102 protein-coding genes, 1 tRNA gene, 1 other RNA gene and 1 pseudogene (2 of these 105 running past the window's edge) are annotated in these 115343 nt (G+C 65.5%); 36 read left to right on the top strand and 69 right to left on the bottom strand.

Annotated elements, in window-relative coordinates; translation table 11 throughout:
* The 3 genes in view from GQY20_RS10235 to GQY20_RS10225 are tightly spaced (each overlapping or abutting the next) and all read right to left on the bottom strand, a layout consistent with a single transcriptional unit that may run on beyond the window.
* Positions 1-1496 carry the 5' portion of a sarcosine oxidase subunit alpha family protein gene (locus tag GQY20_RS10235; protein WP_157216982.1) on the bottom strand. The gene continues 1414 nt to the left of window position 1, outside the view, so the window shows 1496 of its 2910 coding nt (coding positions 1-1496); it begins with the start codon at positions 1494-1496; the stop codon falls past the left edge of the window.
* A complete protein-coding gene (locus GQY20_RS10230) occupies positions 1493-1756 on the bottom strand; it encodes a sarcosine oxidase subunit delta (protein WP_157216981.1) in 264 nt (87 codons plus the stop codon). Before GQY20_RS10230 ends, GQY20_RS10235 begins: the two co-directional genes overlap by 4 nt.
* On the bottom strand, positions 1756-3009 hold the full coding sequence (locus tag GQY20_RS10225; protein WP_157216980.1) for a sarcosine oxidase subunit beta family protein: 1254 nt from the start codon (positions 3007-3009) through the stop codon (positions 1756-1758). Before GQY20_RS10225 ends, GQY20_RS10230 begins: the two co-directional genes overlap by 1 nt.
* A 133-nt stretch (positions 3010-3142) precedes the next feature.
* Between GQY20_RS10225 and GQY20_RS10220 the strand changes: the two genes are divergently transcribed.
* The 3 genes from GQY20_RS10220 (at position 3143) to GQY20_RS10210 (ending at position 6701) form a co-directional block, all read left to right on the top strand.
* Complete coding sequence (locus GQY20_RS10220; protein WP_232475986.1) at positions 3143-4057, top strand: GlxA family transcriptional regulator; 915 nt, start codon at positions 3143-3145, stop codon at positions 4055-4057.
* A gap of 37 nt (positions 4058-4094) precedes the next feature.
* Complete coding sequence (locus GQY20_RS10215) at positions 4095-4784, top strand: FABP family protein (RefSeq protein ID WP_157216978.1); 690 nt, start codon at positions 4095-4097, stop codon at positions 4782-4784.
* Between the two features lie 165 nt (positions 4785-4949).
* On the top strand, positions 4950-6701 hold the full coding sequence (locus GQY20_RS10210) for an N-acyl-D-amino-acid deacylase family protein (RefSeq protein WP_157216977.1): 1752 nt from the start codon (positions 4950-4952) through the stop codon (positions 6699-6701).
* A gap of 165 nt (positions 6702-6866) precedes the next feature.
* On the opposite strand, the gene GQY20_RS10205 is transcribed toward GQY20_RS10210, so the two are convergent.
* Positions 6867-7715 carry a transporter gene (locus tag GQY20_RS10205; RefSeq protein ID WP_157217324.1) on the bottom strand — a complete coding sequence of 283 codons (849 nt, stop codon included), beginning with the start codon at positions 7713-7715 and terminating at the stop codon, positions 6867-6869.
* 179 nt (positions 7716-7894) lie between these two features.
* On the opposite strand from GQY20_RS10205, the gene GQY20_RS10200 reads away from it, so the two are divergent.
* Positions 7895-8335 (top strand): YqaA family protein, encoded by a 441-nt coding sequence (locus tag GQY20_RS10200; protein ID WP_157217323.1) that lies wholly within the window; start codon positions 7895-7897, stop codon positions 8333-8335.
* 106 nt (positions 8336-8441) lie between these two features.
* Here the strand turns inward: GQY20_RS10200 and GQY20_RS10195 are convergent, their stop codons facing one another.
* From GQY20_RS10195 to GQY20_RS10165, 7 genes are all read right to left on the bottom strand, one after another.
* Positions 8442-9605, bottom strand: a complete 1164-nt coding sequence (locus GQY20_RS10195) for an acyl-CoA desaturase (protein WP_157216976.1) — start codon at positions 9603-9605, stop codon at positions 8442-8444.
* A 58-nt stretch (positions 9606-9663) separates the two neighbouring features.
* A complete protein-coding gene (locus tag GQY20_RS10190) occupies positions 9664-10260 on the bottom strand; it encodes a hypothetical protein (protein ID WP_157216975.1) in 597 nt (198 codons plus the stop codon).
* Positions 10261-10291: 31 nt separating this feature from the next.
* Positions 10292-10798: a RidA family protein gene (locus GQY20_RS10185; RefSeq protein WP_157216974.1), complete on the bottom strand. Its 507-nt coding sequence runs from the start codon at positions 10796-10798 to the stop codon at positions 10292-10294.
* Complete coding sequence (locus tag GQY20_RS10180) at positions 10795-12426, bottom strand: flavin monoamine oxidase family protein (protein WP_157216973.1); 1632 nt, start codon at positions 12424-12426, stop codon at positions 10795-10797. The genes GQY20_RS10185 and GQY20_RS10180 overlap by 4 nt, the downstream gene beginning before the upstream one ends.
* A 242-nt stretch (positions 12427-12668) precedes the next feature.
* Positions 12669-12854 carry a hypothetical protein gene (locus tag GQY20_RS10175; protein WP_157216972.1) on the bottom strand — a complete coding sequence of 62 codons (186 nt, stop codon included), beginning with the start codon at positions 12852-12854 and terminating at the stop codon, positions 12669-12671.
* A gap of 49 nt (positions 12855-12903) precedes the next feature.
* Positions 12904-13137: a hypothetical protein gene (locus tag GQY20_RS10170; protein WP_157216971.1), complete on the bottom strand. Its 234-nt coding sequence runs from the start codon at positions 13135-13137 to the stop codon at positions 12904-12906.
* A gap of 10 nt (positions 13138-13147) precedes the next feature.
* Positions 13148-13375, bottom strand: coding sequence for a hypothetical protein (locus GQY20_RS10165; protein WP_198350900.1), 228 nt, complete (start codon positions 13373-13375; stop codon positions 13148-13150).
* 216 nt (positions 13376-13591) lie between these two features.
* Here GQY20_RS10165 and GQY20_RS10160 point away from each other — a divergent pair, with 216 nt between their 5' ends.
* Positions 13592-14188: an arsenate reductase/protein-tyrosine-phosphatase family protein gene (locus GQY20_RS10160; RefSeq protein WP_157216969.1), complete on the top strand. Its 597-nt coding sequence runs from the start codon at positions 13592-13594 to the stop codon at positions 14186-14188.
* Here the strand turns inward: GQY20_RS10160 and GQY20_RS10155 are convergent.
* From GQY20_RS10155 to GQY20_RS10145, 3 genes are read right to left on the bottom strand one after another with little or no spacing between them, the layout of a single operon-like run.
* Positions 14124-15371, bottom strand: a complete 1248-nt coding sequence (locus tag GQY20_RS10155) for a carboxylate--amine ligase (RefSeq protein ID WP_157216968.1) — start codon at positions 15369-15371, stop codon at positions 14124-14126. The two genes, GQY20_RS10160 and GQY20_RS10155, sit on opposite strands and share 65 nt — an antisense overlap.
* The gene (locus GQY20_RS10150) at positions 15368-16342 is read right to left on the bottom strand and encodes a polysaccharide deacetylase family protein (RefSeq protein WP_157216967.1); all 975 of its coding nucleotides are present in this window, start codon (positions 16340-16342) and stop codon (positions 15368-15370) included. The genes GQY20_RS10155 and GQY20_RS10150 overlap by 4 nt, the downstream gene beginning before the upstream one ends.
* Positions 16343-16402: 60 nt before the next feature.
* Positions 16403-17293, bottom strand: coding sequence for a LysR family transcriptional regulator (locus tag GQY20_RS10145; protein ID WP_157216966.1), 891 nt, complete (start codon positions 17291-17293; stop codon positions 16403-16405).
* Between the two features lie 101 nt (positions 17294-17394).
* Between GQY20_RS10145 and GQY20_RS10140 the strand changes: the two genes are divergently transcribed.
* Positions 17395-19488: a malate synthase G gene (locus tag GQY20_RS10140; RefSeq protein WP_157217322.1), complete on the top strand. Its 2094-nt coding sequence runs from the start codon at positions 17395-17397 to the stop codon at positions 19486-19488.
* A 22-nt stretch (positions 19489-19510) separates the two neighbouring features.
* Here GQY20_RS10140 and GQY20_RS10135 read toward each other — a convergent pair whose 3' ends face one another.
* From GQY20_RS10135 to cysQ, 5 genes are all read right to left on the bottom strand, one after another.
* Positions 19511-19897 carry a type II toxin-antitoxin system VapC family toxin gene (locus tag GQY20_RS10135; protein WP_157216965.1) on the bottom strand — a complete coding sequence of 129 codons (387 nt, stop codon included), beginning with the start codon at positions 19895-19897 and terminating at the stop codon, positions 19511-19513.
* Positions 19894-20139: a type II toxin-antitoxin system Phd/YefM family antitoxin gene (locus tag GQY20_RS10130; protein ID WP_157216964.1), complete on the bottom strand. Its 246-nt coding sequence runs from the start codon at positions 20137-20139 to the stop codon at positions 19894-19896. Before GQY20_RS10130 ends, GQY20_RS10135 begins: the two co-directional genes overlap by 4 nt.
* A gap of 149 nt (positions 20140-20288) precedes the next feature.
* A complete protein-coding gene (gene cysN, locus GQY20_RS10125; RefSeq protein WP_157216963.1) occupies positions 20289-22211 on the bottom strand; it encodes a sulfate adenylyltransferase subunit CysN in 1923 nt (640 codons plus the stop codon).
* Positions 22211-23119, bottom strand: coding sequence for a sulfate adenylyltransferase subunit CysD (gene cysD / locus GQY20_RS10120; RefSeq protein WP_157216962.1), 909 nt, complete (start codon positions 23117-23119; stop codon positions 22211-22213). Before cysD ends, cysN begins: the two co-directional genes overlap by 1 nt.
* Positions 23119-23949 (bottom strand): 3'(2'),5'-bisphosphate nucleotidase CysQ, encoded by an 831-nt coding sequence (gene cysQ, locus GQY20_RS10115; RefSeq protein WP_157217321.1) that lies wholly within the window; start codon positions 23947-23949, stop codon positions 23119-23121. Before cysQ ends, cysD begins: the two co-directional genes overlap by 1 nt.
* Before the next feature lie 321 nt (positions 23950-24270).
* Between cysQ and GQY20_RS10110 the strand changes: the two genes are divergently transcribed.
* Positions 24271-24900 carry a TetR/AcrR family transcriptional regulator gene (locus GQY20_RS10110; RefSeq protein ID WP_198350898.1) on the top strand — a complete coding sequence of 210 codons (630 nt, stop codon included), beginning with the start codon at positions 24271-24273 and terminating at the stop codon, positions 24898-24900.
* Positions 24901-24993: 93 nt separating this feature from the next.
* Here the strand turns inward: GQY20_RS10110 and GQY20_RS10105 are convergent, their stop codons facing one another.
* The 4 genes from GQY20_RS10105 to GQY20_RS10090 form a co-directional block, all read right to left on the bottom strand.
* The gene (locus GQY20_RS10105; RefSeq protein ID WP_157216961.1) at positions 24994-27288 is read right to left on the bottom strand and encodes a TonB-dependent receptor; all 2295 of its coding nucleotides are present in this window, start codon (positions 27286-27288) and stop codon (positions 24994-24996) included.
* A 201-nt stretch (positions 27289-27489) separates the two neighbouring features.
* Positions 27490-27587: signal recognition particle sRNA small type (ffs, locus tag GQY20_RS10100), an RNA gene on the bottom strand.
* A gap of 286 nt (positions 27588-27873) precedes the next feature.
* Positions 27874-28926 carry a 1,9-bis(guanidino)-5-aza-nonane synthase gene (locus GQY20_RS10095; protein ID WP_157216960.1) on the bottom strand — a complete coding sequence of 351 codons (1053 nt, stop codon included), beginning with the start codon at positions 28924-28926 and terminating at the stop codon, positions 27874-27876.
* A 115-nt stretch (positions 28927-29041) separates the two neighbouring features.
* Positions 29042-30232, bottom strand: a complete 1191-nt coding sequence (locus GQY20_RS10090) for a type III PLP-dependent enzyme (RefSeq protein WP_157216959.1) — start codon at positions 30230-30232, stop codon at positions 29042-29044.
* Positions 30233-30793: 561 nt separating this feature from the next.
* On the opposite strand from GQY20_RS10090, the gene GQY20_RS10085 reads away from it, so the two are divergent.
* Together GQY20_RS10085 and GQY20_RS10080 are read left to right on the top strand one after the other, a co-directional pair.
* On the top strand, positions 30794-30994 hold the full coding sequence (locus GQY20_RS10085; protein WP_157216958.1) for a hypothetical protein: 201 nt from the start codon (positions 30794-30796) through the stop codon (positions 30992-30994).
* A 65-nt stretch (positions 30995-31059) separates the two neighbouring features.
* The gene (locus GQY20_RS10080; protein ID WP_157216957.1) at positions 31060-31239 is read left to right on the top strand and encodes a hypothetical protein; all 180 of its coding nucleotides are present in this window, start codon (positions 31060-31062) and stop codon (positions 31237-31239) included.
* 94 nt (positions 31240-31333) lie between these two features.
* On the opposite strand, the gene GQY20_RS10075 is transcribed toward GQY20_RS10080, so the two are convergent.
* Positions 31334-31981, bottom strand: a complete 648-nt coding sequence (locus GQY20_RS10075; RefSeq protein WP_157216956.1) for an alpha/beta hydrolase — start codon at positions 31979-31981, stop codon at positions 31334-31336.
* 42 nt (positions 31982-32023) lie between these two features.
* Here GQY20_RS10075 and GQY20_RS10070 point away from each other — a divergent pair, with 42 nt between their 5' ends.
* From GQY20_RS10070 to GQY20_RS10060, 3 genes are read left to right on the top strand one after another with little or no spacing between them, the layout of a single operon-like run.
* Positions 32024-33166: a cysteine desulfurase family protein gene (locus tag GQY20_RS10070; protein WP_157216955.1), complete on the top strand. Its 1143-nt coding sequence runs from the start codon at positions 32024-32026 to the stop codon at positions 33164-33166.
* Positions 33163-34281, top strand: a complete 1119-nt coding sequence (locus GQY20_RS10065) for a cysteine desulfurase family protein (RefSeq protein ID WP_157216954.1) — start codon at positions 33163-33165, stop codon at positions 34279-34281. Before GQY20_RS10070 ends, GQY20_RS10065 begins: the two co-directional genes overlap by 4 nt.
* Entirely contained in the window at positions 34278-34616 is a 339-nt protein-coding gene (locus tag GQY20_RS10060; protein WP_157216953.1) for a 2Fe-2S iron-sulfur cluster-binding protein, read from the top strand. The genes GQY20_RS10065 and GQY20_RS10060 overlap by 4 nt, the downstream gene beginning before the upstream one ends.
* Before the next feature lie 113 nt (positions 34617-34729).
* Here the strand turns inward: GQY20_RS10060 and GQY20_RS10055 are convergent, their stop codons facing one another.
* From GQY20_RS10055 to GQY20_RS10035, 5 genes are all read right to left on the bottom strand, one after another.
* A complete protein-coding gene (locus GQY20_RS10055) occupies positions 34730-35935 on the bottom strand; it encodes a class I SAM-dependent RNA methyltransferase (RefSeq protein ID WP_157216952.1) in 1206 nt (401 codons plus the stop codon).
* Positions 35932-37314 carry an NAD(P)H-hydrate dehydratase gene (locus GQY20_RS10050; protein ID WP_232475985.1) on the bottom strand — a complete coding sequence of 461 codons (1383 nt, stop codon included), beginning with the start codon at positions 37312-37314 and terminating at the stop codon, positions 35932-35934. The genes GQY20_RS10055 and GQY20_RS10050 overlap by 4 nt, the downstream gene beginning before the upstream one ends.
* The gene (locus GQY20_RS10045; protein WP_232475984.1) at positions 37311-37733 is read right to left on the bottom strand and encodes a hypothetical protein; all 423 of its coding nucleotides are present in this window, start codon (positions 37731-37733) and stop codon (positions 37311-37313) included. The genes GQY20_RS10050 and GQY20_RS10045 overlap by 4 nt, the downstream gene beginning before the upstream one ends.
* Positions 37734-37848: 115 nt before the next feature.
* Positions 37849-38568, bottom strand: a complete 720-nt coding sequence (locus GQY20_RS10040; RefSeq protein ID WP_157216951.1) for an N-formylglutamate amidohydrolase — start codon at positions 38566-38568, stop codon at positions 37849-37851.
* Complete coding sequence (locus GQY20_RS10035) at positions 38565-39323, bottom strand: enoyl-CoA hydratase/isomerase family protein (RefSeq protein WP_157216950.1); 759 nt, start codon at positions 39321-39323, stop codon at positions 38565-38567. The genes GQY20_RS10040 and GQY20_RS10035 overlap by 4 nt, the downstream gene beginning before the upstream one ends.
* Before the next feature lie 68 nt (positions 39324-39391).
* Here GQY20_RS10035 and GQY20_RS10030 point away from each other — a divergent pair, with 68 nt between their 5' ends.
* The 3 genes from GQY20_RS10030 (at position 39392) to GQY20_RS10020 (ending at position 45222) form a co-directional block, all read left to right on the top strand.
* Positions 39392-41227: a DUF885 domain-containing protein gene (locus GQY20_RS10030; protein ID WP_157216949.1), complete on the top strand. Its 1836-nt coding sequence runs from the start codon at positions 39392-39394 to the stop codon at positions 41225-41227.
* 210 nt (positions 41228-41437) lie between these two features.
* Positions 41438-43828 carry an EAL domain-containing protein gene (locus tag GQY20_RS32810; RefSeq protein WP_157216948.1) on the top strand — a complete coding sequence of 797 codons (2391 nt, stop codon included), beginning with the start codon at positions 41438-41440 and terminating at the stop codon, positions 43826-43828.
* 218 nt (positions 43829-44046) lie between these two features.
* Positions 44047-45222, top strand: a complete 1176-nt coding sequence (locus tag GQY20_RS10020) for a M48 family metallopeptidase (RefSeq protein ID WP_157216947.1) — start codon at positions 44047-44049, stop codon at positions 45220-45222.
* A gap of 63 nt (positions 45223-45285) precedes the next feature.
* Here the strand turns inward: GQY20_RS10020 and GQY20_RS10015 are convergent, their stop codons facing one another.
* Genes GQY20_RS10015 through GQY20_RS10005 form a run of 3 tightly spaced genes read right to left on the bottom strand, consistent with a single transcriptional unit; the run spans position 45286 to position 49433 of the window.
* Positions 45286-46119 (bottom strand): 4-(cytidine 5'-diphospho)-2-C-methyl-D-erythritol kinase, encoded by an 834-nt coding sequence (locus tag GQY20_RS10015; protein ID WP_157216946.1) that lies wholly within the window; start codon positions 46117-46119, stop codon positions 45286-45288.
* A gap of 10 nt (positions 46120-46129) precedes the next feature.
* Entirely contained in the window at positions 46130-47812 is a 1683-nt protein-coding gene (locus tag GQY20_RS10010; protein WP_157216945.1) for a tetratricopeptide repeat protein, read from the bottom strand.
* On the bottom strand, positions 47784-49433 hold the full coding sequence (locus tag GQY20_RS10005; RefSeq protein WP_157216944.1) for an electron transfer flavoprotein-ubiquinone oxidoreductase: 1650 nt from the start codon (positions 49431-49433) through the stop codon (positions 47784-47786). The genes GQY20_RS10010 and GQY20_RS10005 overlap by 29 nt, the downstream gene beginning before the upstream one ends.
* Positions 49434-49594: 161 nt before the next feature.
* On the opposite strand from GQY20_RS10005, the gene GQY20_RS10000 reads away from it, so the two are divergent.
* The 6 genes from GQY20_RS10000 (at position 49595) to aat (ending at position 54743) form a co-directional block, all read left to right on the top strand.
* Positions 49595-50257: a uracil-DNA glycosylase family protein gene (locus GQY20_RS10000; RefSeq protein WP_157217317.1), complete on the top strand. Its 663-nt coding sequence runs from the start codon at positions 49595-49597 to the stop codon at positions 50255-50257.
* Positions 50254-52116, top strand: coding sequence for a lytic transglycosylase domain-containing protein (locus tag GQY20_RS09995; protein WP_232475983.1), 1863 nt, complete (start codon positions 50254-50256; stop codon positions 52114-52116). The genes GQY20_RS10000 and GQY20_RS09995 overlap by 4 nt, the downstream gene beginning before the upstream one ends.
* Positions 52106-52633: a molybdenum cofactor biosynthesis protein B gene (gene moaB, locus GQY20_RS09990; RefSeq protein ID WP_157216943.1), complete on the top strand. Its 528-nt coding sequence runs from the start codon at positions 52106-52108 to the stop codon at positions 52631-52633. Before GQY20_RS09995 ends, moaB begins: the two co-directional genes overlap by 11 nt.
* A gap of 89 nt (positions 52634-52722) precedes the next feature.
* A complete protein-coding gene (gene arsC / locus GQY20_RS09985; RefSeq protein WP_157216942.1) occupies positions 52723-53067 on the top strand; it encodes an arsenate reductase (glutaredoxin) in 345 nt (114 codons plus the stop codon).
* A gap of 154 nt (positions 53068-53221) precedes the next feature.
* The gene (locus tag GQY20_RS09980; RefSeq protein ID WP_408641072.1) at positions 53222-53974 is read left to right on the top strand and encodes a ParA family protein; all 753 of its coding nucleotides are present in this window, start codon (positions 53222-53224) and stop codon (positions 53972-53974) included.
* A 49-nt stretch (positions 53975-54023) separates the two neighbouring features.
* Positions 54024-54743, top strand: a complete 720-nt coding sequence (gene aat / locus GQY20_RS09975) for a leucyl/phenylalanyl-tRNA--protein transferase (RefSeq protein ID WP_157216940.1) — start codon at positions 54024-54026, stop codon at positions 54741-54743.
* A gap of 35 nt (positions 54744-54778) precedes the next feature.
* Here aat and GQY20_RS09970 read toward each other — a convergent pair.
* The 6 genes and pseudogenes from GQY20_RS09970 to GQY20_RS09945 all read right to left on the bottom strand — a co-directional run.
* Positions 54779-55012 (bottom strand): annotated as a pseudogene (locus tag GQY20_RS09970) (DUF2155 domain-containing protein); the annotation flags it as partial.
* 230 nt (positions 55013-55242) lie between these two features.
* The gene (gene mlaD / locus GQY20_RS09965; RefSeq protein WP_157216939.1) at positions 55243-55758 is read right to left on the bottom strand and encodes an outer membrane lipid asymmetry maintenance protein MlaD; all 516 of its coding nucleotides are present in this window, start codon (positions 55756-55758) and stop codon (positions 55243-55245) included.
* A complete protein-coding gene (locus GQY20_RS09960; RefSeq protein WP_157216938.1) occupies positions 55755-56141 on the bottom strand; it encodes an NADH:ubiquinone oxidoreductase subunit NDUFA12 in 387 nt (128 codons plus the stop codon). Before GQY20_RS09960 ends, mlaD begins: the two co-directional genes overlap by 4 nt.
* Before the next feature lie 62 nt (positions 56142-56203).
* Complete coding sequence (locus GQY20_RS09955) at positions 56204-56680, bottom strand: DUF192 domain-containing protein (RefSeq protein ID WP_157216937.1); 477 nt, start codon at positions 56678-56680, stop codon at positions 56204-56206.
* On the bottom strand, positions 56680-57291 hold the full coding sequence (locus tag GQY20_RS09950; RefSeq protein ID WP_157217315.1) for a cold-shock protein: 612 nt from the start codon (positions 57289-57291) through the stop codon (positions 56680-56682). The genes GQY20_RS09955 and GQY20_RS09950 overlap by 1 nt, the downstream gene beginning before the upstream one ends.
* Positions 57292-57390: 99 nt before the next feature.
* Positions 57391-57864, bottom strand: a complete 474-nt coding sequence (locus GQY20_RS09945) for a RecX family transcriptional regulator (RefSeq protein WP_232475982.1) — start codon at positions 57862-57864, stop codon at positions 57391-57393.
* 198 nt (positions 57865-58062) lie between these two features.
* On the opposite strand from GQY20_RS09945, the gene GQY20_RS09940 reads away from it, so the two are divergent.
* Positions 58063-59826, top strand: coding sequence for a fatty acyl-AMP ligase (locus tag GQY20_RS09940; RefSeq protein WP_157216935.1), 1764 nt, complete (start codon positions 58063-58065; stop codon positions 59824-59826).
* Between the two features lie 80 nt (positions 59827-59906).
* Positions 59907-62261, top strand: coding sequence for a putative bifunctional diguanylate cyclase/phosphodiesterase (locus GQY20_RS09935; RefSeq protein ID WP_232475981.1), 2355 nt, complete (start codon positions 59907-59909; stop codon positions 62259-62261).
* 3 nt (positions 62262-62264) lie between these two features.
* On the opposite strand, the gene GQY20_RS09930 is transcribed toward GQY20_RS09935, so the two are convergent.
* On the bottom strand, positions 62265-63608 hold the full coding sequence (locus GQY20_RS09930; RefSeq protein ID WP_157216934.1) for a sensor histidine kinase: 1344 nt from the start codon (positions 63606-63608) through the stop codon (positions 62265-62267).
* Complete coding sequence (locus tag GQY20_RS09925; protein ID WP_157216933.1) at positions 63605-64273, bottom strand: response regulator; 669 nt, start codon at positions 64271-64273, stop codon at positions 63605-63607. The genes GQY20_RS09930 and GQY20_RS09925 overlap by 4 nt, the downstream gene beginning before the upstream one ends.
* Before the next feature lie 113 nt (positions 64274-64386).
* Here GQY20_RS09925 and GQY20_RS09920 point away from each other — a divergent pair, with 113 nt between their 5' ends.
* Both GQY20_RS09920 and GQY20_RS09915 read left to right on the top strand, forming a co-directional pair.
* Positions 64387-64923 carry a hypothetical protein gene (locus GQY20_RS09920; protein WP_157216932.1) on the top strand — a complete coding sequence of 179 codons (537 nt, stop codon included), beginning with the start codon at positions 64387-64389 and terminating at the stop codon, positions 64921-64923.
* Positions 64924-65024: 101 nt separating this feature from the next.
* On the top strand, positions 65025-67292 hold the full coding sequence (locus GQY20_RS09915) for an FdhF/YdeP family oxidoreductase (protein WP_157216931.1): 2268 nt from the start codon (positions 65025-65027) through the stop codon (positions 67290-67292).
* Between the two features lie 109 nt (positions 67293-67401).
* On the opposite strand, the gene rplL is transcribed toward GQY20_RS09915, so the two are convergent.
* The 10 genes from rplL to GQY20_RS09865 form a co-directional block, all read right to left on the bottom strand.
* Positions 67402-67782 carry a 50S ribosomal protein L7/L12 gene (rplL, locus tag GQY20_RS09910; RefSeq protein WP_157216930.1) on the bottom strand — a complete coding sequence of 127 codons (381 nt, stop codon included), beginning with the start codon at positions 67780-67782 and terminating at the stop codon, positions 67402-67404.
* Positions 67783-67851: 69 nt separating this feature from the next.
* A complete protein-coding gene (rplJ, locus tag GQY20_RS09905; protein WP_157216929.1) occupies positions 67852-68373 on the bottom strand; it encodes a 50S ribosomal protein L10 in 522 nt (173 codons plus the stop codon).
* A 432-nt stretch (positions 68374-68805) separates the two neighbouring features.
* On the bottom strand, positions 68806-69504 hold the full coding sequence (gene rplA / locus GQY20_RS09900) for a 50S ribosomal protein L1 (protein WP_157216928.1): 699 nt from the start codon (positions 69502-69504) through the stop codon (positions 68806-68808).
* A gap of 4 nt (positions 69505-69508) precedes the next feature.
* The gene (gene rplK, locus GQY20_RS09895) at positions 69509-69940 is read right to left on the bottom strand and encodes a 50S ribosomal protein L11 (RefSeq protein ID WP_157216927.1); all 432 of its coding nucleotides are present in this window, start codon (positions 69938-69940) and stop codon (positions 69509-69511) included.
* A 124-nt stretch (positions 69941-70064) separates the two neighbouring features.
* Positions 70065-70604 carry a transcription termination/antitermination protein NusG gene (gene nusG, locus GQY20_RS09890; RefSeq protein ID WP_157216926.1) on the bottom strand — a complete coding sequence of 180 codons (540 nt, stop codon included), beginning with the start codon at positions 70602-70604 and terminating at the stop codon, positions 70065-70067.
* A gap of 13 nt (positions 70605-70617) precedes the next feature.
* Positions 70618-70815, bottom strand: a complete 198-nt coding sequence (gene secE, locus GQY20_RS09885; protein WP_157216925.1) for a preprotein translocase subunit SecE — start codon at positions 70813-70815, stop codon at positions 70618-70620.
* Positions 70816-70938: 123 nt separating this feature from the next.
* A tRNA-Trp gene (locus GQY20_RS09880) sits at positions 70939-71014 on the bottom strand.
* Between the two features lie 246 nt (positions 71015-71260).
* Positions 71261-71515 (bottom strand): hypothetical protein, encoded by a 255-nt coding sequence (locus GQY20_RS09875; RefSeq protein ID WP_157216924.1) that lies wholly within the window; start codon positions 71513-71515, stop codon positions 71261-71263.
* 118 nt (positions 71516-71633) lie between these two features.
* Positions 71634-72392 carry a VOC family protein gene (locus GQY20_RS09870; protein WP_232475980.1) on the bottom strand — a complete coding sequence of 253 codons (759 nt, stop codon included), beginning with the start codon at positions 72390-72392 and terminating at the stop codon, positions 71634-71636.
* 35 nt (positions 72393-72427) lie between these two features.
* Positions 72428-73171, bottom strand: coding sequence for a DUF899 domain-containing protein (locus GQY20_RS09865; RefSeq protein WP_157216923.1), 744 nt, complete (start codon positions 73169-73171; stop codon positions 72428-72430).
* 76 nt (positions 73172-73247) lie between these two features.
* Between GQY20_RS09865 and GQY20_RS09860 the strand changes: the two genes are divergently transcribed.
* Positions 73248-73688: a MarR family winged helix-turn-helix transcriptional regulator gene (locus GQY20_RS09860; protein WP_157216922.1), complete on the top strand. Its 441-nt coding sequence runs from the start codon at positions 73248-73250 to the stop codon at positions 73686-73688.
* A gap of 40 nt (positions 73689-73728) precedes the next feature.
* Here GQY20_RS09860 and GQY20_RS09855 read toward each other — a convergent pair whose 3' ends face one another.
* Entirely contained in the window at positions 73729-75093 is a 1365-nt protein-coding gene (locus tag GQY20_RS09855) for an amidohydrolase family protein (RefSeq protein ID WP_157216921.1), read from the bottom strand.
* 363 nt (positions 75094-75456) lie between these two features.
* Here GQY20_RS09855 and rpoB point away from each other — a divergent pair, with 363 nt between their 5' ends.
* The 3 genes from rpoB to GQY20_RS09840 all read left to right on the top strand — a co-directional run bounded on the left by rpoB (position 75457) and on the right by GQY20_RS09840 (position 85421).
* On the top strand, positions 75457-79605 hold the full coding sequence (rpoB, locus tag GQY20_RS09850) for a DNA-directed RNA polymerase subunit beta (protein WP_157216920.1): 4149 nt from the start codon (positions 75457-75459) through the stop codon (positions 79603-79605).
* 195 nt (positions 79606-79800) lie between these two features.
* The gene (gene rpoC, locus GQY20_RS09845) at positions 79801-84075 is read left to right on the top strand and encodes a DNA-directed RNA polymerase subunit beta' (RefSeq protein WP_157216919.1); all 4275 of its coding nucleotides are present in this window, start codon (positions 79801-79803) and stop codon (positions 84073-84075) included.
* Between the two features lie 299 nt (positions 84076-84374).
* Positions 84375-85421 carry an aldo/keto reductase gene (locus tag GQY20_RS09840; protein WP_157216918.1) on the top strand — a complete coding sequence of 349 codons (1047 nt, stop codon included), beginning with the start codon at positions 84375-84377 and terminating at the stop codon, positions 85419-85421.
* 7 nt (positions 85422-85428) lie between these two features.
* Here the strand turns inward: GQY20_RS09840 and addB are convergent, their stop codons facing one another.
* The 5 genes from addB to GQY20_RS09815 form a co-directional block, all read right to left on the bottom strand.
* Positions 85429-88377 carry a double-strand break repair protein AddB gene (gene addB, locus GQY20_RS09835; protein ID WP_157216917.1) on the bottom strand — a complete coding sequence of 983 codons (2949 nt, stop codon included), beginning with the start codon at positions 88375-88377 and terminating at the stop codon, positions 85429-85431.
* 51 nt (positions 88378-88428) lie between these two features.
* Entirely contained in the window at positions 88429-89190 is a 762-nt protein-coding gene (locus tag GQY20_RS09830) for a nucleotidyltransferase family protein (protein ID WP_157216916.1), read from the bottom strand.
* Positions 89187-90149: an aminoglycoside phosphotransferase family protein gene (locus GQY20_RS09825; RefSeq protein ID WP_157217312.1), complete on the bottom strand. Its 963-nt coding sequence runs from the start codon at positions 90147-90149 to the stop codon at positions 89187-89189. The genes GQY20_RS09830 and GQY20_RS09825 overlap by 4 nt, the downstream gene beginning before the upstream one ends.
* The gene (gene tsaE, locus GQY20_RS09820) at positions 90149-90595 is read right to left on the bottom strand and encodes a tRNA (adenosine(37)-N6)-threonylcarbamoyltransferase complex ATPase subunit type 1 TsaE (protein WP_157216915.1); all 447 of its coding nucleotides are present in this window, start codon (positions 90593-90595) and stop codon (positions 90149-90151) included. The genes GQY20_RS09825 and tsaE overlap by 1 nt, the downstream gene beginning before the upstream one ends.
* Positions 90596-90664: 69 nt before the next feature.
* On the bottom strand, positions 90665-93031 hold the full coding sequence (locus GQY20_RS09815; RefSeq protein WP_157216914.1) for a sensor histidine kinase: 2367 nt from the start codon (positions 93029-93031) through the stop codon (positions 90665-90667).
* A 303-nt stretch (positions 93032-93334) separates the two neighbouring features.
* Here GQY20_RS09815 and GQY20_RS09810 point away from each other — a divergent pair, with 303 nt between their 5' ends.
* Both GQY20_RS09810 and GQY20_RS09805 read left to right on the top strand, forming a co-directional pair.
* The gene (locus GQY20_RS09810) at positions 93335-96436 is read left to right on the top strand and encodes a TonB-dependent receptor domain-containing protein (protein WP_157217311.1); all 3102 of its coding nucleotides are present in this window, start codon (positions 93335-93337) and stop codon (positions 96434-96436) included.
* An 80-nt stretch (positions 96437-96516) separates the two neighbouring features.
* A complete protein-coding gene (locus GQY20_RS09805; RefSeq protein ID WP_157216913.1) occupies positions 96517-97488 on the top strand; it encodes a 2OG-Fe(II) oxygenase in 972 nt (323 codons plus the stop codon).
* Positions 97489-97589: 101 nt separating this feature from the next.
* Here the strand turns inward: GQY20_RS09805 and ahcY are convergent, their stop codons facing one another.
* Complete coding sequence (gene ahcY / locus GQY20_RS09800; protein WP_157216912.1) at positions 97590-99011, bottom strand: adenosylhomocysteinase; 1422 nt, start codon at positions 99009-99011, stop codon at positions 97590-97592.
* 117 nt (positions 99012-99128) lie between these two features.
* Positions 99129-99689, bottom strand: coding sequence for a YqgE/AlgH family protein (locus tag GQY20_RS09795; RefSeq protein WP_157216911.1), 561 nt, complete (start codon positions 99687-99689; stop codon positions 99129-99131).
* Between the two features lie 50 nt (positions 99690-99739).
* Here GQY20_RS09795 and GQY20_RS09790 point away from each other — a divergent pair, with 50 nt between their 5' ends.
* Both GQY20_RS09790 and GQY20_RS09785 read left to right on the top strand, forming a co-directional pair.
* Positions 99740-100693, top strand: a complete 954-nt coding sequence (locus GQY20_RS09790; RefSeq protein WP_157216910.1) for a glycosyltransferase family 2 protein — start codon at positions 99740-99742, stop codon at positions 100691-100693.
* Positions 100694-100771: 78 nt separating this feature from the next.
* On the top strand, positions 100772-101254 hold the full coding sequence (locus GQY20_RS09785; protein WP_157216909.1) for a peroxiredoxin: 483 nt from the start codon (positions 100772-100774) through the stop codon (positions 101252-101254).
* Between the two features lie 75 nt (positions 101255-101329).
* Here the strand turns inward: GQY20_RS09785 and GQY20_RS09780 are convergent, their stop codons facing one another.
* The 11 genes from GQY20_RS09780 to GQY20_RS09730 all read right to left on the bottom strand — a co-directional run bounded on the left by GQY20_RS09780 (position 101330) and on the right by GQY20_RS09730 (position 112422).
* A complete protein-coding gene (locus GQY20_RS09780) occupies positions 101330-102511 on the bottom strand; it encodes a GGDEF domain-containing protein (RefSeq protein WP_157216908.1) in 1182 nt (393 codons plus the stop codon).
* A gap of 98 nt (positions 102512-102609) precedes the next feature.
* Positions 102610-104430, bottom strand: coding sequence for a M2 family metallopeptidase (locus tag GQY20_RS09775; protein WP_157216907.1), 1821 nt, complete (start codon positions 104428-104430; stop codon positions 102610-102612).
* Positions 104431-104540: 110 nt separating this feature from the next.
* Entirely contained in the window at positions 104541-105305 is a 765-nt protein-coding gene (locus tag GQY20_RS09770) for an alpha/beta fold hydrolase (protein ID WP_157216906.1), read from the bottom strand.
* Positions 105286-105729 (bottom strand): GFA family protein, encoded by a 444-nt coding sequence (locus GQY20_RS09765; RefSeq protein ID WP_157216905.1) that lies wholly within the window; start codon positions 105727-105729, stop codon positions 105286-105288. The genes GQY20_RS09770 and GQY20_RS09765 overlap by 20 nt, the downstream gene beginning before the upstream one ends.
* Positions 105729-106178 carry a GFA family protein gene (locus tag GQY20_RS09760; protein WP_157216904.1) on the bottom strand — a complete coding sequence of 150 codons (450 nt, stop codon included), beginning with the start codon at positions 106176-106178 and terminating at the stop codon, positions 105729-105731. Before GQY20_RS09760 ends, GQY20_RS09765 begins: the two co-directional genes overlap by 1 nt.
* Complete coding sequence (locus GQY20_RS09755) at positions 106175-106828, bottom strand: DUF2238 domain-containing protein (protein WP_157216903.1); 654 nt, start codon at positions 106826-106828, stop codon at positions 106175-106177. The genes GQY20_RS09760 and GQY20_RS09755 overlap by 4 nt, the downstream gene beginning before the upstream one ends.
* A gap of 13 nt (positions 106829-106841) precedes the next feature.
* Complete coding sequence (locus tag GQY20_RS09750; protein WP_157216902.1) at positions 106842-107870, bottom strand: aspartate-semialdehyde dehydrogenase; 1029 nt, start codon at positions 107868-107870, stop codon at positions 106842-106844.
* Positions 107871-108025: 155 nt separating this feature from the next.
* Positions 108026-108700, bottom strand: coding sequence for a hypothetical protein (locus GQY20_RS09745; RefSeq protein WP_157216901.1), 675 nt, complete (start codon positions 108698-108700; stop codon positions 108026-108028).
* Between the two features lie 189 nt (positions 108701-108889).
* On the bottom strand, positions 108890-109474 hold the full coding sequence (locus tag GQY20_RS09740; RefSeq protein ID WP_157216900.1) for a hypothetical protein: 585 nt from the start codon (positions 109472-109474) through the stop codon (positions 108890-108892).
* A gap of 56 nt (positions 109475-109530) precedes the next feature.
* Positions 109531-111018: an FAD-dependent oxidoreductase gene (locus tag GQY20_RS09735; RefSeq protein ID WP_157216899.1), complete on the bottom strand. Its 1488-nt coding sequence runs from the start codon at positions 111016-111018 to the stop codon at positions 109531-109533.
* A gap of 186 nt (positions 111019-111204) precedes the next feature.
* Positions 111205-112422, bottom strand: coding sequence for an acyl-CoA dehydrogenase family protein (locus GQY20_RS09730; RefSeq protein ID WP_157216898.1), 1218 nt, complete (start codon positions 112420-112422; stop codon positions 111205-111207).
* A 278-nt stretch (positions 112423-112700) separates the two neighbouring features.
* Between GQY20_RS09730 and GQY20_RS09725 the strand changes: the two genes are divergently transcribed.
* The 3 genes from GQY20_RS09725 to GQY20_RS09715 all read left to right on the top strand — a co-directional run.
* Positions 112701-113465: an SDR family oxidoreductase gene (locus GQY20_RS09725; RefSeq protein ID WP_157216897.1), complete on the top strand. Its 765-nt coding sequence runs from the start codon at positions 112701-112703 to the stop codon at positions 113463-113465.
* Positions 113462-114316, top strand: coding sequence for an SDR family NAD(P)-dependent oxidoreductase (locus tag GQY20_RS09720; RefSeq protein WP_157216896.1), 855 nt, complete (start codon positions 113462-113464; stop codon positions 114314-114316). Before GQY20_RS09725 ends, GQY20_RS09720 begins: the two co-directional genes overlap by 4 nt.
* A 152-nt stretch (positions 114317-114468) precedes the next feature.
* A protein-coding gene (locus GQY20_RS09715) for a VOC family protein (RefSeq protein WP_157216895.1) crosses the window boundary here: on the top strand, positions 114469-115343 show its 5' portion. The gene runs 16 nt beyond the window's last position; the window shows 875 of its 891 coding nt (coding positions 1-875); the start codon lies at positions 114469-114471; its stop codon lies beyond the right edge, outside the window.

The raw sequence follows: 115343 nt of genomic DNA, 5'->3' as shown, positions 1-115343 counted from the left end.
TCCACCGTCACGTCATGCTGGAAGTCGACGAAGGCCTTGCCCTTCGAACCCGGCACGGACCAGAGCGTCCCCACCCCGGCCGGATCGTCCGACGTGGCCGGCCGTGCGCCGACCGTCGCGGGCATGCCGAGATCGGCAAGCGCCGCCTGCGCCTCACGCAGCCCGTCGTCGATCGCTTCACCCAGCGAGAAATGCCCCGCCGCCGCCCCGGCCAGCGCCATGCCGGCCGGCGGGGTCTTCAGCACGAAGGCGTGGATGGCGTCATCCCACACCGGCCGCGCGCCGAGATGGCTGGCGATGCCGATCGCCGGATTCCAGCCGCCGGCCATGGCGAGTATGTCCGCCTCGATGCGCCTGCCGGAAACCTCTATCGATCGCAGCGTCTTGCCATGGGTTGCTGTCACCATGCCTGCGATCGTCGATCCGTCGCCCGTGCCGTCGGGCGTGACGATTGCCGGCACCTCGATCCCCGCCGCCTTCAGCGCCCGGGCCAGTCTCAAGCCGCTGGCGGTGAGCGCGAATATCGCGATGCGCTTGCCGGGCGCTGTCGCAAAGCGATTGACATAGGCCTCGACGGCGGAGGCCTGCATGACGCCGGGCCGGTCGTTGCCGCCGAAGCTGATCGGCCGCTCGACCGCGCCGGTGGCGAGGATCGTCCGTTTCGCCGCGATCTTCCACAGGCGCTGTCGCGGCTGGCCAGCCGCGGGTGTGACGAGATGGTCCGCCACTTTTTCGACCGCGCCGAAGGTGCAGCTGTCATAGCCGCCGAACAGCGTCGTGCGCTTCAGGACCCGGACGGTGGGAAGCGACGCCAGCTCCGCCGCAACCGCCGCGACCCAATCAGCGGCCGGCTGCCCGTCAATCTCGTGCCGTTCGGCGAGCAGCCGCCCGCCCAGCGCGAAATCCTCCTCGACGATCAGCACCCGCGCGCCGGCGCGCCCGGCGGTCAGCGCCGCCATCAGCCCCGCCGGTCCGGCGCCGATCACCAGCAGGTCGCAAAAGGCGTGATCACGGTCGTAGCTGTCCGGATCGGGCAGTCCGCTCAACGCGCCCAGCCCCGCCGCGCGGCGGATCAGCGGCTCGTACAGTCTCTCCCAGAAGCGGCGCGGCCACATGAAGGTCTTATAATAGAAGCCGGCGACAAATATCGGAGACAGAAGGCCATTCACCGCCATCATGTCGAAGCCGAGGCTAGGCCAGCGATTCTGGCTCGCCGCCTCCAGCCCGTCATACAGCTCGACGGTGGTCGCCTTGCTGTTCGGCTCCGCCCGCGCGCCGGAGCGCAGGGTCACCAGTGCGTTCGGCTCCTCCGCACCGGCGGTCAGAATGCCGCGCGGCCGATGATATTTGAACGAGCGGCCGACCAGCCTGACGTCATTCGCGATCAGCGCAGAGGCGAGCGTGTCGCCCGCGAAACCCTGGTAGGATTTTCCGTCGAACGTGAAGGCGAGCGGCTGTCGGCGATCGATCGATCCGCCCGCGGCGAGCCGGCTCATCGCTTCGCCTCCCGCGCCAAGGTGGCGCCGGCTATCGCATGGCTGCGCGTATCGCGTTCCACCACGATCCAGGTGCGGCACCCCTGGGCATGATACCAATGCTCGTGCATCGCGCCCGCGACGTTGGCGCGCGGATAGACATAGTCCGCAAAGGCCGCCTCGTTCGCCTCCGCTCCATCGGGGCGCTGCGGAGCGGCGTCGCCGCGATAGACGAACTCGTGCGCGTCGCGCTCGCCGCAATAGGGACAGGGGATGCGCATCAGTGCAGGTTCGCCTGGGCGCCCATGCCCTTCTCGTCGATCACCCGGCCGGATGCGAAGCGATCGAGGCGATAGGCGGCGGCAGCGGGATGCGGCGCGTCGCGGGCGATGAGATGGGCGAAGCACCAGCCCGAGGCGGGCGTCGCCTTGAAGCCGCCATAGCACCAGCCGGCATTGAGATAGAGGCCGGGGACCGGTGCATGGTCGATGATCGGCGACCCGTCCATCGTCATGTCCATGATGCCGCCCCAGCTGCGCAGCAGCCGAGCCCGCCCGATCATCGGCATCAGCGCCATGCCGCCCTCGCACACATCCTCGACGACGGGCAGGTTCCCGCGCTGCGCATAGCTGTTATACCCATCGATATCCCCGCCGAAGACGAGGCCGCCCTTGTCGGACTGGCTGATGTAGAAATGGCCCGCGCCGAAGGTGATCACGCCGGGGATGATCGGCTTCAGCCCCTCGCTCACGAAGGCCTGCAGGACATGGCTCTCGATCGGCAGGCGCAGCCCTGCCATCGCCGCGACGCGCGAGCTGTTGCCGGCCACCGCGAGCGCCACCTTGCCCGCGCGGATCGTCCCACGCGTCGTCTCCACGCCGATCACCGCGCCGTCGGGGCCGCGCAGGAAGCCGGTGACCTCGCAGTTCTGGATGATGTCGACGCCGCGGTCCGAGGCGGCCCGCGCATAGCCCCAGTTCACCGCATCGTGCCGCGCGGTGCCGCCGCGCCGCTGGAGCAGGCCGCCCTTGATCGGGAAGCGCGCATTGTCGAAATTGAGGAACGGCGCATGCCGGCGCACCCCCTCCTCGTCGAGCAGCTCGGCATCGACGCCGTGCAGCCGCATCGCATTGCCGCGCCGCTCATAGGCATCGCGTTGCGCATCCGAATGGCAGAGGTTCAGCACGCCGCGCTGGCTGACCATCGCATTATAGTTGAGATCCTGCTCGAGCCCCTCCCAGAGCTGCATCGACAACTCGTAGAAGGGGATGTTGCCGGGCAGCAGATAGTTGGAACGAATGATCGTCGTGTTGCGCCCGGCATTGCCGCCGCCGATCCAGCCTTTCTCCACCACCGCGACATTGGTGATGCCGAACACCTTGGCGAGATAATGCGCGGTGGCGAGCCCATGCCCGCCGCCGCCGACGATCACCACGTCATAGGCCGGCTTTGGCTGGGCATCGCGCCACGCCGGCCCCCAGCCACGGTGGCCGGACAGCGCCTCACGGACGAGGGAGAAGATCGAATAGCGCATGGCGTTCCTTGTCGATCGCGATCCTCGCCGATATGCAGGGGCCATGCGGGACTCAGAGCGACATGGATGGGATCAGAAACGACATGAGACACCTACCCGCATCGGCTTTTTGCTGATCCAGGACTTCGCGCTAATGTCCTATGCGTCGGTGGTGGAGCCCTTCCGGGCCGCGAACACGCTGTCCGGCCGGCCGCTCTACGCCTGGCGCCATTATTCGATCGACGGCGCTCCTGCCCGCGCCTCCAACGGGATCGAGATCGTCGTCGACGGCATGCTCGCGCCAGACGAGCCGCTCGACATGCTGTTCGTCGTCGCCGGCGGCAATCCCGCGATCGTGCGCCACCGGGCGACGCTCGGCCGTCTGCGCCAGCTTGCCGCGCGCGGCGTGGCGATCGGCGGCGTCTCGGGCGGACCTTTCCTGCTCGCCCGCGCCGGGCTGCTCGCAGGCTACCGCTGCACGATCCACTGGGAGCATGAGGCCGCCTTCGTCGAGGCCTTTCCCGAGCTGGAGGTGGAGCGCGGCCTCTATGTGATCGATCGCGATCGCCTGACCTGCGCGGGCGGCACCGCCGGGCTCGACCTCGCGATCGAGATGATCGGCGAGGCGCATGGCCCCGCCCTCGCCGCGCAAGTGGGCGAATGGTATATTCGTACGCAGCGTCGCGAAGGCGCCGGCGCCCAGCGGGCGTCCCTGGCGCAGCGTTATCGTCTCGCCCATCCGGGGATGCGCGCAGCATTGGAGGCGATGGAAACCAACCTCGCCGATCCCCTGCCCCGCGAAACGCTCGCCGCCCGCGCCGGCGTGTCGATCCGCCAGCTGGAACGCCTGTTCGCTGCAGGAGTCGGCCGTACCATCGGGCAGGAATATCTCCGCCTGCGCCTCGAAGCCGCGCTCCGCCTTCTGCGCGAGAGCGATCTCAGCCGCATCGAGATAGCGGTCGCCTGCGGCTTTGCGGATGCGGGCCATTTCTCCCGTGCATTCCGCGCCCGGTTCGGCGTGACGCCGACGCGGGCACGACGAGGCGCTTCAGGTCCGCGCCCGGGATAGTATAAATGAGGCCTCGCGCCGACCAGGAGCCAAGCGCATGCACCCCTTTCCCCACGACATCTTCACCGAACAGAGCGACGTCGATCCCGACACACTAGCCAATCTCGGCCCGCTGCGCCCGCTCGCCGGCATCTGGCAGGCGAAGAAGGGCATCGACATCGCGCCCAAGGCGGACGGCCCCGAGCAGCGCACCTTCATCGAGCATATCCGCTTCGATCCGATCGATCCCCAATCGAATGGACCGCAGCTCCTTTATGGCCTGCGCTACCATATCCACATCACCACCGTGGAGGAGGACATCACCTTCCACGATCAGGTCGGCTACTGGCTGTGGGAGTCCGCGACCGGCCTCGTCCAGCAGACGCTCGCCATCCCGCGCGGCCAGGTCCTGCTCGCGTCGGGCCAGGCGAAGCCCGACGACAAGACGATCACGCTCACCGCGGCCCGCGGCCAGACCGATTACGGCATCTGCTCGACCGACTTTCTAGAGCAGGCGTTTCGCACCGACGCCTATCGCATCCAGATCGTCTTCAACGACGACGGCAGCTGGAGCTACGATATCCAGACGACGCTTACCGTGCGCGGCCAGACAGCGCCTTTCACCCATCATGACCGCAACACGCTGCATCGGATCGGCGAGGCCAAGCCCAATCCCTGGGCGCAGATCCTGGCCAAGCGGGCGCAGCATCCCGCGCCTGCCCAGACCAATGCACCGCCCGCCGGCTGATCGCAATCGAGGACGGACGAACGGATTCGGCCAAAACCCCCGCCGGCGCGGCGGCCTGCCGCGATGCAGGCGTGACAAACAGCATTTCGGAATCTAGTTTCGAAACCTGGATCGTAAGGTGGTCCGGCGCGTCATGCCGGGCCTTCCGATCGAGGAGAGGAACAGATGAAGGATTTGCTGATCAAGGGCGGAACCGTGGTCGACGGCACCGGCGCGCCCGCTTTCAAGGCCGATGTGCTGGTCAGGAACGGCCGGATCGCGAAGGTCGGCCCCGATCTCGCCGCCGACGGCGCCGAAGTCCACGATGCCGCCGGCTGCTACGTCACGCCCGGCTTCATCGAATCGCATACCCATTATGATGCGACCATGTGGTGGCAGAGCGATCTCGATCCCCTGCCCGGCTATGGCGCGACCACGATCATCACCGGCAATTGCGGCTTTACCGCCGCGCCGATCTCCGACGACAAGGCCGCGCAGATCGAGATGATGAAGATCTTCTCCTTCTTCGAGGACATCCCGTTCGAGCCCTTCGCCAAGGAAGTGCCGTGGGACTGGCGGCTGTGGTCGGAATATAAGGAATCGCTCAAGAAGCGGGTGAAGCTGCCGCTGAACAACGCCTCCTTCGTCGGCCATATCGCGATCCGCCTCGCCGCGATGGGCGTCGATGCCTGGAAGCGCGCTGCGACCAGGGACGAGATCGCCCGCATGGCAGAGCTGCTCGACGACGCGCTCGCCGCCGGCGCGCTCGGCCTGTCCGAGAACCTCCTCGATCATGACGGCGACGGCCGCCCGATCCCGACGCTGCTTGCCGAGGATGAGGAGATAAGCGCGCTGTTCGACGTGCTGGAGCGCTATCCCCACGCCTCGGTGCAGTGCGTGCTCGACATCGGTCTGATCCGCGACACCGGACCGGAGCAGACCCGCCGCCTCGCCCGCCTGCTGAAAGGCCGCGACATCCGCTTCCAGTTCACCGGTCTCATCCCGACGATCGGCTATCAGGGCTATCTGCTCGAGCCGATGCGCGCGCTGCGCGACGAGATCCGCGCCGAGGGCATAGATGCATGGGTGGGCTATGCGCACATCCCCTTCACCCTGCAGATCGGCCTCTACAAGACCCTGCTCTTCGCCCAGTCCGGCGACTATGTGTGGCACGAGGTGGTGCAGGCGCCGACCATCGAGGAGAAGGCGGCGCTGCTGGCCGATCCGGAATGGCGCGCCCGTGCCCGCGACAGCTGGGAGAACAAGTCCCCGCCCGGCTCGCCGATGAACAATCCGGACATGCTGCTGCTCACCCGCCTGGGTTCCGAGAACGGCACCGGCCCGTTCGACCTGACGCTCAAGGAATATGCCGAGCAGAAGGGCGTGCATCGCTCGGATGCGATGGCCGACTGGTTCCTGGCCAACGGCGTCTATTCCACCATCCGCATGAAGCCATTCGCGATGAACGACGATGCGGTCGTCGAGATGGTCCATGACGAGCGCACCGTCGGCAACATCTCGGATGCCGGCGCGCATCTCCAGATGCTGTGCGGCGGCGGCGAGAATGTCGTCTATCTCACCAAATATCATCGCGACCAGAAGCTGATCACGATCGAGGAAGCGGTCCACGTCATGACCGGCCGCCTCGCCGAGCATTTCCGCCTGCGCGACATCGGCGAGATCAAGGAAGGCAAGCGCGCCGACATCGCGGTGTTCAACCTCGCCGAGATCGAGCAGCGCGACATGGAGAAGGCCTATGACGTCACCGACGGCAAGGGCGGCATCACCTGGCGCTTCACCCGCCAGGCGGCACCGATGCGGCTGACCCTGGTCAATGGTGTCGCCACCTTCGACGGCACCAAGTTCACCGGCGCGAAGCCGGGCGAATATCTGGAGCCGGCAATGGCGGCTGCCCCGCTGGCCGTCGCGGCGGAGTGATGAGGGGGGGCGGCTGCGGCCGCCCCGCTTCGGTGTACTTTCATTTCCGTGCATCCCGAGCGAAGTCGAGGCTGACCACGGCGCGACTTTCCGACTACGCTCGGAGGGTCCGTCGACTTCGCTCGGGACGAACGGTTGGATTCGGGGCCTTCCGAAGTAGGAGCCCTAAAATTTATGCGCCACGCCGAATGACAGCGCGACGTCGGGCGTGTTCCGGTTGAGCCCCGCAACCGCCTGGATGTCGAGCTGCGTCATCTTCTCGGGCTGAACGTCGAAAGACAGCGCCGCGCTGCTCATCGTCGCATGCTGCTCCGGATCGCGATCGCGGACGAACTGGAGTTCGGGCGTCAGCCGGACCGTCTTGCTGAGATGTAGCTGGACGCCCATCGCCGTACCATAAGCGAGGTGCCGCCCCGACCCGCTTTCGTTCGCCGCAGCGTCGATCTCCGGCGAAAGCTCCAGCGAGACCGCGTCGCTGATCTTGTAGCTCGCCGGCACGATCAGGCCGGCGCTCCAGTCGCCAGCGCCGATGCCGCGATGACCGGAGGGCAGCGTGGCATATGGCAGGAGCGCAAGCGCAAGGCCGGTCTTGCCCTCCGCCGGATGCTGCAAATTCTGCTTCAGTCCGATGGTCACGTCACCAATGCCGTCGACGCGATCGATGGTTCCCGTCGTCCGATCGCGTGTGCGCAGATGGCCATAAGCAGTCCAGCCCAGGCGCACTTCCGTCGTCGCGCCGACGCCATAGCGCAGCAATATGTCGCCTGCCTCGATCAGATCCTGTCGCTGATCGGCCTGCCTGTCGAGCGTCCAGCCGCCTAGCCCGATCTCGGCCTGGAGCCGTCCGGGATCGACCGTGCAGGCCGGGGTATCGAGGCCCGGCCGATCGCTGCACAGATCGCGCGGTGCGGGCCGATGGCTGCTGTCCGGCGCTATCTCGTCGGGTGTATCCTGCGCGAAGGCCGGCGCGGCAGCCAAAGCGACGATGGCTGCAGCGGCGAAAATCCCCTTCATCATGGCATGTCCCTGTCCATGCTGTGTTTGGCCGGACCAACGTGCAGGCACAAAGCAGGGTTCCGGTTTCGGCGAGCAAGCCGCTTCCCGCTTGAGCAGTGGCCCGCGACCTGCCAGAGCCGCGCCTTCGCAATGCGGATGCAGGATCCGCCGACGGTCCGGGAGGGATGGCGCGCGCGATGATCGGTGCGGGCTATGCCGGCCTCTTTCTTGCAGCGCTCGTCGCCGCGACGCTGCTCCCTGCCCAGTCTGAGGCAGTGCTTGTCGGCCTGATCGTCAGCGGACGCTACTCCGTTGCCTTGCTCCTGCTCGCAGCGACGATGGGCAATGTGCTGGGATCATTGATCAATTGGCTGCTCGGCCGCCAGATCGAACGGTTCCGCGATCACCGCTGGTTCCCGGTATCCGCTCGCGCGCTGAACCGGGCCGAGGCCTTTTACGCCCGCTATGGCCGCTGGAGCCTGCTGCTGAGCTGGGCACCGATCATCGGCGATCCGCTCACGCTCGTCGCCGGGCTGCTGCGCGAACGGCTGCTTCCTTTCCTGCTGCTGGTGACGATCGCGAAATTCGGGCGCTATGCCCTGCTCGCCGCGATCACCTTGGGCGCGCTGGGGCGATAATCGGCGCTGGAGCATGCTGCGCGACATGCGAATCGCTCAGCTCGCTGAGCCATCGCTGTGGCTCCCGTTTCTGCGGGATCCGCTTCCCGCGTTTCCGCATGATGCTCTAAGCTGCGGCCCCCGCAGGCCCCGGCAGATGCTTCCGAATCCCCGCAATCACCAGATGATGCGCGCGGTCGACGATCTCGTCGATGGAAGGCGTGCGGGCAAAAAGAGCACGCGCCTCGGCACGCAGCGTGTCGCGGCACGGGATATGGGGATGGAACAGGCGCCAGACGGCGGCCGACGGCGCCGGCGCACCCTCCAGCGTGTCGTGCAGCGTCGACAGTTCGTCCTTGCCGAGATGCGACTGCAGCGCCTCCGCGATCGGCCTCGGATGAAAGCGCGCGGCCAGCAATTCCGCGGTGCGATGAATGATCTTGGGCGCCAGGCGATGCTCGTTGCGCACGAACCGCGCCGGCACGCCTTGCAGTCCCCTGACGATCCCGAACAGGGACAGCAGCTTCAATATATAGAAGGTGATGTCGATCTCACGCCGGCGAAAGCCCTGCCGTGCGCTGCGCTGGAAAGCATGGTGGTTGTTGTGCCAGCCCTCGCCCATGGTGAGGATGGCGAGGATCAGGTTGTTGCGGCTGTCGTCGCCCGTCACATAGCGCTGCGTGCCACTGACATGCGCCAGCGAGTTGATGCAGAAGGTGGCGTGATAGACCAGCACCGTGCTCCACACGAAACCGACGACCAGCGCCTGCCATCCGCCGAGCAGGAAGCAGGCGAGCCCGAGCACGATCAGCGGCACCTGCTCGAAGCGGTGCAGCCAGCGCAGCTCGGGGAAACGCGTGAGATCCGGCACGCCGGAAAGATCCGCCACGTCGTGCCGGCGCGCGAAGATCCAGCCGACATGGCTGTAGAGGAAACCCTTGTGACGCGGCGAATGCACGTCCTCGGGCATGTCCGAATAGAGATGGTGGTGGCGGTGCTTGGCGGCCCACCACAGCACGCTCTTCTGGCCCGAGCTTTGTGCGAGGAAAGCCAGACAAAACTGGAAGATACGGCCCGTCGAATAGGCCCGATGCGAGAAATAGCGGTGATATCCGCCGGTCACGCCGAACATCCTGAGGCCATAGAGCAGGGCGCAGAGACCGAGCGCCCAGGCGCTCACTCCCGTCCACAGCGCCGCAAAGGCCGCGAGGTGGATCAGGATGAACGGGATGGTGGTAGGGTAGAGAATATCGTCTTCGTGCCGGACGGCACCGTCTGTCGCGCAATTCATCGGTGCGCCATAGCGACCGGCCTGCAGCTTGGGAATATGGGCTCGTCTCGAAAAGCGATCAGCCGCGCCATCGGCGCATGCTGCGCTCATAGGCCTGCCGCGATTTTTCCACCGCGCGCTCCAGCCTTCGGATTTCCGTCTCGTACTGCTTCTCGGCGCTCCGCCGTTCACGCGCAAGTTCCGCCTCGCGTTGCCGGAAGCCTTCCTCCTCGACCTTATGACGCGCCTGCACCTGCGCAAGCTCGGCTTCCGCACGGTCCAGCGCGCTGCGATCCGGACGGGGCTTGACGGGCTTCGGCCTGGGTTTCGGTGCCGGCTTCGCCTTGGCTCGTCTCGGCGATGGAGCCTTCTCGGCCGGCGCGGGCGGATCGGCCAGCTCCTGCGCCGCCCGCTGCCGCCGCACCGGACGATCCTTCGGCAGCGCAGCGATCTGCTCGGCCGTCGTGCCGCGCAGGCGCCTAATCACGACGCCCGGCCGCTCCAGCGGCTCACGACTCAGTTCGGCGTCGTCCACCCGTTCGGCCACGCCCCGCGAAAACAGATCATGCTCGCTGCCCCATGCCTCGAGCGCCGCCTTCTGGCTCGGCGCGGCGACATAGGCGTCGTGGAAGCCGATCGGTGTCCTGAAGACCTTGAGCGTCTGCTTGCGGGACATGGCAAAGCCTCGGGGCCGGGCGGTCAGACCCTCATTTGCCCTTTGGCGCCTTCGCCGCGGTCGCCTCGATCTCGACCAGGAAATAGGGCGAAGCCAGCGCCGACACCTGCACGGTCGACCGGGCAACCAGATTCGGATTTTCCGCGGTTCCGAAGAACTGCTTATAACCCTCGTTGAAACCAGCGAAATCCATCTTCCCGTTCAATTTCGGATCGCCGACCAGGAAAACGGTCAGCTTCACGACATCCGACAGCGAATAGCCCAGCGTGCCGAGGCCGGCCTTGATCTTGTTCAGCACGCTGATCGTCTGCGTTCTGGTGTCGCCGAAATCCTCCAGGCGATCCTTTTTCGCGGGATCGATCGGCGCGGGCACCTGGCCGCTCAGCATCACTATCTCGGCGCCGGCCGGGATGGTGACGCCCATCAGGATGGGCGCCGGCGGCGGATTGGGGTGCCGGACGATGTCCGCAGCCCGTGCCTGTCCGGAAAGCCCGATCGCTGCGGCCAGCGCGGGCACCGCCATGATGCGCATCCTCATCCCGTCTCTCCCTCGTGTCGATGTCGGCCCGGCGCGCCTTCCGCGCGCTCGGTCACCGCATGCTCCGCTGCCGCCTTGCCGATCGCCATCACCGTCGCCTGCGCCGATTGCAGGGCGCCTTCCTGCCATCCCGGGGTCTGGCTCAGTGCCGCGCCCGCCAGATAGATGCGACCGATCGGCTCACTCAGCAACCGATATTCGGGCGTATCGATACGCGCCTCGCCCATGCTTGGCGGTGCCCCCGGATGCCAGTTCGGCCATGGTCCGAGGCTATGGGCGATCTTGCTCCAGTTCACCGCGATCGGATTGGCGCAGTCAGCGCCATGACCGGGATGGACGCGATCGATCGCCGCTCGAGCGGCCGCGATCTGGTCCGCGATCGGCCGGCGCGCAAAGGCGGCCGCTCGCTCGCCGCTGCTATAGCAACCGAGGATCATGCCGCGCTCGCCGTGCAGACCGGCGGACGGATACCAGATCATCGCGGTTTCGCCGCCCACCCAGCTTATCCCGCCATAGATCTGCTCGCGCTCCCAGAAACGCGGCGCCTCGAAGGCGACCTTGTTGGCCTGATCATAGACGACGCCGGCAATCGCCTTCGCCACGGGGAGCGGAAAATCCGCGTCGATCTTCGCAAGCACCGGGAAGGGAATGGTGCAGATCAGATAATCCCCCTGCACGCTGCGGATCGCGCCGCCCTCGCGGTCGGCATAATGCACCTCGACGCCCCGCTCCCGCTGGCGGATGCGGCGCACCTCGGCATTCAACCTGATCGGCCCCTGCACGTTGCGTGCGATCCCGCGCGCAATGCCGTCCATGCCGCCCACCGGCTGGAACATCGTCGCCTGCATGAAGATCATCTCTTCGAACAATGTCATCGGCATCTGGTCGTTGGCGAGCAATGCGTGGAGCGGCTGTGGCGGCATCGCCGTCTCGAAGCTCGAAACGCCCGCCCCCGGACCCGTTCGGAAGCCCGACCTTATCGTGCCCCGAAAGCTGCCGTCCGTATCGAGATCGCCATAGAAATTCAGGAACGGCCGCAGACGCTCCTTGTCGTCCGCGCTCAGCATCGTGTCGAGCGCGCCCTGGTCCACTGCCTTGGCGAGCAGTTCGCTCAGATGGCCACGCATATCGTTGATCGCGGTACGCATGCGCAGGCGGCTGCCGTCCGCGCCGAGCAGATAGGCGGATCGGCTGCTGTTGACCTCGACCTCCAGCGGGACGCCGAACCTGCGGGCATAGCCCAGCATGCCTTCGTGAAAGCTCGGCAGGCGCGCCGGACCCGCGTTGAAATAAATCCCGTCGGAGAAGCGCGCGATTTGCGTTTCCTCGCCGATCATCTCGATTCGATCGCCGTCCCGCACCGTCCAGGCCCGGCCGCCGACCCGCGTGCGCGCCTCGATCAGGGTCACCGAAAAGCCGGCCTGTTCCAGTTCATGGGCCGAAACGAGGCCTGCAATGCCCGCACCGAGAATGATCACCGAACGGCCCTTGCCGCTTCCGGGCGGTGGCGGGGAAAAGGCTTGGGCGGCCCCGGTACCGTATAAGCCGAGGGCATGCATCGTGCCGGCCAGCGCCCCGACGCCCCCGATCCTCGAAACCTGCGTCAACAGCCCCCTGCGCGTCAGCATAGCCCCGTCTCCGTCGCCGCATTGCAGCATGTCATAAACGGGAGGAACGGCAAGTCGCCGCGGGCGCATCTCGATCGATGCAAATTCGATGAAGCCTATATGCCGAACGGGATCATGGGCCGGTCCAGCGACCACCATGATCGCCTGCGCGCCATCGGCAGGACCGGCGCCTGCCTTCACCATTGTGCCGGGCGGGTAATCCGACGCTAGCCGCGCGAATTTCTCCCTACGATCCGCAACTGCTATCCCCGCAATGTCTGCCGCTGATTCTCGTCGATATCGAGACGCCTGTCGATCTCCTCGGCAAGCTCATCGAGCTGTTCGAAAGAGGCCGCGAGTTCCACGGTGGCGCCATCTGCGAGGGTAAAGCCGAGACGATATGCGTCTCCGTCCGGCACGATCGAAAAGCGGGCGAATGACTGGGTCATGAAATCTCCATATGTGCCGATTGATGGGAAGAGTTGCGCTGGGCGGCAATCAAGCGTCGGCAACCATATGTTCTTGCGCCAGGCAGATGACATTGTTGGTCAATTTCGCGAATCCGGTATCGTCTCCGGCTTCGACCGTCTCGGCGATCAACGCCCACATGCGGGCGGAATGGGCGCAACGCTGCTTCGCACGCGGCTCGATCTCGATCAGCGCGAGCTCGGCGGCAAGGGATGACCAGCGCCGGTAAAATCGTGTTTGCGTCTGAAGCAAATGGCTGCTCATCCTGTCCTCGTCACCGGGCAGGAATGATGCGGATGCGATCCACGGCACTGGCTGTCCTGCGGGATGCCGCCACGGCAGCGGCGCGCACCTCCTCCAGCTTCGCTCCATCATAACCGGGCTCGTCCGGACGCATCTCCACGTCGGTTTCGACCACGAGAATGACGCACCGCTCGCGGCCTTCGATTTCCCATTCGTGCCAACTCCGCACGATGTGATCATTGGAAGAATCGAGACTCACCACCCATTGGCTCCCTTATGGCAAGCGGGAGCGCAACCGAGTCTCTCAGCCACCGGCAGCCTGCAAAGGATGTGGCCGGCGATGGCCAAGACTTATACGAACTTGGCCCGCTTAGCGAGCGGCAACTGAAAACGCGTCCGCACCGCCAGGAAAAGAGCACCCTATGCACGGCAGAGAGAAAGCTTCTCGAAACCAGGATCGGATAAGAGGGTAGCGATGTCCGCGCACCCCTCATCCCCGCCCGCAGCTGCAAAACCCGCTTCCCTGCGCGCCCGCTTCGGCACTGCGCGCGGCCTCGCCCGTCTGGCACTTTCCTACCCGCAGGCCGCCATGCTGCCGCGCGACGCCCGCCATCCCGATCCGGCCGCGATCAGGCGGCTGATCTTCGTCTGCCACGGCAATATCTGCCGCAGCGCCTTCGCCGAGGTGGCGGCCCGCGCGATCGGACTCGACGTGGCTTCGTTCGGGCTCAGCACCTATGCCGATGGTCCCGCACATCCGCCGGCAATCGCAGCAGCGGGACAGCTTGGCTATGACCTGACGGCGCATCGCACGACCCGTGCAGAAGATTTCGCGCTCCGGCCGGGCGACCTGCTGCTCGCCATGGAAATACGCCAGCTGACCCGCATCGCCGCCGATCCGCGCCTGTCGGTCGCACCGCGCTCGCTGCTCGGGCTCTGGACCGCGCCGCCCATGCCGCATCTCCACGACCCCTTCGGCCTGGACGATGCCTATATGCTCACCTGCCTCAAGCGGATCGAGGGTGCGGTCCAGCGCCTGAAACGCGCTTTCCCCGCGGCAGTAGTTTCCTGAACGCGGCGCGCATATCCGCCAGGAACGGCCCGGGATCGGCGGCGCTGAACACATAATAGCGCATCCGGGGATCGAGGAAGCCGGACAGCCAGGCGAACAGATCGCCGATCGGCCGTGGCTCGAAGAAAGGATCCGCGATCCTGCCCCGCTGGAACAGCAGGCGGATCAGCCGGCGCGTCTCCGGGATCATGTAGCGCGCGCGCAGCGAGGCGCGATACGGGCCGGCCTCATGATGCTCGCCGAGTATCCGGCGGCGATAGCTCTCCCAGGCGAAATGCGCGCCGCAAGCTCTCGCGAGCGGCAGGCTGCCCCAGAAGCGACCGTTGATCTCCATCAGCCAATAACGGCCGGTCACCGGATCGTGGCGATATTCGACCATCGCCGGCCCTTCCCAGCCAATCCCGGCCAGCAGCGCCTCGGACAACGCCATCTGCGCCTGGTGCCGCTCGATCGGCTCGGCGGCGCACAAGGTCGAGACGCCGCCCTCCGGCGGCCATTCGTGCAACCGCACATGCTGGAAGCAGAGCGTCGCGCGGCCCGCCTCCATATGGATCATCTGGCCCAGGCCGCGGCCGGGGCAATAGCCCTGCACGATCGGCCAGACGCCGAGCGAAGCGTAGCGTGCGAGGATGGCGAGCAGCGCATCGGCATCGCGCGCGAACTCCGCCTTGACCAGTTCCAGCCCGCGCTGCTCCAGCAGCGCCGCGACGGCCATCGGATCCGGCCATTTCACCACCACCGGATAGGGACGCGCCGCAGCCTCGCGGGTGAAATCCTCGCCCGTTCGCGGCTGCCAGCTTTCCGGCACGGAGAGGCCCAGCGCCCGGGCGCGGCGCAGCGTCTCGCGTTTGTCGAGCACGATGGCCAGCTGTGGCGTGCGGGGCGTGAGAATGCGGCAGCCCTCGATCTCCTCCGGCATCGCCGCGAGCTCGATCAGGTCGCCTTCCGAAATGGCGAACAACGCCTTCGCACCCGTGCGGCGGATCAATGCCGGCAGCCAGTCCGCAAGCGGCCCCGGCACGCGGACGCTGGAGTCGGCGACGAAGCGGGAATGGGCGCCGATCGCCGCCGCGGACCGGCCAATACCATGCACCGGCACGCCATGGCCGCCCAGCTCGCGGACGACCGAGAGACCGATCGGCGTATCGATGCCGAGCAGGATCGCGGGCGGGAGCGTTTTCACGCCGGGCGCAGCTGCCGCTCGTAGCACCAGGTGGCGATCGCCTGCTCGCCGATCCGTGCGAGCGTGCGCAGCCGGTTGGGGCCGAGCCGTGGCGCATTGCCAGTCAGCACCCTTTCCGCATCGAGATCGGCGAAGCGCGCGGTGCGCAGGCGCGGATCGCGGGCAATCGCTCGGCACAGCGCCTCGAAACGGCGCATTACCGAGATATTGGGGCGGCTGCGATCGCGCGAGAGCATTTCGAAGCTATGAGTGACGATGGTGAAGACGGGATGCTCCGCCCCGGCGGCATGATCCAGCGCCGCGCCCATCTCCCAGGCCGACAGCGCGCAAATCTGCGCCGGGCGGAAATGTCCCGGCCGGTCGTAGAGCCCCGAGACGGGCAATTCGACCACGCCCTGATGCCGCACCGGCAGATGCCGATCCGGAGCAAGCGACACGCGGCAGGCGCCGCCCAGATAATCGGCATTGACGCTGCTGTCCCAACCGATGCCGAGCTCGGCGAGCACCGCCAGCGTATCGTCGTTCGCGCCATAGTTGCCGGCCCGGAAAGCGATCGGCGCGGGCGCTCCGGCCTCGACCAGCAGATCGCGCGCCAGGGACAGCAGGATGCGCTGATCGGCCCGTGAAAAATCGGCGATGAAAGTGCCGCGTCGCCCCTCGACAGGGGACTGCTTTGCCCATTCCAGCCATTCGGTGTGGATGTGGAGCTGCACATCATGCCCGCGCGCCAGGATCGGCCCGATCATGTCCGCCACCAGCGCCGGCCCATGCACCAGCGCCGGCATCGGATCGACGAAGAAGATGCCGGTGAGCCCCTGCTCCTCCAGCCGATCCATCTGCCAGCCGACACCATAGGCACCGCCCGCCGCCTCGCCGCCGATCGAGCTCGCCAGATTGGCCGACGCGGACATTCCGCGCTGCTGGAGCAGCGCGGAAAGCTCGGTGTCGACGGTGATCAGGACGGCGGTCATCGGCGGAAATCCTCTGCGCGTGCCTAGCGCCTATCGGTTAAGATTGCGACAAGCGGAGCGTCACCCCCAAGGCGGCACCGGCGCGTAGACGGACCGTAGATGCCGGACCATCGCCTGCACATTGGCCGGCATCAACGCCGCACGCGGATGGACCGCATAGACGGCGACGTCGGAAGCTCCCTGCCAGTCGGGCAGCACCCGCAGCAGCCGTCCGAGCCGCAGCTCGACGCCGACATCCCAGGTGGAACGCAATGCAATGCCGTAGCCGGAGAGGGCCAGCTCGCGCACCACCTCGCTGGAATTTGTCCGTAGCGGCGTCGCGAAGGGGAGCAGCAGCTGTTCGCCGCTCGCAGACTCCAGCCGCCACGGTATCTGATGGCTCGCGGCGAGCAATCGGTGGCGTGCGAGATCGTCCAGCGTTTCCGGCGCATCCTGCTCCGCAAGATAGGAAGGTGACGCGCAAAGCACGCGTCGGTTCGCCGCCAGCCGATGGAATTCCAGCGCCGGATCGATCTGCCCGGTGATGCGGATCGCCAGGTCGAAGCGGCCGCCGATCAGGTCGGCGAAATCGTCGCTCAGCTCCAGGTCGATCGCAACCTCCGGATAGGTTTCGAGGAAGCTCTTCAGATAAGGCGCGACATGCATGCGCCCGAAGGAGGTCGGCGCCGCGATGCGCAGCGGACCGCGCGGCACGGTGGCAAGGCCGGCCACCCGCGCCTCCGCCTGCTCCGCCGCGGCGAGGATCTGGGTCACGTCGGCATGGAAGGCGCGTCCGGCCTCGGTCAGCGCCAGCCGCCGCGTCGTGCGATGGACGAGCCGTGCGCCGAGCCGCTCCTCCAGCCGCGACAGCCGCTTCGAGACCATCGCCGGAGACAGGTGCAAGGCCCGTCCCGCCGCCGAAAGACTGCCTTCCGCCACGATCCGGGCAAACAATATGTAATCCGAGTCCATCGCCATCTTTTCATGAGAGGAAAAGATGCGTTGATCAATCATGATCTACCGGAAACAGTGCGGGCTGCTATCCCTGTGACGAACCCAAGAGGAGTCCCATGATGATCAGCAAGGCCGGATTGAAGGTCGCCGACATACTCGCGGCATTCGTCGAGGAGCGCGCCCTGCCCGGCACCAGCATCGAGCCCGCCGCCTTCTGGGCCGGTTTCGCGGGCATCCTTGCCCGTTTCGCGCCCGAAAACGCCGCCCTGCTCGTGACGCGGGACCGGCTGCAGGCGAAGATCGATTCGTGGCATCAGGCACGCAGCGGCCAGCCGCTCGACCAGTCCACCTACCAGGCCTTCCTGCGCGAGATCGGCTATCTGGTCGACGAGCCTGCGCCCTTCGCGGTCGGCACCGCCAAGGTCGATGCCGAGATCGCGACCATGGCCGGGCCGCAGCTCGTCGTCCCCGTGCTCAACGACCGCTTCCTGCTCAACGCCGCCAATGCGCGCTGGGGGAGCCTCTACGACGCGCTCTACGGCACGGACGCGCTGCCCGGCGCCGCCCGCCCCGGCGGTTATGATGCCGAGCGCGGCGCCCAGGTCATCGCCCGCTCCAAGGCTTTTCTTGACGAAGCCGTTCCGCTCGCCTCGGGCAGCTGGGCCGATTTCGCGGGCGGCGATCCCGTCCTCGCCGATCCGTCCCAGCTCGTCGGCCGCAAGCCCGGCGGGCTCCTGCTGCGCCACAACGGACTGCACATCGAGCTGGTGATCGATCCCGCCCATCCGATCGGCAAAAGCGATCCCGCCGGCATCGCCGACGTCCTGCTCGAGGCGGCGCTGACCACCATCGTCGATCTCGAGGATTCGGTCGCGGCGGTCGATGCCGAGGACAAGGTGCTCGCTTATTCCAACTGGCTCGGCCTGATGCAGGGCACGCTGGAGGCGTCGTTCGAGAAGGGCGGCCGCACGATGACCCGCGCGCTCGCCGCGGATCGCGAATGGACCGCGCCGGACGGCAGCGCCTTCGCCCTGCCGGGGCGCAGCGTCCTGCTCGTGCGCAATGTCGGCCATCTGATGACGACGCCGGCCGTCCGCCTGACCGACGGCACCGAGGCGCCCGAAGGCATCGTCGATGCGGTGATGACCAGCCTCATCGCGCTGCACGATCTCCAGCGCCGTGGTCGCTTCACCAACAGCCGCGCCGGCTCGATCTACATCGTCAAACCCAAGATGCACGGTCCCGAGGAGGTCGCCTTCACCGACCGGCTGTTCGATGCCGTCGAGGATATGCTCGGCCTGGCGCGACACACCATCAAGGTCGGCGTGATGGACGAGGAGCGGCGCACCTCCGCGAACCTCGCCGCGTGCATCGCAGCGGTGAAGGATCGTATCATCTTCATCAACACCGGCTTCCTCGACCGTACCGGCGACGAGATGCACACCTCGATGCGAGCCGGCCCGATGATCCGCAAGGGCGCGATGAAGGCGTCCGACTGGATCAAGGCCTATGAGGACCGCAACGTCCGCATCGGACTCGCCTGCGGGCTCTCGGGCAAGGCGCAGATCGGCAAGGGCATGTGGGCGGCGCCCGATCGCATGGCCGACATGCTGGAGCAGAAGATCGGCCATCCGCTGAGCGGCGCCAACACCGCCTGGGTCCCCTCGCCCACCGCCGCGACGCTCCACGCGATGCACTATCATGCGGTCGACGTGTTCGCGCGGCAGAAGGAGATTGCGGCCGAAGCGATCCCGGCGCTCGACCGGCTGCTCGCCATCCCGGTCGCCCACGGCATCAACTGGTCGGAAGAGGAGATTCGCGAGGAGCTGGAGAACAATGCCCAGGGTATATTGGGCTATGTCGTGCGCTGGGTGGACCAGGGCGTCGGCTGCTCCAAGGTGCCGGACATCCATGATGTCGGCCTGATGGAGGATCGCGCGACCCTGCGTATCTCCTCCCAGCACATGGCGAACTGGATGCTCCACGGCGTCGCCTCGGCGGGGGAGATCGACCAGGCGCTCATCCGCATGGCGGCCAAGGTGGACGCGCAGAACGAAGGCGATGCCGCCTATCGCCCGATGTCAGGCCGCGAGGCGGACAGCCTCGCCTTCCAGGCGGCGCGCGCGCTGGTGTTCGAAGGGGTGGAGCAGCCGAACGGCTATACCGAGCCGCTGCTCCATCGCTTCCGCGCGAAGGTGAAGGCCGGCGGATAGGCCCATGCCGATCCGGCTGCGATCAGACCCGTTCGATCGCAGCCGGATATTTCGTCAGCATATCTTCGGCGGTGACCAGCATCAGATCTTCCGCGAGCGCCTGGGCGATCAGCATCCGATCGAACGGATCCTTGTGGATCGGCGGCAGGCGATCGATCGATGCGGCATGCTCGCCGGTGATCGGCAGCTCCTCATACCCATTATCGATCAGTGCCCGGCGCAACTGCCGGGGATCCACGACGAAATCCGGCCGATCGAGCGAGCGCTTGATCGCGATTTCCCAGAGGCTCGCGGCGCTGAAGAACAAGCTATTTTCGGGCTTGTCGATCATCGTGCGGGCGGCAGGCGACAGGCTGTTCGAATTGGCGGCCGCCCAAAGCAGCACATGCGTGTCGAGCAGCAGCTTCATCGATCACCGTTGAAGAGTTGGTCGATCTCCTCCCGCCCCATCTCGTTGAAATCTTCGGGAACCGAGATTTTGCCTTCGAGAAATCCGATACGGCGGCGCTCATGCGCCATGGGCGCGTCGAGCGGCACGACCTTGACCAGCGGCTTTCCGGCCTTGGCGATAATGAAAGGCTCGCCCTTGGCCGCACGATCGACGAGGCGTGACAGATGCGTCTTGGCATCGTGGATATTGACGGTCTCCAAGCACATCTCCACCAGACTAAACCAACTCAACTTAGTCTATCAAAGATAGGCCGGCAAGGCCGCCCGGCCCTGGGCAGGCGAAATAAAAAACCGCCCCGGGATCTGCTCCCGAGGCGGTTCGATAAGCGGTGTCGGGAAAGCGCCGAGCCTCAGCCTTCGCCGATCAATATGTCGACGATGTGCTGCGCCGCTTCGTCCGCCGACATCTTGCTCGTGTCGATGCGGATCTCCGGCGCCTCGGGTGCCTCATAGGGGCTGTCGATGCCGGTGAAGTTCTTGAGCTCGCCGGCACGGGCCTTCTTGTAGAGGCCCTTGACGTCGCGCTTCTCGGCTTCGTCGAGGCTGGTGTCGATATGCACCTCGATGAACTCGCCGGGCGCCATCATGTCGCGCACCAGCTGCCGCTCCTGCCGGAACGGCGAGATGAAGGCGGTGAGCACGATCAGGCCGGCATCGGTCATCAGCTTCGCCACCTCGCCGACGCGGCGGATATTCTCGATCCGGTCCGCATCGGTGAAGCCGAGGTCCTTGTTCAGACCATGGCGCACATTGTCGCCGTCGAGCAGGAAGGTGTGGCGGTTCATCCGTACCAGCTTCTTCTCAACCAGGTTGGCGATGGTCGACTTGCCCGCACCCGACAGGCCCGTGAACCACAGCACCGCAGGCTTCTGGTTCTTGAGGCTGGCATGTTTCTCGCGGCTGATGTCGGTCGCCTGCCAGTGGACATTCTGGGCCCGGCGCAGCGAGAAGTGGATCATGCCCGCGCCGACCGTGGCGTTGGTGATCTTGTCGATCAGGATGAAGCCGCCGAGCTGGCGATTGGCCTCATAGGGTTCGAACACGATCGGCTTGTCGGTCGCGAAATTGGCCACGCCGATCGCGTTGAGATCCAGCGTCTTGGCCGCCAGATGCTCCATCGTGTTGACGTTGACCTGATATTTCGGCGCCTGGATGGTCGCGGTGACGGTCTGCGTCGCGAGCTTCAGCCAATAGGGCCGGCCCGGGAGCATTTCCGCCTCGTCCATCCACACGATCGTCGCCTCGAACTGGTCGGAGACCTCGGGCGGATTGTCCGACACCGAGATCACGTCGCCGCGCGAGCAGTCGATCTCGTCGGCGAAGGTCAAGGTCACCGACTGGCCGGCAACCGCCTCCTCGAGGTCGCCATCCAAGGTCACGATCCGCGTCACGCTCGACGTCTTGCCCGAAGGCAGCACGCGCACCGCCTGGCCCGGCTTGACCGTGCCGGCCGAGATCAGGCCCGCAAAGCCCCGGAAGTCGAGGTTCGGACGGTTGACCCACTGCACCGGCAGGCGGAACGGCTTCTCCTGATCGGTGCTCACGTCGAGCGGCACCGTCTCGAGATGCTCCATCAGCGCCGGGCCGGTATACCAGGGCGTATTCTCGGACGGGCCGGTGATGTTGTCGCCCTTGAAGCCCGAGATCGGCATCGGCACGAAGCTCTTGATGCCGATCGAGTTCGCGAACTCGGTATAGTCGGCGACGATGGCGTCGAACACCTTCTGGTCGTAGCCGACCAGATCCATCTTGTTGACGGCGAGAACGATGTTCTTGATGCCGATCAGATGCGCCAGATAGCTGTGCCGCCGCGTCTGGACGAGCACGCCCTTGCGCGCATCGATCAGGATCACCGCGAGGTCGGCGGTCGAGGCGCCGGTCACCATGTTGCGGGTGTACTGCTCGTGGCCGGGCGTATCCGCGACGATGAACTTGCGCTTGTCGGTCGCGAAGAAGCGATAGGCGACGTCGATGGTGATGCCCTGCTCGCGCTCGGCGGCGAGACCGTCGACCAGCAGCGCGAAGTCGATCTCCTGCCCTTGCGTGCCGACCTTCTTCGAGTCGGCCTCGAGCGCGGCGAGCTGATCTTCGAAGATCATCTTCGAATCGTAGAGCAAACGCCCGATAAGAGTAGATTTTCCGTCGTCCACCGACCCGCAGGTGATGAAGCGCAGCAGGCTCTTATGCTGGTGCCGATCGAGATAGGCGTCGATGTCCTCGGCGATCAGCGAGTCGACCTGGTAGACCGAATCCTGGTTGATGGTGGCCGACATCAGAAATAGCCCTCCTGCTTCTTCTTCTCCATGCTGGCATCGCCGGCATCTTTGTCGATCGCGCGGCCCTGCCGCTCCGAGGTGGTGGTCAGCAGCATCTCCTGGATGACCTCGGGCAGCGTCGCCGCCTCGCTCTCCACCGCGCCGGTCAGCGGATAGCAGCCGAGCGTGCGGAAGCGGATCGAGCGCATCACCGGCTCTTCGCCGGGCTTCAGCGGGAAGCGTTCGTCATCGACCATGAGGAGCAGGCCGTCGCGCTCCACGGTCGGCCGCTTGGCCGAGAAATAGAGCGGCACGATCGGAATGTCGTTGAGATGGATATATTGCCAGATGTCCAGCTCGGTCCAGTTGGAGATCGGGAACACCCGGATGCTCTCGCCCTTGGCCTTGCGGGCATTGTAGAGATTCCACAGCTCCGGCCGCTGGTTCTTGGGATCCCAGCGATGATTGGCCGAACGGAAGGAGAAGACGCGCTCCTTCGCGCGGCTCTTCTCCTCGTCGCGCCGCGCGCCGCCGAAGGCGACGTCGAAGCCGTAGAGGTCCAGCGCCTGCTTCAGGCCTTCGGTCTTCCACATGTCGGTGTGCAGGGGGCCGTGGTCGAACGGGTTGATCCCCCGCTCCTTCGCCTCCGGATTCTGGTAGACGAGCAGATCCATGCCCGCCTCCTTCGCCATCCGGTCGCGCATCTCGTACATCGCCTTGAATTTCCAGGTCGTGTCGACATGGAGCAGCGGGAAAGGCGGCGGCGAGGGATAGAAGGCCTTGCGTGCCAGATGCAGCATCACCGCCGAGTCCTTGCCGACGCTGTACAGCATCACCGGTTTCTCAGCGTTCGCGATCACCTCGCGGAAAATATGGATGCTCTCGCTCTCGAGACGTTCGAGATGCGTAAGGGTACGGTTGCTCATCAGCCCCGCGCTCCATCGATAAAAGGCCTCAGCGGCGCCGGCTCATAGGGGCCGGTGGCGACGAAACCAGGGTTGAAGAAACGTTCCTTGCCGTAGCCGAGCACGGCGCCGTCAAGATCGAACACGCGTCCGCCCGCAGCGCGCAGCACCGCGTCCCCGGCGGCAGTATCCCATTCCATGGTGGGCGCCGGACGCGGATAGACGTCCGCCTGCCCGCTCGCGACCAGCACGAACTTCAGCGACGAGCCGACCGAAACCCGCTCGCCGACGCCGGCGGCGCTCAGCCAGGCTTCCGTCTCCGGCGTGTTGTGCGATTTGGATGCGACCGCGCAGAGCGGCTCGGCGACCGAACGCACGCCGATCGACTTGGCCACGCCCTGCTCTCCGTGCGGCTCGCGATCGGCCTGCCAGGCGCCGCTCTCGACGTCGCCCCACCACAGCGTCTTGCGGGCCGGCGCATAGACGACGCCCATGGTCGGCACGCCATCTTCGATCAGGCCGATATTGACCGTGAAATCGTCGCCCTTCTTGATGAACTCCTTTGTCCCATCGAGCGGATCGACGAGGAAGAAGGGCCCGTTGACGTCGGGAATGCGCCCGGCGGCCGCCTCTTCCTCGGCCACCACCGGAATTCCGGCCGCAACCTTGGAAAGGCCCGCCAGGATCACCGCCTCACCCGCTCGATCCGCGGCCGTTACCGGCGATTCGTCCGCCTTCAGTTCAACCGCGCAATCGCCGACGAAGTGATCCCAGACGACATCACCCCCCTGCCCCGCGATCGCCACCAGCGCGTCAAGCAGCGCCGCCCGCTCCGATCCATTCAACGCCATCCGTTTCACATCCCATCCTTGAGGACGTCCGTCCCGTCCCGGCAGCTTTGTCGCCATTCGTATCGCATAGCCAGAAATCTGTGCATTTACGCAGTAAAGCTGCGCTAAACTCTCCGCCTTGCGTTATCGAAAAGACATATGTCGGCGCAAATGCGTTATCAACCCTGCACGGTCCGCCGCACCACCTAGCAGGCACGACGCATTTGAGCAGGCGACGAAAACCTTGACATCCTCAATTTTGGCTATGCCTACTATGGGGCATATATTCTACCATGACGTAGCCGGCCCGCCCGGCACATATCCAATATCGACGAGGAGGCCGTGACCGATCCGACCGACGAAGCGCCGTCGCCCTTTCGCACCAAGCAGGAACGGGCAGAAGAGCGCGCGCAGAAGCGCGAAGCCGTGTTGCGGGCCGCAGTGCGGCTTTTCAACGCGCGCGGTTTCCATACGACGTCGCTGGACGATGTCGCGGCCAGCCTCGGCATCTCCAAACCCACGATATACCATTATCTCGGAAATAAGGAGCAGGTGCTGATCGAATGCATCTCGCGCGGGCTGCACCAGCTCCAGGCGGCCGCGGACGAGGCGCATGCGACGCCGGGCAACGGCCTCCAGCGGCTGCGCCATTTCCTGCGCAGCTATGCCGAGGTCAACATGGACGATTTCGGTCGCTGCGTGATCCGCACTAACGACGAATCGCTGTCGCCCGAAGGATCGCGCCGCTTCCGCGACCTCAAGCGGGAGATCGACACGGCAATGCGCGGGCTGATCGCGGAAGGCATGGCGGACGGATCGATCATTCCCGGCGACGTGAAGCTCGTCGGCTTCACCCTCGCCGGCGCTTTGAACTGGCCGGGGCGCTGGTATCAGCCGGGTGGAGAAATGTCCGCGTCCGAGCTCGCCGGTCAGATGGTCGACATACTCTGCTCGGGCCTCGAGCCGCGCTGAACGAGGCGGTCAACGCCGTTCCGACACAGAGCCGGCGGATCGGGAAACCCATGTGCATGGGGCGGTGCCGCAGCACCGCCCGTCACCGTCACTTCAGAAAGCGTAGCGCACGTTCGCGTAGATGCGGCGCGGCGGATTATAATAAGCCTCGACGAACCCGAACGAACCGCGTGAATCGAACCCCTCCTTGATCACCTGCTTGTTCGTCAGATTCTGCCCGACGACGCCGAAGGAAATGCCGTTGTCTACATTGAATTCCAGGCTGGCGTTCAGCGTCACCATCGATTTGGCATAGAGCAGCGGGCTGTTCTGCACCTCCACATATTGCCGGTCCTCATAGGATCCGTCGACGCGGAACACAGAGCCGACATGCTCGCTGACCGGCAGGTTGGCGGTGGCGCCGACGCTCGCCGTCCAGGGCGGCGTGTGGCGCAGCTTGAGATTGCTCAGATCGATCGGGTTGCCTACCCCATCGACCGACATATATTCCTCATATCGGGCGTTCAGATAACCGACGCTGCCGTCGAAGGTAAGCCAGCGCGACGCCTTCAGCCGTGTCTCGAGCTCGAAACCCCAGATCCGCGAGCGGCCGGCATTTTCGGTGCGCGACACGATGCCGTTCGGCGTCGGGAAGTTCACCTGCACCTGCATATTGCGATACTGGTTGTAGAAGCCGCTGAAATTCAGCCTCAGTTTGCGATCGAACAGATCCGACTTGATGCCCGCTTCATAGCTGGTCAGCTTTTCGGGATTGAAGCCGCCGATCGCATCCACCGAGATCGGCCGCCCGTTGAAGCCGCCGCTGCGGAAGCCCTTCGACCAGAGCGCATAGAAGCGGACGTCGGGCGTCACCTCATAGTTGAGCGTGATCTTGGGCGAGAAGTTTCGCCACGTATTCTTGAGGTGATAGCCGAGCACATAACCGTTCACGATCGTGAGATCGAGATCGGAGGTGTAACCCGGGGGGACCGTGATCAGCGGCACCCCGGCCAGAATCCGGTCCGCGGTCTGCACGAAATCCTTGTGCTCCCAGGTGTAGCGGCCGCCGACGTCAAGCGAGAGAGGCTCCGCGATCTGGATCGTCGCATTGCCAAAGACCGCGAAATTCTTGGTCTTCTGCGTCTGGTCGAAATCGATGTTGAAGTCAGCCTGTGCGGCGGCGGCCGGCGGCGTGCCGATCGCGACCAGCGCATCGTAGAGCCCATAGGCGGTGATCAGCGTCGTCTGCTGGCGCACCTTCTCGTAGAAGCCATAGAGACCGAACAGCGTCTTCACCCGTCCGTCCCACAGATCGTGCGAGAGCTGAAATTCCTGCGAATATTGCGTGCCGCGAATATGCTGCCGGTCGCCCGCATAGAGCGCCTGCGAGGCATCGCCATCGCGCGCGAACGTTACCGTGCTGTGGCGAACGGCGCTGATCGATTTCAGATGGCCACCGAGCAATGGGAAATCGAGCGTCAGGCTGGAATCGATGCCGTCGGCATTGTCGATGTTGAGGAACTTGTTCGCATCGGTCTTACGGATGCTCGACGGCACCGTGCAGCAGGGCTGAATGAAGGCCGAGAACAGGTTGGAGAAGTCGGTCGGCTCGAACGCGATCATGCTGTGCGGGGCGCTGTTCTGGCGCTGGTGCAGGCCATCGACGCTCAGCACCGCATCGAACTCGCCATCATGGTAGCGCAGCGCGCCGCGGCCGGCGAACTGCTTCTGATTGCCCAGCGTGCCACCGCTGGCAAGATGCTGCCATCCATCCGAACGGCGGCCGAGCAGGGAAACGAGATAGGAAAGATTGGGCGTCAGTGCGCCGTCATAGCTCGCCCGGCCCTGCAGCGAGCCGTAGCTGCCCGCCTCCACGTCCATCTGGCCCTTGCCCGAGCCGGTCGGCTTCTGCAGCACGATATTGATTGCGCCGCCGATCGTGTTCTTGCCGAATAGCGAGCCCTGCGGACCGCGCAGCACCTCGACGCGCTCGATGCCGAGCAGCGACGTCAGCGCACCGAAAGGCCGCGCCTGATATACGCCGTCGACGAAAACGGCGACGGCCGGGTCCGAGGTGATGATATAGTCATATTCGCCGACACCGCGGATATAGGCGGAGATCTGGCTGGAGGTGCCGCCGGTGCCGGGCGTGAAGTTGAGGTTCGGCGTGCTCTGCTGAATGTCCGTGATGGTCTGATAGCCGCGCGCCTGCAGCGCCGCGCCCGACAGCGCCGTCACCGAGACCGGCACCGATTGCAGCGTCTCCTCCCGCCGCCGCGCCGTGACGATGATGTCATCGTCGGCGGATGCCTGAACGGCAGCATCCTGCGCCTGAGCGACGCCTGCCTGCCCGACCGCCATCAGACTGGCGCCCGCCAGCCAGACCAGCGTGAAACTGCCATGCCGCATGATACCCTCCCCAAATCGTTGCTTTTGATTGGGCCGGTGGATAGCAATCGAGGCGAAGATTACAATATTGCCACGCGAATGCGCGCTCGATTGCCTGTCCAGTTACGCAAAATGGCAACAGTTCGCTTATGACGGCGCCGCATCAATGCGCACGCGCCCACGTCGCTCGCGAGGAGCGGAAAGGGCTGATCAGCGAAGAAATGGGGTGGGAGCCGGAACGACCCGGGACGAAATCGTTACGGCTGCTTCCTTCCGGACCTGACCGGGTTGGCGACGGTACCGTCCGCCCGACTCCCGCGGCGCATATGGCGTCTCATGACGAGGGACGCAAGCCCGCCGAGCGCTGGCAGCGATCTCTAAGTCGCAACCCAACATCCTCTGCCGCCTGAAGTTGGCAGAAGGCGCGGTCCGGCCGGATCTGTCGGCGAGACCAGACGGCTCCGCACAAGCGCGTCTCGGTAACGCCGATCAATTGGACGCGTGCGAGCGAAGGGCTTTACCAACAGAAAAATGGCCGCCCCGGTTCGTACCGGAGCGGCCCCTTCTCAAGCCCGATCCGGACCGCCGAACCGGAATGGCACAGGATCAGCCGAAAATCTTGCCCCAGGCGCGCTTTGGACGATCCTTCCAATAGCCGCGATGATAAGCGTCGGATGCCAGCAGCGGCAGCACCGAGCCGGCCTCTGCGAACACCATCTGCTCGAGCGCGACGTCGACCTTGCCCCAGCTCGCCGCCTCCTTGAGCGTCGAGGAGGAGCAGGCGCCGTCGCGTACGTCGGCGACGGTGATCTGCACCGCATATTTGTGCATCTCGACATCGTCATGGCCCAGAATCTCGGCGCAGACGACGGTATCCTGCACGAAATTCTTCGGCACACCGCCGCCGATCATGAGCAGGCCGGTGGTGCCCGCCTTGATCTTGATATCGGTCAGCTCGCGGAAATCGGCGATCGCGTCGAGCACCATATAGGGCTTGCCTTCCTTGGCGCGCTCCACCTGATGCTTGACCAGACCGAAGCCGGCCGAGCTGTCGACGAACGCCGGGCAGAAGATCGGCACGTCATGCTCATAGGCGAGCTTGACGAGGCTGTTCTCCTTCTTGCCATGCTCGGAGAGGTAGCGTCCCATCTCGCGGATGAAGGCGCGGCTCGAATAAGGCTTGGCTTCCAGGCTGTTGGCGATCTCATAGATCGTATGGTCGCAGTCCTGGAGCTGCTCCTCGTCGATATAGGTATCGTAGATGCGGTCGATGTAGAGCGAGCGCAGCGTCATGTCGTCCGGCACTTCGAGCGCCTGATAATGTTTGTGGCCAAGGCCCTCGAAGAAATCCATGTCGACGATCGAGGCGCCGGTGGCGACCACGCCGTCGATCATGTTGGAGCGCAAGAGCTCGGCATAGGCATCCATGCAGCCGCCCGCCGAGGTGGAGCCAGCGATCACCAGGAAGATGGTGCAGTCCTTGTCGGCCAGCATCTGGTTGTAGATGCCGGTCGCGCGGGCGAGATCGCGGCTGGTGAAGCTCATCTTGCCCATCGATTCGATGATCGGTCGCGCATCGAAGCTGGTGATGTCGATATGCTCGACGACGGTGGAGAGCAGCTCCGCCTTGCGGGTGTCGTTGACGGGCATGTCGTTCATGAGACTTGTCCTTTTCGGAAAATACTACGCAGATCCCGCGAAACGCGAGGAACCCGGCGAAAGCGCGCTGGATTCCCCCGTTTCGCGGGAAGGGCAAGGATTAATCGCTGGGTCGTTACAGCGTGACGACGTTACCCGACGCCGCCGGCTCGGCCGGCGCTTCGCCATAGGCGGTCGCCATGGGCTCGTCCGTCACCACCACCGTCTCGGTCGAGCCGAAACCGTTGAACGCGGTGCGCATCGCAGAGCCATAAGCGCCCAGCATGCCGATCTCGATATAATCGCCGGCCTTGACGTCGCCCGGCAACAGGAATGGCCCTGCCATATGATCGAGATCGTCGCAGGTCGGCCCGTAGAAGCTGAACTCCATGTCGCGCACGTTGCTCACCGTCTCGCGGACCAGCCTCACCGGGAAGCGCCAACCGACATGCGCCGCATCGAACAGTGAGCCATAAGCGCCATCGTTGATGTAGAGCTCGTTGCCGCGGCGCTTTTCGACGCGAACCAGCACGCTGGCATATTCCGCACAGAGCGCACGGCCCGGCTCGCACCACAGCTCCGCCGAATAGCTGATCGGCAGGCTCTCGAAGGCATCGTGGATCGCCCGGAAATAGGCATCCAGCGCCGGCGGCTCCATACCCGGATAGACGGAGGGAAAACCGCCGCCCACATCGATCACGTCCACGGTCACCGCCGCTTCGACGATCGCCTGGCGCACGCGCTCCATCGCCTGACGATAAGCCGCCGGCGTCATCGCCTGCGATCCCACATGGAAACAGATGCCGAGGGCATCCGCCGCCTGACGCACGGCGAACAGCAGCGCCGGAGCTTCGCGCGGATCCGCGCCGAACTTGGCTGCAAGGCTCAGTTTCGAATGATCCGAGGATACCCGCAGCCGCACGCAGAGCGTGAGGTCGGTGGCATGCTTGGTCGCACGCAGGATCTTCTCGAGCTCTTCGTGGCTGTCGAGCGAGAAGGTACGCACGCCGTGCGTGAAATAGGCCTCGGCGATCGCTTCCTCGGCCTTCACCGGATGCATGAAGCACAAGGTGGCCTCGGGAAGCGTCCGTGCGACCAGGCGCACTTCCGCGATCGACGCAACGTCGAAATGGGTGACACCGCTCTCGAACAGGATCGCCAGCAGATCCTGAGAGGGATTAGCTTTCACGGCATACATCGGGCGCCCCTGAAACTTCTCCACGAAGTAACGGGCGGCACGCCGAGCGGCATGCGGACGAATGAGCGTGACCGGTTGATCCGGCCGAGAGGAGACAGCTAGCCCCAGCGCGCTATGATGCGTGTGCAACTCAAGGGACCTCCAACGGATAATTGCGACGAAAGCTGCCTTGCGGTTGGAAGTCCCATGGGGCAGCGGAGGCGCGATATAGGAGTGCTCTCCCCTCGTGTAAAGTTCGTATCTGCAACCAGAATGTGGTTAACCATAATGGTTGTCAAAGTCTTTTCAGTTACAGGAATTGCCGCCGGGCGGCGGCCTGCCACTCCGCTGAAGGCGCTCATCGAAGGGACGAAAAAATCGCGTTCGCTTAGAATCACTCCAATGCGGAGGAAAGACGCCGGCGCAGAGCGGGCAGGCTGTTGCAGTGTCGGATAAATGGTTTCACTCAGACGACGGGTCGCATCACTGCGGCCTGATTCGGCTGTTCCGGGCGCGGCCAGGGGCCCGGAAGCAGGATCGACTCCAGCATCGTCAGGTTGAACCTGCTGAAAAGCCACACCATTCCGTATTGCACAGACGAAAAAGGGTTAGCGGGCTTGCCAGGGCATCCCAAAGCCAGTCATTAACTTGTCTATAAGCATAGCATGGGCGCGGCGACACTACTCTGTGGGGACAGGGACGTGAATAGGAATGCGATTAAAGTGTCTGTTCGGCCGGCATGAGCGCTCCGCGGGGCTGGCGCGGGAATATGAGCGGAAGATGTACAGTGTCTGCCGGCACTGCGCCACGCCGTTGATTCAGGGGCGCGATCGCATCTGGCGACCGATGACGCCGGAACAGAAGATCGAAATGGAGGCAGCGAAGCGCCAGCACGATCGCGATCAGCTCTGATCCGCGATCGGCAGCGATCTCGTCTTCAGGTGACGGCACTGTATCGGACCAGCTAAGGGAGGCGCATGAACCGCCCCCTGCCCGATACCCTCATCACATTGGCAATGATCACCGTTGCCGCCCTCGTCTGGGGTGGCGTCTGGACCATCCGGAAGCGGCCGTCGGATCGTGTGCGCGGCCTGTTGATGCTCGTTGCGGCACTCGTCCTGCTCGGCAACGTCGCGATCGTCGCGTGGCCGACCTGAGCGGCGGACGCCTGCCGAGCGCGCCGGGGCCGCATATGCGCCACTCGGGATGCGGGTGGGAACGCGCTTTCCTCGCGCGTCCCCGACCCGGTTGTCACCGATCGTTGGCCAGCCGCATGTCCAGATAATTGTCGACCGACTTCATCAGATCGACCATCTCATGCTCGAAGAAATGGTTCGCGCCCGGGATGACGTCGTGATGGATGGTGATGTGGCGCTGGGTGCGCAGCTTATCGACCAACTTCTGCACGGCGCCCGGCGTCACCACCTCATCGCTGTCGCCTTGGATGATGATTCCCGATGACGGGCACGGCGCGAGGAAGGTGAAATCATACATGTTCGCCGGTGGGGCGATCGAGATGAAGCCCTTGATCTCCGGACGGCGCATCAGCAGCTGCATGCCGATCCAGGCGCCGAAGCTGAAACCCGCTATCCAGGTGGTCTGGGCCTCGGGATGGATCGACTGCACCCAATCGAGCGCGGATGCGGCATCCGACAGCTCGCCAATTCCGTTGTCGAACGTGCCCTGGCTCTTGCCGACGCCGCGGAAGTTGAAGCGCAGCGTGGCAAAGCCGCGCCGCACGAACGTCTGATAGAGCGACTGGACGATGCGGTTGTTCATCGTTCCTCCACCCTGCGGATGCGGGTGGAGGATCATCGCCACCGGGGCACGGGGGCGCGGCCCTGGAGAAAATCGGCCTTCGAGACGACCTTCGGGGCCGGGGAAAATCACTTCGGGCATCGGAAACCTGCTGATGAACGGATGTTGCAGCGCAACCAGAGGATGCGCGCTGACGCGGCAGCCTATATAGAAGTGCGACCCGAATTCGCAATCATTGGAGAAGCATTCCTGTCAGCCCGCCTCTATCTCGATCACGCGGCCACGACGCCGCTGCTTCCCGAGGCCGCGGCGGCAATGGCGGAAGGCTATGCGCGCTGGGCCAATCCCTCCTCCCCTCATGCCGAAGGCCGCGCGGCACGTGCTGCGCTGGAAGACGCGCGCGGGCGCATCGCGCAATCGCTCGGCTGGCCGGGCGCGGTGATCTTCACCAGCGGAGCCACCGAGGCGATAGAACTGGCGGCACGCCGGGCACAATGCGGGGAGCGCCTCGCATCGGCGGTCGAGCATGATGCGGTGCTGCGCGCCATTCCCGAGAATGAGCGGCTTCCGGTCCAGCCGATGGGCCATGTCAGCATGGCCGCGCTGGAAGAGGCGCTGACGCAGACCGGCCCCGGCGCACTGATCGCGATCCAGGCGGTGAACAGTGAAACCGGCGTCGTCCAGCCGAGCGAGGCGCAGATCGGTGCGATCCACGCCGCGGGCGGCCTCGCTCTGGTCGATTGCGCGCAGAGCGCAGGCAAGCTTCCCCTGCCCGCCAATGCCGACTTCATATCGATTTCGGCGCACAAGCTGGGCGGCCCTGTTGGGATCGGCGCCTTGCTGGTGCGCGATCTGGCGCTGTTGCGGCCGACCGGCGGCCAGGAGCAGGGTTATCGCGGCGGTACGGAAAATCTGCCGGCGGCGCTCGGTTTCGCCGCCGCGCTCGACAATGCGCGAAGCTGGCTGCCCCGTGCGGAGGAATTACGCCGTCACCTCGAGCAGGCGATCGAAGCCGGCGGCGGCGTGATCGTGGCCAAGGGCGCGCGCCGTCAGCCGTCGATCGGCAGCTACCGCATGCCCGGCGTCACCGCGACCGCACAGCTCATCCAGTTCGACATGGCCGGCATCGCGGTTTCCGCCGGCAGCGCCTGCTCATCCGGATCGATGAAACCCAGCCATGTGCTCGCAGCGATGGGCTGGAAGGAAGACGAAGCGCGTGAGGTGATACGTGTCAGTTTCGGGCCGACTACCGCCCGCGCGGACATCTATCGGTTTCTCGAACTCTGGACCCGTCTGGCACGCGATGCCAGAGAGCGCGCGGCATGATCTATCTCGACTATCAGGCGACGACCCCGCTCGCGCCGGAGGCCCGGGCGGCGATGCTGCCATTTCTGGAGCAGCAGTTCGGCAATCCACACTCTCCTCATCGGCTCGGCCGCGAAGCGGCCGCGGCGGTGGAATTCGCCCGCGATCAGGTTGCCGCGCCATTTGGCGATATGCCAGGCCGCATCCTCTTTACGTCCGGCGCGACGGAGGCCGCCAACCTGGCGATCAAGGGCGCGGCGGCGCTGGCCGCGCCCGAGCGGCGGCGGATCGTGACCGTCGCGACCGAACATGCCTGCGTACTGGACAGCGTCGCCTGGCTTTCCACCCAAGGCTTCGAGACGATCGTCCTGCCGGTCGGCCGCGAGGGCTTGCTCGACATGGACAAGGCCGTCGAGGTCATCGACGGATCGACAGCGCTGGTCGCGGCGATGCTCGTCAACAACGAGATTGGCGTGATTCAGCCGATCGGCGATCTCTCGCGCCTCGCCCGTGCGGCCGGCGCCTTGTTCTTCTGTGACGCCGTGCAAGGCTATGGACGCGTCACGCTGCCGATCGAGGCCTGCGATCTCGTCGCCATTTCCGCTCACAAGATCCACGGCCCGAAGGGCATCGGCGCACTCTGGCTGCGCGACGGGGTCGAGCTCGCGCCGCTCCTCCACGGCGGAGGCCAGGAAGCCGGCATCCGCTCGGGCACGCTCGCCCCGGCGCTGTGCGCGGGCTTCGGCGCAGCCGCGGCGCTTGCCGCCGAGCGGATGGAAGCGGACGCCTCCCATATCGCCGCACTGTGGAATCGCGCGCGGGCGGGCCTCGATGGCTGGTCGCTCAACGGCGCCGTCGAGCCGCGCTGGCACGGCAATCTCAACATCCGGCGCGAAGGCGTGGACGCCTCGCGCCTGATCTCGGAATTGCGGACCGTCGCCTTCTCGGCCGGCTCGGCGTGCGCGAGCGGATCCGGCCGGCCGAGCCATGTACTGAAGGCGATCGGCCTCACCGACGCGCAGGCGCGATCCAGCATCCGCATCGGCTATGGCCGCTACACCACTGAAGCCGAAATCGACGAAGCCACCGCGCTGATCCGCGAGGCGGCGGCGCGCCAACAGGAGTGGGCGGCATGAGCGTGACGGTCCGGTTCGTTTCCGCCAAGGGCGATCAGGTGAGCGAGGTCGTCGCCGAAGCTGGCGCGCGCCTGCTCGATGTCGCGCAGGCGGACGGCCAGCCGCTGGAGGGAACCTGCGAGGGCCAGATGGCCTGCTCCACCTGCCACGTCATCGTCGATGCCGCCGATTTCCCGAAGCTGCCCCGCGCCAGCGAGGAAGAAGAAGACATGCTGGATCTCGCTGCGGGCGTGAGCCGCACCAGCCGCCTCGCCTGCCAGATCTGGCTGGAGGGAAAACTCACCAGCCTTACGGTGCGGATCCCGTCCGAGGCGCGGAACATGCAGGGCCGCTGAGCCTAAAGCAATCTGCGCGATATGTGAATCGCACAGCTCGCTCCAAGCCTTTGTGGTCGCGTCCTTTACGCGGAAAACCGGTTCCCACTTTTCCGCACGATCCTCTATCCGGCTCAGGAGCGCGTGAAGCGGACGACCAGTTCGATATGGGTCGACCAGCGAAACTGGCCGACCGGCGCGATCCAGTCCAGCCGATAGCCGCCGTCGACGAGCGCCTTGGCATCGCGCGCGAAGGTCGCCGGATTGCACGAGGCATAGACGATCCGCCGGACCTGCGATGCCGCCAGCTGCACCGCCTGCTCCTTCGCGCCGGCGCGCGGCGGATCGAGTATGATCGCGTCGAAGCGGTCCAACTCGGCCGGGGCCAGCGGCCGGCGGAACAGATCGCGATGCTCGACGAACAGGGTGCGGCCGGCCCGCCCAGCGCCCGCCTTGAGCGCCAGCACGGCATCGCGCGCGCCCTCGGCGGCATAGACGCGCGCACCACGGCCGGCCAATGGCAGTGCGAAGGTGCCGAGCCCGCTGAACAGATCGGCGACGATCTTCGCATCGCCCGCCGCCTCGCATGTGGCGGCGACCAAGGCTGCTTCGCCGTCCGGCGTGGCCTGAAGGAAAGCGGCCGGCGGCAGCGGCACGGCGACGCCGCCGAGGGTGATCGTCACCGCATCCGGCTCCCACCGCGCCTCGGGGCCATAGCCTTCGTCGACCATCAGCCGCGCGAGCCCATGCGACTGCGCGAAAACGGTCAAACGCTCCGCTCGGGCGAGGCCATCCGTTTCCACCTTGCCGAGCAGCAGGTCGACACCCTGATCGGCCAGCGTCATCTGCACGTCCGCGGCCCGGCGGTCAGCGACGAGCTCACCGAGCAGCGCACGCAAAGGCGCGACGAGCGCGAACAATGCCGGCGCCATGATCTCGCATTGGGCGAGATCGACGATGCGGTGGCTGCCCTCCTCGTTGAAACCGAGCAGCACCCGCTTGCCGCGCCGCTCGGCACGCATCGAGACACGGCGCCGACTGTGTGGCGGCGAGATGTGTGGCAGGCGTATCTCCGGCGCATCCAGGCCCTGCGCAGCGAGCGCGCGGGCGATGCGGCCGGTGATGAAATCGGCGAACACCGCATCATCGACATGCTGAAGCTGGCATCCACCGCAGACCGGAAAATGCCGGCACGGCGGATCGACATGGTTCGGCCCGGGCACGATCGAGCCGTCGGCGAGCACGAGATCGCCGGGCGCCGTAAGCGGCACGTAGCGGCCCGATGCGGTCAGGCCATCGCCGCGCCCGGCGATGCGCAGGACAAGATCGCCCTCGCTCATGCGCAAGCGGCGATCGCAGCCGGGAGGTGCAGCGCGAGATCGTCGGCGATCAATGCCGGACCGGCGCGGCGCGCGGCCTCGCCGTGCAGCCAGAGACCCGCGCAGGCGGCCTCGAAGGCCAGCAATCCCCGCGCGCGCATCGCGCCGATGATCCCCGCCAGCACGTCGCCCGTGCCGGCGCTCGCCAGCCATGCCGGCGCGGCCGGCGCAATCGCCACGCGTCCATCGGGATGCGCGATCACGCTGTCGGCGCCCTTGAACAGGATGACGGCGCCGAGCGCTGCCGCGGCGGCGCGGCTACGCTCCACCTTGCCGCCCTCGCCCTCGCCGAACAGCCGTGCGAACTCGCCGGCATGGGGCGTCAGGATCGGATGATCCTCCCGACGCCTCAGCCCGGCCGTGCCATAGTCCGCCAGCAGAACCAGCGCGTCGGCATCCAGCACCAGCGGCCGGCCGGACCGCAGCACCCGGTCGAGCCGGCGCTTCGCCTCTCCGTCCCGCCCGAAGCCGGGCCCTGCGACGACGGCACCGATCCGCCGATCCTCGAGAATCTCTTCGAGCGGCCGCCCGTCGCGTACCAGCGCCATCGGGCCGCCGGCGCCTTCGCCCGTCAGCCGCACATAGCCCGCACCCGCGCGCTGCGCCGCCGTCGCCGCCAGCAGCGCGGCGCCCCGCATCGCGCCCTCGACGACGCAGACATAGCCACGGCTATATTTGTGGTCATCCGGCCCGGGCGCCGCGAGCAGCGGCCGTGCAATCTCGGTAAGCGCACTTTCAGCCCGCACACCGATGTCCACCACGGCGAGGCGACCGCACCGGCGGGCAGAGGGCTGCAGCAGGTGCGCCGGCTTCAGCGCGCCGAGCGCCAGCGTCAGATCGAAGCGCGGGACGGCGGACAGGATCGTGCCGTCGTCGGTCGCCACGCCGCTCGGCAAATCGACCGCGATGCGCAGCCCCGCGCCATCGGCCAGCGCCCCGAGGCGCGCGGCCAGCGCGGGCTCCAGCGGCCGGCGCAGACCGGTGCCGAACAGGCAATCGATCAGCAGCGGCGCAGGCCGGGCCTCCTCGATCTGCTCCACCGGTCCCGCCCATGCCGCGCGTGCGGCGCGCGCGGCATCGGTGCGCGGCTCGCCGGTCGCGGCCACGCGCACCGGCACGCCCTTGTCGCGCAGATAGCGCGCGGCGACATAGCCGTCCCCGCCATTATTGCCCGGCCCACAGACGATGAGCGTGGCCGGCGCAGCCGCAAAGCGCCACGCCGCCTCCGCCACGCCCGCCCCGGCGCGCTCCATCAGCGCCTCGACCGACGTGCCGGCGTCGATCAGCCTGCCTTCGGCAGCGCGCATCGCATCCGCGGTCAGGATCGGTCGTGCCGTCACGGCGCGGCCGGTGCAGGGCGCTTGATCGTGGCAGGCAGACGATAGCGATCGCCCGCGATCGCCACCTCGATCTGACGATCGCCGCTCAGCGTCACGCGCGCCGGCAGCGCTCCGTCCGCCGCGACCACGCCCCTGCCGTCCTTCATCACGCGCAAGCGGCGAAAGCCACCGTCGGGATGGTGCACCGTCAGCACGATGCCGCCCTCGTCCGTGCTGCGTTCGATATCGCAGACCGGCTTGAACTCGGCCTCGCCGGCAAGCGCGCAGGAGATGCGCCCGCTGCTGTCCGCGCCGCCGGACGCCGCTGCATCCTGCTTGCCCGAATGGCAGCTCGCTGCGGCGGCGAGCGGCAGCAGCATGAGCGCGAGCCGGCCCATGTGCGCGGCGCGATCGATCGATCCCTTATAGCTGGCTGTCATTGCGGCATCCTCGCCTTGCCTTAGGCGGCTCGGCGCCCGTCGCGCAAGCCGGACCGCCTCCCCTGCTCTGAGTCTGTTCGGAAATGCGCCTTTGGCGCATGTGCGGCGCGGCGGTTCAGCCAAGCTCCGCCGCGACTTGGCGGATCAATGGTGCCAGCACCTGCGCCCACCGCTCGACGCCCGCCGCATCGCCGATCAGATCCTGGCGCACCTCGATGCCCAGATAGGGAATGCCGTTTGCCTCGCCGTGACGGTTCATCGTCGCATTGAGCACCTGGCCCGAATAAGGCTGGTTGTCGCCAGCGACGACGCCCGCCGCCTTCAGCAGGGGGAGCGCGATGCGCGCCGCCCGCGCGTCGATATTATAGAGGATTCCGATCTGCCAGGGGCGGTGCTGTTCCGGCGCCAAGGAGAGCCGGGGCGTGAAGCTGTGCAGGGAGATCAGCAGGCGCGGCCGCGCCGCGGCGATCCGCGCCGCGATATGATCATGGTAGGGCCGCCAGAAACGATCGATCCGCTCCGCCGGCTCGCGCGCGATATTGCCCGGAATCGGATGGCCGTCGCTCGAGATGGGAACGAGGCCCGGCGCCGTCTCCTCGCGGTTGAAATCCGCCACCAGCCGCGAAACCGCCCCCAAAATCGCCGGGCAGCCGAGCTTGGCGCAGATCGCCTCGGCGAGCGGCGCCACGCCGATGTCGATGGCGACATGCTGCTCCAGCAGCTCGGCGGGAATGCCGAGGACGAGGTCCTCGGGCACATGGTTGGAAGCATGATCGCCGATCAGCAGCAATCCGGTCGCCGGATCGCCGGCGATATCGCGCCAGGGATCGCTCATCCTTCGAACACCGGCGAGCGTTTTTCGCGAAAGGCCGCGAGACCTTCCGCGAGATCTTGCGATCCGAAGGCTGCATCGAACGCCGCGTCCATCCCCGCGTCTCGCGCCACGCCGGCCTCGGCGAGCGCGATCGATCGCTTGAGCAGGCGCAGGCTGGTGGGCGCGTTGCTGAGCGAGATGCGCAGCGCCAGCGCTTCCGCCCGTTCGTCCGGTGCCGTCTCCATCATCTCGACGAGGCCGATACGCAGCGCCTCGTCCGCATCGATCTGGTCGCCGATCAGGAACAGCCGCGCCGCCTGTCCGGGACCGACCAGCGCGGTCAAACGCGCGATGTCGGCCTGCGGATAGGTGATGCCGAGGCGCGAGGGCGGCACGCCGAAGCGCGCGCCCTTGCCCGCGATCCGCATGTCGCACGCCAGCGCGAGGGCGACGCCCGCGCCGAAGCAGCCGCCGTCGATCACGGCAAAGCTCGGAATGGCGATGTCGCGCAGCGCGCCAAGCCCTTCCGCCATGGCCAGTCTCAGGTCGGCCTGCCGCGCCGGATCGGCGAAGCCCGCAAATTCGGCGATGTCGGCGCCCCCGCAGAAAATGCCCGGCACCAGTGAGCGAACCAGCAGCGCCCGCGCACCGGACGCTGCCGCCTCTCCGACGCATTCGGCAAGCTTCGCCCAGCTACGGAGCGGCACGGCATTGCGGGTTTCGGGCCGGGACAGGCCGATGGTGGCGATTCGCCGTTGAATATCGAGCGTGAACATCGGCTCCCTGTTGCCGTCCGCGCCGCCGGATGTCACGACATGGCGCACGAAAATTCGGACGGGTCGCGATGGAACAGGGACTGACGCGCCGGGAAGCGGTGGCGATGCTGGCGGCGGGCGCATGCGCGGCGCCGGCTGCACGGGCCGCGCCCGCCCTGCCCTGCCCGATCGGCACGCCGCTGGACGGCATCGCCAATCGGCTGCTGGCCCAGACTCCGGAAACCGCCGTCTATAACGGCACCGCCGATGCACTGGACGGCGGCCCCCTCGCGCGCACCATGGACGATTATTCTCCGGCCGGCGAAGCCGCTTGGCGCAAGACGCTGAACGAGGCGCGCACGGCGGTAGCGGCGATGAGCTGCGCAAACGACGCCATCGGCACGCTCCACCTCGCCGTCGCACGCGCCATATTGGACAACGGCACGCGCTCGGCCGGCATTCCCTATGGCCGGATCAACGCCTTCACCTTCTCTGGACACGTTCCCTATCTCGTCACCCCGGTCGCCGGACCGCATATCGACACGCCGAACGCGATGCAGAGCCAGCAGTCGCTCTCCACGCCGGCGGCGGTGGATGCCTGGATCGCCAAGCTGGACGGCTTTCGTGAGGGCTTCGCCCGTGTCGGCGAGAAACTGCGCGCCGATGCGGCGGCCGGCTGCCGGCCGCCGCAGGTGCTGATCCGCAAGGCGCTGCCGGTATTCGACGCCTTTCTGAGCGGACCGGCGGACGCGCACCCGCTGATCGTCGCGCTGCGCGACAAGATGGCGATTGCCGGTCTGGACGCCAACGCCCGCGCCGCGGCGGAGGGGCGCGCGATCACCGCCTTGCAGAAGCGCGCCCGCCCGGCCTTCGCGGCGCTGCGCGACCAGGTCGCCGCGCTGCCCGGACGGGAGGAGGACGGATTGTGGGCGCAGCCGCAGGGCGACGCCCTCTATGCCGCGAACGTCCACGCGCTCGGCGACAGCGCCCAAAATCCTCACGAGATCCACCGCGTCGGGCTCGCCGAGGTCGCCCGGATCACCGCACAGATGAACGCCCGGCTGCGGTCTCTCGGCAAGACTCGCGGCACGGTGGCGGAGCGCATGGATGCCGCAGCCATGTCGTCCGCGCAGCTCTTTCCCGATTCGGATGCCGGACGGCAGGAGCTGCTCGATTATGTCCGCGGCCTCGTCCGCGCGATGGAACATCGCTATCCGCAGATCCTGCCGGCGGCGCTCATTCCTCGCCAGGCGCTGGAGGTACGCCGCGTTCCGCGCGCGACCGAGGCAGGCGCGCCCGGCGGCTATTATGACGGCCCGTCGCTCGACGGATCGCGACCCGGCACCTTCTGGATCAACCTGCGCGACATGAAGGCGGTGCCGAAACTCAGCCTGCCGACCCTGGCCTATCACGAGGGCGTGCCGGGGCATCATACCCAGAATGCGGTCGCGCTCGCGCTGGGGGAGGCCCCGCTGCTGATCCGCATCGCCAGCTTCAACGCCTATCAGGAGGGCTGGGCGCTCTATTGCGAGCGGCTGGCCGCGGAGATGGGTGCCTATCGCGGCGATCCCTGGGGCGATCTCGGCCGCCTGCAGGACGAGCTGTTCCGTGCCGTGCGCCTTGTCGTAGACACCGGCATCCATCACGAACGGTGGGATCGCGGCCGCGCAGTCGCCTATACACGCGAGACGACCGGAATGGCAGAAAGCCAGGTCGTCGCCGAAATCGAACGCTACATGGCCTGGCCGGCGCAGGCGCTCGGCTACAAGATCGGGCAGATGCGCCTCCTCGACATGCGCGCCCGGATGGCTCGGGCCTGGGGCAAGCGCTTCGACCGGCGCGTCTTCCATGCGCGGGTCTTGGGCAATGGCGCGATGCCGCTGGATCTGGTCGAGAGGCTGGTGCTGTCGCCGCGCCCGCGATGAGGCAGCGCGTAAATACCTCCAACATAGGCACAAATAGCTGATTTCGCGGTCTTTACGGCCAGGGACAGGATGACGTGCCTGCACCATGCCGCGTCAGCATCATCATAAAGCGCTGAATCATTTCGGCATTCTTGCCAAATCCATTGTCTCTTTAACCAAATTCTCATTCTCGGGCCTTCATGATGCGGAAACCTCGCTGGGGAGCCCGTCGTGCTGCGTGTCTATACTTGCCTGTCTCAGGAACATGATTTCAGGCTCGTCCTCGTCGCCGTCGCCATCTGTCTTTTCTCGACGCTGACCGCCTTCGCCGTCGCCGGGCATATGCGCCGCCTGCGTGCCCGGCCCCATCCGCTCTGGTTCGCGGCGCTGGCCTTCGTCACCGGTACCGGCATCTGGGCGACGCATTTCATCGCCATGCTGGCCTATCAGCCGCATCTCCCGACCGCCTATGCGCCAGGCATCACCGCCCTTTCCATCCTGATCGCGATCGCGATGACCGGCATCGCCTGGTGGGCGATGCTGAAGGTCACCCCGCTGGCGCCGGCCGTCACCGGGCTGATCATGACCGCCGGCATCGCCTCGATGCACTTCACCGGCATGGCCGCACTGCAGACCGAGGGGCATCTCCGCTACGATCTGGCGCTCGTCGCCGGGTCGCTCCTGATCGGATGGTTATGTGCGGGCATAGCCATGAGCACCTTCCGGGCGAATGACGGCCGCCTGCGCTCGGCTGCGATTCCGGCTTTCGTGGCCGCCATCTGCGCCATTCATTTCGGATCGATGGGCGCGGCCTCGATCACGCCGGACCCTAATGTGACGATCCCGACCGGCGCGATCGGCGGTGGCATGCTTGCCTTCATGGTCGCGACGCTGGTCGTCGCCGTGCTCGGCATCGCCCTCGCCGTCACCATCCTCGAAGGCAAGCTCGCCCGCCTGGCGACGGAGGAGGCCGAGCGACTCAAGCATTTCACTGAAAGCGCGATGGAAGGGCTCGCCATTCTCGACGGCGACCGTGTCGTCGATGCCAATCAGATTTTCTGGAAACTCTCCGGACACGACCCGGCCAATCCGCCGCACGACCTCGTGATCGGCACGCTGCTGCCCATTCATCGCGCACGCGCGGCACCAGCCGCGGATGGCGGTTTCATCGAAACCGAGCTTACCGACGCAGCGGGCAATATCGTCTGCGTGGAAACGGCGACCCGCCTCGGTCCGACCGGGGGCGGGCGCGAACTGATCGTTGTGCGCGACATCACCGAGCGCAAGGCTGCAGCCGCGAAGATCGCCCACCTCGCCTCGCACGACCCGCTCACCGGCTGCGCCAACCGCCTCTCGATGAGCGAGGCGCTGGAAGAAGCGCTCACCCGATCGAGCATCCACAGCCCCGTCGCCATGCTCTGCATCGACCTCGACCGGTTCAAGGCGATCAACGATCTCTACGGCCATCCGGTCGGCGATGCCGTGCTGATCGAGGCGGCACAGCGCATTCGCGACTGCCTTGCCGACGGGGAGACCCTGGCCCGGTTGGGAGGCGACGAATTCGCCATTATCCAGCAGCCCGGCGATCAGCCGCGCATGGCAGGGCACCTCGCCGAACAGATCATCGCCTCCATCACCAACGAATTCGTCGTCGGCGAGCTCACGCTCAATCTCGGGGTCAGCGTCGGCATCGCCTTCCACCCCGCCAACGCGACGACGGGCGAGGACCTGCACAAGAAGGCGGATCTCGCCCTGTATCGCGCCAAGGCGGACGGCAAGGGCGTGTTCCGCTTCTTCGACGACGCGATGGACAAGCAGCTCGTGCTGCGTCACCAGATGGAAGCGGAACTGCGCCGCGCCCTGCCCGCCGGCCAGCTGTCGCTGCACTATCAGCCGCTGGTGTCGGTGAAGAGCGGCGGCGTCTTCGGCTTCGAGGCGCTGCTGCGCTGGCACCATCCCTCCCTCGGCAATGTGCCACCGTCGGTCTTCATTCCGATGGCGGAAGAGACGGGGCTGATCATTCCGATCGGCGAATGGGTGCTGCGCGAAGCCTGCCGCGAGGCGGCCAGCTGGCAGCAGCCGCTGCAGATCGCGGTCAATCTGTCGCCGGTACAGTTCAGCTACGGCGACATTGCCGCCACCGTCGAAACGATCGTCGCCGAGACGGGCATCGATCCGAGCCGGCTGGACCTCGAGATCACCGAAGGCCTGCTGATCAACGACGCCGAAAAGGCGCTCGAGGTTCTGCGCAGGCTCAAGGCGCTCGGCGTCCAGATCTCGATGGACGATTTCGGCAGCGGCTATTCCTCGCTGAGCTATTTCCGGGTTTTCCCGTTCGACAAGGTGAAGATCGATCAGTCCTTCGTCCGGGACATGGCCGGAAACCCGCAGGCGCTCGCGATCATCAAGGCGGTGATCGGCCTCGGCAAAGGTCTCGGCATCTCGGTCCTCGCCGAGGGCGTCGAAACGCACGAGCAGATGACGATGCTCCAGCAGGAAGGCTGCGAGCAGATGCAGGGCTATGTCATCAGCCGCCCTGCGCCGATCGAACAGTTCGAGCGTATCGTTCTGGACAGGAACAATGTGTCGGGCGATGCACCCAAGGTGCTGCGCATTCGCTGATCGCAACCGGATCGGCGCCTCCCGGCGTCGCCCGAACCGCCGCGGCAAGGCGTCCGTAGCCGAGCAGACGCCGGACCTTCCGCCGCGGCGTTGCTCCGTTGCGCCCTTCGCTGTCCGACACGGGAGCGTAGCGTTCCCACCCCGATGGTTATTTGCTTCGCGCGCGCGCGGACATTGGCTTAGGCTGAACCGATTCCTTCCCTCCGGAGCAACCGGCGATGGCCCAGTTCGACCCCGATACCGCGACGGCCGCCTATCTGGCCACGCTGTCGCCGCAGCAGCATGCCACCGCCATTGCCTACACCCATGGCGATCACTGGCTGCTGCTCTGGGGCTGGCTGGTCACGATCGCTGCCGCATGGCTCATCGTGCGTTTCGGCTTGCTCACGGCGCTGCGCGACAGGGTCCGGAGGCCCAACCTTGCCGTGCTTGCCTGCGTCATTGCCTATATTGCGCTGGACTGGCTGATCGAGCTGCCGTGGAGCATCTATGCAAGCTGGGGGCGCGAGCGGAGCTATGGGCTGAGTTCCCAGCCTTTCACGGGCTGGTTTGGCGAGAATATCATGTCGCTGCTGATCAGCATGGTGATGTTCTCGCTGCTGCTGCTCGCCATCTACGCGCTCATGCGCCGGGCACCGCGGCGCTGGTGGATCTGGTCGGGCGCGGTCTCCGCGGTTGCGATCATCGTCCTGGTCGTGCTGAGCCCGGTGCTGATCGAGCCGTTGTTCAACAGCTATACGCCCGCGCCGGCGGGCAAGGTGCGCGACACCGTAGTCGCGCTGGCGAAGGACGCCGGCGTTCCGTCGGACAAGATCCTGATCTACAACGGATCGAAGCAGTCCAATCGCTACACCGCCAACGTTTCCGGCCTGTTCGGCAGCGCCCGCATCGCGATGAGCGACACGATGTTCCAGCAGGGCGCGGATCTTGCCGAGGTGCGCGGCGTGGTCGGCCATGAAATGGGTCACTATAAACGTGGCCACATCTTCTGGTCCGCGATGATCCTCAGCTTGCTGGCCGTGCTCGCCTTCTGGGCAGCGGATCGACTCTTTCCCGCCGCCTGCGCCTGGCTCGGCGCGACCGGCATACGGGGCATAGCGGATCCGGCGGGCCTTCCGGTGCTGATGGCGATCGTGGCCACGCTGGGCCTCATCGGGACACCGCTCACCAATACGCTCACCCGCCTCCAGGAAGCGGATGCCGACCGTTTCTCGCTCGAACACGCCCATGAACCTGACGGATTGGCCAAGGCGCTGGTGAAGACGGTCGCCTATCGCGCATCCTCTCCCTCGCGGCTGGAAGAGATCATCTTCTACGATCATCCCAGCGTCGAACGGCGCATCCACCGCGCCATGGTCTGGAAGGCGGATCACGCGGCTCTGGTCGGCAAGTAGCTCACGCCGGCGTGAGCGCCGCGAGCGTGCTCGCCGCACGCCCTCGGTGACAAGCCGCCTGTCTCAACCGAGGCGTGTCGCCAGCCGCCACCAGGCGGGATGGGCTGCAGCCAGGCCCGCGTCGGCGGCATCGCGCGCATCGACCGAGCCGAACAGGGCGAAACAGGTCGCCCCGGATCCCGACATGCGCGAAAGCAGCACGCCGGGTTGCGCGGCCAGCCGATCCAGTACCGTGGCGATCTCGGGCAAAAGGCCGATTGCCGGCGGCTGCAGATCGTTGCGGCCCGCCAATGCCGCGTCCAGCGGATCCCCCTCCGCCAGCGGCCCCCGATCCACCCCGTCCCAGGCCTTGAACACCGGACCCGTCGCCAAAGGGAGGCGCGGATTGACCAGCAGCAGCGGGAGCCCGCTCAACCGCTCGGCCGCGATCGGATGAAGCGCATCGCCCCGCGCCTCGCCGCGCACCGTCCGGCCGTGCAGGCAAGCGGGCACGTCGGCACCGAGCGCGGCGGCGACCGCAGCCAGCCGCGGATCGGCCGGATCGATCGCGTGACGGCGCGCCAGCAATCGCAGCGCGGCGGCCGCGTCTGCCGATCCGCCCCCGATACCTGACGCAACCGGCAGATTCTTCTCGAGGTGGAAGGCGAGCGCGGGATCGAAGCCGCACGCTTCTCCGAGCGCGCGCGCGGCACGCAGCACCAGATTGCCGTCGTCCGTTTCCAGTCCATCCGAAAAGGGACCGCTGATGGTCAGCGACAGCCGTTCGGCAGCCGACGCGCGCAGCACATCGCCATCCGCCGTAAACGCGAAAATCGTCTCCAGCGCATGATAGCCGTCCGGCATGCGGCGGCGAACGTGAAGCGCGAGATTGATCTTGGCCGGAGCCGTCTCGATCATGCGATGCCGGTCAGGGAGCAGCCACGGCAGGCGTCAGCCCGGTGTCGAGCTTGGTGCGGATGCGATCCGCATCCTTCCCATCGGCATAGACCAGCGCCGCACGCCACGCGTAGCGCGCCTCGAGCCGGCGGCCCATCGTCCAATAGGCATCGCCGAGATGCTCGTTGATGGTCGGCTCGCCCGGTTCGCTGTTGACCGCCCGTTCCAGCGTGGCGATCGCTTTCGGCAGATCGCCGCGAAGATAGTAGGACCAGCCAAGCGAATCGGTGATCGAAGCGTCGTCCGGCCTGAGCTGGCTCGCCTTCTCGATCAGCTTGGCCGCCTCGTCGAGATTCTCCCGCCGCGAAAGCTCGGCATAACCGAGATAGTTCAACACCATCGCCTGATCGGGCGCCAGCACTACGGCCTTGCGGAGCGCCTCGCGCGCCGCCGGCCAATCGCCCGCCTGTTCCAGCGCCCCGCCGCGCAGCAGCCAGAGACTCCACGGCGCCATATCCTTGTCGGCGCCGGCCAGCGACAACGCCTTGCCGTAGGCGTCCGCCGATTCCCTGTAGCGGGAAAGATCGCTGTAAAGGCCGCCGACGCGTGTCCAGTCGGAAACCTCGGCGCCCGGCTTGTTGGCGATCGCCAGAGCTTCGCCGAGCGCAGCCTGCTGCTCGCCCTGCGCGGCCAGATAACGCACTCGCGCATCGCGCGCATCCGCACCGAAAGGATCCCCGTCCGGAATATGCGCCAGAGTGTCGATCGCGATCGGATAATGGCCCGTGCCCGACAATATGTCGGCGGTCACCAGCCAGGTTTCGCTGTTGTCGGGCGCCAGGAAGGTGGCGAAGCGGGCGAGGGCGAGCGCGACCGGAGTCGCCCGCTCGCGATTAATGTCCGCCGCCACGCGAATGAGCAGTTCGGCAACGCCTGCCGCGGCCGTGTCCACCGCCCCCGACAGCGGCTTGCCCGCCTCGACCCGCGCACGCGCGACCGCCAGCGCATCCTCATCCCCGGTCAGCAGGGCCAGCGCCTTGTCCTTCTGGCGCATCGCCGCCAGCTTCGCGGCAGCGGCCAGCCGAAGGCGCGTCGAGCGGCCGCTGTCATCGCTGCTGGCTGCGTCGATCGCCAGCACCGCAGCGACGCCGTCGGCGGTCTTGCCCAAGGCGAGATCGAGCAAGGCGCGATGTTCCGAGGCATAGGCCAGGGTGAGCGCATTGGGCTTGCGCACGGAAAGCTGTGCCATCGGATCCGGCTGCCGGCCGCCGAACGCGATCCAGGCGCGGACGATCGGGACCAGGAAACCGAATATGTCTTCGCGCTGGATACGATCGGTGGCGCTGTTCGCCGCCTTCCAGTCGCCCTGAGCGATCGCCTCGCTCAACAGCAACAGCCGCCCGTCCGGCGGCAGCTGTCCCGCGCTGTCGAGCAGCTGCGCCGCTTTGAGGGCAAGCTTGCGGTCACCCGCTGTCAGCGCCTGTCGGTAGGCGCGGACGGCAACCACCGTGTCGGCTGGAGCCATCGCCATGACGGTCGCATAGCCTTCCGCCGCTTTTTCCGCATGGCCGTCCGCGTCCGCGGTACGGGCGCGTACATATTCGGCGATGATGGACCGTTCGTCCTTGCGGGCCGCAGCAGCCGGCGTAGCCAGTACCGCGGCGAGGAGGAGGCCGGATGCAAACCTACATGTTGGGGTAATTGGGGCCTCCACCGCCTTCCGGGACCACCCAGTTGATGTTCTGGGTCGGGTCCTTGATATCGCATGTTTTGCAGTGCACGCAATTCTGCGCGTTGATCTGCAGACGCGGCTCGGAAACGTCCTGGCCCACGATCTCATAGACCCCTGCCGGACAATAACGCTGCTCCGGCGCGTCATAGAGGGCGAGGTTGACGTCGATCGGAACCGTGGGGTCCTTCAACGTCAGATGGATAGGCTGATCTTCCTCATGATTGGTGTTCGACAGGAACACCGACGAGAGGCGATCGAAGCTGATCACGCCGTCCGGCTTGGGATAGGCGATCGGCTTCACGAGATCCTTGCGATACAGCCGGTCATTGTCGGTGTGCGTCTTCAGCGTGAACGGCAGGCCGATGCCGAGCGTGCGCATCCACATGTCGGTGCCGGCGACGAGCGTTCCGACGAGCGGGCCGAAATTCGCGATTGCGGGCTCGGCGTTCCGAACCGTCTTGAGTTCCTTCGCGATCCAGCTCGCGTTGAGCGCCTCTGGATAATCGGCGAGTTCGTCACCCTCGCGCTCGGCGACGAGTGCAGCGAAAGCGGCTTCGGCGGCGAGCATGCCCGACTTCATCGCGGTATGGCTACCCTTGATGCGCGGCACGTTCACGAAGCCGGCCGAACAGCCGATCAGCGCGCCGCCCGGGAAGACGAGCTTCGGCACCGCCTGCCACCCGCCCTCATTGATCGCCCGCGCTCCATAGGAGATGCGCCGGCCGCCTTCCAGAATGGCCCTGATCGCCGGATGCTGCTTCCAGCGCTGGAACTCCTCGAACGGTGACAGGTAGGGATTGCGGTAGCCAAGGCCGACGACGAAGCCGAGCGCGACCTGGTTGTTCGCCTGATGATAAAGGAAACCGCCGCCGACTTCGTCGGTGAGCGGCCAGCCCTGAGTATGGATCACCCTGCCAGGCTCATGCTTGTCGGCAGGAATGTCCCACAATTCCTTGATACCGATCGCATAAGTCTGCGGCTGGCTGTCTTTCTCCAGATCGAAGATGCGCTTCAGCTCCTTGGAGAGATGCCCGCGTACGCCCTCCGCGAAGAAGGTGTATTTGGCGTGCAGTTCCATGCCGGGCTGGTAGTCAGGCTTGTGATGGCCGTCGCGCGAGATGCCCATGTCGCCCGTTGCGACGCCCTTCACCGATCCGTCCTCGTTGAACAGGATCTCGGCCGCGGCAAAACCGGGGAATATCTCGACACCCAGCGCCTCGGCCTGGCTCGCGAGCCAGCGGCAGAGATTGCCGAGGCTCAGCGTGTAGGTGCCCTTGTTGTTCATGAAGGGCGGCATCAGGATGTGCGGAAATTCGATCTTCTTCGTCTCGGTGAGGATCCAGTGGTGATTTTCGACCACCGGCACGGTCAACGGACTATCCAGTTCCTTCCAGTTGGGAATCAGTTCGTTGAGCGCGATCGGATCGACGACCGCGCCCGACAGGATGTGCGCGCCGACCTCGCTGCCCTTTTCGAGCACGCAGACGCCGATCTCACGGCCCGCCTCGGCTGCAAGTTGCTTGAGGCGGATCGCGGCTGACAGGCCCGCCGGGCCTGCCCCGACGATCACCACATCATACGGCATCGATTCGCGCTGCGACATTTTATGACTCCTGAGTCCCCTCGCCGATCCGGTCGTCGTAAGACTGAAACCGCCCGGCGGATAGGCGACTGCCCAAATATTGACCCAACAGTCAACCTTTGACTCTAGTAAATGCCGTGAGGGCGGGGACAAATCCGATTGGCACAGCCGACGTGCACAGCATGCTCGACTGGTGGCGCGAGGCCGGAGTCGACATCATCGTCGACGAGGAGCCGCGCGATTGGCTGCGCCCGGCCAAAGCCCCTCCGCCAGCTCCGCATCCCGGATCGACGCTGGCTGCGCTTCCGCAGACGCTGGAGGAGCTCGCGGCCCATCTTCTCGATGCGGAATTCTCGGCGATCGGTCCGCAGCGCCTGGTTTCTGCCGGCGATCACGCCTCCGGACTGATGCTGATCGCGGACATGCCCGATCCGGGCGACGTCGAGGCCGGCCAGATCTTCTCCGGCGAGACCGGCTATCTGTTCGACCGGATGCTTGCCGCGATCGGCCGCGATCGCGCCTCCATTTACCTGACCACCATCGCCCCCGGCCGCCCCGCAGGCCGCATGGACGCGGATACTGCCGCCAGGCTGCAGACGCTGGCGCGGCATCATGTCCGCCTTGCCCAGCCGCGGATGCTGCTCGTCCTCGGACAGCAAGCCAGCGCCATGCTGCTCGGCGAACCGCTGGCAGCGGCGCGTGGCCGCATCCATCACCTCGATCTCGAAGGCACGGCCGTCGCGGCCGTCGCCACCTTTGCCCCACGCTACCTGCTCAAGCAGCCCGCCGCCAAGGCGGATGCCTGGAAGGATCTGCGCCTGATGCTGGAGGAATTGACCCGGTGACGTTCGCTCGTTTGTCCCTTGGCCTCGTGCTGCTGGCGTCCGCCGCGACGCCTGCGCTTGCAGCCGGAGAGGCGACCGTCGCCGACATGCTGTCGCCGGTCACGGCGCCGCAGCTTGCCTCGGCGCCTCGCCTCGCTCTCGCGGCGACGAGCGCATCCACGGCCCTCGCAAGCCGCGCCACCATGGGAGGCAGCGCCCTCCCCCAGCTGCTGCCACCCGCCAGCCGTGCAGAGTATCGCGCCGTCTTCGCTGCGATTCGCGCCGGAAACTGGTCCAGCGCCGCCGCCCGGCTCGATGCCATGCCGGACGGACTGCTTACACCCGTCGCCCGGGCCGAGCTCTATCTCGCCAAGGGATCGCCGAAGACCGATCTCTCCGCGCTGATCGCGCTGATTGCCAAGGCGCCGGAGCTGCCTGAGGCCGCGCAGCTCGCTCGCCTTGCCAAGAGCCGCGGCGCCACCCAGGACGCCATCCCGACGATGCCGGCGGAACGGGATCTGGTCTCGCTCGAACGCGCCACCCGCCGCCAGAGCGCAGCCTCGATCCGCTCCGACGCCGTCGCCATGGCGCTCGGCACCCAGATCCGGCCGCTGATTCTCAACGACCGGCCGAGCGATGCCGAGGCGCTGCTCACCGCCCAGCAGGATCAGCTCTGCTCGGAAGCCCGCACCGAATGGCAGCAGCGCGTGGCCTGGTCCTATTATCTCACCGGCGACGATGCCGCTGCCCGTCGTGTCGCAGCCCTCGCGCAGAAGGGTGCAGGCGAATGGACGGTGCAGGCCGATTGGGTCGCTGGCCTCGCCGCTTGGCGCCAGAAGGATTTCGCAGCGGCGACGGCCGCCTTTTCCTCGGTCGCGAGCAAGGCGCGCGATTCGGAGATGATGGCTGCAGGGCTGTTCTGGACGGCGCGCGCCGAAATGGCCGGCGGTCATCCGGAACGGGTCCAGGCCCGACTGCGCAGCGCCAGCCGCCTGCATGAGACCTTCTACGGCCTGCTCGCCAGCACCGCGCTCGGCATCGCGCCGCCTCGGCCGGACCTGGCGCCCGATTTCATCAGCGCCGACTGGAACACGATCTCGCAGCGTTCGAACGTCCGCGTTGCCGCCGCCCTAGCCGAAGTCGGCGAGCTCGGCCTCGCCGACGAGCTGCTGCGCCATCAGGCGCGGATCGGCGACACGCAGGACCACATCGCGCTGCTCCATCTCGCCTCCAAGCTGAACCTGCCGGCGACGCAGATCTGGCTGGCGCACAACGGCCCCGCTGGCCTCAAGGCCGATGCCGCGATCCGCTATCCCGCGCCCGGTTGGTCTCCCCCCGGCGGATGGCGCGTCGACAAGGCGCTGGTGTTCGCCCACGCACTCCAGGAATCCTCCTTCCGCACCGATGCGGTCAGCGGCGCGGGCGCGCGCGGCATCATGCAGTTGATGCCCTCGACCGCACAGGTCATCGCGCGCAAGCGCGGCGAATCGATGAACGGGAGCCAGCTCTCCGATCCCGCCTTCAACATCGAATATGGCCAGAGCTATCTGGAGCAGCTTCGCGATTTCTCGGGCACCGGCGGCCTGCTGCCCAAGGTGATCGCCGCCTATAATGCCGGGCCCGGCTCGGTCGCCAAGTGGAACGACCGGATGCGCGACCGTGGCGATCCGCTGCTGTACATCGAATCCATACCCTTTGCCGAGACGCGTGCCTATGTCGCGATCGTGCTGCGCAACTACTGGATGTACGAGCGCCAGTCCGGCGTGCAGGCCTCCAGCCTCAATGCGCTCGCCCAGGGGATGTGGCCGAAATTCCCGGGCATGCCCGGCCGCACCGCCCTTCGGCTCGATCCGCTGAGCGGCGTCGCCAGTGCCGATTGACGAAGCGCGGACCTTTCTTCCGGTCCGCATCGCCGTCCTCACCGTCTCGGATACGCGCGGCTTCGCCGACGATCGCTCCGGCGACACGCTGGTCGAACGGCTTACCGCCGCCGGCCATGTGCTGGCGGACCGCGCGCTCATCCGCGACGATGCCGATGCGATCGTCGCGCTGCTGCATCAGTGGATCGAGGACGACAGCGTCGATTGCGTGATCTCGACGGGCGGCACCGGGGTCACCGGGCGCGACGTGACGCCCGAGGCCTTCGCCCGCGTCTGGGAAAAGGAGATCCCCGGATTCGGGGAATTGTTCCGCTGGCTCAGCTTCCAGAAGATCGGCACCTCCACCATCCAGTCGCGGGCCTGCGCCGGGGTTGCCCGCGGCACCTATCTGTTCGCGCTCCCGGGCTCCACCGGGGCGGTGAAGGATGGCTGGGACGGCATATTGGCGACGCAGCTCGACAGCCGTTTCCAGCCCTGCAACTTCGTCGAGCTGATGCCCCGCCTGCGCGAGCGATAAACGGCGGCGCGAGGCCACAGGGCAGCATGCTTGCCCGAACGGCGCATCGCCCGATAAGGCTGGCCGATCATTCATTCCGGGAGACGGCCATGAAGGCGACCATCTTTCACAATCCGCGGTGCAGCACCTCGCGCAAGACGCTCGCGCTGCTTCAGGAACGGCCGGGGCTGGAGATCGAGGTGATCGACTATCTCAAGACGCCGCCGAGCCGCGAAAAGCTCAAGGCGCTGTATGCGAAGGCCGGCATCACGCCGCGCCAAGGGCTGCGTGCCAAGGAGGATCTGGCCAAGGAAATGAACCTCGCCTCCGCGTCTGACGATGGCATACTCGACGCCATGGCCGCCAATCCTATCCTGATCGAACGGCCGATCGTCGAAACGGCCAAGGGCGTACGCCTCGGCAGGCCGCCGGAAAATGTGCTGGAAGTGCTTTAGAGCGATTTCGGAGCAGGACGACGCCCATCCACCCGGATGTCGCAGCGTCGGAATGAGAGTGAAGGGCTCGACCCGATCAATCGGATCCCAAATCGCTCCGGTCACGACAGCAGCCGCCCTCGAGACATAAATCTGTTACACAACCGTAGCATATATGTTCGAAAGAGAGCGAATGGCGGCAATCGCAGTATATAGCCTGAAGGGCGGCGTCGGTAAGACGACGCTGACGGTGAACCTCGCCTGGGCAAGCGCGGTCCAATCCTCGCGGCGCACGCTGCTGTGGGACCTCGACCCGCAGGCCGCGTCGAGCTGGATCCTTGGCGACGACAAGCCCGGCAAGGACGATGCCCAGGCGGTTTTCGCCAAGGACATAGCGCCCGAACGGCTCGTTCGCGCTACGGGAATCGACAGGCTCAGCCTCTTGCCGGCGGACGTCTCCCTGCGCAGCCTGGATCGCTTCTTCTTCGATCTGGGCAAGCGCAAGCGCCTCGCCCGGCTGATCGAGATGCTGGGCAGGGATTATGACCGAATCCTGCTCGATTGCCCGCCAGGTCTCACCGAGACGAGCGATCAGGTGATGCGCGCTGCGGAAGTGATCGTCGTGCCCGTCATCCCCTCACCGCTCGCCCGGCGGGCTCTGGACGAGGTGGCGACCCATCTCAGCCGCGAGCACGGCAAGCATGCGCCGATCCTGCCGGTGTTCACGATGGTCGACCGGCGGCGCGCGCTTCATCGTGCCGCCTTGGACGAGCAGCCGGACTGGCCGGTCATCCCCATGGCGAGCACGATCGAAGCGATGGCGGTCCATCACGCGCCGGTGGGCGCCTTCGCCCCGAATTCGCCGGGCGCCCAGGCATTCGGCGCCCTATGGACGGGGATCGAACGCCGGCTCACGAAGCCGCGATAGGCCGCCGAACCCTCTTCAATTCGTCGCGGCTTTCACATAGCATGGCGACGTGGCGACGCTCGATCCCGACTTGTTGCTTCGCGCCTATTCGGTGGGCGTATTCCCAATGGCGGACAGCCGAGAAGCCCGCGACGTCTTCTGGGTCGAGCCCAAGAAGCGCGGAATCCTGCCGCTCGACACCTTCCACCTCTCCAAGTCGCTCGCCAAGACGCTGCGTTCGGAACGCTTCATCGTCACCGCAGATCGCGCCTTCAGCCAGGTCGTTTCAGCCTGTGCCGAGCGGGGCCCGAAGCGGCCGGATACCTGGATAAATCCGCCGATCGAGCGTGCTTACACCGCGCTGCACGGCCGGGGCTATGCGCACTCGATCGAATGCTGGCACGACGGGCAACTGATCGGCGGGCTATATGGCGTACAGCTCGGCGCTGCCTTCTTCGGCGAAAGCATGTTCAGCCGGATGACCGACGCGTCCAAGGTCGCTCTCGCCTATCTCGTCGCCCGGCTGCGCGTAGGACGGTTCAAGCTGCTCGATTGCCAGTTCATCACCGATCACCTTGCCTCGATGGGCGCGATCGAGATCAGCCGCGATGCCTATGTCGGATTGCTGGACACGGCGCTGGGTGCCGGCGGCGGGCTCGTATCGCTGTCGTCCGCGGATTTCTTCGCGCTGGATCGCTTGGTGGCGGAGGAAGCAACGGATGCGGCCGTGATGGTATCCGGCCCGATATCGGGATGGCGCATCGCGCAGCTCTTGGTCCAGACATCGTAGATCGGGTGCTGAACCATGTTCAGCGACGGTGATTCCTTGAACAACCAGCCGGAGAAAGCCCGGCGCCACTTGGTGTCGCGGCCGAGCACGTCGAGCTGTACGAAGGCGCCGGTGAGCTTCTGCGGTTCCCAGTCTTGGGTCGTCTCGCATGCCCGCAGGCGGATGATGACGTCGCCGATCCGCGTGGCCTGACCGGGGTGGAGCGTCACATCGCGGGAGAGGCCGTTGCGCTTGTTGAGCAGACCGAGCACCGCGACGCGCTGCGCCATCGGCGTGTCGACGGTCACCGGCGGCGCAGTGGACGGCTTCGGAGCCGTGTTATCGTCATCCTGGCCGGCAGCAGCGCGCGCCGCAGACGGCTTGGGTCCCGCTTCCGGCGGGGCGGGATCAGCCGCGCTCGTCGGCTCATCCTGCGGGCCGGCCTGATTTTGCAGTGCCTTCGCGCCGGCCGTCAGCCCAGCGACGATGCCGATGGCCAGCAATATCGAGGACAGGCGGTTCATGGCTTCGGCGCGGCCGGCGTAGCGCTCGAATCCGCAGGCGTGCCAGATCCGCCGGAGCCCGACCTGTTGATGAACGAACCGATCATGCCCATCAGATCCACCGATCCCTGCGTGTCGAGGATCGTGTCGCCATCCTTGAACGTCTTGGTATCGCCGCCCGGCATCATCGCGATGAAAGTCGAGCCGAGAAGGCCTTCCGACGTGATCGCCGCACTGCTGTCAGAGGGCAGCTTGACGGCAGGATCGAGCGCCATCACCACTTCGGCCTGGTAGCTTTGCGGATCGAGCCGTTCTGACGTGACCGTTCCCACCTTGAGGCCGGCGACGCGAACCTCGGTACCGACGCTGATGCCGCTGGCATTGGGAAAGCGCGCGGTGACGTGGATGGCGTCCCGGCTGCTGCCGTGTCCACCGGTACGCTGCAGTGCATAGTTGGCGAACCAGAGCGCGAGCAGGACGACCAGAACGCCGATCACGGCCTCGGCGAGATTCTCCCGCACCAGGGCTTTCATGCTTGATTCGGGCTCCATGCCTCATAATCGCCGGTGGCACGGGCGCGATGACCGCCCTCTTCCAGCGCACCGCTGGGCCGATAGGCCTCGACCGTACCGGTCCGATTCGGCGCCGGTGCCTTCTCCCACGTGCGAGCGGGCGGAAGCGCGACGTCGGGCGCTTCGGCGATCGTGTGATGCAGCCAGCCATGCCACTCCGGCGGCACGCGGCTCGCATCATTGGCGCCGCTGTAGATCACCCAGCGACGCCCCGACTTTCCGTCCTGGAAATAGACGTTGCCGAGCGAGTCCTCGCCGACCTTGCTGCCGTTGCGCCGCGTGTAGAGCGAGGTGCCGATCGTCGCCCCGTCCCACCAGGTGAAGATGCTTTTCAACAGACCCATGTCGGCCACCTAGCGCCTATGCCGGGGTGCACGCAACCGTCACGACACCCGCATCGTGGAATTCACCAGTGGACGGTGTCACCCTCGACGATGCCGAGTTGCTCGGCACGTCCGCCGCCAATCTCCAGCACGGCTGCCACCGGTTCGCCCACCTCGATGGGATCGAGCGAATAGGGCGTCGCCATCGCAGCGATACGCGCGATCGTGCCGTCTTGTCGGATGAAGATGATATCCAGCGGAATCATCGTGTTTTTCATCCAGAAGGAGGCCGGGCGCGGTGCGGGAAACGGAAAGATCATCCCGCGGTCGGGAGCCAGTGAGGGACGAAACATCAGCCCGCGCGCCTGCTCTGCTTCGGTCCGCGCTACCTCCACCTGAAAATGGTGGGTGCCTTTCGCGCCCGTGACCGCAAGTGGAATGAGCTTGGCACCCTGCCCCGCCGCCCGGGCCGACGCCGGCTCCGACGAGACGTTGCAGCCGCCAAGCACCGCCAGCCCGAGCAGGGCCGCACCAAGAATGCGCATGACCGAAGGCAGCATCAGGCGGCTGGCGCGATCACCACGGCTAACGGTCCTTTGCGGCCGTCGGCGATTCGGGCAAGCAACGTCTGTCCGGGCTCCAGATCGGCAAGCCCCGCGCGTCTTATCGTTTCCATATGTACGAATATATCGATGGTGCCGGCACCGCGCACCACAAATCCGTACCCCTTGAGCCGGTTGAACCATTTCACCGTCACCGGCTCCAGGTCCCCCGCATCCTCGATCAGCGCCGTCGGATCCACCCGATCGGCGGCGCGCCGGGACAGCAGGTCGGGATCCGGCCCCGTCGCGGTGGTGAGATCGATGGCGATCACACGCCGCGCTTGCAGCCCCCGATCACGTCGCGTTGCAACACAAGTGACCTGCGCGCCCTCTGGCAAGGTGCGCCGGCCATGGTCGCGAATGACCGAAAAATGCACGAGAATGTCGCCGGCGTCGTCGTCGCCGGTCAGAAACCCAAACCCACGCGTCGCATCGAACCACTTGACGCGGCCCGAGACGATCTGCCCCGTTTCGCCCGCTTCCGGCACAATGTCCGAAAAATGCGACGATGCCGGCTCCTCATCTAGAGGAACCGCCAATGCAACTGCTCCGGACCGATCCTTGCTCATCGGATACCCCCAACTTGCGGTAGGGTAACACAGCGGTGAGATGAGTCGAAGAGACATTTGACGCATATCCAACAGGTTTTTTACATTAACGTCAGTTAGCTATCCATTTTGTGACGATTCCTCGTCCAACTCCCCGGGCCGAAGCGCGAGCACCCGCCTCGCGACGTCGATCGAATGGCCGGCGCGGAGCATGGCCGACAGAGCGCGACGGGCCGCGTCGCGATCCATGTCCGCAGCCGCGTAGGGACCAATCCGCCGACGACGGGCGAAGGTCATCGCGGCCTGCATCGCATGCGCCTCTGCATCTTCCGCCGCGGTTGCCGCTTCTTCGCCCACGCCGGCATGGCGAAGATCCTCTTTCACGCGGCGCATCCCATAACCGCGCCGCAGCAAAGACGAGGCCCGCATTGCAGCGAAGGCACGGTCGTCGATATAGCCGAGCTGGCGGAAACGGGTGACGATATCGTCGATCGGCGGTTCCCTGTCCTCACCCCATCCCTGTTCACGGAGCTTGCGGATCAGATAGGCTTCGAGCTTGCCGCTGCTGGTGGCATAGCGACCGACATAGTCCACGGCGAGACGCCTTAACGACTCGGCGTCAAGCGGCTTGAGGTTGCGATTTGATGACGACCGTGCCACGCGCCACGTTTGTGCCACAGTCGAGCCGGAATTTGAACGCGCGTCGATCGTTATTCCGGAAGCGAGGGATGGTAGTTAGAAGCGATAGGGCCGCAGGCTAGAATGACGATAACAAGCAACGGGTGCGCAGAAATGACGGCAGACCCGACGACAGGGACGAAGAGCGTTTCCGGCGAACTCCGTCCAACCGCGACAGAGGACACGCTTGCCCGCCGTTTTTCCGACTTCTCCACCATGGGCGAAGCGCTGGATTATGCGGCGCGGGGCACCCGCGGGCTCAACTTCCACGATGCGCGCGGCACCCTTACCCGTCCCTACCTCTATTCGGAACTCCGTGCCGATGCGATCGCGAACGCCCATCGGCTGATCGCCGCAGGGATCATGCCCGGCGATCGAATCGCGCTCATCGCCGAAACCGGGCCGGAATTCGCATCGCTGTTCTTCGCGGCCATATATGCCGGCGCCTGGCCGGTGCCACTGCCGCTGCCGACTTCGTTCGGCGGCCGCGACTCCTACGTCGACCAGCTGGAAGTGCAGCTTCAGAGCTGCGATCCTCGCCTGCTCCTCTATCCCGCCGAACTGGCGAGCTTTGCCAGCGACGCGGCTGCCTCGAAAGGGGTGGAGGGCATCGCGTGGCAGGATTTCGAAGCGCGGCCAGCGCCCGTGACGGATTTGCCGAGCGCCGAGCCCGAAGATATCGCCTATCTCCAATATTCCAGCGGCTCGACCCGTTTTCCGCATGGTGTGGCCGTTACCCACCAGGCGTTGCTCAACAATCTCTCCGCGCACGCGCACGGGATGGAGCTCATCGCAAGCGATCGCTGCGTTTCCTGGCTGCCATGGTATCATGACATGGGCTTGGTCGGCTGCTTCCTCTCACCGGTCGCGAACCAGGTGTCGGTGGATTATCTCAAGACAGAGGATTTTGCCCGCCGGCCGCTGGCGTGGCTCGACATGATCAGCCGCAACGCCGGGACGTCGATCAGCTACTCGCCCACTTTCGGCTACGACATCTGCGCACGCCGCATGTCCAGCCAGACCCGCGCGTCCGATCGCTTCGATCTCGCGCGCTGGCGCCTGGCAGGCAATGGCGCCGACATGATCCGGCCGGACGTGATGCAGAACTTCGTGGACGCATTCGCCGATGCGGGGTTCCAGGCCGGCGCTTTCCTGCCAAGCTATGGGCTGGCCGAGGCTACTCTGGCCGTCTCGATCATGCCTCCGGGCGAAGGTATCGTCGTCGAACTGGTCGAGGAGACCGAGCTGTCCGGCAGCAATGCTTCTCTCGGACGGCCGCAGCGTTACCGCGCGATCGTGAATTGCGGCCGACCGGTCAAGGACATGCGCGTCGAGATTCGCGAGGAGGACGGCACTCCGCTCCCCGAGCGGGCGATCGGCAAGGTCTGGTGCAAAGGCCCGTCGATCATGCATGGCTATTTCCGCGATCCGGAAGCGACCGCCGCCTGCCTGGTGGACGACTGGCTGGACACTGGCGACATGGGCTATCTGAGCGACGGCTACATCTACATCGTCGGCCGCGCCAAGGACATGATCATCATCAACGGCAAGAATCACTGGCCGCAGGATATCGAGTGGGCGGTCGAGCAGATTCCCGGTTTCAAGGCCGGAGACATCGCCGCTTTCGCGATCACCACGCCGGGCGGCGAGGAAACGCCGGCGGTGCTGGTGCAGTGCCGCACATCCGACAATGAAGAGCGTGCGCGGCTGCGCGAGCTCATCCGCGAGAAAGTACGTTCGATCACCGGCATGAACTGCGTCGTCGAGCTGGTGCCGCCGCGTACCCTGCCGCGCACCAGCTCGGGCAAGCTCAGCCGCGCCAAGGCTCGCAACCTTTATCTGTCGGGTGAGATCCAGCCCTATGCCATCGCGGCCTGAAGCTCGGTCTTCGACAATAATTTTGCTAATGCGGTCGGCGGTTACCTATCGATAACCTAGAGGGCGCTATCCCTCGATGGGTGAAGAAGCGGGTTCCTAAAAGCGACATTTCAGCGCATCTGACCTGGCCGGTCGTGCTTGGCTTGAAGGAGCCCAACGTCGTCGGCTGGTCGCGCGTCCGCGCGGCTCAGATCGTGGAGATGATGCGGCTCCTGCCCGTCATCTGCCTCATCAACGTCGCCAATGCCGCCACGCTGGCCGCGATCTTGTGGAGCGCCGTGCCGCATTGGCAGATCCTGGCGTGGCTTGCGGCGATTCTCTCAGTCATGGGATCGGTCGCCGGCATGGCCGAACGCATTCAGGCCAGGCTGCGACCTGGGGCGGCTCCTTCCGCGATTCGCCATGCCGGGCTTGCGACGGTCATCCTCGGCATCCTGTGGGCGATGCCGCCGACGCTCTTCTCCTCGGCGGGAACGCTGGACCAGCAACTGGCGATCTGCCTAGTATCCACAGGCATGATGGCCTGCGCCATATTGACCGCATCCACCCTGCCGATCGTGACCCTGATCTTCATCACCATCGTCGGTGCCGGAACCGCCGCGATGATGGTCAAGACGGGTTCGCAGCTGCTGACCGCGCTGCCGCTCATCTATGGCCTATGGCTCAATATCGGCGCCATATCGAGCGGCCATGCCTTTCTTCGCCGCAAGCAGGCGGAGCTCGAACTCGAAGAACGCAACGAGGTGATCAGCGTGCTCCTCAAGGAGTTCGAGCAGGCCGGCGCCGACTGGCTATGGGAGATAGACAGCGCCAAGCGCCTCGGCCAAGTGTCGCCCCGCCTGGCGCGGGCGGCCAATGCGGACGTCGGCGCCCTGGAGGGCATGTCGCTGGTGCGGCTGCTCGCCGGGGACCAGTGGGAAAATGGCAGGCAAGCCCGCGAACTGAACGAACTGCTCGACAAGCTCAACGCCCGCGAAGCGTTCAGCGACCTCGTCGTGCCGATGCAGATCGGCGGCGAGCAACGCTGGTGGCGTCTGTCCGCGGCGCCGCGCTACGACGAACGCGGCGCCTTCGCCGGTTTTCGCGGGGTCGGCTCGGACGTGACCGAGCAGCGCCGCTCAGACGACAAAATCTACCGGATGGCGCGCTACGACGCCCTCACCGGCCTGCCCAACCGCCTGCATCTCAACGAGACGCTGAGCCGCACCCTCGCCCGGGCGCTGGCCGACAGCCGCCGCTGCGCGCTGATGCTGATCGATCTGGATCGTTTCAAAGCCGTCAACGACACGCTGGGTCACCCGATCGGCGATCGCCTGCTCGTCCAGGTCGCAGCACGGCTGCGCTCGCTGCTCGGCGACCAGGATCTGTGCGGCCGTCTCGGCGGCGACGAATTCGCCGTGGTCGTGGGCGACATCCGCAGCTTCGATGCCCTCGACGCGCTCGGGACCAAGATCATCGACATCTTGTCCGCCCCCTATGAAGTCGGAGAGCATATCCTCCATATCGGCGCCAGCGTCGGCAGCGCCGTCGGCCCCAGGGACGGCCGCACCGTCGAAACGCTGATCCGCAACGCAGATCTCGCCCTCTATCGCGCCAAGGACGATGGCCGCGGCGTCCACCGGCGCTATGAGGAGAAGCTCCACGCGGAAGCGGAACGACGGCGCATGATCGAATTCGCGCTGCGCTCCGCGATCGACCTCGGTCAGTTCAGCCTCGCCTATCAGCCGATAGTCAACACCGACGACGGCAACATCCAGGGTTTCGAGGCGCTGCTGCGCTGGCACCATCCCGATCTGGGTAACATCACGCCCGACGTCTTCATCCCGATCGCCGAGGAGACCCGCCTGATCCATGCGATCGGCGAGTGGGTGCTACGCACCGCCTGCGCGGAAGCGGCCACCTGGCCCGCGCACATCCGCCTCGCGGTCAACCTTTCGGCCGAGCAGCTCAGCGATGCCCAGCTTCCCAACACCGTGCTTTCGGCCCTGTCGCATAGCGGCCTCGCACCCGACAGGCTGGAACTGGAAGTCACCGAAGGCGCCTTCCTGCGCCGTGGGGAGAGCAGCTTCCCGATCCTCGACAGCATTCAGCGGCTCGGCGTCCGCATCGCGCTGGAAGATTTCGGCACCGGCTATTCCGGCCTGGGCTATCTGAGCGGCGCGCGTTTCAGCACGATCAAGATCGATCGCAGCTTCGTGCATGGTGCGGCGACCAACTCACCGGAAAGCATGGCGATCATCCGCGCGGTCGTCGCCATGGCCGACAGCCTCGGCATGGCTACCACCGCCGAGGGAGCGGAAACAGCGGACGAATTCAACAGCATCCGCGCGCTCGGCTGCCGCCGCGTCCAGGGTTATCTCTCCGGTCGCCCAATGACCGCCGAGGAAGCGCGGATCCTGCTCGCGCGCGAGGATCGTTCCCGCAACGTCGCCTGATCGTCACGCGCCGCGGTCGAGGGCGACCGGCAACGTCAGCAGCGCGGCGAGACCGCCAAGCTCCCGGGATCGTCCGAGCGCCAGCCCTCCGCCGTAGAGTTCGGCCAGCTCCTGCGTGATGGTAAGGCCGAAGCCATAGCCGACGTCGCTTTCATCGAGCCGCACGCCGGATTGCCTGGCCCGCGCCACATCCGCATCCGACAGACCTGGCCCGTCATCCTCCACGGAAATCCGCACCATCGCACCATCTACCTGCGCCGTGAGACGGAGCCGCCCAGCCGCATGGCGCCAGCCATTGTCGAGCAGGTTGCCCAGCAGTTCCTCCAGATCCTGCCGCTCCACCGCGACCTGGCAGGCCGAATCGACCCGTTCGTCGAGCAGCACGCTACGGCCGGCATGGATATGTCGCAGCGCCTGTGCCAAATCCTCCGCTACCTCCGCCACCGCGGTGCTCGATCGTTGTCCGGCCGAGGGGGCGGCGGCACGCGCCCTGCGCAGATGATGGGCGATCCGCGCGTCGAGCTCGGCAACCAACGCACGGGTCTGTTCTGACACAGGCTCGCGCTGCAACCGCAATGCCAGCGTCGCCAGTGGCGTCTTGAGCCCGTGCGCTAGGTTGGCGACATGCCGCCGCGCATGCTCCAGGCCCGCCTGGTTCTGTGCGATCAGTGCGTTCACCTCCTCGGCGAGCGGCCGCAGCTCCTGCGGCTGATCGGCCGGAAGCTGCGCGGCCGAACCCGATCGCACCCGTGCCACCGCGTCGCGCAGCGCACGCACCGGCTTGAGGCCGAAACGGAGCTGGATCCAGCTTGCCGCGGCAAGCGCCATGCCGAGCAGCACAAGCGAGAGGAGTAGTGTTCCCTGTGCCTCGCGGAGAGGACGATCGACGAGATCGCGCGGCGCGCTCGCCACGATTTCGAGCACGCCGCCAGCCAGCGGACGCTCCAGCCGGCGCAGATGCACTGGCTGACCATCCGCCGTCCGCCCCTCGGCGGGCTGGATCGCATCCGCATCGCGCCAGGGACGATGCCCGGGCCGGATCGCCTCAACCGCGAGATCCGCCCCGCTCGTCCACTCGCCTGCGGGATCGCGCACGCGCCAGATCCATCCGCTTTGCGGCCGGTCGAAACCGGGCATCGTCACCAGCCTGGCCCGGTCGATCGTGCCGTCCGGCCGGACTGCCCGATCGATTACATGGATCTGAGCATCCAGGATCTGATCCAGCCCGCGCACGACGAAGCGCTCGAGGACATGGCCGATCGCGAACGTCGCAAAGGCGAGCGCCGCCAGGCTGGTGAGCGCTGCGACCAGGAACAGCCGCGCATGCAGCGACAGGCGGCCGCTCATGACGCCCCGGCAGCGGTAAGACGATAGCCGTGGCCACGGACCGTTTCGATCATCTCCGCGCCGATCTTGCGCCGCAGCCGGCCGACGATCACCTCCAGCGAGTTGGAATCGCCCTCGGCATCATATTCATAGACGCGCTCGAACAGCTCGGTGCGGCTCACCACCGCCTCCTTGCGCAGCATCAGCGCCGAGAGCACGCGCCACTCGAACGCGGTCAGCCGTAGCGGCAGGCCGTCCAGCTCGAACTGGCCGGTCTGCGCATCGAAGCTCAGCCGGCCGCAGAGGATTCGCGACGCGGCATGGCCGGCCGAGCGGCGGACCAGCGCACGCAGCCGCATCAGCACCTCCTCGATGCGAAACGGCTTGGTGAGATAATCGTCGGCGCCCGCCTTGAAGCCGGCGACCTTCTGGGACCATTCGTCGCGCGCGGTGAGGATCAGCACCGGCAGCGTCCGGCCGGCGGCACGCCAGCCCTGCAAGACGCTGACGCCATCCTGCCGCGGCAGGCCCAGGTCCAGTATCGCGGCATCATAAAGCTCCGTATCGCCGAGATGCGCGCCGTCTTCGCCATTGCTCGCGATATCGACGGCGCAATTTTCAGCGCGCAGCGCGTGGGCGATCTCGGCCGCCAGGGGCGCATCATCCTCCACCAGCAATATGCGCACGCTCGGGCCTCCTGCGATTGCGGTTACCGCCATAACCCAAACCGAAACTGAACGGCACGGTTCAGCCTGGGACGGGTGCGGGGCGCTACCCCACTCCTCGAAAGGAGAGCATCATGGCTCAGTTTTCTCAATTTGGTTCCTTCCGTCCCCGCCTCGCGGTGGGGGCGCTCGCCTTGCTCGCGATCGGCGGTGGCCTCGGCGCCGCCGTGACCCATGCCGTGCAGCCGGTGGCCGTCATGGCACCGCCCAATCCGGTCCGCATCGCCACCCTCGCCGCCGCCAGCCGTCCCTGGTTCGGCGATCCGGTGGTCACCGTGCGCGGCCGCGTCGCCGAAAGCTATGGTAACAGCGTGATCGTCAGCGACGGCTCGGGTCGCGTCCTCGTCGACGCCAGCCCACATGCGGTCGCCGATGGCGCCCTGCCGGTCAATCAGACGGTGAGCGTGCAGGGTCGCTACGCGGACGGCATCATCCACGCCCAATATCTCGTCAGCCCGGATGGTCGCATTGCCGCGGTCGGCCCGCACGGCGGGCGCCATGGTGCGGGAGGCCCTCATCGTGGCTGGGACGATGGTCACGGCGATGTCCCCCCACCCCCACCCGGCGCCGCGCCGGCCGATATGCCCCCTCCAGCACCCGCGCAGCCCTGATCCGGGCGTCGGCTGCCACATATCTTGGTATGGGAGCGGCCGTTCCGCATTGAGATCGCAGGCCACGGGCCTATCCTTGCCGAAACGAGCGGAGTTGCGCGATGGCCGACAAGGATCTCGACGGAGTGAAGCCCTATGAGGGGCCGGCGGGCGGCTGGGGCGCTTTGCGCGCCGTGGCGCTCGCCGTCCGCGGGCAGATGGGCGCGAGCACCGAAACACGTGCCCTCCTGCAGATGAACCAGCCGGACGGCTTCGATTGTCCCGGCTGCGCCTGGCCGGACCCGCGGCACACGTCTTCCTTCGAATTTTGCGAAAATGGCGCCAAGGCGGTCACCTGGGAAGCGACGGCCAAGCGCGTCGATCCCGCCTTCTTCGCGGAGCATAGCGTAACCGAGCTCTGGAGCTGGTCGGACTATGCGCTGGAAGATGCCGGCCGCCTCACTCAGCCGCTGCGCTACGACGCCGCAAGCGATCATTTCGTGGCGATCGGCTGGGACGAGGCCTTCGCCCGCATCGGCGGCGCCATGCAGGCCATGACCGATCCCAACCAGATGGAATTCTATACGTCGGGCCGCGCCTCCAACGAGGCAGCCTTTCTCTATCAGCTGCTCGCCCGCGAATATGGCACCAACAATTTCCCCGATTGCTCGAACATGTGCCACGAGGCGACAAGCGTCGGCCTGCCCAAATCGATCGGTGTCGGCAAAGGCACGGTGACGCTCGAGGATTTCGATCATGCCGACGCGGTCTTCTGCATCGGCCACAATCCCGGCACCAACCATCCGCGTATGCTCGGCACGTTGCGGGAGGTTTCGCGTCGCGGCGCTTCGATCGTCGTCGCCAATCCGATGCGCGAACGCGGGCTGGAGCGCTTCCAGGACCCGCAGGCGCCGGTCGAGATGGTGACGCTCGGCGCTACGCCGATCGCCTCCACCTATCATCTCGTGAAGGTCGGTGGCGATGCCGCCATGCTGAAGGGCATGATGAAGGCGCTGTTCGCCGCGGATGCCGCCGATCTCGCGGCCGGTGGCGACGGTCTGCTCGATCGTGCTTTCATCGCCAAGCATACGGTGGGACTCGAAGCGCTGCAGGCCGATATTGCCGCCATCGGGTGGGCCGAGATCGAGCAGCGTTCCGGCCTCTCGCGGGCTGCGGTCGAGCACATGGCACGGATCTACTGGTCGGCGGAGCGGGTGATCATCTGCTACGGCATGGGCATCACCCAGCATCGCCATGGCACCGAGAACGTCCAGCAGATCGCAAACCTGCTCCTGCTACGCGGCAATTTCGGCAAGCCCGGCGCCGGCATCTGCCCGCTGCGTGGCCACAGCAACGTACAGGGCGACCGCACCGTCGGCATCACCGAAATCCCTGCCGAACCCTTCCTGGCCAGGCTCGACGCGACCTTCGGCATCGCCTCGCCGCGCGCGCATGGCCACAATGCGGTCGAGGCGGTGGCGGCGATGCGCGATGGCAGCGCAAAGGGCTTCATCGGCCTCGGTGGCAATCTCGCCGTCGCGATGAGCGATCCCGAGGCCAGCTTCACCGCATTCCGCAATCTGGATCTCAACGTCCAGATCTGTACCAAGCTCAACCGCACCTGCCTGCTCACCGCGCGAGAAAGCATAGTCCTGCCTTGCCTCGGCCGTACCGAGCAGGACGTCCAGGCCGGCGGCGTACAGGCCGTGACGGTCGAGGATTCGATGTCGATGGTCCATGCCTCGCGCGGCCGGCTGAAACCCGCCTCCGACGACCTGCGCTCCGAACCCGCGATCATCGCCGGCATAGGCAGGGCGGCGCTTCCCCGCACGGTCGTCGATTGGGACTGGCTGGTCGCCGACTATGACCGGATCCGCGACAAGATCGAGGCGGTCTTCCCCGACTTCTTCGATTTCAATGCCCGCATCCGCCAGCCCGGCGGCTTCCGCCTGCGCGTCGGCGCATCCTCGCGGGAATGGGATACTGCGGACGGCAAGGCCCATTTCCTAGTCTTTCCAAGCATGGACGAAGACGAAGGCCGGGACGACGGGCCGCTCACGCTGACAACCATTCGCAGCCACGATCAGTATAATACCACCATTTACGGCCTCGACGATCGCTACCGCGGCATCAGCGGACGACGCGATGTGATCTTCGTCAATGCCGAGGATCTTGCCGCGCTCGGGCTCGAGCATGGCGACAGGGTCGACGTGATCGGTCCTTCCGGCCGCACTCTGGCCCGGCAGACCGCCGTCGCCCATCCGATCGCGCGCGGTTCGGTCGCAGCCTATTATCCGGAAGCCAACTGCCTGATCGCGCTCGACGATTATGATCGGCGGAGCGGCACTCCCTCCTACAAGTCGCTGCCGGTCTCGCTGCGCGCCGCCTGATCGCGGCTCCGCGAGCTTTGAGCACGAAAACGGAAAATGCGAAAAGGGCGGCCCCTCGCGGAGCCGCCCTTCCCTGTCTCGATAAGATGTGCGGCTCGCGCCGCGCGTCTTACTTGAGCTCGACGGTCGCGCCGGCTTCCTCGAGCTGCTTCTTGATCTTCTCGGCCTCGTCCTTGTTGACGCCTTCCTTGACGGCCTTCGGAGCGGACTCGACGAGAGTCTTGGCTTCGGTCAGGCCCAGGCCGGTGATCGCGCGGACTTCCTTGATCACGTTGATCTTCTTGCCACCGTCGCCGGTGAGGATCACGTCGAACTCGGTCTTCTCTTCGGCGGCCGGAGCAGCGGCGCCGCCGCCGGCACCCGGAGCCGCAACCGCAACGGCGGCAGCGGCGGAAACGCCCCACTTCTCTTCGAGAAGCTTCGAGAGCTCGGCGGCCTCGAGGACGGTCAGTTCGGAAAGCTGGTCAACCAGCGCGTTCAGGTCTGCCATTTTCGTATCTCCATGTCGGGGCGAAGCGCCCCGTGAGGTTCAGTTCACATCGATGTCCAAGCCAGAGGCTCAGGCGGCTTCCTTGTCCTTGTCGGCATACGCCGCGAAAACGCGGGCGAGCTGCGCGGCCGGTGCCTGGGTGATGGATGCGAGCTTCTGCGCCGGGGCCTGGATCAGGCCGATCAGCTTGGCACGCAGTTCATCCAGCGACGGCAGCGTTGCGAGCGCCTTCACGCCTTCGACGTCGAGAGCCGTCGCGCCCATCGCCCCGCCCACGATTTCGAACTTGTCGTTCGTCTTCGCGAATTCGACCGCCACTTTCGCGGCGGCGACCGGGTCGACAGAGGTGGCAAGGCCGACCGGACCCGTGAGCATTTCGCCCAGCGAGAGATAGTCGGTGCCATCGAGCGCGATCTTGGCAAGCTTGTTCTTCGAGACCTTGTAGCTCGCGCCGACTTCACGCATCTTGTTCCGGAGCTGGGTCGACTGTGCGACGGTCAGCCCGTGGTTGCGGGTGACGACCACCACGCCGACCTCGGAAAAGGTACGGTTCAGTTCGGCGACGGCTTCGGCCTTTTGAGCACGATCCATGCCATTCTCCACGTTCGGGCTCCGTCGGCATGCGCCTTCGGAGCCGGTCCAATTTCGGAGATGCGGGAACCCGCATCTCCGGGGTTCCGTCGAGTGGGCAATGGCTGCCTGGCCGGCACATCGTGACGGCAGTCCGAACACGCGCAGGGCGCGTTTCCGGTGAATTCCATTCCCCGTCTAGGCAGGAGATTAAGAGAGGCGGATACCCCTCACCTGCTGTCTCGGACGGCCGGCGCCCCTAAGGGCTCCGTCGAATCCCGAAGAATTCGAAGGCGCGCCGGTACACGCTTTGCACCAGGCTGTCACGCTGAAATTCGATGCAATCGGATGGCAATCAGTCTGGACGCTGATTTTGCTTCCGGACGGCCACAAAAGAAAACGGCCCCCTCCGCATGGCGAAGGGGGCCGCTTGCTCTCGCTTGCAGCGTCGGATCAGGCCGCGCCGATCTCGGCGGTGTCGACCTTGATGCCAGCGCCCATCGTCGAGCTGACCGCGATCTTCTTCAGATACTTGCCCTTGGCGCCCGACGGCTTCGCCTTGACGATCGCGTCCACGAACGCGTCGAAGTTGGCGCGCAGGTCCTCGGCGGGGAAGCTCGCCTTGCCGATGCCGGAATGGATGATGCCGGCCTTCTCGACGCGGAACTCCACCTGACCGCCCTTGGCCGCCTTCACGGCTTCGCCGACGTTCATCGTCACCGTGCCCAGCTTCGGGTTCGGCATCAGGCCCTTCGGACCGAGAATCTTGCCGAGACGGCCGACGAGGCCCATCATGTCCGGGGTGGCGATGCAGCGATCGAAGTCGATCTTGCCGCCCTGCACGATCTCGAGCAGGTCTTCCGCACCGACCACGTCGGCGCCGGCGGCGGTCGCCTCTTCGGCCTTCGCGCCGCGCGCGAACACGCCGACGCGCACGGTCTTGCCGGTGCCCTTGGGCAGGGTGACGACGCCACGGACCATCTGGTCGGCGTGACGCGGATCGACGCCGAGGTTCAGCGCCACTTCGATCGTTTCGTCGAACTTCGAGGTCGCATTGGTCTTGGCCAGCGCGATCGCCTCATCGACGCCGTACAGCTTCTCGCGGTTCACGGCGGCGGCCAGCACCTTGGCCTTCTTGCTCAGCTTCGTCATTGGCTCAGCCCTCCACCACTTCGAGGCCCATCGCGCGGGCCGAGCCTTCGATGATCTTCGTCGCCGCGTCGATGTCGTTGGCGTTGAGATCCTTCATCTTCGCATTCGCGATCTCGGCGAGCTGCGAACGCTTGATCTTGCCCGCGCTGACCTTGCCAGGCTCCTTCGAACCCGACTTGAGGCCCATCGCCTTCTTGATGAGGAAGGTCGCCGGCGGAGTCTTCGTCACGAAGGAGAAGCTGCGATCCGCATAGACGGTGATGATCGTCGGCAGCGGGGTGCCGACTTCCTGGTCGCCGGTCTGCGCGTTGAACGCCTTGCAGAATTCCATGATGTTGACGCCGCGCTGACCGAGCGCGGGGCCGATCGGCGGGCTGGGGTTGGCCTTTCCGGCCGGCACCTGCAGCTTGATATAGCCGGTAATCTTCTTTGCCATGTTTCACTCTCTTTCAAGTTTAGCGGTCCTTGCGGCAGGCCGAAGCCTGCCTCCCGCGCCATCCCGGCTCGCACCGGAATTCCTGCCGCCCTATCCCCCGTTACCATCGGGAGTGGGCGTCCGATCACTTCATCCGTTCGACCTGCTCGAAATCGAGCTCGACCGGCGTTGCCCGCCCGAAGATCGACACCGAAACCTTGACCCGCGAACGATCGAAGTCGAGTTCCTCGACGACGCCGTTGAAGCTGGCGAACGGGCCGTCCAGCACCTTGACCTGATCGCCGATCTCGAAATCGACCTTGACCTTGGTCTTGGGCGCCGCAGCCGCGGCTTCAGCCTTGGTGTTCAGGATCCGCGCCGCCTCGGCTTCGCTGATCGGCTGCGGCTTGCCGGAAGATCCAAGGAAGCCCGTCACCTTCGGCGTGTTCTTCACGAGATGGTAGACGTCGTCGTTCATCTCGAGCTTGGCCAGGACATAGCCCGGGAAAAACTTGCGGTCGGAAGTAACCTTCTTGCCGCGGCGGATTTCCGTCACCTTCTCGGTCGGCACCTCTACGGCATCGACCAGGCGCTCGAGCCCGAGACGCGTGGCTTCGGCCATGATCGCGTCACGCACCTTGTTCTCGAAACCCGAATAGGCGTGAATGATGTACCAGCGCGACATGCGACCTCTCGACTTAAGCCGCCAGCGACAGCAGGAACTTCACGATCCGGCCGAACGCGGCGTCGATACCGAAGAAGAAGATGCCGAGCAGCGCCGCCATGATCACGACCATGATCGCGGTCATCACCGTTTCCCTGCGCGTAGGCCAGACGACCTTCTTGGTCTCCGCCCGCACCTGATTGACGAACTCGCCCGGTGAAACCCTCGCCACGTAGCTTCCTTCGACTTCAACAAACAACAGCTACGAGGCCATGGGCCGCCTTCCGGCTTTCAGCCGGGCAGCCCGCTGACCTCGCCCTGACCCCTGTTCCAGGCCGCTCCGCTCACTCAGAAGTGGCAGGAGTGGAGGGACTCGAACCCCCGGCCCTCGGTTTTGGAGACCGATGCTCTACCAACTGAGCTACACTCCTCCGGAACCGGGAGCGCGGTCAATAGCGGCGCCGAAATGCGAAGGCAAGAGGCGCTTGGCGGCTTGATGAACGCGACAGGCGCTTTATTGCTGGCGAGGCATCTGGGCCTGTCGCCGGGTGGTTGCGCAAATCATGACCTCATCACGTGCTCGCGCCCGCCACCTGTGAGGCGAGGAAGATTTCAACCTGCCTCCAAGCCAGCGGGCGGCGCGACCGGCAACCGGTCGCGCCGCCCGCCTGTCCATGTCACTGCTGCGGCTGTTCCGAGGCCGTCTTGGCCGCATCGCCTACCTTGCTCGCGGCCGAGCTCACACTGTCTGCGGCGCCGGCGATCGCGGCATCGCGCTTCATCTGGCTGCCCTGCTGGGTCATCAGGAAATAACCGCCGACGAGTATCGCGAAAAGCAGGACGATCGCGATCAGGATGGTGCCGCCACTGCCCTTGCGCTCGATGATCGTCGTGCCGCCCGGCTGGGTCTCGGTCGTCTTATAGTCTGCCATGGTCCGTCTCCTCCTCTAACCCCCGTGCAGGCAAAACCCGATGGGGTGGCAGGAGGTTCCGGTTCGAGGCTCCGATCGGAAACGCACGGATGCAAGTGCGTCCGAACGGCCTCGGCCCCTACGCGAGCTTGCGCTGGCCGACCATGGCGAAGACGCCGCCCTGCGGGTCGCTGCCCACGAAGATCCAGGCACCCCCCGGCACTTCATGAGGGCCCATGGAGATCGTTGCCCCCGCATCCTCGGCCCGCTTCAATGCGGCGTCGATATCGTCCGTACCGATATAATAGAGCCAATGCGGCCGGGGCGCTTGATTGTCGGCAAATATTGCCCCGATGGTATTCCCATCGACCGCGATGAGCTGGTAGATACCCATATCGCCCATATCCAGGCCCTGATCCTTGGTCCAGCCGAACAGGCCGGCATAGAAGGAGAAGGCGCCTTCCCGATCGCTGGTGTGCAACTCGTGCCAGGTAATCGAGCCCGGCGTATATTGCGCCGGCAGCGGCGGCATGTCGCTCGAGCTACCCTTGAACAGCACGAAGGCCGCGCCCTGCGGATCCGCCACGACCGCGAATCGCCCGACACCGGGGATATCCTCGGCAGCACGATGCACCGAGCCGCCCGCCTCCCTCACCTTCCCGACATAGGCATCGACATCGTCGACCGCGACATAACCAAGCCAGAAAGGCCGCGGAACGTCCATCGACATGATCCCGCCGAGCGGATTCGCACCTGCCGACAGAATCGAATAGCGGCGATCGGCCATGCCGGAATCGGTGATCGCCCATCCGGCCACCTTTTCGTAGAAGGCGCTGGCGGCATCGTGATCGGTGGTCACCAGTTCGTACCAGCAGAAGGGGTCGGCAGCTTCAGTCACGTCTCTCTCCTCGCCGGTGATCGTTTCTGTCGCCATCATGCCACTTCCTTGTGACAGCAGGATGCTGCGGGCGCATCGCGATACTCATCGTGGCGGCGCACGAAATCCATGGTGTGGCCCTCGTTGCGCCCTTTGGGTGCGCGATCGAGGATCATCAGCGTGCCGATGAGTTCCTCCGGCCCGCGGGCATAGCTGGAATAGGTGTGGAATATCTCCCCGGTGTCCGGATCGCGATAAAAGGCGCTGAGCCCGGGAAGCTCGTCATTCGCATTTTCGGCGGGCGTTTCGGCGAAATTGTAGAAGACGGTGCCTGACGCCAGTTCCTCGCGGGTGAAGGACACGTGATAGTCCCGGTTGAAGTCACTGCCGTGCGACGAGACCCAGGGGAAATGCCAGCCCATTCGATCCTTGTAGGTCTGGATCTTCGCCAGCGGCGCGCGCGAGACCGCGACCAGCGTCACGTCATGATGGTTGAGATGCGGCAACGTGCCGTCCAGATGATCGGCGAGGAAGGAGCAGCCGGGACATCCCGCCTCCCAGTCCGGCCCGAGCATGAAATGATAGACGATGAGCTGAGTGCGTCCGGCGAACAGATAGCCCAGCGATTTCGTCCCTTCCGGCGTATCGAAACGATATTCCTTATCCAGCTTGACCCACGGCAAGGCGAGACGCTCCGCATTGACGGCGTCGCGCAGGTGAGTCTCCTCCTTCTCCCGCGCCAGCAGGGCACGACGCGCCTTGAGCCATTCTTCACGGGATACGACGGCGTGATCGGGCATTCCAACCTCCTCTCGACTCGGCGAGTAGCGGCTTGTATCGCCTTGACATTTAGGTTGATATCAACATAATTAGGCCGTGTCAAAGCCGGTCCCTTTCGCCACCACCATTCATGTTCGCGACCATTGCCTGTGCCTGCATGTCCAGCGGGCCGCGCGCACGCTGGCGCGCAGGTTCGACGAGGCGCTGAAGCCGGTCGGCCTCACCAACCAGCAATTCTCGCTGCTGATGGCATTGAACCGCCCCGCCCCGCCGCCGATGGGTCCCGTCGCAGACCTGCTCGGCATGGACCGGACGTCGCTGACCGCCGCGCTGAAGCCGCTCGAACGCCGAAGCCTGGTCGAAATCGTTTCCAGCCCGGCCGACCGGCGTGCGCGCCTGCTCCGGCTGACGGGCGCGGGCGAGGCGTTGCTGGCCGCGGCCATGCCGATCTGGACAGCTACCCATGCGGACATCGAAGCCGCCCTGCCGGGCGTCGATCCCGACCGGCTGCGCGCGGATCTGGTCGCGCTTGCCTGACAGCCGGCGGCTTCGAGCCCCGCCCGAAGAGACCCTTGGTCTAAGCCACCCCGCTGCGCGCCAGCAGCGCGTCCCGCGCCTCCGTCGCCCGGCGGGCCAGCTCCTCTTCGTCCACCAGCGTGCTGCGGCCGTTGCGCAGGACGATCCGTCCGTCGACGACGACGTCGCGGACGGTGCGGCCGTCCGTGCCCCATATCAGATTCAGCGCCGGATCGCCGGCCGGACGCCATGCGGCGGCCGAGCCATCGTGGACGACCAGATCGGCGCGCTTGCCGATCTCGATCGAGCCGATGCGGTCGGCCATGCCGATCGCTTCCGCGCCACGGATGGTGACGAGATCGAGGCCCGTTGCCGCGGTGATGGCTTGCGTGTCCATCGTCATGTCCCGCGCCAAGCCGACCGCCAGGGCAGCGGCGCGATGCATGTCCGGCAGATCGCCCGCGTTGACGGCATCGCAGCCGAGCGCCACCCGCCCGCCACGCGCGATGAGCGCCGCATGGCGCCCCGCCCCGGTCACGCCTTGCCCCAGCCGCAAATAGGCCCAGGGACAATAAGCGACCGCGGAGCGGCTTTCGAGCAGCAGATCGACTTCTTGTTCGTCCATCCACACGGCATGGGCGAGCAGCAGGTGCGGGCCGAGAATGCCGAGACGGGCCAGATGCGCCATCGGGCGCAGTCCGTCGCGGGCCAGATAGGCGGCCACATCGGCTTCGGTGGGCGACATGTGGAAAGTCAGCCCGGTGCCATGGGCAAGTGCGAGATCGGACGCGCCGGCGAGAAGATCGTCCGACACCAGCTCATGTCCAACGAGCGTGACCCATCCTTCGATCAGCCCGCCTTTCGGAAAGGCCCGAAGAAGCTCCTCCTGCAGGCGCAGCGCCTCGCCGGCGCTCGCAGAAAAGGGCAGGCCCGGCGTGTCCCAGCCCCAGCGACCGATCGTGCCGCGGATGCCGGCGCGCGACAGGCCCGCCGCGACCCGATCCGGGTGGGCGACGGTGCCCGCCTCCACCACCGTCGTTGTGCCGTAGCGCAGGCTCTCGACTGCGGTGAGCAGCGCGGACAGCTCGTCATCCTCCGGCGTGAGCGCGCCATGCAAAGGCGTCGCGCAGCCGAAGATGGCCTCGTGCGATCCGATCGAGTCTGGAATGAGGCTGCGCACCAGCGGATCGGCGGTACAATGCTGGTGGGCGTTGACCAGCCCTGGCATGACGATACAGCCCGACGCGTCCAGCCGCGCAGCATCCGGGTAGAGCCGCCGGAGGGTCGCGCTCGGCGCGATGGCGCAGATCGCCCCCTCCCGGATCGCCACGCCATGATCCGGCAGCACCCGCCGTTCCGCATCCTGGGTGATCAGCCTGCCCCCGAGAAGGAGCAGATCGGGTTCAAGCCTTGCCTCTTCGCTCATGCCGTGCAAGATCGGCCATCGCCGGGCGGCGATCTTGCATCGTAACGCCCAAGCTGTTTGCCGGGAACGCAACGGCGCGAAAGAAACCCCTTTTCAATTTCGTCAAGGGCCTTATATAGCCCCCATCCAGAAATTTCGGCCTCATCTCCGTACCTCTAACGGGCGAGGCCGCTCCGTCCCCTCCGGGACAGCGATCGCGTTGCGCACGATCCGCTACGAATGGGAGGGAAACGGAGTCAACAGGACGCTGCAGTGCGGTTCCGATAGCCCGGACCCGCACTTTTTTGCGTGGCCGTGAGGCTGCGCGGACGGCTGGATTCCGCTGGGACGCGGAAATTTTTTGAACGGACGCGAGGACAGAATATGGCGACGCAGGCGGTTCCGGCCCCCATCGGTGGAGCGAAGAAGCGCATCCGCAAGATCTTCGGCAACATCCACGAAGTGGTGCAGATGCCGAATTTGATCGAGGTTCAGCGCGAGAGCTATGAGCAGTTCCTGCGGTCCGACCCCTCCACCGGCTATGTGTCCGGCCTGGAGAAGACGCTGCGTTCGGTCTTCCCCATCCGCGATTTCGCCGGCACCGCCGAGCTCGACTTCGTGCATTACGAGTTGGAGGAGCCGAAGTATGACGTCGACGAGTGCCGCCAGCGGGGCATGACCTTCGCGGCGCCGATGCGCGTCACGCTGCGCCTGATCGTGTTCGAGGTCGACGCCGACACCGAGACCCGCTCCGTGCTCGATATCAAGGAGCAGGACGTGTACATGGGCGACATGCCGCTGATGACGGAGAACGGCACGTTCATCGTCAACGGCACCGAGCGCGTGATCGTCAGCCAGATGCACCGCTCGCCGGGCGTGCTGTTCGACCATGACCGCGGCAAGACGCATGCTTCCGGCAAATATCTCTTCGCCGCGCGCGTGATCCCCTATCGCGGCTCCTGGCTCGACTTCGAGTTCGATGCCAAGGACATCGTCAACGTCCGTATCGACCGCAAGCGCAAGCTGCCGGTGACGACGCTGCTCTATGCCCTCGGCCTCAACGGCGAGGAGATCCTGAACCACTTCTACAAGACGCAGACCTATGTCCGCGGCGAGGGCGGCTGGAAGGTCCCCTATCTGCCGGAGAATTGGCGCGGCCAGAAGCCGAGCTTCGACGTCGTCAACGGCGCGACCGGCGAGGTCGTCTTTCCGGCCGGCCAGAAGATCAGCCCGCGTGCCGCCAACAAGGCCGGCAAGGACGGCCTCGAGACGCTGCTGATCCCGACCGAGGAGATCTTCGGCCGCTATTCCGCATTCGACCTGATCGATGAATCGACCGGCCGCATCTACATCGAGGCGGGCGACGAGGTGTCGCCTGAGAATCTGGAAGCGCTCGACAAGGCCGGCTTCGACCATATCGAGCTTCTCGACATCGACCATGTCTCGACCGGTCCGTGGATCCGCAACACGCTGAAGGCCGACAAGGTCGAGGAGCGCGATCATGCGCTCTCCGAGATCTACCGCGTCATGCGCCCTGGCGAGCCGCCGACGAAGGAGACCGCCGAGGCCCTGTTCGCCGGCCTGTTCTTCGATCCGGAGCGCTACGATCTGTCGGCCGTCGGCCGCGTGAAGCTCAACATGCGCCTCGACCTCGATGCCGAGGACACCGTCACGACGCTGCGCACCGAGGACATCCTCTCGGTTGTCAAGACGCTCGTCGACCTCAAGGACGGCAAGGGCGAGATCGACGACATCGACAATCTTGGCAACCGCCGCGTCCGCTCGGTGGGCGAGCTGCTCGAGAACCAGTATCGCGTCGGCCTGCTCCGCATGGAGCGCGCCGTGAAGGAGCGGATGAGCTCGGTCGACGTGTCGACCGTCATGCCGAACGACCTGATCAACGCAAAGCCGGCGGTCGCCGCGGTGCGCGAGTTCTTCGGATCCTCGCAGCTCTCGCAGTTCATGGACCAGACCAACCCGCTCTCCGAAGTGACGCACAAGCGCCGCGTTTCGGCGCTCGGGCCGGGCGGCCTCACCCGTGAGCGCGCGGGCTTCGAGGTCCGCGACGTCCATCCGACCCATTATGGCCGCATCTGCCCGATCGAAACGCCGGAAGGCCCGAACATCGGGCTGATCAACTCGCTCGCGAGCTTCAGCCGGGTAAACAAATACGGCTTCATCGAGACGCCGTACCGCCGCGTGATCGACAGCAAGGTCACCGGCGAGGTGGTCTATCTGTCGGCCATGGAAGAGGCCAAGCACACCATCGCGCAGGCGAACGCCGATCTCGATGGCGAAGGCCACTTCACCGAGGATCTCGTCTCGGCCCGCGAAGCCGGCGAATTCCTGATGGCGCCGAAGGACCACATCACGCTGATGGACGTGAGTCCCAAGCAGCTCGTATCGGTCGCGGCCTCGCTCATTCCGTTCCTGGAGAATGACGACGCCAACCGCGCGCTGATGGGCTCGAACATGCAGCGCCAGGCCGTGCCGCTGGTCCGCGCCGAGGCGCCGTTCGTCGGCACCGGCATGGAAGAGACTGTGGCGCGCGATTCGGGCGCCGCGATCGCGGCGCGCCGCTCCGGCATCGTCGACCAGGTGGATGCGACCCGCATCGTCATCCGCGCGTCGGGCGACGTCATCGCCGGCCAATCGGGCGTCGACATCTACACGCTGATGAAGTTCCAGCGCTCGAACCAGAACACCTGCATCAACCAGCGTCCGCTGGTGAAGGTGGGTGACGTGGTGCAGGCCGGCGACATCATCGCCGATGGCCCGTCGACCGAGTTCGGCGAGCTGGCGCTGGGCCGCAACGTGCTCGTCGCGTTCATGCCCTGGAACGGCTACAACTATGAAGACTCGATCCTGATCTCCGAGCGGATCGTGAAGGACGACGTCTTCACCTCGATCCACATCGAGGAGTTCGAGGTCATGGCCCGCGACACCAAGCTCGGGCCGGAGGACATCACCCGCGACATCCCGAACGTCGGCGAGGAAGCGCTGCGCAACCTCGACGAGGCGGGCATCGTCTATATCGGTGCCGAGGTCGAGCCGGGCGACATCCTGGTCGGCAAGATCACGCCGAAGGGCGAGAGCCCGATGACGCCGGAGGAAAAGCTCCTCCGCGCCATCTTCGGCGAGAAGGCCAGCGACGTGCGCGACACCTCGCTGCGTCTGCCGCCGGGCGTGGCCGGCACCGTCGTCGAGGTGCGCGTGTTCAACCGTCACGGCATCGACAAGGACGAGCGCGCGATGGCAATCGAGCGCGAGGAGATCGATCGCCTGACCAAGGACCGCGAGGACGAGCGCGGCATCCTCAACCGTGCCACCTATGCGCGGCTCAAGGAGATGTTGCTCGGCCAGGTCGCGACTGCGGTGCCGAAGGGCGCCAAGAAGGGCGCGACGATCGACGAGGTTGCGCTCGACGAGGTCGAGAAGCGCGAATGGTGGAAGTTCGCCGTTCAGGACGACAAGCGCCAGGCCGATCTGGAAGCCGTGAAGGCGCAGTATGACGAGGCGGTCAACCTCATCGTCAAGAAGTTCGAGGATCGCGTCGAGAAGCTGCAGCGCGGCGACGAGTTGCCCCCGGGCGTGCTCAAGATGGTCAAGGTCTTCGTGGCGGTGAAGCGCAAGCTGCAGCCGGGCGACAAGATGGCCGGCCGTCACGGCAACAAGGGCGTGATCAGCCGCATCCTGCCGAACGAGGACATGCCGTTCCTCGCCGACGGGACCCCGGTCGACATCGTGCTCAATCCCTTGGGCGTGCCGTCGCGCATGAACGTCGGCCAGATCTTCGAGACCCATCTCGGCTGGGCCGCGCGCGGCCTGGGCAAGCAGGTAACCGAAGCGCTGGAAGCGTGGCGCGAGGCCAATCCCAACGCCGAGGGCGGCAGCGCGCCGAGCTCGGTCGTTGACCGGCTGAAGCATGTCTATGGCGAGCAATATCACGGCCAGATCGAGGCACTGAGTTCCGATCAGGTCGTCGAAATGGCGGGCCTGCTCAAGAACGGCGTGCCGATGGCCACTCCGGTGTTCGACGGTGCCCGCGAAGCGGACGTCGCCGAGATGCTGCGCCGTGCGGGCCTCGACGAAAGCGGCCAGGTGGAATTGTTCGACGGACGCACCGGCGATCAGTTCGACCGCAAGGTGACTGTCGGCTACATCTACATGCTGAAGCTGCACCACCTTGTGGACGACAAGATCCACGCGCGTTCGATCGGGCCGTACAGCCTCGTCACCCAGCAGCCGCTCGGCGGCAAGGCCCAGTTCGGCGGCCAGCGCTTCGGTGAGATGGAGGTCTGGGCGCTCCAGGCCTATGGCGCCGCCTACACGCTGCAGGAGATGCTGACGGTGAAGTCCGACGACGTCGTCGGCCGCACCAAGGTCTATGAAGCGATCGTCAAGGGAGACGACACCTTCGAGGCCGGCATTCCGGAGAGCTTCAACGTGCTCGTCAAGGAAATGCGCAGCCTCGGCCTCAACGTCGAGCTCAAGGCGCTGGAAGACGACGGGCTGGCGGAAGCCGCGGAGTAAGCAAGCAACCCTCCCCCTCCCTGCCGGGGCCCCACGAAAGTACTACTTTCGTGGGAACTTCAAGGGAGGGGGTCGGGGGGTGGGTCCGGCCGGCCTGATCGAGATGATCGAACGGCCCCACCCACTCCCTCCCAGCCCTGGCGGGCTGGGCCCCTCCCTCTCCCTTTGCAGGGAGAGGGGTTCGAGGAGCAGAACATGAACGAACTGACCAATTTCGCCAATCCGATCGCGAAGCCCGAGACCTTCGACCAGATCCAGATCGGCATCGCCAGCCCCGAGCGCATCCGCTCCTGGTCGTTCGGCGAGATCAAGAAGCCGGAAACGATCAATTATCGCACGTTCAAGCCCGAGCGTGACGGCCTGTTCTGCGCGCGCATCTTCGGTCCGATCAAGGATTACGAGTGCCTGTGCGGCAAGTATAAGCGCATGAAGTACAAGGGCATCGTGTGCGAGAAGTGCGGCGTGGAGGTGACCGTCTCCAAGGTCCGCCGCGAGCGCATGGGCCATATCGAGCTCGCCGCCCCTGTCGCGCACATCTGGTTCCTGAAGTCGCTGCCGTCGCGCATCGGCCTGCTGCTCGACATGCAGCTCAAGCAGCTCGAGCGCGTGCTGTACTTCGAAGCCTATATCGTCATCGAGCCCGGCCTCACCCCGCTGGAGAAGTATCAGCTCCTCACCGAGGACGAGCTGCTCACGGCGCAGGACGAATATGGTGAAGATGCCTTCACCGCCGGCATCGGCGCCGAGGCCGTCCGCAAGATGCTCGAAAATCTCGACCTCGAAGGCGAGAAGGAAGAGCTGCTCAAGGAACTGGCCGAAACCAAATCCGAGCTGAAGCCGAAGAAGATCATCAAGCGGCTCAAGGTCGTCGAGAGCTTCCTCGAATCCGGCAACCGTCCGGAGTGGATGATCCTCGAGGTGGTGCCGGTCATTCCGCCGGATCTGCGTCCGCTGGTGCCGCTGGACGGCGGCCGCTTCGCGACGTCGGATCTCAACGACCTGTATCGCCGCGTGATCAACCGCAACAACCGCCTGAAACGGCTGATGGAGCTGCGCGCGCCGGACATCATCGTGCGCAACGAAAAGCGCATGCTACAGGAGTCGGTCGACGCGCTGTTCGACAATGGCCGCCGCGGCCGCACGATCACGGGCGCCAACAAGCGTCCGCTGAAGTCGCTGTCCGACATGCTCAAGGGCAAGCAGGGCCGCTTCCGCCAGAATCTGCTCGGCAAGCGCGTCGACTATTCGGGCCGCTCGGTGATCGTGACCGGTCCGGAGCTCAAGCTGCACCAGTGCGGCCTGCCGAAGAAGATGGCGCTCGAGCTGTTCAAGCCGTTCATCTACGCTCGCCTCGACGCCAAGGGTCTCTCCATGACCCTGAAGCAGGCCAAGAAGTGGGTTGAGAAGGAGCGCAAGGAAGTCTGGGACATCCTCGACGAGGTGATCCGCGAGCATCCCGTGCTGCTGAACCGCGCGCCGACGCTCCACCGCCTGGGCATCCAGGCATTCGAGCCGGTGCTGATCGAAGGCAAGGCGATCCAGCTCCACCCGCTGGTCTGCTCGGCCTTCAACGCCGACTTCGACGGCGACCAGATGGCCGTGCACGTTCCGCTGAGCCTCGAGGCGCAGCTGGAAGCGCGCGTGCTGATGATGTCGACCAACAACATCCTCAGCCCCGCGAACGGCAAGCCGATCATCGTTCCGTCGCAGGACATGGTGCTCGGCCTCTACTATCTCTCGATGGAGAAGCAGGGCGAGCCCGGCGAGGGCATGGTGATCTCCGACATGACCGAAGTGCACCAGGCGCTCGCGGCCAAGGCGGTGACCCTGCACTCGAAGATCACCTCGCGCGTCCCGCAGACCGACGAGAATGGCAACCAGTATATGAAGCGCGTCGAGACGACGCCGGGCCGCATGCTGCTCGGCGAGACGCTGCCGAAATCGCACAAGGTGCCGTTCGAGACGATCAACCGCCTGCTGACCAAGAAGGAGATCGGCGACGTCATCGACACCGTCTATCGCCACACCGGCCAGAAGGAGACGGTGCTGTTCGCCGACGCGATCATGGCGCTCGGTTTCCGGCACGCCTTCCAGGCGGGCATCTCCTTCGGCAAGGACGACATGGTCATCCCGGCCGCCAAGGAGGAGCTGGTCGACGAGACGCGTCTGCTCGTGAAGGACTATGAGCAGCAGTATCAGGACGGCCTGATCACCCAGCAGGAAAAGTACAACAAGGTGATCGACGCCTGGTCGCGTTGCGGCGACCGCGTGGCTGCCGAGATGATGAAGGAGATCTCGACCGTCAAGAAGCAGGATGACGGCCGCGAGAAGCCGATCAACGCAATCTACATGATGGCGCATTCCGGTGCCCGCGGTAGCGCCGCGCAGATCAAGCAGCTCGCCGGCATGCGCGGCCTGATGGCCAAGCCGTCGGGCGAGATCATCGAGACGCCGATCATCTCGAACTTCAAGGAAGGTCTGACCGTCCTCGAATATTTCAACTCCACCCACGGCGCCCGCAAGGGTCTCGCGGACACGGCGTTGAAGACCGCGAACTCGGGCTACCTCACCCGCCGTCTGGTCGACGTGTCTCAGGATTGCGTCGTCGTCGAGCTGGATTGCGGCACCGATCGGGCGCTGGAGATGAAGGCCATCGTGCAGGGCGGTTCGACGATCGCGAGCCTCGGCGAGCGCATTCTCGGCCGTACCACCGCCGAAGACATCATCGATTCGAAGACCAACGAAGCGATCGTCACAGAAGGCACGCTGCTCGACGAGGCCGCCATCGCGCGGATCGAAGCGATCGGCGTCCAGTCGGTGAAGATCCGCAGCCCGCTGATCTGCGAATCGAAGGGTGGCGTCTGCGCGGCCTGCTACGGACGTGACCTCGCCCGCGGTACGCCGGTGAACATCGGCGAAGCGGTCGGCGTCATCGCGGCGCAGTCGATCGGCGAACCCGGCACCCAGCTCACCATGCGGACCTTCCACATCGGCGGCGCGGCGCAGCTCAACGAGCAGTCGAACCTCGAGGCGGTGGCCGACGGCAAGCTGGAATATCGGGAGCTGCGCACGATCGTCGATCCGCGCGGCCGCCGTGTGCTGCTCTCGCGTTCGGGCGAGTTGGCGATCGTCGACCTCGACGGCCGCGAACGCGCGGTACATCGCCTGCCCTATGGCGCGCACCTGCTGTTCGACGACGGTCATATCGTCTCGAAGGGCGACCGCATTGCCGAGTGGGATCCGTTCACCATGCCGGTGATCACGGAAACCGGCGGAACGGTGAAGTATCAGGATCTCGTCGAGAACCAGACGCTGGCCGAGCAGACGGACGAAGCCACCGGCATCGCCCAGAAGGTGGTGACCGAATATCGCGCCGGTTCGCGCAAGGAGGATCTGCGTCCGCGGATCACCCTGCTCGACGCCACTTCGGGCGAGGCCGCACGCTACATGCTGGCGCCCGGCACGACGCTCTCGGTCGAGGACGGTCAGGTGGTTCAGGCCGGCGAGGTGCTCGCCCGCGTCAGCCGCGAAGCCGCCAAGACGCGCGACATCACCGGCGGTCTGCCGCGGGTTGCCGAGCTGTTCGAGGCGCGCAAGCCGAAGGAGAATGCGATCATCGCCAAGGTCTCCGGCCGGGTCGAATTCGGCAAGGACTATAAGGCCAAGCGCAAGATCCTCATTCGCCCCGAGGACGGTTCGGATCCGATCGAGTATCTGATCCCGAAGTCCAAGGTGATCGACGTGCAGGAAGGCGACTATGTCAAGCGCGGCGACAACCTGATCGGCGGCAGCCCGGATCCGCACGACATTCTCGAGGTGCTCGGCATCGAGCCGCTCGCGGAATATCTCGTGTCGGAAATCCAGGAGGTGTACCGACTGCAGGGCGTGAAGATCAACGACAAGCACATCGAGACGATCGTCCGTCAGATGCTGCAGAAGGTCGAGATCACCGTCGCGGGCGACAGCACTTTCCTACCGGGCGAGCAGGTTGATCGCGAGGAGATGGACGAGGCCAACGTCAAGCTGATCGAAGAAGGTCGCCAGCCCGCCGAAGGCAAGCCCATCCTGCTCGGCATCACCAAGGCCTCTCTGCAGACGCGCAGCTTCATCTCGGCCGCCTCCTTCCAGGAGACGACCCGGGTGCTGACCGAGGCCTCGGTGCAGGGCAAGGTCGATACGCTGAACGGCCTCAAGGAGAATGTCATCGTCGGCCGGCTCATCCCGGCGGGCACGGGCGCGGGTATGAACCGCCTGCGCGTGACGGCCTCGAGCCGGGACGCCGCACTGCGCGCCCAGCAGAAGGCGCTCACCGCCGCACTGATCGCGCCGGCCAGCGCCGCCGAGGAGCATGCGGCCGAACTCGCACGCTCGCCGCGCGATGCCGGCGGCATCGGCGACGATCCGCTGGCGACGGTGGTCACCAGCGGCCACGGCACCGACGAGGATGCGGGCGACTATCTGAACGACTGATCCGTAGACGACCGATGACATGAGAGACGCCGCCGTTCCCCTGGGACGGCGGCGTTTTTCGTAAGACTTTCCCTATCTGCGGGAAAAGGTCGGACGAGGGTCTGCTTCTCGCTTCTTCGTTCGCACGGTCACACCGCAACGAACGAAAGCAAACCCCTCACCCTACCCTCCCAGGAGAGCACGAGGGGGAAGAGCATCGCTCGCAACGTCGCTCTGCGAAATTTCATCTTCCACCGGCATCGCAATCGCTGAAGGCCGCCCCCATCTCGCAGGCTCAGCCGAAAGGGGAGAAAAATTCCATGCGCTACAAGCAGCTTGGCCGGACAGGTCTATTCGTCTCCGAAATCTGCCTCGGGACGATGACCTTCGGGGAAGCCGGAGGCGCCGGCATCTGGGGCGATATCGCCGATATCGATCAGAAAGCGGCGGACGCGATCGTCGGCCGTTCGCTGGCCGCGGGCGTCAATTTCATCGACACGGCGGACGTCTATTCCTTCGGCGCCTCCGAAGTTCTGCTCGGCCGGGCGCTGCGTAATCTCGGCGTGCCGCGCGCCGACGTGGTGCTGGCCACAAAAGTCACCAGCGCGATGAGCAACAAGCCCAATGATCGCGGCGCGTCGCGCGGGCACATCATGGACTCGGTCGCCAAGAGCCTGGAGCGGCTGCAGACCGATCATATCGACCTCTATCAGATCCACGCCAATGATCCGGTCACGCCGATCGAGGAGACGCTGCGCGCGCTCGACGATCTCGTTCGTCAGGGCATGGTCCGTTATGTCGGCGTCTCCAACTGGATGGCCTGGAAGATGGCCAAGGCGCTCGGCATGTCCGAACGGCTGGGCATCGCCCGTTTCGAGACCGTGCAAGCCTATTACAGCATCGCCGGACGTGATCTGGAGCGGGAGATCGTGCCGCTGCTCGAGGAAGAAAGGCTCGGGCTTATGGTCTGGTCTCCCCTCGCGGGCGGACTGCTGTCCGGCAAGTTCGGGCCAGGCGCAGCCGGCAATGGCGAGGGACGCCGCGCCAATTTCGATTTCCCGCCGGTCGATCTCGATCGCGCCTGGGTCTGCGTCGGCGCGATGCGCGAGGTCGCCGAAAAGCATGGCAGCACCGTCGCGACGGTTGCCCTCGCCTATGTGCTGGCCAAGCCATTCGTCACCAGCGTGATCATCGGCGCCAAGCGGATGGACCAGCTCGAGCAAAATCTCGATGCCGCCAAGCTCGCGCTGGATGCGGACGACATGGCGAAGCTCGACGGCGTGAGCGCCCTACCTGCGGAATATCCCGGCTGGATGCTCGAGCGCCAGGGCGGTCAGCGCGTGCCCGAACCGTTCACCGAAGCCTGAGCGGCGCTCATTCGCCTTCGCGCAGGGCGCCGTACCATTCATCGAGGCGCATGAGCTGATCGTAATCGGGAAAGGGCGCACGCTCCGGGTGGAGCTTGGCAACGAAGGCCTCCGTGCCGGTCAGCCAGCGCTCCACCGCCTGGGTGAGCTGGGCGGCTGCGAAATGGGTGAAATCCGCCGCGGCGATCGCCGCCTTTCCGCCGACCGGGCTCGACACATGGCCGAGCTTGCCGTCCTTGCCGCGCGCCAGCGACCAATATTCGAAAACGCCGGGCGTACCGGACTGGTCCTTGAAGCCGCCATGTTCCGCAATCAGGCCGAGCAGCCCGAGCTGCATGGAATAACCCGCCTCGATTTCCTTAGCGGAGGGAGCCTTGCCGGTCTTGTAGTCGACGATCGCGAGGCTTCCGTCCGGCAGGCGATCGATACGATCGACCTTGCCATAAAGCGTGATCCCGGCGACCTCCGCCTCGCCGAAAATCTCGGCGGTCGCCGGCACCCGCCCTCCGGCCAGATTGGCCTGCATTTCCGATGCCGCCCAGTCGATCGCCTCCAGCAGGCGCGGCGTCCACAGCGCGCGAAGCACAGGGTGCGCGGCGACCTCCGTCAGCATCGCCTCGGCGCGCGGACGCAAGCGTGCTGGATCGCATCCGTCCTCGCGCATCCACGCCTCGAAGACGGCATGCACCGCAGTTCCGCGCCACGCCGGCCCTGGATCGGCATCGACCGCTTCCCACGGCGCCAGGCCCAGCATGGTGCGCGCATAGAAAGCAAAAGGATCGGCCTTGAGCCTGTCCAGATCCGTGACCGCGATCCGCTGCGGGCGGGCGTCGCGCGGCGGACTGGGGTTCGGGCGACGGGCGGGCGCCAGCCGATCCGGCCGATCCAGCGCCTGCGTCCAACGAGCAAAGCGATGTGCCCGCGCCAGCCCGCCGGTCATTGCCTCCAGGCGCAACCAGAAGCGCGAGGCGATCGCCGGCGCGCGCGCATCGCGGCGCGCCCGCGTGATCACCAACTCCCGCGCACCGAGCGCGGTCGCAAAGTCGTGCGCGGCGAGGCCGATGCGCCGCTCCAAGCCGGGCAGGCCGAGATCCGCGCGGATGCGCGGCGCGAGCCATGGATCGGGGCTGGGCAAGGCAGGCCACGTGCCTTCGTTGAGGCCGCCGAGGATCATCAGATCGGCATGCTGCAGCCGCGCCTCGATCAAGCCCCAGATGAAGATACGCGGATGCTGCCCGCGCGGCGGGCGAACCGCCACCTCGTCCATCAATCCCTTGAGCAAGGGAGCGAGGCTCTCGATCTGATTGTATTCCGGACCGTCGGGCGCGGCCATTTGCAGCTCGGTCAGAAGGTCGCCAACGGCCCGGCCCGCCTGCTGGCTCCACGCCGCATCGCCGGCAAGCGCATCGGCGCCGTCGCGTAGCACCTGCAACTGGCCGGCAAGCGTCGGCTGACGGGCAGCCTCTCCCAGCTGCGCGAGCAGGGGAAGCGTCTCCTGCCAGAAGGCCAGGGCCGCACGCCGGTCCTTTGCCTGCCGGCCCTCTCCTCCGAGCAGATGCTGACGGATTCCTTCCAGCCCCGCGGCGGGGCGCGGGCCCCTCAACGCGCGGTCGAGCATACGCACGCCGGCCAGCCAGGTGCCACGTCCGTCCCCAGCCCGTACCAACGGATGCTTGAGCAGACTGAGCAGCGCGACTGGCGCAAAATCCTCGGCGACAGCTTCCGCAATGGCGAGCAATAATGTGCCGGACGCAGTGGTGGACAACGGCCGGCCGGCGCTGTCATCCGCCTCGATGCCCCAGCGCACGAGATGAGCGGCGACGCGCCGGGCGAGGCCGCGATCGGGCGTGACGAGCGCGACGGTGCGCTCCGGCGTTTCCAGAGCCTCGCGCATCGCCAGGGCAATCGCCTGCGCCTCCTCGGCAGGTGTCGCCAGTTCGAGGACATGCACGCCTGGCAGGCTGCGATCGGCGCGCGGCAAGGTCTGCCACCTGCCGGTGAATTCCGCCGGCGCCATGGCGTTGCGGATCGCCCGGGTTCGTGCGGCCGGCGCATCCCGTCCCCCGCCCCAGCGCCACCGCTGCACCTCGCCTCGGCCCACGCTCATCCGATCGAGCAGCAGCTTGAGTTGAAACTGGGGATGCGTCTCGATCGCACGGCGACGCTGGCCGCTGACCGGTTCGGGTTCATGCGGTCCGAGCGCGTCCCATTCCTCATCGGCCATGCCGATATCGAGCGCGGGCAATATGACGAGCCCGTTCGGCAGATCGGCAACAGCGCGCAGCAGACGGGCCACGGCGGGCGCCGCAGTGGTGATCCCGGCCGCAACCACGAAACCGTCGGGCGGCTCACGCAACCAACTCTGCGCAATCCGGTCGAGCAGCCGATTGCGGCGGTCGGCCAGTTCGATCCGGCCGAGCCGCGCCAGCTCCTCCGGCCAGCGATCGAGAATGATGCGAAGCAGGCCGAGCGAACGCTGCCAATGCTCGGTCAGTTCGGCGCCCACGACATCCTCGAGCCGGCGCAGAGGGATCTGCTCGACCAGCATCTGATCGAGGGTGCGGCCGAGATCCGCCGCGAGGCGCACCGCTTCCGCCGCGTCGACCGGTTCGCCGGCCGCCTGGCGCGCCTGCTGGACGAGCCGGGCGAGCAGCATGCGTCGCTGCAGCGGCGCGATCGCGGGCGGGATCGCGTCCGCTGCGTCGATCGTATCCAAAGCGCTGCCGATGCGATCATCCAGTTCCGGATCGCCGATCGGCACCAGCCTGGGCAAAAGCAGCCCGCCCTCCGCACGCCGAACGAAGGCGTTGGTGATCGCCAGCACCGCGCGGTTGTTCGGCAACAGGATCGTGCCACGCGCGAGACCGAGTGGCCCTCCACCGAAGCGCGCGAGCACACCGGCCGCCAGCGCGTCGGCGAAGGCGCGATGCGGCGGAATGGTGTAGACGGACGGCATATGTTCCTCAGGCTAGGCGAGGATCTTCGCCCGATCCAGCCCGGAGCCCTGTCAATTGTCGGCGAGCATCGACTCGGTCGCCTTGATCGCGCCGGGCGTGCCGACATCGAACCAGAGGCCCTGATGTACGACACCGAAGGCGCGGCCCTTCGCAATCGCCCGATCCCACAGGATGTTGGTCGAGAAAGCGCCCTCGGGCGCGTCCTCGAACAAGCGGTGCGAGACCAGCTGGATGCCGGTATAGACGAAGGGTGCGACACGCCCCGGCTTGCGCCGGGTGAGGCGCCCGAACGCATCCATGTGGAAATCCCCTGAACCCGTGTGGCAATTGGCCCGTGCCAGCGGAACGACCAGCAGCAGCGCATCCATCTCGACATCGTCCCAGCGGCTTGCCAGCAGGCGGAGCGCGTCGATCGGCCCGTCGACCCAGAAATTGTCGCTGTTGATTACTACGAAGGGATCGTCCGCAATCAGCGGCAATGCCTTGGCGACGCCACCGCCGGTTTCGAGCAAGTGGCCGCGCTCGTCGGAGACGGTAACCTCGATGTCCTGCACACGCGTGCGCAGGTGCGCCTCCAGCGCGTCGGCCAGATAATGGACGTTGACCACCACCTTGCGGATCCCCGCGGACCGAAGGCGATCGAACACATGGTCGAGCAATGGCTTGCCCGCCACTTCGACCAGTGGCTTGGGCCGGGTCGCGGTGAGCGGGCGCATACGCTTGCCCAGGCCGGCGCCCAGCACCATGGCGGTTTCCAGGGGCTTGCCGCCCGGATTGGGGCGGAGGGCAAGCGGCTTACTGTAGCGACTCATGCAGGCAGTGGCTCCCACGCGGCAGCGCGATACTTTCCAGGAATATTGGCGTCGAACCAGTCTCGCACCGGGGCGAGCGCGGGATGGATCAGGTCGCGCTCCAAATATCCCCAGACTCGCGGCTGATATTTGAGATAGCGCGGCTTTCCGTCCCGCTTCCAGAGACGGGTGAAGATACCGAGAATCTTGGCGTTGCGCTGGGCACCGAGCAGCGCATAAGCGGCATCATCGAACGGCATCGCGGCGCGATAGCGCGCGAGCATGACGGATTCGAGATCGGCCGGCACGTCCCGCCGCGCATCCTGCAGCAGCGAGACCAGATCATAGGCCGGATGGCCGGCAAGCGCGTCCTGGAAATCGAGCAGCCCCAGCCGATCGTCCTCCAGCAGCATGATGTTCTCGGCATGGTAATCGCGCAGCACGGTGACGGGCGCGATGGCACCGAGCGGCGCCAGTGCCGTATCCCATGCCGTGCGATAGGCCTCGGCATCGATTTTCAGATCCAGCGCCGGCGCATACCATTCGATGAACAGCCCTGCCTCTCGCTGATAGACCTCCCGGTCATAGGGCGGCAGATCGGCTGGCGCGGCGTGCTTGTGCAGCGCCGCGAGGAGATCGATCGCCTTTTCATAGACGGGACGTTCACGCGCGGGCTCGGCGGCGATCACCTCGGCCATGCGGGCATCGCCGAAATCCTCGAGCAGGACGAGGCCCTGCTCCAGATCGATCGCCAGGATCGCGGGCGGCGCGAAGCCGAGCGACGCGAGATGCCTCGCGACGGACAGAAACGGGCGCGGATCCTCGTGCGGCGGAGGCGCGTCCATCAGCACCGCCCGCCGGCCGGGCGCGACCACGCGAAAATAACGACGGAAGGAGGCGTCGCCCGCCAGAGGCAGGATTTCGGCGCCGGCCCATCCATGGGCGGCAAGAAAGCCAGGAGCGCTATCGGGCGGTATCATCATCGGGGCGGCCATCGCGCCTCCCATGACGCCGGCGCCTGCCAAGTCAAGCGCCGCACATCGTCCGGACCCGGTTCAAAACGCAGATGCAGCGTATCCGGCCACAATGGCGGCCCCAGTCGTTCCGGCCACTCGATGAGCAGCGCCGTATCCAGCCGGGCATCGTCCAACCCGAACTCCAGCGCGTCTTCGGGATTCTCGATCCTGTACAGATCGACATGCCAAATGGGAATTCGCACCTCGGGCGGCGCATAGGCCTGGACGATGGCGAAGCTCGGGCTCGGCGCCTCGCCGGGCAACCCTAGCGCGGCCAGCAGTCCGCGCGCGAAAGTGGTCTTGCCCGCGCCGAGATCGCCATGCAGCGCCACGGCGTCGCCGGGCTGCAGGACGGCAGCCAGCGCGGCTCCGGCCGCTTCAGTAGCGAGAGGATCGGCGAGCAGAAGCATGGCTGAGCCGCGTGCGAGCCCATGGCGTCGAGGTCAATGTGAAAATGGCGTCAAAGGCGGAAGCCATGTTCAGGCCGATCGTTTGCGCGGCAGGCGGATGATGGCGGTGGTGCCTACTCCCGGCTTGCTCTGCAGATCCAGCGTGCCGCCGTGCGCCGCGACGAATTGCCGGGTGAGCGGCAGGCCGAGGCCGAGCGCGGCGCGATGGCTGTCCTCCTCCGGGGAGACGCGGTGAAAACGATCGAAGGCGCGATCGCGCTGGCGCGGATCGATGCCGGGGCCATTGTCCGACACGATGATCCTCGCCTCCTGCTTGTCGCCTTCCGCGCAGAGCAGAACCCTGCCGCCCGCCGGCGTATAGGCGATGGCATTGCGCAGCAGATGGTCGACGGACTGGCGCAGCCGCCGCGAATCCCCGACCAGCGTGCCGACCGACTTTGCGATGTCCACCACCAGATCCAGCGGCTTGGCGCGCGCGCGGTCCCCCGCTTCCTGTCCCGCCTCGCTGACCAGCGCGGTGAGATCCACCTTCTCCTCGGCCATCGGCAGCGCGCCGGCCTCGCTCTGCGTCAGGTCGAGAATATCGTCGATCAGCGCGCCGAGCCGTGCCGACGCCTGGAGGATGAGATCGACATAATCCTTCGCCCGATCGTCGAGCGGCCCGCCATAGCCGCCGGACAGCATCTCGGCAAAGCCGCCGATCGAGGTGAGCGGCGTGCGCAGTTCATAGGACATGTTGGCGAGGAAGGCAGTCTTGACGCGATCGGCTTCCTCCAGTGCGTCGGTCCGCTCGCGCAGCGCCGCTTCGATCCGGCGGCTGTCGGTGATGTCGAGCATCGTGAACAGCGCATTGCCGTCCGGCAGCGGCACCACGGCGAATTCGAAATGGCGCCCGTCGGTCAGCGCGACGCGCCCGCCGCGCTGCTGCCGATCGACCGTGGCGATCCGAACCAATTCGCGGATGATGCTGGCGCGCGACGGATTGGCCAGCTTTTTCGCAACCACCTCGACGAGCGCGTCGACGCGTGGATGCGCCGCAAGCTCCTCTTCCTCGAAATTCCAGACATCGCGAAAACGGTTGTTCCACAGATGGAGGCGGCCGTCCGCGGCGAAGACGCCCACGGCCTCGAACAGATTGTCGAAAGTGGCGGTCCGCACGCGTAGCAGCGTATCGCGCGCCGAGGCGAGTTGCACCTGCTCGGTGCGATCCTCGAAGATCAGCAGCAGACCGCCGTCCGGCAAAGGCTGCGCCACGACGCGCAGGTGCAGCCCTCCGGGCAACAGCCAATTTTCCTCCATCGCATTCGACGTCGCGGTGAACCATCCTCGACGCTCGGCCTTCCAGCTTGGAAAATCTCGGCTTTCGGGGATGCGCCCGGTCTCGCGCATGCGTTCCAGCACGCGATCGAATTCGGGGCGGTCGCCGAGCCATTCGGGCTTGAGGGCGAACAGGCGGTGAAAGGCGTCGTTGGAGAAAACCAGGCCCCGATCTGCCGCGAACTGGGCAACACCAGCGGAAAGCCGGTCCAGCATGTCGCGCTGGGCGCGTGCAAAGCGGTTGAGATCCGACCGCGCGACCTCGAGATCCTCGACGTCGACGGCATAGCCCGCCACCCCCGCCCCCCCGAGCGGAACGTCCGCGATGCGGATCATCCGGCGCTCGCCCCGGATCGTGGCGGGCACGGTGTGGATCTCGCCATGCCCTCTCTCGCGCGCTTCGGCAGCCGTGGCAAGCGGCGTGCGCCCGTCAATGGCTTCTACCAGCTCGAGCCCGCGCGCGATCACATCCGCCGCGCTCTGCCCCTCCACCGCGTCCACATAGGATCGGTTGACGAGGCTGAGCCTAAGGTCGGGCCCGCGATGCCAGATCGGAAACGGTGCCTCCTCGATCACACGCGAGATCGCATCCAGCGCACGCGCAAGCCGCGCTTTCTCACCACGCAGATCCGCCATTTCCGCCTGCATGTCGGTGACGTCGAAGAACCACAGCAGCACGATGCCCGCACCGAGCTCGGCCTGCGGAGCCAGCCGACCGCGCACCATCAACACCCGATCGGAATTCTGGATATGCACCGGCCGGGTGAAGGCCCGTCCCGACCGCTGTGCCGTGGAAACCTCGCGAGACAATGCCGCCGCATCGTCGTCGACCAGGCCGAACGCCGGCCCGGCCAAATCTGTCAGGACGCGCGGTGCACGCGCGAGGCCGAGCCAGTCGGCCAGCCGGCCGTCCGCTTCCATTTTGCCATCCGACCCCACCATCGCCGAGGCAGCCGGCGCGCAGCCGAGAAGAGCCGAAAGCCGCAGCGCCTCCTGCGCCGCTCCGCGCGCATACATGGCACGGCGCAGGCCGAACACCACTGCGATCACCGCAGCGGCCGTCCAGAGCGCCAGAAAGATCGCGACGAGTGCTCCCGTCGTCCCATCGAGCGCGGTCATGCGAAAGGAAAAATCCGCCCGATCGCCATAATTCGTCCTACCCCTATTTCCACCGTCGGCGACCAGAGAATCCACCGCCCACTCGATCTGCAAGCGGAATATACCAAGCTGTCTCCAAAATTAACCTTTGCGGGGTAGACGACATATGCCAACACCGTGTTGCAGCAATGCAACACACCTCAACGAACTTGCCGATGGTCCACCATCGCCTTGAACTCGCAAGGTTAAAACGTATCGTCGAAGTACAGGTTTAGTTTGTGGTCGTGGGGGCGATCAAACTGGCCAGATAACAGGGGACATATGATGAATAAGGTACGCTTGTGCAGCGCTACCGCGTTGCGTTCACTCGCTATCGCAAGCCTTGCGGCACTGTCGGCAACCCCAGCGCTCGCTCAAGATACGTCCGCTCCGGTTGTGACGGGCAGCGAAACGACCTCTGACGAAACCATCGTCGTGACGGGCACACGGCTTGCCCGCCCCAATCTCGAATCTCCCGTTCCCGTAGTCACCGTCACCAGCGACCAGCTTTTCAACACGGGCAAAACGTCGATTGGCGATACGCTGAGTCGACTTCCGCAGTTGAACAGCACCGTAACCCAGGCGAATTCGACCAACTCACTCGGCACTACCGGCCTCAATCTGCTCGATTTGCGCGGCCTCGGCACACAGCGTACGCTGGTGCTGGTCAACGGCCGCCGGCATGTCGCGAGCGATATACTGCTGAATGCCGCTTCGCCCGATATCAATACGATTCCCCAGGATCTGATCGAGAGCGTGGATATCGTTACCGGCGCCAACTCGGCCGTATACGGCTCGGACGCTATTGCAGGTGTCGTCAATTTCAAGCTGAAGCGTAATTACGAAGGCCTGCAAATCCGCGGACAGGATGGTATCAGCAAATATGGCGATGACGGCGAAGCTTTCCTGAGCGCCTTGGGCGGCTTCAACTTTGGCGATGGGCGAGGCAACTTGACCTTCAGCGCCGAATATTCGCACCATGGATCCGCCTATGGTTCGGATCGACCATCCATAGCCAGGAACGGCCAGTGGGTAACGGTTGACGTCGACGAAACCTCCCCTTCGGATGGCGTTTTCGACACCAAATTCTACAACGGCGTCCGCTACCCCTATTACAACAACGGCGGCGATGTCGTGTTCTGCTGTAAGGCGGGACATGTATCCGACTCGAATCTTTTTACCTATCTTTTCAAGCCCGATGGCACACTCACGCCTCAGACCGGATACCTCACTGGTTCCGATCTGTTCGACACGCGCTACATCGGGGGAAACGGCTCGACGGGACGTGAAGACAAGCTACTCATCCTCCAGCCCATAGTGAATCGTTACAATTTCAACGTCATGGGCCATTATGATTTCAGCGACGCGTTCAAACCCTTCTTCGAAGCCAAATATGTTCGCATCGACAGCCGCGGGAGTACCGCTGGCCCCTTCTTCACCGGGCTTGGCACGCTCAATGACGCTCGCGAGGCATTCAACACCGCGAATCCCTATCTGACCACGCAAGCTCGCAATACGATCTTCCAGCTCAACGGCTTGAATCCCGCGACGGATGACGACTTCGACTTCGATTTCAGCCGAACGGTAACGGATTTTGGCGTTCGCGACGAAATCTCGCGTCGCCAGACCTACCGATTCGTAGCCGGAATCGACGGCGATCTCGGTAACAACTGGAAATATCAAGTTTCTGGGAACTACGGCGAATTCCGTGAACGAACCAAGGTGATCGGCAACGTCAATCTTCAGCGCTATCTGCTGGCGATCGACGCAGTCGACGAGGGCAAATATTTGACGGGCACAGCCAACGGCAACATCGTATGCCGTGCCACGATCGATCCTGCTGCCCGCATCGCCTACGGAAATGCCGACCCTGCCGTCGCAGCGGCAACTTTGGCAAACGACGTTGCCAACTGCGTTCCGGTCAACCTGTTCGGCGCGGGCAATGTCAGTCAGGCAGCGAAAAATTATATCCTGCAGAATACGACCGCTCGGGGCAAGATCACGCAGCTCGATTTCAACGGCTACATCTCAGGCGACACGAGCAAGTGGTTCGAATTGCCTGGCGGCCCCATCGCGCTCTCCGTCGGCGCCGAGTATCGGCGCGAGACTGCTTATTACAAGCAGGATGATATCGTCACGGCCGGCCTTACTTTCTATAATTCCATCCCGGAACTGAATCCGCCCTCCTTCGAAGTGACAGAAGGATTTGGAGAAATAAGCGCACCAATTCTCAAGGATCTTCCGTTCATTAAAGAGCTGACAATCAGCGGTGCCGGACGCGTTTCACATTACAAAGGCTCGACAGGAACGGTTTATGCTTACAATGGCACGGTCGAATGGGCGCCCGTTTCCGGAATTCGCTTCCGCGGCAACTATGGCCGCTCCGTCCGCGCACCGAATTTGGTGGAACTCTACTCGAAGCCCGGACAGAATTTCGCGCCCGGATTTGAAGATCCTTGTTCGCTGAACCAGATCCAGACCGGCACTCAATATCGGGCAGCCAATTGCCGAGCGGCTGGAATTCCGAGCGATTTCAACTATCAATACACCTCGTCCCTTCAGATCGTCTCCGGAGGCAACCGGGATCTGAAGGCGGAGAAATCCGATTCTTGGACACTCGGCGTGGTCATCCAGCCGAAGTTCATTCCGGGCCTGACTGCGTCCATCGATTATTACAACATCACCGTCAATGACGTGATCACCAGCCCGACGGCACAGCAGATCGCTAATGCCTGTTATGATCTGCAGAATCCGGACAACACATTCTGTTCGTTGTTCCAGCGCGCGGGAGCGGGCGGCGGCCCCCTAGGAGAGGAGCCATATCAAATTCTCGAGGGGTCATTGGAGCAGATCCTCCTCAACTATGCGAAGCTCAAGGTGCGCGGCCTCGATATCGACGTTGGCTACAGGCGGCACTTCGAAGGTATCGGCTTGTTCAACACCCGGTTCAACTGGACGCACTATCTTCAGAACGACCAGTTCTTTGATCCGACCAATCCAAAATATGCAAACCAGCTGATGTATGAGCTGCCATATCCCCGGGACAAATTCACCTGGGACGTGGACTTCAAGACCGGGCCGGTCACCTTCGGTTACACGATGCGCTATATCGGCAAGATGGTTCCGAACGAATATGAAGATTTCTTCAGCGTCCAGGGCCGTCCGCCTCAAAATCCAGACGCGTTCCCGATCCATTTCTATCCGGCTGTTTTCTACCACGACATCCGTACAGAAGTTGAGGTCAACAAAAACTATCTCTTTTATCTTGGCATCGATAACGTCACAAATCGGATGCCGCCTTACGGCCTTACGGGTGTCGGCGCAGGTAGCGGAATTTACGACAACGTAGGCCGATTCTTCTACGCAGGCTTCAAGGCCAACTTCTAGTCGCGCCTCTCGTCGGCCCCGGTGCTCGCTCCGAGCATCGGGGCTTTCGATCATTTTCAGCCAGAGATATAAGTCTAGCGATGACGGAAAACATCGCTGAAAGAGCCCGTCAACTCGCCGATCGGGGCCGCATTCAAGAAGCGCTAGCGTTGCTTGCAGGGGCCATCGTCACAGGTGATCGGGAGGCAATATTCCTGCTCGCGCTCTGGCGGTTGGCCGGACATCACGTCGGACGTGACCTATCCCTGGCTGACACACTTTTCCAACGCGCTGCAGATGCGGGGCATTTGCAGGCCAAAACCATCTCGCTCGCGTTCCGTGCCCACGGGGCGGGCGGAAGACGCGACTGGAGAGAGGCGATGCGGCGGCTCACCGCATTGTCTGCAGGAGACCCCGACGCCAAGCGGGAGCACGACCTGATCGAGGCGATGAATCTAGACGATCACGGCGACAGCCTCTCGTCAATCGCGGCGGGAACCATCAAGGCGTCGCCGGATATCATGATCTTCCGGCAACTGTTGACGCAGGAGGAATGCTATTTCCTCATTCGTCGCGCCACGCCCCTTTTCGCGCCAGCGACAGTCGTCGACCCTCGCAGCGGCTTTCGCATAGCGAATCCGATCCGGACTTCTGACGCAGCAAGCTTTCCCCTCTTACGAGAAAGTCCAGCGATCCACGCGCTAAATCGGCGTTTCGCGAGAATAAGCGGTACAGAAGTAGCGCAAGGCGAACCCTTGCAGATTTTGCGCTATGTGCGACGCCAAGAATATCGATTGCACTCTGATGCCCTGCCGCAGGGTCGCAATCAACGGAAGTGGACGCTCCTAGCCTATCTCAATTCCGGCTATGACGGCGGTGAAACCTATTTTCCGGAACTCGGCATCTCTTTTCGCGGAAACGCCGGAGACGCCATACTCTTTTGTAACGTCACACCCAACGGCCAACCGGAACAACGTATGATGCATGCGGGACTGCCGGTGAAAAGAGGATCCAAATACCTCGCATCGCGTTGGATTAGGGAAGCTCCGATCGATCTATCCGCAACCAGTTGAAATCCTGAGCCCTTCCCCTTTTGAGAGCTCTTCTAAGCTTAACTAACAATAAGGGCCTCCACCATTCCAGCGAAGGCCCCCATCGTTACATGCCGAAGTGATCAGTAGCGATAATGATCCGGCTTGAACGGCCCTTCGGTGGTCACGCCGATATAGGCCGCCTGCTTGGGGGTGAGCTTGGTCAGTTTCACGCCCAACTTCTCGAGGTGGAGCGCGGCCACCTTCTCGTCGAGATGCTTCGGCAGGACATAGACCTTGTTCTCATACTGCTCGGACTTGGTCCACAGCTCAATCTGGGCAAGCGTCTGGTTGGTGAAGCTGGACGACATCACGAAGCTCGGGTGGCCGGTGGCGCAGCCAAGGTTCACCAGGCGGCCCTTGGCGAGCACGATGATCTGCTTGCCGTCCGGGAATTCGACCAGGTCGGTGCCCGGCTTCACCTCGATCCACTTGTAGTTGGAAAGGGCCGCGATCTGGATCTCGCTGTCGAAGTGGCCGATATTGCAGACGATCGACATCGGTTTCATCGCCTTCATGTGATCGGCGGTGATCACGTCGGCGTTGCCGGTGGCGGTCACGAAGATGTCGGAGCGGGTGACCGCCTCCTCCATCGTCACCACCTCATAGCCCTCCATCGCCGCCTGCAGCGCGCAGATCGGGTCGATCTCGGTAACGAGCACGCGGGCGCCGCCGTTGCGCAGCGAAGCAGCCGAGCCCTTGCCCACGTCGCCGAAGCCGCAGACGGTCGCGACCTTGCCGGCCAACATCACGTCGGTGGCGCGGCGGATGGCGTCGACCAGCGATTCCTTGCAGCCATAGAGATTGTCGAACTTCGACTTGGTGACGCTGTCGTTGACGTTGATCGCCGGGAAAGGCAGTTCGCCGCGCTTGGCGATCTCGTACAGGCGATGGACGCCGGTGGTGGTCTCTTCCGAGACGCCCTTCAGATTTTTCACCGTCTCGGTGAGGTAGCCCGGATATTTCGCGATGAACGCCTTCAGCGCGCGCTGGAACTCGACTTCCTCGTCATTCTCCGGCTCGCCCATGGTCGCGCCGGCCTCGAGCTTGGCGCCCCACAGCGCGAACATGGTGGCGTCGCCGCCGTCGTCGAGGATCAGGTTCGCGGTGGTGCCGTCACCGCCGGCGCCCCAGTTGAAGATGTCGCCGACATAATCCCAATATTCCGCGAGCGTCTCGCCCTTCACGGCGAACACCGGAATGCCGGCGGCGGCGATGGCGGCGGCGGCATGGTCCTGCGTCGAGAAGATGTTGCAGGTCGCCCAGCGGACCTGCGCGCCGAGCGCGACCAGCGTCTCGATCAGCACCGCGGTCTGGATCGTCATATGCAGCGAGCCGGTGATCCGCGCGCCCTTCAGCGGCTGCGACGGGCCGAACTCCTGGCGGAGCGCCATCAGGCCCGGCATCTCCGTCTCGGCGATCTCGATCTCCCTGCGGCCGAACGCCGCGAGGCTGATGTCGTGAACGAGATAGTCGGTGAAATCGTCGGCAATGGCGGTAGCCATAGGAGCGCTCCTGATGGGTTTATCGCCGTCCGCATAGCCGCCGACCAACGGAAATGCAAATATAAAGATATCTTTATATCTCTCGCGGCACACGCTCCGCCGCGCCGACCTGTGCGCTCACGCCGTACCGGTCGTCGGTGCCAGCAGCCGGATGTCGATGCCGGCACCTGCGAAGCTCTTCGTCCAGCGCGCCGCCGCGGGGGCATCGAACACGATCGAATCGTCGCCCGGCGTCGCGAACCAGCCATGGCGGGTCATCTCCTCGTCGAGCTGGCCTTCGCCCCAGCCGGCATAGCCGAGCGCAGCGATCCAGCGGCTCGGGCCGTTCCCTTCCGCGATCGCGCGCAGAACGTCGACCGTACCGGTCAGCGCCCAGCGCGAGCCGACATGTATCGTATCTTCCCCGCCCCAATCGATGCCATGGAGGACGAAGCCCCGCGAGGGCTCGACCGGTCCGCCGATATGAATGGGCGCATCGGGTGCCACGCCAGGGTCGATATCGAGCTGACCGAGCAACCCGTGCAGGCCGAGGTCGGGAACGGTGCGGCCGATTCCGATTCCGAGCGCGCCATTCTCGTCATGGGCGCACATCGCGATGACCGCCCGTTCGAAGCGGGAATCACCGATTCCCGGCATGGCCAGCAGCAGTTGGCCGCAAAGATAGGCTGGTGCAGACATTCGCCTCGTTATACGGTGCAATGCAATATTAGATCCATTGCCGGGTGTACATGAAGCCTTCCGCGCCCGCCATAAGCGTCATCATCCCAGCCTATGGTTTGGCTCGTTACGTCGCGGAATCCTTATCCTCTCTGCAGGCCCAGAGCTTCGCCAATTGGGAAGCTGTGGTGGTGGACGATGGCGCTCCCGACGACGTGAAAGGCGCGCTCGCCCCGTTCTCGGCCGACCCTCGCGTCCGCCTTCTCCAGACCGACAATGGCGGCGTATCGGTCGCCCGCAACCGCGGTGTGGCCGCCGCACGCTCCGGGCTGATCGCCCTGCTCGACGGCGACGACATCTATGAGCCCAACTATCTCGAGAGGATGGTCGCGGCGCTGAAAGCGGATCCGGGGCTCGGCTTCGTCTGCTGCGATGCCACTTACTTCGGATCTCCGATACGGCTCGGACGCCTTTTCTCCGATTACTGTGCGCAGGAGACGCCAATCACGCTCGACAAGGTGCTGCGTCGCCGGTTCAACGTCTTCACCGCGGCGACCATCCGACGGACGGCGTTCGAAGCGGTCGGCGGCTACGACACGCTGCTGCGCACCGCCGAGGATTTCGATCTCTGGGTGCGCATGCTCGGCGCCGGCTGGTCTGCTGCCTATCTGCCCGAGCCGCTGGTGCGCTATCGCCGCCGGGCCGGATCGCTGTCCTCCGACACACTCGGCATGCTGCGCATGACCCGGATCGTCTACGAGAAGGCGGCCGAAGCCCTTCCCGAGCGGCCGGAGGCGGCGACCGCAACGGCGATGGCGGAACAGATAGGTCGGCAGATCCAATGGGAGGAAGGCGAATTGCTGATCCGGTCCGGCCAGGTCGCAGCAGGCCTGCGCCTGCTGGACAGCTCCGGCGTCGAGCGCCGCTCGCTACGCTGGCGGATCGCGATGCCGCTGATGCGTGCCCTTCCGTCCATCGCCAAGCCGATGCTCGATTATCGGCGCAGGCAATATGAGCAGCATTGAGCGTCGTAGCGAGTCGCACGGTTCAAATCGCCGCGCTGAGCCGCTAAGCGCACCTCTCCAGCCTGAATGGAGAGAGCCATGACGATCAAAGCCGGCGATCCGCTTCCTACCGCCACCTTCATGACGATGACAGAGAACGGCCCCGAGCCGGTCGAGTTCGACAGCTTCTTCAAGGGCAAGAAGGTCGCGCTATTCTCCGTACCGGGCGCGTTCACGCCCACCTGCTCCGCCAAGCATCTGCCGGGCTTCATCGAGAAAGCGGACGAGCTCAAGGCCAAGGGCATCGACGCCATCGCCTGCACTGCCGTCAACGACGTGTTCGTAATGGGCGCATGGGGCAAGAATGCCGGCACCGAGGGCAAGGTGACGATGCTCGCCGACGGCAATGGCGATTTCGCCAAGGCGGTGGGCCTCACCATGGATGGCAGCAAGTTCGGCATGGGCACGCGTGGCCAGCGCTACTCGCTGATCGTGGACGACGGCGTGGTGACGGAAGTGAATGTCGAGGCGCCGGGCGAGTTCAAGGTCAGCTCGGCCGATTATATGCTCGGGCAGCTCTGATTCGCGCCGAGCGGTAACGGGACGGGGCGTGGCCGATACGGCCGCACCCCGTTTTCCTTTTCGGGAGAGGCGGGATCAGGCAGCGCGGACGATCCGCTTCGGCGTCTCCTCCCCATAAAGCGTCGAGCGATTCCGGCCGCGGCGTTTCGAGAAATAAAGCGCCTGATCGGCCCGGCGCAGAATGTCGCCGATCGACTCGTCCTCATTTTCCCGCATCGCCACGCCGAAGCTTGCGGTCATTGCCTTGCCGGCGACGGCCGGACAGCGGCAGGCGGACAGCGACAGCCGCAGCGCTTCGATCTTCGCCATCGCCTCGCCACATCCGGTATCGGGCAGCACGATGGCGAACTCCTCTCCGCCGAGACGACCGAGCACATCCTGACCCCGCAACGCCTGGCGGCAATGATCGGCGAAAGCCTGCAGGGCGCGATCGCCGCCATCATGGCCATGGACATCGTTGATCGCCTTGAAGCGGTCGATGTCGGCAATGACCACCGCCAGCGGTTGCCGACGGCGGACGGCGCGGGCGAATTCGCCGGCCGCGGCGATCTCGAAGCCCCGACGGTTGGCGATGCCGGTCAGCGGATCGGTTGACGCCAGCTGGCGCATCTGGGTCGCCAGATCGTCCGCGACAAGGAAAGCGAGGAAAATGCCGACACAGGCATGAAGCGCGGGCAAGGCAAGCGCGCGCGTGTTGCTATAAACCTCCATCAATGCGGGATCGCCGGCTTGTCCCTGGGCGAGGCCGAACACGAAGCTCGCCGCCTCGATCGCTCCGAAGAGGCCGAGAACATAAACACCGGCGAGTTCGACTGCGGTCAGCCTGCGATCGACCTGCAACAGGCCGTGGACGCCCAGCGCGATCACGATCGCGGCATAGCCGGGTCCGACGCCGCGCTGCATACCGACATGGGGAGAGATCAGCGTCGCATAGCCGAGCACCACCATCGCCGCGATCCAGCCGGCGAAGAGCGGAACGAGCAGAAGCGGCGCGCCCACCCGTTGCCGGTGGCCGACGGTCAGGAACACCGCCGAAAGCATGCCGAGGCCGTTGGCCGAAAGCCAGAGCAACGGATGCCCCTCCTCCGGACGGACGCCGATCCGGATAGCGAACATCATCGTGGCACAGGCAAAACCGATGCTCCAAGTCACTGCATGCGGGGGCTTGCCGAAGCGCCGCCACGCGACCATCAACATCACGCTGGACATCGCGCTGATCAAAAACAGCGCCACCGCCAGATAGAGCGTCGGCTTCATCGGATCCCCACCCGTCCCACTCGATTGGACGAGCGTTTAATCCGAAATGGTTAACAGCTTTTACTCCCTCGTTCGGATAGCCATGCCCGCACGGCTCCTCACCAGCCGCATGTGCGGCCCTTGTTCTGCTCTTCGAGCCACGCCGTCAGCGGTGCGAAATAGGCGAGCATCGCCGATGCATCCATCTCGCGGCTGCCGGTGAATGCCTCCAGCGCCTCTGGCCATGGCTTGGACTGCCCCATGGCGAGCATCGCGTTCAGCTTCGCGCCGACCTCCTTGTTGCCGTAGAAGGAGCAGCGGTGCAGCGGCCCCTTCCAGCCCGCCATGTCGCACGCCGCCTTGTAGAACTGGAACTGCAGGATGCGAGCGAGGAAGTAGCGCGCATAGGGCGTGTTGCCGGGAATGTGGAATTTGGCGCCGGGATCGAAGGCATCGTCGGGACGGTCCGCCGGCGGCTCTATGCCCTGATATTGGAGGCGCAGCGCCGTCCAGGCATTGTTATAGTCCTGCGGCCTGATCGATCCGTTGAACACGCCCCAGCGCCATTTGTCCATGAGCAGGCCGAACGGCAGGAAGGCGACCTTGTCCATGGCCTGGCGCAGCAACAGGCCGATATCCTTGTCCTCGCTCGGCACCTTCGATGGATCGAGCAGGCCGATCTGGACGAGATAGTCCGGCGTGATCGACAAGGCGATGAAATCGCCGATCGCTTCGTGGAAGCCGTCGTTTGCGCCATTCTTATAGAGATAGGGCTGCCTATTATAGGCGCGCTGATAGAAATTGTGACCGAGCTCGTGATGGACGGTCACGAAATCGTCCGAGACGACCTTGGTGCACATCTTGATACGCAGATCGTCAATATTGTCGATGTCCCAGGCGGATGCATGGCAGACCACCTCGCGATCGGCCGGCTTCACGATCTGCGAGCGCTGCCAGAAACTGTCCGGCAGCGGTGCGAAGCCGAGCGAGGTGTAGAAGCCCTCCCCCGCCTTCACCATCTTGACCGGATCATAATTGTTGGCGCGCAGCAGATCGCCGATGTCGTAGCCGATCGCCCCCGCGCCCTTGGGCGCGACAATATCGTAGATGTTGCCCCATTCCTGCGCCCACATATTGCCGAGCAGATCGGCCCGGATCGGACCCGTCGGCTTCTGCACGGAGGCGCCGTACTTGGCGCTGAGCTTGGCGCGCGTGTAGCAATGGAGCTGCTCGTAAAGCGGGCGCACCTGCGTCCACAGCCTGTCCATCAGCCGCGCAAATTCCTCCGGCGGCATATCGTAGCCGGAACGCCACATCGCGCCGACATCCTTGTAGCCAAGCTCGACGGCGCCCTTGTTGGCGATCTGGACCATGCGGACATAGTCCTGCTTCATCGGCTTGCCGACGCCGTCGTGCCAGCTCGTCCACATCTCCTTGAGTTCGGCAGGATTGCGATCGCTGCCCATCGCCGCCTCGATATCCGAGCCGCCGATCTCCTTGCCCTTCAGCGTACCGCGCCCCTTGCCATAGGTGGAGGTGAGCCGGGTGGTTATCTTGCTCAGCTCGTCGGCCGCGCCGGGCGTGTCCGGCGCCGGCAGCACGACGCCAAGCTTCAGCAGGCCCAGCTTGCGACGCGTATCCTCGGATAGATTCTTCGCATCGTCGAAACGCGCCGCCTCCTTGGCGAGGCGCACGCCGAGCTCGGTGCTGCGCGCGCCGAATTCCGCCGCGATCGCATCGGTATCGTCGGTAATGTAGGTTTCGTTGATCCACTGCGCGCGCGCATTCAGGACGGAATCGGCGGCAAGCTGCTTTTCCGCGTCGGCGACGAAGCTGTCGGCATCGGGTTTGGCTTGGCCGGCGCTATCCTTCTTGCCCAGCGCCGGCGCGCCGGCGAGCAGCAGCGCGGCCAGCGCCAACGCGGATACGGTGGATCTCATCGGGCTTCCCCTGCATCGTTCTCGATTGCGGGAACAGTGCGTCCGGAAAAGGGATGCGGTCAATCCTTCACCGGAGCGGAATGACGGGTCAACTTGCCGGCGTCACGCTCCTAGGTTGCGAGGAAATCCGCGATGGCCTGGCCCAGCTCCGGTTTCATCACCGCGCTCATATGATTGCCGGGAATCTCTATCGCGCGGCCCTGGGGCAGCAGCGCGGCCAGATCCCGTATCGATCCATTGTCGTCGTCGTCGACGCCGGCCAGCGCCAGCACGGGCAGATCGATGCCGCGCAGTTCCTCCTCGCTGCTGTCCACAAACGTATCGAGGATGCGCAGCAATGCGACGGGATCGCCCTGGGTGGTCTTGAGAAAGGCCTCGGTCATCCACTCGCTCGAGCCGCGCTCGAAGCTGCCGAGGCCGGTCAGCACGCGGCGAAAGAAGCCGCCCCGCCCCGCGGTGTGCAGCAGGCCGGCGAGGCCCATGCCGGCCAGCACGGCACGGCGCGGCCGCGCTCCGCGCACCAGCATGCGCGCGCTCGTCCGCGCACCGAGCGAATAGCCGCCGAGATCATAGTCGGCGAGGCCGAGATGGTCGATCAGGGCGAAGCCATCATCAGCCAGCACGTCGGGCGGATAAAATGCCGGATCATGAGGCTTGGCGCTGTCGCCATGCGCCCTGAGATCCGGCATGATCACGCGAAAGCCCCGCGCCGCGATCGCCGCGGCATGGCCGTAGCGGATCCAGTTCGTATAGGCGTTCGAGAAATAGCCGTGGATGAGGATCAACGGCCGGCCCGCGCCCGTCTCGCGCCAAGCGAGGTCGACGCCATGCGACTGGAAATGATGGACGGGCAGATCAGTCGGGGAGTTTGCCAATGGCTTTCATCCAGCGTTCGACAGTGGCGGGGCTATCCTCCAGCCGATAGCCGGGCAGCGCGCTGGTATCCAGCCATTGATCCAGCCGGGTCTCGATGCCGAAATGGTGGCGCGGCACGAAGCGGCGCGGATCGTCGAAGGTGGCGACGTTGAGATCCATCGTCTCACTATCGTCATAGGCAAAGCCCAGCGGCGTGCCGCAGCGCGAACAGAAGGGCCGCTTGGCGATCGGCGAGGAGGCATACCAGCCCGGCTCGCCGTCCCAGACCACATCGGCGCGTGGCACTGTCTTGAACGCGATCGAGACATTGCCAGCGGCGCGCTGACACATGCGGCAATGGCAGAGATAGGCGTCGTCGTCGGCGATACCGACGGAATAGCGCACCGCGCCGCACTGGCACCCGCCCGTCATCCTGTCGCTCATCAGCCTTCTCCTCGAAGCATGCGCCGCCAACCGGCGAGATCCTCAGGTTGCTTCTCCAGGGCGGGAACCGCCGGATCCAGCACCACCCAAGGCTGTTTGCGCGAGACCCAGATATGCGCGACGGGCCGCAGCCAGCCGGTATCATCGAGCGAACCGCCCTTCACCGTAACCCGATCGGGGGTGACCGACGAGACATGATAAAGCCGGCTGCCGCAATTCGGACAGAAGAAGCAGCTCGTGCGGCCGCCGCCGTCGCTTACCCGCTCCCATCGGGCCGTCACTCCGGCCACCTCGAAATCCCTGCCGCGCACCGGTAGGGACAATCCGAAGCCGCTGGCCGACTGTTTCTGGCACTCACGGCAATGGCAGGCATAGACGGGTGGCCGCCGACCGGCGATCCGGTAGCGCACCGCACCGCACTGGCACCCGCCTTCGAGCGTTTCGCTCATCCGTGCCGTCCTTTCGAGCGCAGCCCCAGCGCCTGCCATCCGATGGCCAGCGTCGCGCCGAGGATCGCGATCGCCATGTCCTTCTGGCTGTCCCACATGTCGCCCTGCTGGCCATTATATTCGTCCGCCATCCCCGGCGCGACGAGCATGGTGAGCAGCCATTCGAATATCTCGTAGAGCGCGCTCACCGCGCCCACGAACAGCCACGCCGTCCAAAGCGCGGCGCGCGGCCTCATGCCGGCGTGGCGGCGCATCGCCTCGGCCACTGGCGGGACGAAGAGCAGACCGAAGCCGAGATGGACCAGACGATCATATTGGTTGCGCCCGAAGCCGAACGTGCCGGTGATGTCATGGCCGGTAAGCGCCATCGCCCAGCGATCATAGGGCAGGTTGCTGTAGGTGTAGCGCCCACCCAGCGTGTGCAGCAGGAAGAACAGAAGCAGGCAGAGGACGGAGCGGTCCGACAGCGGCCAGCGCCGGAGCAGCAACGGCGCGGCGAGGATCAGCAGCACGGTAGGAACATGCTGCAACGGCGCGATGTCCGGAAAGGGCTGAGCGACGTTGGCGAGCGCCACCGCCGCGGCGAGCAACAGGATCATCGCGAGCTGGCGACGGGGCAGCGCCAGCCAGCTGCGAAGACCGGTGATCATCGCCGCGCCGCTGTCAGGCCGCCTTCTGCAGATGCCTGCGGCCGAGCAGCTCGGCGATTTGGACGGCGTTCAGCGCGGCGCCCTTGCGCAGATTGTCGCTTACGCACCACAGGACGAGGCCGTTTTCCACCGTCGGATCCTCGCGCACGCGGCTGACATAGGTCGCGAAGTCGCCGACGCATTCGACGGGGGTGACGTATCCGCCGTCCTCGCGCTTGTCGACCAGCATGATGCCCGGCGCCTCGCGCAGGATCTTCTGCGCATCCTCGGCGGAAATCTCGTTCTCGAACTCGATCGAGATCGCCTCGCTATGGCCGACGAAGACCGGCACGCGCACGCAAGTGGCAACCACCTTCACCTTGGGATCGAGGATCTTCTTGGTCTCGACCACCATCTTCCACTCTTCCTTGGTGAAGCCGTCGTCGAGGAACTTGTCGATATGCGGGATCACGTTGAACGCGATCTGCTTGGTGAACTTGTGGGGCTCGGCCGGATCGCCGACGAAAATGTTGCGGCTCTGCTCGAACAGCTCGTCCATGCCCGCCTTGCCGGCGCCGGAGACCGACTGATAGGTGGAAACCACCACCCGCTTGATCGTCGCGGCGTCGTGCAGCGGCTTCAGCGCGACCACCATCTGCGCGGTCGAGCAATTAGGATTGGCGATGATGTTCTTCTTGCGATAGCCGTCGATCGCCTGCGGGTTCACCTCCGGCACGATCAGCGGCACGTCCGGATCCATGCGGTAGAGCGACGAATTGTCGATCACGGTGCAGCCCGCGGCCGCGGCCTTGGGCGCATAGATGGCGGTCGCTTCCGATCCGATCGCGAACAGGGCGATATCCCAGCCGGCCCAATCGAAATATTCGATGTTCTTGACCTTGAGCATGCGCCCGGTCTCGCCGAACTCGATCTCGTCGCCGGTCGAGCGCGCGGAGGCGAGCACGGCGATGTCATCGATGGGAAATTCCCGCTCGGCCAGGATGTTCAGCATCTCGCGGCCGACATTGCCGGTCGCTCCCGCAACCACGACCCGGTAACCCATCGCTCGTCTCCATTTTCCGCTGCGCATCCGAAGCGCGCGCCCATATCCTATTGCAGCAGCGCGGCCAACCGGGCTGGCTGCGCAGTGATATAGGATCGGTAGGCGCGGGATTCATCCTAGGGGTCGGAAGGCGGGAGGTTGCACGTGAGCGTCGCTCACTCCTGCTCGTACCCATCCGGCTCGTCGCTCTCGTTCGCGAATTCCACTTCGTCCCATAGCCACTCGGGCGGCTCGGGTTCGTCGCGTCCCGGCGGGGCGCAGCCATGGGTGCGCCAGTGGCGGCGGTGGAGATCATAGTCGGCGACGCGTTCGCGGGTCTCGGCGATGAGGGCGGCGGCTTCGTCCGGGTCGAGATCGGGGCGGGCGTTCAGCGACCAGCGGTGGTCGGGACAGCGGGAGAGCCAGAAGAGGATGGCCGTGAGCGAAGGCGGCCTTTCGACGCGGGCCTGGGTACGGATGATGTCGCCGTCGTCGTTCCGCAGGAGTTTCTCGCGAACATGGCTGTAGCCGATGGCGCGGGCGAAGAGGGCGGCTTCGACGGCATCGTCTGCGACGTCTTTGGGAAGGCGCAGGGCTTGGCCGAAGACGGCGTGGCGGAGCGTCCACTGGCGGATGGTGGTGGCGGTGACGCCAAAGGCATGGGCGAGATCGCGGTCGAGTGCGCCTTGTCCGGCGAGCGCGCGGGCCAAGGGCACGAAGGCGGGGTCGTAGCGTGCTGCGGGTGCGGGCGGATCGGCGTCGATGGGTGCGACGAGGGGTGCGGTGATCGGTGCCGGCAGAGGGGGGTGTATGCGATGAGGGAGGGTATCGCTTGCCGTCGGTTCGGCCATTTCATCCTCCCCCGCAGGGGGAGGGCGTTCGAGCTTTGGCGCGCTCCCAGCGCGCCAAGTTTGTGTCCGGGGGACACAATCTCGCTCGAGCGCGTGCGAAGCACGGTGGAGGGGTTCCCGCGTATGACAGGCGACGCGCCCGCAGTGGAGGTGAGCCCCTCCACCAGCCTGCGGCTGGTCCCCCTCCCCCTACGGGGGAGGATGATCGGCGAGAAACTGAAGAGGATCGGTGTCGTCGGCAGGCGCAGCCGCAGGAGCGAGCGCGTCTATGCGGGCGAGCGTGTCGGCGTCGCCCTCCATCTCCGGCTCGCCGTCGATCGCGGCGCACCAGGCCTCATAGGCGACATGCTCGATCTCGCGCAGCGTCTCTTCGGTAGGCGTGAGATCGTCGGGTCCGGCCCGTCGGATCACCATCGGTGTGGCCCAGCGCTCGGGGCGGCGGATGCGCAGCCAGAAGGTGGCGGCCTTGTCGTTGGGCGGGACATGTTCGGTGACGGTGGTGCGGATCAGTTCGCCGTCCTTCAGGGCAAGCTGCTCGGTCTCACGGTCATGCCCGGTGGCCAGCCGGAACAGCGCGCGTTCGACGGCTGCGTCGGCCGCCTCCGGAGACAGGCGGCAGGCGGCGGCGAAGTCGGGATGCTGCTGCTTCCAGGCGCGGATGGTGGTGAAGGGCACGCCGAAGGCGGTGGCGAGATCCTTGTCGAGCGCGCCGCGCGCGGCAAGCGTGCGGGCGGCGGGGATCAGGGCGGGGCTGTAGGCGGCGATCTGGCTCATGCCGCGAGGCTGGCATGGCCGGCGGGATTGCAGCAAACCGAGAGCCGCTGGTCCGGCTATTCCGCCGCCAAGGCGGTATCCGCTCCACGCGCCGCGACGCTCTTACCCGCCATGCGGCCGAAGAAGGTGCAGTCCGCCAGGCTCATGCCCGAGCTGTAGCCGGCGCCCCAGCGCGGCAGGCCGCAGGTCACGCGGCCGGCAGCGTAAAGACCGGGTATCGCTTCCCCGCGCATGTCCAGCACCTCCCCCGTCGGCAGCGTCTCGAGCCCGCCGAGGGTGAAGAAGGAGAAATAGCTGCTGTCGAGATCGAATTCGAGCGCGGCGAAGGGCGGCTCGTCGAGCGGCTTCAGCCATTTCGGCGCCTTGTGCCACATCGGATCGACGCCGCCTGCCGCATGCGCATTATATTGGGCGACGCTGGTCGCCAATGTGCCGGGAACGAAGCCGAGCTCGGCCTCCACTTCCTCCCAGGTCTCGCCGACGGCGGTCAGGTCGACCCGTGCCAGCTCCATCGGCCGAGCGAAGATCGCATTGTCGACCAGCAGCCACACTTTCTTGCCCGGCTGATCGACGATCGTGCGCGACACGCGGCCGTGATAGCAGTCCTCATTGATGAAACGCTGCCCCGCGGCGTTCACGAAAATGCCTTTCACCAGCGATTCCGGCGGATACCAGGGGCAGGTGGTGAAGAACTGGTCCATGTGGATGGTGCGCGCGCCGACCGACTGGCCCATCAGGATGCCGACGCCGTCGTCGATCGTGCCGATCGGCGAATCGCAGCGCAGCGCGGTCGGCGCGTGGAGGCGCACCATCTCGCGGTTCATGCAGAAGCCGCCGGTCGCCAGCACGACGCCGCGCCGCGCGCGGACCGCCTTTTCGCGCCCGTCCTCGCGCACGATCAGCCCAACGACGGTGCCGTCCTCGTCACGGACAAGCGCGCGCGCCCGCGCATCGATATGCACGTCGACGCCCGCCTCGCGCGCCCGCGCTTCCAGCGTGTCGACCAGCAGGCGGCCCCCGCCCCAGCCCATATATTGGATCACATGGCCGCGCGGCGCGGGCTTCGCCTTTTCCGAGAAGGGCCAGGCTTCCTCGCTGCCGGAATAGATCAGCGTGTCATCGGTTTCCGGCTCGATCACCTTGCCGGGCACATAGGTGCCCTTATACGGCACGCCCTGGGCGACCAGCCATTCGTAATGAGCGAGGCTTTCGCGCGCATAAAGGCCGACCTTCGCCGCGTCCGCATCCGGGCCGCCTGCCATCATCAGATAGGCTTCGAGATCCTCGGTCGCATCGGTGAAGCCCGCATCGCGCTGCGCCGGCGTGCCGCCCGATCCGCCGAGATAAATCTCGCCGCCCGACATGGCGGACGCGCCCCCGCTGCCCGAACTCGCCTCGTAGAGCGTGACCGTAGCGCCGCCCCGGGCCGCCTCCAGCGCCGCACAGGCGCCCGCGGCACCGAAGCCGATCACCGCGACGTCGGTTTCATGATCCCACTGGGCGATGCTGCCGGCCGCCACGGCCCGCGACGGATCGGTGGTCATTCCCACATCCTTTTTCTTCGGCTTGTCTCTTCGTCACCCCAGCAGAAGCTCTACCGGTTCCATGCATCGGTCTGCTCGCGCTTTTCCCCGCGTCATGCCAGCGGAAGCTGGCACCACTCTCAACCGGCAGCCGGGGTCGCCTGTCGAGAGCGACCCCAGCTTTCGCTGGGGCGACGACTCTGTCCGTTACAGGAAGAGGAAGGACGGCCCTTCACCCATGAGCCCGTTGGTGAGATCCGGGCCCATATTGTTCGGATCGTTGGCAACGTGCGCACGCGCCGCGTTGAGATCGAGCCAGGGCTGCACGATCGGGCTCGAATTGTAGATCGCCCGCCCGCCGAGCAGCGGCAGCAGCGTATCCACGAGGTCGGCACAGCGCCGCACGACGGACGCCGACTGGTAGCGGAACAGCGTGCGCCGATCCATCGGCAGCGGATCGCCCTTCTCAACCGTCGCGATCATCTCGGCGAAGTTGCGACGGAGCACGACCTCCATCTCGTCCACCTGCGCGATCGCCTGGGCGATGGCGTTGAGCAGCACCGGATCGCCCTTGGAGGCCTTGCCGGTATTGGTCGACACGCGGTTCCTGGTGATCTCGACCGCGGCATTGATCGCCGCCTTGGCACCGCCGAGCGCCGCCGTCGACACCAGCCGCAGGAACACCTGCGCCCAGGGCAGGCGGAAGAGCGGCGCATCATTCTCGACCTGGCCCGGATTGGTGCCCATGAAGCCGTCCGCGGCGCGATGCGTCCGGTAATCGGGCACGAAGGCGCGGTTCACGACGATGTCCTGGCTGCCCGTGCCCTGCAGGCCGAACGTATCCCAGGCATCCTCGATCACATAATCGCTGCGCGGCAGCAGGAAGGTGCGCATGTCCGGCGCATCGCCTTCCTTCGCCGGCGGCACGACCGCGCCGAGCAGCACCCAGTCGCAATGCTCGGAGCCCGATGAGAAACCCCAGCGGCCGCTCAGGTAGAAGCCGCCCTCGGCATGCTCCACCTTGCCGACCGGCTGATAGGAAGAGGAGACCAGCACGCTCGTGTCCTTGCCCCACACGTCGTGCTGCGCCTGATCGTGGAACAGCGCCAGCTCATAGGGGTGGCCGCCGACCACGCCATAGACCCAGCCCGTCGACATGCAGCCCTCGGCGAGCAGCTTCTGCACGTCGAAGAATACGTTGGGGTGCATCTCGTAGCCGCCCCAGCGCTTGGGCTGGAGGATGCGGAAGAAGCCGGCCTCCTGCATCTCGGCGATCGTCTCGTCGGGAATGCGGCGATCCTTGGTCGCCTGCCGGGACCGCGCCTTCAGCACCGGCACCATCGCCCGCGCCCGCTCGACCAGCTCGTCCGCGGAAGGAATCGGCACAGCGGCCGCATCCTCGCGCACATTCAGAACAGCCGCCATCTCACTCTCCTCAAAGGCCATGCGCCTTGATCCCACATTCGTATCTATGGATAGGTATATCTACGCAAGACGTCAACATTTCGTGTCTACCAAGCCCAATTCCATTCGCATAGCAGATTCGAGCTACGCAATACCATAATGGCCACATAATTGCCATTTCCCATTCCAGTCTGCGCAAAACATTCGGCCTTTGACTACGCAAAACGGATTGCACCGCCCGGCAAAATTCGCCTAGAGCACCTTACAGGCGGCGTAAGGCCGCGGCTGGGAGATGGGGATTGGCCGGTACCGAAATTCGCCTCGACGACAAGGTCGCGCTGGTTACTGGGGGCACCAAGGGCATAGGCAAGGCGATCGCCGTGCGGCTCGCCGAGGCCGGGGCAAAAGTGGTGGTCTGCGGCCGCAATCCGCCCGCCGAGACGTTCGGCGCCGAATTCATCGCGTGCGACATTCGCGATCCAGTTGCCGCGGCCGCCATGATCGAGGAGATCGTCCGGCGGCACGGCCGCTTCGACATATTGATCAACAATGCCGGCGGCAGCCCGCCCGCCGCGGCCGCCACGGCATCGCCGCGATTCTCGGAACGGATAATCCAGCTCAACCTGCTGGCCCCGCTCAACCTCTCCCAGGCCTGCTATGCGCCGATGATGCAGCATGGCGGCGGCGTGATCGTGAACATCGCCAGCGTGTCGGGCACGCGCCCCTCCCCCGGCACCGTCGCCTATGCGGCCGCCAAATCCGGCCTGTTCGGCCTGACCCGCAGCCTGGCGCACGAGTGGGGCCCCGCCATCCGGGTCAATGCGATCGTGGTCGGCTATGTCGAGACGGAAACGACGGACGCCACCTATGGCGGCGGCGACGCGCAGGCCGAGATCGCATCCAACATCGCGATGCAGCGTCTGGCCCACGCGTCCGAGATCGCGGATGCGGCGCTTTACCTCTCGTCGCCCTTTTCCTCCTATATCACCGGTGCCGCGATCCATGTGGATGGCGGCGGCGAGCGGCCGCCCTTCCTCGATATCGTGAAGGAGCACAGCGCATGACCGGCAAGGTTGCAGTCGTTACCGGCGCGAGCCGCGGAGCGGGCGCCGGCATCGCCAGGGCGCTGGGCGAGAAGGGCTATACGGTCTACGTCACCGGCCGCACCGTGGTGGAGGGCGCGGCGCCGCTGCCCGGGACGGTCGGCGCGACCGCCGAGGCGGTCACCGCGGCCGGCGGCAAGGGCATCCCGGTCGCGATCGACCATCGCGACGACGCCGCGGTGAAGGCGCTGTTCGAGCGGATCGAGCGCGACGAGGGCCGGCTCGACATCCTCGTCAACAACGTCGCCGCCATCCATGACGAGCTGATCGCCAAGGGCGCGTTCTGGGAATTGTCGCTGGAGCTGGTCGACATCATCGATATCGGCCTGCGCTCGGGCTATGTCGCGAGCTATTATGCCGCGCCGCTGCTGGTGCGGACCGGCGGCGGGCTGATCGTCTTCACCTCCTCCTTCGGCTCCGCCTGCTTCATGCACGGCCCCGCTTATGGCGCGCAGAAGGCCGGCGTCGACAAGCTGGCGGCCGATATGGCGGTGGACCTCAAGGACCATGGCATCGCGGCGGTCTCGATCTGGATGGGCATGCTGCGCACCGAGCGCAGCGCCAAGGCCGCGCAGGAACGGCCCGACCAGTATGAGAAGCTGCTGCGCAATGCCGAGACGCCGGAATTCACCGGCCGGCTGATCGCCGCGCTCCATGCCGATCCCGACCGGCTGGAGCTGACCGGGCAGACGCTGATCGGCGCCGAACTGGCCGAGCGCTACGGCGTCACCGAGGAAGGCGGACGCAAGCCGCCATCCTATCGCAAGGCGCTCGGCGACCCGCGCATCCCTCATCCAGCCATCGTTCGTTAGCCATGGTCTTTTCGCATTTCAAACGTATCTCTTGCTTATGACTACATAATGCGTAACAGAAGAGGCGCTATATAACGTATATGCCTGAAAACGCCCCGACCGGCCCAGCACGGCCCACCGGAGCAGGTCAGGCCGGGCGAAAGGAACAGAAAATGGCAATCAGATCGCTCGCCTATATTCGCGTCGAATCGCCTGATCTCGACGCGTGGCGCAGCTTCGGTACCGACATCGTCGGCGCGATGCTGGTTCCGGGGGGGGATGACGAAGTGCTGCTGCGGGTCGACGACCGCCCCTGGCGCATCCGGATCGAGAAGGGCGAAACCAACCGCTATATCTGCGCGGGCCTAGAATATCCTAGCGAGGCGGAATTCAAGGACGGCCTCGCCAAACTCGACGCGGCCGGCATATCCTATACCGAAGGCAGCTATGCCGAGGCGAAGGCGCGCCACGTCAACGGCTTCGTCACCTGCAAGGACCCCTCGGGCAACCTGCTCGAGCTCGTCTGGGGCAACATCGCCGACGGCACGCCGTTCATCTCGCCCCAGGGCATTTCCCGCTTCGTGACCGGCGAGATGGGCATGGGCCACGTGGTGCTGCCGGCGACCAATTTCGACGCCACCTACGCCTTCTATACGGAGCTGCTCGGCTTCGGCGACAGCGACGAGATGCGCATCCACGTGCCGGGCGGCCCCGAAAAGGGCCTCGGCATGAAGTTCCTGCACGCATCCGGGCCGCGCCATCACACCGTGGCGATCGCCGAATTCCCGGCGCCCTCGGGGCTCATCCACACGATGCTGGAAGTGGCGACGCTGGACGAGGTCGGCCTCGCGCTCGATCGCGCGCTGGCCGCCGGCACGCACCTCTCCTCGACGCTCGGCAAGCACACCAACGACAAGATGGTGAGCTTCTACATCCGCACGCCCGGCGGGTTCGACCTCGAATATGGCTATGGCGGCATGCAGACGCATGACTGGTCGGTGGTGACCCCGACGACCACGATCAAGGAAGACCTCTGGGGTCATAAATG

Origin of the sequence: Flavisphingomonas formosensis (assembly GCF_009755815.1) — a bacterium.
Classification (GTDB): domain Bacteria; phylum Pseudomonadota; class Alphaproteobacteria; order Sphingomonadales; family Sphingomonadaceae; genus Flavisphingomonas; species Flavisphingomonas formosensis.
The sequence above is the reverse complement of the archived record's forward strand: the minus strand, read 5'-3'. Positions and strand labels throughout refer to the sequence as shown.

Coding starts and splice junctions, on each gene's coding strand:
- GQY20_RS10230 (WP_157216981.1), bottom strand. CDS start 1,756: ATGCGCATCCCCTGTCCCTATTGCGGCGAGCGCGACGCGCACGAGTTC.
- GQY20_RS10225 (WP_157216980.1), bottom strand. CDS start 3,009: ATGCGCTATTCGATCTTCTCCCTCGTCCGTGAGGCGCTGTCCGGCCAC.
- GQY20_RS10220 (WP_232475986.1), top strand. CDS start 3,143: ATGTCCTATGCGTCGGTGGTGGAGCCCTTCCGGGCCGCGAACACGCTG.
- GQY20_RS10215 (WP_157216978.1), top strand. CDS start 4,095: ATGCACCCCTTTCCCCACGACATCTTCACCGAACAGAGCGACGTCGAT.
- GQY20_RS10210 (WP_157216977.1), top strand. CDS start 4,950: ATGAAGGATTTGCTGATCAAGGGCGGAACCGTGGTCGACGGCACCGGC.
- GQY20_RS10205 (WP_157217324.1), bottom strand. CDS start 7,715: ATGAAGGGGATTTTCGCCGCTGCAGCCATCGTCGCTTTGGCTGCCGCG.
- GQY20_RS10200 (WP_157217323.1), top strand. CDS start 7,895: ATGATCGGTGCGGGCTATGCCGGCCTCTTTCTTGCAGCGCTCGTCGCC.
- GQY20_RS10195 (WP_157216976.1), bottom strand. CDS start 9,605: ATGAATTGCGCGACAGACGGTGCCGTCCGGCACGAAGACGATATTCTC.
- GQY20_RS10190 (WP_157216975.1), bottom strand. CDS start 10,260: ATGTCCCGCAAGCAGACGCTCAAGGTCTTCAGGACACCGATCGGCTTC.
- GQY20_RS10185 (WP_157216974.1), bottom strand. CDS start 10,798: ATGAGGATGCGCATCATGGCGGTGCCCGCGCTGGCCGCAGCGATCGGG.
- GQY20_RS10180 (WP_157216973.1), bottom strand. CDS start 12,426: ATGCTGACGCGCAGGGGGCTGTTGACGCAGGTTTCGAGGATCGGGGGC.
- GQY20_RS10175 (WP_157216972.1), bottom strand. CDS start 12,854: ATGACCCAGTCATTCGCCCGCTTTTCGATCGTGCCGGACGGAGACGCA.
- GQY20_RS10170 (WP_157216971.1), bottom strand. CDS start 13,137: ATGAGCAGCCATTTGCTTCAGACGCAAACACGATTTTACCGGCGCTGG.
- GQY20_RS10160 (WP_157216969.1), top strand. CDS start 13,592: ATGTCCGCGCACCCCTCATCCCCGCCCGCAGCTGCAAAACCCGCTTCC.
- GQY20_RS10150 (WP_157216967.1), bottom strand. CDS start 16,342: ATGACCGCCGTCCTGATCACCGTCGACACCGAGCTTTCCGCGCTGCTC.
- GQY20_RS10145 (WP_157216966.1), bottom strand. CDS start 17,293: ATGGACTCGGATTACATATTGTTTGCCCGGATCGTGGCGGAAGGCAGT.
- GQY20_RS10140 (WP_157217322.1), top strand. CDS start 17,395: ATGATCAGCAAGGCCGGATTGAAGGTCGCCGACATACTCGCGGCATTC.
- GQY20_RS10135 (WP_157216965.1), bottom strand. CDS start 19,897: ATGAAGCTGCTGCTCGACACGCATGTGCTGCTTTGGGCGGCCGCCAAT.
- cysN (WP_157216963.1), bottom strand. CDS start 22,211: ATGTCGGCCACCATCAACCAGGATTCGGTCTACCAGGTCGACTCGCTG.
- cysD (WP_157216962.1), bottom strand. CDS start 23,119: ATGAGCAACCGTACCCTTACGCATCTCGAACGTCTCGAGAGCGAGAGC.
- cysQ (WP_157217321.1), bottom strand. CDS start 23,949: ATGGCGTTGAATGGATCGGAGCGGGCGGCGCTGCTTGACGCGCTGGTG.
- GQY20_RS10105 (WP_157216961.1), bottom strand. CDS start 27,288: ATGCGGCATGGCAGTTTCACGCTGGTCTGGCTGGCGGGCGCCAGTCTG.
- GQY20_RS10095 (WP_157216960.1), bottom strand. CDS start 28,926: ATGAACGACATGCCCGTCAACGACACCCGCAAGGCGGAGCTGCTCTCC.
- GQY20_RS10085 (WP_157216958.1), top strand. CDS start 30,794: ATGCGATTAAAGTGTCTGTTCGGCCGGCATGAGCGCTCCGCGGGGCTG.
- GQY20_RS10080 (WP_157216957.1), top strand. CDS start 31,060: ATGAACCGCCCCCTGCCCGATACCCTCATCACATTGGCAATGATCACC.
- GQY20_RS10075 (WP_157216956.1), bottom strand. CDS start 31,981: ATGCCCGAAGTGATTTTCCCCGGCCCCGAAGGTCGTCTCGAAGGCCGA.
- GQY20_RS10070 (WP_157216955.1), top strand. CDS start 32,024: ATGCGCGCTGACGCGGCAGCCTATATAGAAGTGCGACCCGAATTCGCA.
- GQY20_RS10065 (WP_157216954.1), top strand. CDS start 33,163: ATGATCTATCTCGACTATCAGGCGACGACCCCGCTCGCGCCGGAGGCC.
- GQY20_RS10060 (WP_157216953.1), top strand. CDS start 34,278: ATGAGCGTGACGGTCCGGTTCGTTTCCGCCAAGGGCGATCAGGTGAGC.
- GQY20_RS10055 (WP_157216952.1), bottom strand. CDS start 35,935: ATGAGCGAGGGCGATCTTGTCCTGCGCATCGCCGGGCGCGGCGATGGC.
- GQY20_RS10045 (WP_232475984.1), bottom strand. CDS start 37,733: ATGACAGCCAGCTATAAGGGATCGATCGATCGCGCCGCGCACATGGGC.
- GQY20_RS10040 (WP_157216951.1), bottom strand. CDS start 38,568: ATGAGCGATCCCTGGCGCGATATCGCCGGCGATCCGGCGACCGGATTG.
- GQY20_RS10035 (WP_157216950.1), bottom strand. CDS start 39,323: ATGTTCACGCTCGATATTCAACGGCGAATCGCCACCATCGGCCTGTCC.
- GQY20_RS10030 (WP_157216949.1), top strand. CDS start 39,392: ATGGAACAGGGACTGACGCGCCGGGAAGCGGTGGCGATGCTGGCGGCG.
- GQY20_RS10020 (WP_157216947.1), top strand. CDS start 44,047: ATGGCCCAGTTCGACCCCGATACCGCGACGGCCGCCTATCTGGCCACG.
- GQY20_RS10015 (WP_157216946.1), bottom strand. CDS start 46,119: ATGATCGAGACGGCTCCGGCCAAGATCAATCTCGCGCTTCACGTTCGC.
- GQY20_RS10005 (WP_157216944.1), bottom strand. CDS start 49,433: ATGTCGCAGCGCGAATCGATGCCGTATGATGTGGTGATCGTCGGGGCA.
- GQY20_RS10000 (WP_157217317.1), top strand. CDS start 49,595: ATGCTCGACTGGTGGCGCGAGGCCGGAGTCGACATCATCGTCGACGAG.
- arsC (WP_157216942.1), top strand. CDS start 52,723: ATGAAGGCGACCATCTTTCACAATCCGCGGTGCAGCACCTCGCGCAAG.
- GQY20_RS09980 (WP_408641072.1), top strand. CDS start 53,222: ATGTTCGAAAGAGAGCGAATGGCGGCAATCGCAGTATATAGCCTGAAG.
- mlaD (WP_157216939.1), bottom strand. CDS start 55,758: ATGAAAGCCCTGGTGCGGGAGAATCTCGCCGAGGCCGTGATCGGCGTT.
- GQY20_RS09960 (WP_157216938.1), bottom strand. CDS start 56,141: ATGGGTCTGTTGAAAAGCATCTTCACCTGGTGGGACGGGGCGACGATC.
- GQY20_RS09955 (WP_157216937.1), bottom strand. CDS start 56,680: ATGCTGCCTTCGGTCATGCGCATTCTTGGTGCGGCCCTGCTCGGGCTG.
- GQY20_RS09950 (WP_157217315.1), bottom strand. CDS start 57,291: ATGAGCAAGGATCGGTCCGGAGCAGTTGCATTGGCGGTTCCTCTAGAT.
- GQY20_RS09940 (WP_157216935.1), top strand. CDS start 58,063: ATGACGGCAGACCCGACGACAGGGACGAAGAGCGTTTCCGGCGAACTC.
- GQY20_RS09930 (WP_157216934.1), bottom strand. CDS start 63,608: ATGAGCGGCCGCCTGTCGCTGCATGCGCGGCTGTTCCTGGTCGCAGCG.
- GQY20_RS09920 (WP_157216932.1), top strand. CDS start 64,387: ATGGCTCAGTTTTCTCAATTTGGTTCCTTCCGTCCCCGCCTCGCGGTG.
- GQY20_RS09915 (WP_157216931.1), top strand. CDS start 65,025: ATGGCCGACAAGGATCTCGACGGAGTGAAGCCCTATGAGGGGCCGGCG.
- rplL (WP_157216930.1), bottom strand. CDS start 67,782: ATGGCAGACCTGAACGCGCTGGTTGACCAGCTTTCCGAACTGACCGTC.
- rplJ (WP_157216929.1), bottom strand. CDS start 68,373: ATGGATCGTGCTCAAAAGGCCGAAGCCGTCGCCGAACTGAACCGTACC.
- rplA (WP_157216928.1), bottom strand. CDS start 69,504: ATGACGAAGCTGAGCAAGAAGGCCAAGGTGCTGGCCGCCGCCGTGAAC.
- rplK (WP_157216927.1), bottom strand. CDS start 69,940: ATGGCAAAGAAGATTACCGGCTATATCAAGCTGCAGGTGCCGGCCGGA.
- nusG (WP_157216926.1), bottom strand. CDS start 70,604: ATGTCGCGCTGGTACATCATTCACGCCTATTCGGGTTTCGAGAACAAG.
- GQY20_RS09875 (WP_157216924.1), bottom strand. CDS start 71,515: ATGGCAGACTATAAGACGACCGAGACCCAGCCGGGCGGCACGACGATC.
- GQY20_RS09865 (WP_157216923.1), bottom strand. CDS start 73,171: ATGCCCGATCACGCCGTCGTATCCCGTGAAGAATGGCTCAAGGCGCGT.
- GQY20_RS09855 (WP_157216921.1), bottom strand. CDS start 75,093: ATGAGCGAAGAGGCAAGGCTTGAACCCGATCTGCTCCTTCTCGGGGGC.
- rpoB (WP_157216920.1), top strand. CDS start 75,457: ATGGCGACGCAGGCGGTTCCGGCCCCCATCGGTGGAGCGAAGAAGCGC.
- rpoC (WP_157216919.1), top strand. CDS start 79,801: ATGAACGAACTGACCAATTTCGCCAATCCGATCGCGAAGCCCGAGACC.
- GQY20_RS09840 (WP_157216918.1), top strand. CDS start 84,375: ATGCGCTACAAGCAGCTTGGCCGGACAGGTCTATTCGTCTCCGAAATC.
- addB (WP_157216917.1), bottom strand. CDS start 88,377: ATGCCGTCCGTCTACACCATTCCGCCGCATCGCGCCTTCGCCGACGCG.
- GQY20_RS09830 (WP_157216916.1), bottom strand. CDS start 89,190: ATGAGTCGCTACAGTAAGCCGCTTGCCCTCCGCCCCAATCCGGGCGGC.
- GQY20_RS09825 (WP_157217312.1), bottom strand. CDS start 90,149: ATGATACCGCCCGATAGCGCTCCTGGCTTTCTTGCCGCCCATGGATGG.
- tsaE (WP_157216915.1), bottom strand. CDS start 90,595: ATGCTTCTGCTCGCCGATCCTCTCGCTACTGAAGCGGCCGGAGCCGCG.
- GQY20_RS09815 (WP_157216914.1), bottom strand. CDS start 93,031: ATGACCGCGCTCGATGGGACGACGGGAGCACTCGTCGCGATCTTTCTG.
- GQY20_RS09810 (WP_157217311.1), top strand. CDS start 93,335: ATGAATAAGGTACGCTTGTGCAGCGCTACCGCGTTGCGTTCACTCGCT.
- GQY20_RS09805 (WP_157216913.1), top strand. CDS start 96,517: ATGACGGAAAACATCGCTGAAAGAGCCCGTCAACTCGCCGATCGGGGC.
- ahcY (WP_157216912.1), bottom strand. CDS start 99,011: ATGGCTACCGCCATTGCCGACGATTTCACCGACTATCTCGTTCACGAC.
- GQY20_RS09795 (WP_157216911.1), bottom strand. CDS start 99,689: ATGTCTGCACCAGCCTATCTTTGCGGCCAACTGCTGCTGGCCATGCCG.
- GQY20_RS09790 (WP_157216910.1), top strand. CDS start 99,740: ATGAAGCCTTCCGCGCCCGCCATAAGCGTCATCATCCCAGCCTATGGT.
- GQY20_RS09785 (WP_157216909.1), top strand. CDS start 100,772: ATGACGATCAAAGCCGGCGATCCGCTTCCTACCGCCACCTTCATGACG.
- GQY20_RS09780 (WP_157216908.1), bottom strand. CDS start 102,511: ATGAAGCCGACGCTCTATCTGGCGGTGGCGCTGTTTTTGATCAGCGCG.
- GQY20_RS09775 (WP_157216907.1), bottom strand. CDS start 104,430: ATGAGATCCACCGTATCCGCGTTGGCGCTGGCCGCGCTGCTGCTCGCC.
- GQY20_RS09765 (WP_157216905.1), bottom strand. CDS start 105,729: ATGAGCGACAGGATGACGGGCGGGTGCCAGTGCGGCGCGGTGCGCTAT.
- GQY20_RS09760 (WP_157216904.1), bottom strand. CDS start 106,178: ATGAGCGAAACGCTCGAAGGCGGGTGCCAGTGCGGTGCGGTGCGCTAC.
- GQY20_RS09755 (WP_157216903.1), bottom strand. CDS start 106,828: ATGATCACCGGTCTTCGCAGCTGGCTGGCGCTGCCCCGTCGCCAGCTC.
- GQY20_RS09750 (WP_157216902.1), bottom strand. CDS start 107,870: ATGGGTTACCGGGTCGTGGTTGCGGGAGCGACCGGCAATGTCGGCCGC.
- GQY20_RS09745 (WP_157216901.1), bottom strand. CDS start 108,700: ATGGCCGAACCGACGGCAAGCGATACCCTCCCTCATCGCATACACCCC.
- GQY20_RS09740 (WP_157216900.1), bottom strand. CDS start 109,474: ATGAGCCAGATCGCCGCCTACAGCCCCGCCCTGATCCCCGCCGCCCGC.
- GQY20_RS09735 (WP_157216899.1), bottom strand. CDS start 111,018: ATGACCACCGATCCGTCGCGGGCCGTGGCGGCCGGCAGCATCGCCCAG.
- GQY20_RS09730 (WP_157216898.1), bottom strand. CDS start 112,422: ATGGCGGCTGTTCTGAATGTGCGCGAGGATGCGGCCGCTGTGCCGATT.
- GQY20_RS09720 (WP_157216896.1), top strand. CDS start 113,462: ATGACCGGCAAGGTTGCAGTCGTTACCGGCGCGAGCCGCGGAGCGGGC.